We start from the raw sequence: 115,343 nt of genomic DNA on the forward strand, positions 1-115,343 counted from the left end.
GAGAGTGGATGCGTTCCTAGACAGCTCGCACTTCACTCGGAGGTCTTCGTCATGTCCAGCTCGCCACGCCGTCACCAACGTCCATGGTCAGTACATCTAGCGCGCGCCACCCGGGCAGGGCACAGTGGAGGCATGGCGGTCGCGCATGGTTCCGGGGTCGATCGAGAGGCGTTGCGCGAGCATCTGGTTCGCACCAGGATCGCGGGCGAGGTGGCGACGCCGCGGGAGTCGAACCTCACCAACTTCCGCCGTATGGTCGCGCGTGATCCCGGCTACCAGTTCGGACTTCGCCTGCGGGAGTGGACCTTCGAGGAAACGCTCGCCATGATGGCGCGGCAGTGCGGCGTCAGCCCGGACCCGAAATACACGCACGGCGTCGACACCATCGATCCGGATCTGACGATCGACGCGCTCGACGCCATGGCCGAACGGCTCGCCCACGCCGCCCGGCACCGTTCCACCGTCGTGTTCGCCACCGGTCACCCCGCCACACTGCTGGGGGTCTACCGCGCGGTCGCCGACAAGCTCGCCGCCGCCGGCTGCGAGATCCCGACGCCCGCCGCCGGTTGGAGTTACGCCTCCAGCACCGACAGCCTGAAATACCGCGAGATCTCCTACACCGGCGGCGTCGCGGCGCTGATCAGCAAGTCCGGCGACTACCGGCACACCCACGACCCGCAACCCATGCAGGCCATGCTCGCCGAGTTGCAGGGCACCGGCGCCTGGCCCGGCCTGGTGCTGGCCGATCACGGCTGGGCCGGCGCGGCCGGCGAAGCCGGCATCGAGGCCGTCGGCTTCGCCGACTGCAACGACCCAGCACTGTTCGCCGGGCACGCCGAAGGCAAGATCGCCGTCACCGTCCCCCTCGACGACGGCATCCTCCCCAACCACTACCGCCCGCTCATCGACTACCTACTCGCCCGCGCCGGACTCGGCGACTGAAGCTCCGCGGCGGCAGGCCCGGGGTCGGTGATGAACTCGCGGGTCAGCGCGATCAGGTCGGACGGGTCGGCGAACCAGTCCATGTGACCCGCTCCGGGCAGCTCGACGATGCGACTGCCCCGGATTCCGGCGCTCAACTCGCGCGAGCCCGCGACGGGAATCATCGCGTCCTCGGCGAATCCGATCACCAGCGTCGGCGCGGTGATCGCGGGCAGCAGCGGGCGGATGTCCACCCGCCGGCCGAGATCGATCTGCCGCCCGATGCCCAGCGGCGGCCAGGCATCCGCCAGCGATGCGGCCAGACCCTCGTGCCCGAAGCGGTCCAGCGCGGCGGCACTGAAACCCGTCAGGGCCGAAAAGCGCTTGAACAGTTCACGATCGGTGTGCAGCAGCTGCGCCCAGGTGTGGAAATAGTATTGATCGCGGGGCCCGCTGGAGTGTGCCCAGCCGCCGACCAGCACCAGGCTGCGCACCAGCTCCGGATGGGTCGCGGCGACCGCGGCCGCGGCGACGGCGCCGAGCGAGAATCCGAGCAGATCCACCGGCCCGTCGACGGCCGCCCGAGTCGCCGCGACGACTTGGCCGGCGAGCAGATCGAGCGTCAGATCGGCACCGTCGTCGGTGGTCTGGCCGCTGCCGCTGAGGTTGGGGCGCACCACGGTGCGATCGGCGGTGAACTGGTCGACGACATTGCCGAAGACCTTCTCGGCGTCGCCGCCGGTGCCGTGCACCAGCACCAGGCCGGGTCCGTGCCCCTCGGCTTCGTAGTGCACGCGGGTGTCGCGGGTCGAGGTGAAAGGCATGGCACACCACCGTTCGTCGTCTCATTAAGATGAGCGCTAAGATAATCATCGCTCATGTGAGTGTCAAACTAATGAGCGCTCATCTAAATTCCCCGGAGGACTGGTGACCGACAGTGTGGCGGCCGTACTGGAACAGTGGCGGCGCGAGCGTCCCGACATCGACTTCGCGCCGATCGGCGTCGTCGGCCGGATCATGCGGATCTCCCGCCTGTGGGACAAGGAGATCAAGGACTTCCTCGCCGGACACGGTTTGGAGCCCGGCGAATTCGACGTGCTGTCCACGCTCCGGCGCTCCGGCGCGCCCTATGAACTGAGCGCGGGTACCTTCCTCAAGACCTCGCTGGTCACCACCGGCGCGATCACCCTTCGCGTGGATCGCATGCAGGACAAGGACCTGGTCACTCGTGTCCGCGACGAGAACGACCGCCGGTCGGTCAAGATCCGGCTGACCGAGCACGGGCTCGCGGTCATCGATCAGGTTCTGCCCCTGCACATCGCCAATGAAGCCCGGCTGCTCGAAGCCTTGACGCCCGAGGCGACCGAGCACGTCACCGGGGCCCTGGCCACTCTGCTGCGGTCTTACGGCGACACTCCCAGCGAATAGCCGGCCACCCGGGCCCGGCGACGGACAATGTTCAGATTGCGGTCATGTCCATGTCGGTCCGGGACGATAGGCATCCCTGGTGAGAATTCGCCGTAGTACCCGAAACACGCTGGTCGTCGTGGCCGTGTGCGCCAGCGCCGCAGCCGCCGGCTGTTCGTCCGACCCGAGCGCGGACTTCACCGTCGGCAAGGACAAGCCGCTGGTGATCAGTCTGGACGAGTTGCTGGACCGGACCGGGGGTAGCGCCGCGGTGGCCATAGCGAAGCCCGAGCACGGGACGATCACGCGGCAGACCGACGGTGCGCTGGTCTACACCCCGGCGGCCGGATACACCGGACCGGACAAGATCGAGGTGACCACCACCGACGCCGTGCGGCTCTACACCACCGATATCGCGCCGCTCGGTGAGTTCGGCGGGGCGACCGTGCAGGGCAGCGCGTACGGTTCGGCCTTCGTGCCGGTGCCGGGAGCCGACGGGGAGTTCTACGGGCTCACCGATCGCGGGCCGAACGTGGACGGGCCGGGCAAGAACGAGAAGCTGGCCGTCGTACCGGCTTTCACGCCGCAGATCGCCCGGTTCAAGCTGGTCGGCAACAAGGCCGTGGTGCAGTCGACCATTCTGCTGCGCAACCGCGCCGGGAAGCCGTTCAACGGATTGGTGGACGTCTCGGCCGACACCGGCGAGACCATGAAGGACCTGAACGGAACGGTCCTGACGCCGACCGATCACGGGATCGACAGCGAGGGCCTGGTCGCGCTGCCGGACGGCACGTTCTGGGTCTCCGACGAATACGGCCCGTTCCTGGTGCATTTCGACGCCGAGGGCACCGAGCTGGAGCGGCTCACCCCCGGGCAGGGATTACCGAAGGAACTGCGGCTGCGGACCCCGAACCAGGGCATGGAGGGCCTCACCGTGACGCCCGACGGCAGCACGCTGGTCGGCGTCGTGCAGAGCGGCCTCAGCACCGCGGGCGTGAGCTCGGCCCGCGAGGTGCCGATGACCCGCATCGTCACGGTGGACCTGAAGACCAAGGCGGTCAAGGAGTTCGCGTACCCGCTGGAGAACCCGAAGGAGAAGCTCGCCGTCTCCGAGATCACCGCGCTCAGCAACACCACCTTCCTGGTCGACGAACGCGACGGCAACAAGGCGCCCAAGGCGAACAAGAAGCTGTGGACCATCGATATCGCCGGCGCCACCGACATCGGCCCGCAGTCCACGGTTCCCGGCGCGGTCTACGATCCCGAGCAGGGCCTGCTGGTGGAGGGCAAGCCGCTGGAAACCTGGGTCGGCACGGTGCCCACCGCCGACGGCGTCGCCGCCCTGCGGCGCGCCGGAATCACCCCGGTCGGCAAGAAACTCGGCCTCGACCTCGGCGGCCTGGTGGACGCCCTGAATCCCGACGGCAAGTTCTTCGCCCACGACAAGATCGAGGGCATCGCCACCACCGACGGCGGCAAAACCCTCTACATCGCCAACGACAGCGACTTCGGCCTGGCCGGGGCCGGCAACAAGCCGCCCTTCACGCTGAAGCCCAAGACCATGCCCGACGGCGCCCAGGACTCCGGCGAAATCCTCGCCGTCGACACCACCCGCCTCCCGGCCGAGACCGAAACCAAGACCGTCACTCTCACGGTCCAATGATCCGGCAATGACAAAGGCCCGCTTCCCAATGGGAAGCGGGCCTTTGTTCGACTTGTCAGCCGTGGAGGGCGCGAATTACTTCGCCTTCTCCAGGACCTCGACCAGACGCCAGCGCTTGGTGGCCGACAGCGGACGGGTCTCCATCAGCTGAACGCGGTCGCCGATGCCGGCGATCTCGTTCTCGTCGTGCGCCTTCACCTTGGAGGTGGTGCGAATGATCTTGCCGTAGAGCTTGTGCCGGTTACGGTCTTCCAGCTCGACGACGATCGTCTTGTTCATCTTGTCCGAGACAACGTAACCGCTGCGAACCTTGCGGCTGTTGCGCTGCCCTTCGATCTTCTCGCTCATGCCGCATCTCCCTTGCCAGCGGGTCCGGTGGCCAGACCGAGCTCGCGCTCACGCATGACCGTGTAGATGCGCGCGATCTCGTGACGGACGACGCGCAGACGACGGTTGTTGTCGAGCTGACCCGTCGCCATCTGGAAGCGCAGGTTGAACAGCTCTTCCTTCGACTCGCGCAGGCGGGAAACGAGTTCCTCTTCGGTGAGCTCGCGGAGCTCTGCGGCTGGTGTTCCGGTAGCCATCAGAACTGCTCCTCCCTGGTCACGATCCTGCACTTCATGGGGAGCTTGTGCATCGCGCGGCGCAGGGCCTCACGAGCGGTCTCCTCGTTGGGGTAAGACATTTCGAACATCACGCGGCCGGGCTTGACGTTCGCGACCCACCACTCCGGCGAACCCTTACCGGAACCCATGCGGGTCTCGGCGGGCTTCTTGGTCAGCGGGCGATCCGGGTAGATGTTGATCCAGATCTTGCCGCCACGCTTGATGTGGCGGGTCATCGCGATACGAGCCGACTCGATCTGCCGGTTGGTGACGTAGGCCGGCTCCAGAGCCTGGATGCCGTACTCGCCGAACGCCACCGAGGTGCCGCCCTTGGCCATGCCGGAACGGCCGGGGTGATGCTGCTTGCGGTGCTTGACCTTGCGAGGCATCAGCATGGCGTCAGCCCTCCTGGTTCTCTGCCGGAGCCTCCGCCACAGCAGTGGCGGCGCGCCCGGCCTCGGTGCTGGTCGCCGTGGTGCCGGCGGAGCCGGACCGACGCGGGCGAGACGGACGCTCGCGACGCGGACGGTCGTCACGACCGCCGGCCGGAGCGGAGGCGGCGGTCAGCTCACGCTTGCCACCGACGATGTCGCCCTTGTAGATCCAGACCTTCACGCCGATGCGACCGAAGGTGGTCTTGGCCTCGTAGAGGCCGTAGTCGATGTCCGCACGCAGGGTGTGCAGCGGCACGCGACCTTCACGGTAGAACTCCGAGCGCGACATTTCGGCGCCACCGAGGCGGCCCGAGCACTGCACGCGGATGCCCTTGACGTTCGGCGAACGCATGGCCGACTGGATGGCCTTGCGCATCGCGCGACGGAACGCCACACGGTTGGACAGCTGCTCGGCCACACCCTGAGCGACGAGCTGCGCATCCGACTCGGGGTTCTTGACCTCGAGGATGTTCAGCTGCACCTGCTTCTTGGTGAGCTTCTCCAGCTCGGCGCGGATGCGATCGGCCTCGGCGCCGCGGCGGCCGATGACGATGCCCGGACGAGCGGTGTGGATGTCGACGCGAACCCGGTCACGGGTGCGCTCGATCTCCACCTTGGAGATGCCGGCCCGCTCCATGCCGTTGGCGAGGAGCTTGCGGATCGCGACGTCTTCCTTCACGTAGTCCGCGTACTGCTTGTCCGCGTACCAACGCGACTTCCAGTCGGTGGTAATGCCGAGGCGGAAGCCATGGGGGTTGATTTTCTGTCCCATTTACTTTGCCCCTCCCTTCCGGCGGTTACGAGTGGCACCACCGGCGGTGGGAACGCTCTCGACCTCGATAGTGATGTGGCTGGTGCGCTTGCGGATCCGGAACGCGCGGCCCTGGGCCCGCGGCTGGAAACGCTTCATGGTCGCGCCCTCGTCGACGAACGCCGTCGAGATGACCAGCGTGGCCGGGTTCAGGCCGAGGTTGTTCTCGGCGTTCGCCGCGGCGCTGGCCACGACCTTGGCGACCGGCTCGCTCGCGGCCTGCGGCGCGAACTTCAGGATCGCCAGGGCGTCCTCCACTCGCTTGCCGCGGACCAGGTCCACGACACGGCGAGCCTTCATCGGAGTGACGCGCACGTGCTTCGCGGTCGCCCGCGCAGTCGGGTTCTGAGTCTCAGTGGTCATCGCCGCTTGCTCTTCCGGTCATCCTTGACGTGGCTCTTGAACGTCCGAGTGGGCGCGAACTCGCCCAGCTTGTGTCCGACCATGTTGTCCGAGACGAACACCGGCACGTGCTTGCGGCCGTCGTGGACGGCGAAGGTGTGGCCGATGAAATCGGGGATGATGGTCGAACGACGGGACCAGGTCTTGATGACCTGCTTGGTGCCCTTCTCGTTCTGAACGTCCACCTTCGCGAGGAGGTGGTCGTCGACGAACGGGCCCTTCTTCAGGCTGCGTGGCATTTCTTACCTCCTCCTTAGCGCTTCTTGCCGGTCTTGCGACGGCGGACGATGAGCTTGTCGCTCGGGCGATTGGGCTTGCGGGTGCGGCCTTCCGGCTGACCCCACGGCGAGACCGGGTGGCGACCACCGGAGGTCTTGCCTTCACCACCACCGTGCGGGTGGTCGACCGGGTTCATGACGACACCACGGACCGTGGGGCGACGACCCTTCCAGCGCATACGGCCGGCCTTGCCCCAGTTGATGTTCGACTGCTCGGCGTTGCCGACCTCACCGACGGTGGCGCGGCAGCGCACGTCGACACGGCGGATTTCACCGGAGGGCATACGCAGGGTCGCGTACGGCCCTTCCTTGCCCAGCAGCTGGATGCTCATGCCGGCCGAGCGGGCCAGCTTGGCGCCGCCGCCCGGACGCAGCTCCACCGCGTGGATGGTGGTACCCGTCGGGATGTTGCGCAGCGGCAGGTTGTTACCCGGCTTGATGTCGGCGGTGGGGCCGGACTCGATCGGGGTGCCCTGCGTCACGCCCTTGGGGGCGATGATGTAGCGCTTCTCGCCGTCCTTGAAGTGCAGCAGCGCGATGTTGGCGGTGCGGTTCGGGTCGTACTCGATGTGCGCGACCTTGGCCGGGATGCCGTCCTTGTCCAGCCGACGGAAGTCGATCAGACGGTAGGCACGCTTGTGGCCGCCACCGCGGTGACGAGTGGTGATGCGGCCGTGCGCGTTGCGGCCACCCGTGCTGTGCAGCGGGCGGATCAGCGACTTCTCGGGGGTCGACCGGGTGATCTCGGCGAAATCCGAGACGGACGACCCGCGGCGGCCCGGGGTAGTCGGCTTGTACTTGCGAATTGCCATGAGTTCTTCTCTACTTTCTGGATTCCCAGGCGCTTACGCGACCGGGCCTCCGAAGATCTCGATGGGCTTGCTGTCGGCCGAGATGGTCACGAGCGCGCGCTTGGTGTCCTTGCGCTTGCCGTAACCGAAGCGGGTCCGCTTGCGCTTGCCCTGACGGTTGGCGGTGTTGACGCTGGTCACCTTCACGCCGAAAACCTTCTCGACGGCGATCTTGATCTGCGTCTTGTTGGAGTCCGGGTGCACGATGAAGGTGTAGGTGCCTTCCTCGATCAGTCCGTAGGACTTCTCCGAGATGACCGGCGCCAGCAGGATGTCGCGGGGGTCGGCGATGGTGGTCACTTGCTCTCCTCCTGTGCCGCCTCGGCCGGGCCGTGAACGAAAGCGTTCAGAGCCTCGACGCTGAACACCACTTCGTCGCTGTAGAGCACGTCGTAGGTGTTGAGCTGATCCGGGGCGATCGGCTGCACGTTCTCCAGGTTCGCCACGCTCTTCCACGCGGCGACGTCCTCGCGGCCGACGACGACCAGGAACTTCTTGCGATCCGAGAGCTCGGACAGGAAGGTCTTGGCGGTCTTGGTCGACGGGGTCTGACCCGAGACCAGTTCGGTGATCACGTGGATGCGATCGTTGCGCGCCCGATCGGAGAGGGCACCGCGCAGCGCGGCGGCCTTCATCTTCTTCGGGGTGCGCTGGCTGTAGTCGCGCGGCTGCGGGCCGTGCACGGTGCCACCGCCGACGAACTGCGGCGCGCGGGTCGAGCCCTGACGGGCGCGGCCGGTGCCCTTCTGCCGGTACGGCTTCTTGCCACCGCCGGAGACCTCGCCACGAGTCTTCGTGGCGTGGGTGCCCTGGCGGGCCGCGGCGAGCTGCGCGGTCACGACCTGGTGCATCAGTGCGATGTTGGCGGTCACGTCGAAGATCTCCGCGGGGAGGTCGACGGTGCCGTTGGTCTTGCCACCGATCTCCTTGACCGACAGCGTCAGGTTGGCCTTCTTCTCGAGGCTGGTCATGCGTGGGCACCACCCTTCACGGCGCTCTTGATCACGACGACGTTGCCGCGACGACCCGGGACAGCGCCCTTGATCAGCAGCAGGCCGTTCTCGGCATCCACCTTGTGAACCGAGAGGTTCTGCGTGGTGATGCGGTCGTTGCCCATCCGGCCCGACATGCGCATGCCCTTGAACACGCGGCCGGGGGTGGCGCAGCCACCGATGGAACCGGGGCGACGGTGCACAGCCTGCGCACCGTGCGAGGCGCCCTGGCCGGCGAAGCCGTGGCGCTTCATAGTGCCGGCGAAGCCCTTGCCCTTGCTGGTGCCGGTGACGTCGACGTAGGTGCCCTCTTCGAACACGTCGGCCGAAAGCTCCTGGCCGATCTCGAAGGAGGACGCGTCGGCGACGCGGATCTCGGCAACGTGGCGGCGCGGGGTGACACCGGCCTTGGCGAACTGGCCGGAAACCGGCTTGTTCACCTTGCGCGGGTCGATGGCGCCGAAAGCGATCTGCACGGCGCTGTAGCCGTCGCGCTCCTCGGTGCGGATCTGGGTGACGACGTTCGGTCCGGCCTTGATGACGGTCACGGGAACGACGCGATTGTTCTCGTCGAACACCTGGGTCATACCGAGCTTGGTGCCCAGGATGCCGGCCGCGGGCCTGCTCTTGTTATCAGTAGTCATGTCTCGAGTCCCCGTCACTGAATGTTGACGTCGACGCTGGCCGGCAGGTCGATGCGCATGAGCGCGTCAACCGTCTTCGGCGTCGGGTCGAGGATGTCGATAAGCCGCTTGTGCGTGCGCATCTCGAAGTGCTCGCGCGAGTCCTTGTACTTGTGCGGCGAGCGGATGACGCAGTACACGTTCTTTTCGGTGGGCAACGGCACCGGGCCGACCACACGGGCCCCGGTACGGGTCACCGTCTCGACGATCTTGCGCGCAGACGCGTCGATCGCCTCGTGGTCGTAGGCCTTGAGCCTGATGCGGATCTTTTGTCCCGCCACGCTAAGTGTCCTTTTCTCCGCTTTCGTTCGTGATCCCGGAAGCCCTGGGGCTTGGCCGAAACCACCCTCATTTACACAGCCCGAACACACGAAGACGTCTCACGTGAGACCACGATCGAGGCACGCTCGATCTCTCGCCGCTGTTCATCTGTCATGGTTCTCCGGTCCACGCGGTCGGGCGTGTCGCCTTCTCGCTCATTCTTCGGCCCGGATCAGAATTTCCTCTCGGGCCGGAACGGGTGTCCCGGACGTACTCACGCTGGAAACCAGCGAAGTACATATTTGCTACAACTCGCCTCGGCTCGGTTTACGCCAGGTATCCATAGGACTCAGACATAACCCTGTGCAAGGCAACCCGAACAGTATGCCCGACGCGCTTCGCCGATTCAAATCCGGCCCCCCACTCCCGCTCACACCCCGGTGACCAGCCAGTTCACCCCCACGCCGCGCGTCCCCGGATCGCGGCCGATTATGCCCGCGGTGCTGGGCTTTGGAACTTACTTCTGAGTAAGATAGCGGCATGAGCAAAGAGACCGCCACGTACCGGGGCTGGAAGAAGCTGCCGGACAACCGGCTGGGCCACACGCTGTTCTCGCTGGGGATGGTGGCGCGGGTGCCGTACTTCGGCACGGTGCTGCCCAGCGTGGTGCGGCTGGAGCCGGGGCTGTGCGAGGTGACCTCGCCGAAGTGGTTCGGCATCCACAATCACCTGGGCACCTATCACGCGATCGCGGCGTGCAACCTGGCCGAGGTGGCGATGGGCATGCTGAGCGAGGCGACGGTGCCGGGCACGCACCGCTGGATTCCGAAGGCGATGAACGTGCAGTACCTGGCCAAGGCCGAGACCGGCCTGCGCGCGGTGGCCAAGCTGCCCGAGGTCCCCGATTTCGCCGCGATCACCGAGGGCCGGGACCTGGTGGTTCCGGTCTCCATCTACGACAAGCACGGCCTCGAGGTCGTGCACGCCGACATCACCACCTGGGTCACCCCCAAGTAGCGGGCGCCGGGTGCGGCCGAAGTCACCTCGGCCGCGCCCGCGCGGTTGTTGCCAGCCGGCGCGCGGAACGGATTAGATGCGTCTATGAGTGGCAGCGTGGGCGGGGAATTCGAACTGGTCGTGGTCGGGCTCGGGCCGACCGGCCGGGCGCTGGCACACCGGGCGATGCGGGCCGGACTGCGGGTCGCCGCGGTCGACCCGCGACCCGAGCGATTATGGCCCGAGACGTTCTCCTGCTGGATCGACGAGCTACCCGGCTGGCTCCCGGCCACCGCCATCGCGCAGCGGATCGAGGCGCCCACCGTCTGGACCAAGACCGAGCACCGGATCCCCCGCCCCTACTGCGTGCTGTCCAAGCAGGGCCTCTACGACGCGCTGCCGCTGGACGACGCCACCGTGGTCGCGGGCCGCGCCAGCCGGGTGGACCCGCACGAGGTCGAACTGCGCGACGGCACGATCCTCAGGGCCACAACGGTTTTCGACACCCGCGGCCTGCCCGCGCTGGGCCGGCGCCGGGCGGCGAGCGCGCACGGCATCTTCGTCGACGCCGAGACCGCGGCGCCGATGATCGCCGACGGCGAGGGACTGCTGCTGGACTGGCGACCGGAAAACGGCGCGGGCCCCGGCGAACCGCCCTCGTTCCTCTACTCGGTGCCGCTGGGCGACGGCACGGTCATCTTCGAGGAGACCAGCCTCGGCCTGCGCGGCGGCATGCCCCAGCACGAGCTACGCAGACGCACCCTGCACCGCCTGGCCGTCCACGGGATTCGCCTGAAAGGCGGCGAGCCGACCGAGGCCGCGCACTATCCGCTGGATCAAGCGCCCCCGCGCAAGGGCGTGGCGCTGGCCGTCCCGTTCGGCTCCCGCGGCGGGATGATGCACCCCTGCACCGGCTACAGCGTCGCCGACTCGCTCGCCCTGGTCGACACCGCCGTGAACGCGGTGCGCACGGGCCGCGACCCGATCGCGGCGCTCTGGCCGTGGCGCGCCCGGCTCGTCTACTGGATGCGGATGCGCGGGCTCTGGGGCCTGGGCCGGCTGACCACCGATCAGTCGATCGCGATGTTCGACGCCTTCTTCACCGAATCCGAACGCGGCCAGCGCGCCCTGCTCTCCGCGCACGACGACTACACCGCCCTGGGCGCGGTCCTGTTCAACACGGTCGCGCACACCTGGCCGTTCCGCTGGCGCTACGACCTGGTCGGCTGGACCAACCGGGACCGCTGGGTGGATTATCCGTTCCCACCCGCCCCCGAACGCAGCGAACGCCGCGCCGGGTAGGTCCGGCACGGCGTTCGGCGATGGCTTTCAGGCGCCGGTCTCCGCCGCCCGCTGATAGCCGCGCACGGCCGGCCAGGCGAACACGACGATGATGCCGAGGGTCCAGGCCACGGTCTTCAGCAGCGGTTCGGCCACCGGCCCGCCGTAGGACAGACCGCTCATCGCGTCGATCGCACAGCTCATCGGCTGGTTCTGCACGACGTCCTGCAACCACACCGGATACGCCCCGACCGGGACGAAACCGGTGTTGAAGAACATCAGCAGCGTGTTCACGATGCTGATCACGCTGACCAGCATCACGCCCTCGGTGATCGTGGCCAGCGCGGTGACCAGCACGGCGAAGCCGATGCCGAACAGCACCGGCAGGCAGATCAGCGCCAGGCCCGCGACCGGGCCCTGGTCGAATCGGAAACCGAGCGCGAAGCCCACGCACAGCACGAACAGTGTCGTGACGAGCACGCGGACCGCCTCGGCGAGCAGCCGCCCGGTCAGCCCGGCCGCCCGGTGCACCGGCATGGTCCAGAACCGCCCGAGCAGCCCGGTGGCCTTCTCGGTCTTGAAGCCCAGCGCGCTGACCACCGCGCCGGACATGGCCGCCACCAGCGTGATCATCGGCACCTGGCCGAAGATGGCCGGTTTGCCGGTGGCCGAGCTGATCGAATTGCCGAGCACGACATCGAACATCAGCAGCGTCAACGCCGGATAGAGCAGCGTCTGGATCGTGGTCGACGGGTCGCGCGCCCAGCCGTAGAGCAACCGCTTGCACTGCAGCGTGCTGTCCACGACCAGAGTGCGCAGGCCGCCCTCGGCCTTCGGCGCCACCTCGGGCGGCGCGGTCCAGCGCACCTCCGGGGTTTCGACAACAGTGCTCATGACCGCCTCACACTCGCCCAGATCGCAAACGGGATGAACACCAGCGCCGCGCCGATCAGCCAGACCAGCGGCACCCACAGCACCTGCCAGGTCACCCCGTCGGCCGCCATGTCCCGCATGGCGAAGGAGAACTGGGAGATCGGCTGGTTGCGGGCGAACGGCCGGATCCACTCGGGGAAACTGCGTTCCGGGACGAAACCGCAGGACAGCATGCCGAAGATCAGCGTCGGCAGGGTCAGCGCCTGGCTCAGCGATTCCGGGCTCTTGGTGAGCGAGCCGAGACCGTCCGCGCCGATCGCGAGCACGGTGCCCACGGCCAGCGAGAACGCGCAGAACAGCGCCGCCTGCCAGAACCCGGCGACGAACCGGAAGCCGATCATGTAACCGAACAGAATGGCCGCCACCAGCGAGGTGACCGAGCGGATCAGGCCCGCCGAGATCCGCGCCGACAGCGGCACGAGCGCGCCGATCGGCATGGTCTGCAGGCGGGTGCTCAACCCCGTCAGCGCCTCGAACGCCGAGAGCTGCGCGTTGGACATCATGGTGAAGGCCATCGTCTGCAACACGATCACCGGCATGACGAACTGGGCGTAGTCGATGCCCTGGAACTTCATCACGAAGCGCAGCGGCAGATAGAAGCCGAGCGTGAACACCAGCGGCGTCACGAACGCGATGATCAGCTCGCCCTTGGTGGCCATGATCCACACGATCCGGCCCGTCAGCGCCCGCCACTGCGCGAACGACGACGGCTTCGCCGTCGGCAGCTGCGCGAACAGCGTCGCCGGATCGGCGTCGAAACCGGACTTCTCCGCAGTGGTCACTGCTTGCCGCCCGAATGGCCGGTCAGGGAGAGGAACACGTCGTCGAGGGAGGGGCGGCGCAGGCCGATGTCGGCGAGGTCGACGCCGACGTAGTCGAGCCGGCGCAGTGCTTCGGCGAGGGTGCTCGCGCCGTCGGGCGCGGGGAAGGAGAGGCGGTCGGATCCGCCGAGTTCGGCCAGGACCGCGGGGGGCACCAGATCGCCGAGCGCGTCAGCGGCGGTCTGGAGCTTGCTCGGATCCAGCGGCACCACCTCGCAGTAGCTGCCGCCGGTCTTCTCCTTGAGCTCGTCGGCGGTGCCCTCGGCGATCACCGTGCCCTTGTCGATGACGATGATGTTGTCGGAGAGCACGTCGGCTTCCTCGAGGTACTGCGTGGTCAGCAGCACCGTGATGCCCTGGCTCTTGAGGACCTGCACCAGATCCCAGACGCCCTGGCGGCTGCGCGGGTCCAGACCGGTGGTGGGCTCGTCGAGGAAGACGACCTCGGGCCGGACCACCAGGCCGCAGGCGATGTCGACGCGCCGGCGCATGCCGCCGGAGTAGTTGCCGACCGCGCGGCGCCCCGCGTTGACCAGGTCGAACTGCTCGAGCAGGTCGTCGGCGCGGCGGCGGGCCGCGGCCTTGCGCAGCCCCATCAGGCGGCCGAACAGCTCCAGGTTCTCGCGGCCGGAGAGGTTCTCGTCCAGGGCGGCGTACTGACCGGTCATCATGATGGAGCGGCGCACGCCCGCCGGATCCGTGCGCACGTCGTGGCCGGCCACGACGGCGGTGCCGGAATCCGGGCGCAGCAGCGTGGAGAGCACCTTGACCGTGGTGGTCTTGCCGGCGCCGTTGGGGCCGAGAATGCCGAGCACGGCGGCTTTCTCCGCGGTGAAGCTGATGCCCTGCAGGGCGTGCACGTCACCGAAGGACTTGCGCACGTCTTTCACGAGGACCGCTGTCTCGCGTTCCGGCCCGCCCGGGCTCTCCACGTGCGAATCTGGCTTGGTCAAGCTCGGCATCAACTCTCCACTATCGGCGGGGCGGCAAGGCGTCTCCGGAGGAGATCCGTCCCAATGGGCGTGATGTTACCGGCTGGCCGGAACCGGTCGAGGCATCCGCGCGGTACCCAGTTCCGCCGTCGATTAAGTGTGTTATTGCTCACAGTCAGTGAATTCCATTGGCGCAATTCGGAATCGGCGCTGGTCGTGCCGTCAAGGGCAGTGCGGGGGCGGCGGCCGCGCCTTGTCGGGCCGAGAACACGCCCATACCCTGCAAATCAGGGAGGTGAGACCGATGGCAGAGTCTGCACAGCCACGAGTGACCGGTCGACGGGGCGGCTCCAACGTGCTGACCTCCTACGATCCGCGCACCGGCGAAGTCGTCGGGAGCTACGCGGTGATGGGGCACGGGGAGCTCAATCGCACGGTGCGCTCCGCGCGCGCCGCCGAGAAATGGTGGGCCGGACTGGGATTCGCCAGTCGCAAGCGCTGGCTACTGGATTGGAAGCGCAGCATCGCCCGGCGCGCCGGCGAGCTGGTCGACCTGGTCTGCGAGGAGACCGGCAAGCCCGAGGCCGACGCCGCCATCGAGGTGATGCTCGCGATGGAGACCCTGGATTGGGCCGCCCGCAACGCCGCCCGCGTGCTGGACCGCCGCAAGCTCGGCTCCACCTGGCTGACCCGCAACCAGCACGCCTCGGTCGGCTACCTGCCGCTCGGCGTGGTCGGCGTGCTCGGTTCCTGGAACAACCCGGTCTTCACGCCCATGGGTTCGATCGCCTACGCCATGGCCGCGGGCAACACGGTGGTGTTCAAACCGCACGAGCTGACCACCGGCGTCGGCGTGTGGCTGGCCGAGAGCTGGAGCCGGCTGGCGCCGAGCCAGCCGGTGCTGCAGGCCGTCACCGGCGAGAAGGGCACCACCAACGCGCTGTGCCGGGCCAAGCTCGACAAGATCGCCTACGCGGGCTCGGATTCCGGCGCCCGCGAGGTGATCTCGCTCTGCGCGCAGACCTTGACGCCGGTCGTGATCGAACGCGGGGGCAAGGGCACCATGGTCGTGCAGGTCGACGCCAAGCTGGACGACGCCGCCGAGGCGGCGGTCTTCGGCGCGATGGCGAACGCGGGCCAGAACCCGACCGGCATCCAGCGCGCCTACGTCGCGGATTCGGTGTACGACTCGTTCCTGGAGCTGGTCGTCGATCAGGCGCGCGGGTTGCGCCCCGGCGCGGACCGGCGCGCCAGCTACGGCCCGATGATCGTGGAATCCCAGGTCGACGTGGTGCGCAAGCAGGTCCGCGACGCGCTGGCGCGCGGCGGCAAAGCCGTTGTCGGCGGGCTGGACTCGTTCCGGGAGCCCTATATCGAGCCGATCGTGCTGGCCGAGGTGCCCGAGGAGAGCGTCGCGGTGACCGGCGAGGCCTGCGGGCCGGTGCTGGTGGTGAACCGGGTGCCCTCGATGGACGAGGCGGCGCGCCGGATCAACGCGACCGGCAACGGCGTCGCGGTGTCGGTGTTCACCCGGGACGCGGCGAGCGTCCCGGCGTTCGCGGAGCGGCTGCGGGTCGGGGTGGTGACGATCAATTCGTCGAGCGCCTACGCGGGGATTCCGGCGCTGCCCTTCGGCGGGGTCGGCGAGTACGGCCAAGGGCACAGCCACGGCGATCAGGGCCTGCGGGAGTTCAGCCGGACGCTGTCCATCGCCCGCAAGCGGTACCGCGCCCCGGTGAACCTGTCCACCTTCGATCGGCAGGGCCGGCACCTGCGGATGGCGCGCACAATGTTCCGGCTGCGGCACGCCCGGCGCACCTGATCGCACCGCCAGGTCAGCGGCCGAAGTCCGGCAATTCGACATATCGACCGGTCGGCTTTTATTAGGGTCGACCACAGCTCGTCCCGTCTCGTTGGTGACCTCATTCGCGCGCATCGGAGGACGGTTTGACCTCAGTAGCGGACTACACGGATCTGGACAACGGCACTCTGCTCACCGTCGAGCCCCTCCCCCGCGAGCTGTGGCCGGACGGCACCGCCCAGGGCTATCGCATCGAATACGTCGCCGCCAACTTCAGCGGCGGCAAACGCGCGGTCGGCGGCTCGGTGTTCGTTCCCGACCTCGGCGAGACCCCGGCCCCCGTGCTCAGCTGGGCGCACTGCACGGTCGGCAGCAACGAGCACAACGCGCCCTCCAGGGTCGGACTGATCCCCGAGGAGCGCGGGCACCTGGCGCACTGGCTGGCCGCCGGATTCGTCGTCGCGGCCACCGACTACGAGGGGCTCGGCACCAAGGAACCGCACCCCTACCTGGACGGCGAGGCCATCGCCGACGACATCATCGACATCGCGCGCGCCGTGCACCAGATGGACCTGAACATCGACCGGCGCACCGTGATCGGCGGGTTCTCCCAGGGCGGCCACGGCTCGCTGTTCGCGGCCGCGATCTGCACCGCCTACGCCCCCGAGCTGGATCTGCGCGGCACGGTGTCGCTGGCGCCGCCGGTGCGCTTCCTGGAATTCGTGGAGCCCTACACCGTCGACGGCGGCCAGAACGTGCACGCGCTGGTGCCCACCATCCTGGCCGGATTGCACACCCGGCGACCGGAGTTCGATCCCGCGCTCCGCGTCCGCCCGGCCGGGCAGGCCCTGATCGTGGCCGCCGGGCAGAAGTCGATGCAGGAACTCGACGCCCTGTGCTCGGGCACCACCAACGACGAGGCCGGGACGACCGGGCTGGCGACCTGGCAGCCGTTCGTCGAGGCCCTGGAATCGACCAGCCCGCCGGTGACCAAGTACGACCGGCCGCTGTTCCTGTGCGCGGGCGGCGCGGACCCGGTGTTCACCTCGCGCCAGGGCAGCGCCTTCGCCGCGGAACTCGCCGAGTGCGGCACCGAGGTCACCTTCCACGATTACGAGACCCTGGATCACACCGGACTGCTGGAGCCGGCCGGACAACTCGTCACCCGATGGGCGCTGGCGCTGGTCGACGCGCCGCACGCGCGGGTCACCGCCCCGGCCGAACCGGGCGCCGACCGCGATATCCGTTTCCGGATCCTGGACGCCACCGGCGACGGCCGGATCGGCCCGGACGACTTCCGCGCCCACGCGCTGCGGTTGGTGCAGAGCTTCGGGCATCCGCTGGGCGACCCGATCGCGATCCAGGTGCGCGAGGCCTACGGCCGGCTGGCCCGGCACCTGATCGAGCACTACGACCAGGACGGCGACGAGCACATCGATCTCACCGAGTTCCTCGCCGACGCCGGGCCGGCGCCGGCCGCCGTCACCGACAGCGCCCGCGACCTGGTGCTGGCGGTCATGCGGCTGATCGACGGTGCGGACCACGGCATTTCGCGTGCCCAGTTCCGGTCGGTGACGCACGGGCTCGGCATCGCGGCCGCCGAATCCGATGTCGTCTTCGGGCTCACCGACAGCGACGGCGACGGTCACCTCACCGTCGACGAGCTGGCCGCGAGCGTCGTGCACTTCCTGACCGGCGACGATCCGGGCGCGCCCGGCTACTGGCTGTTCGGCCGGGCGGAGTGACCCGGCCGTGCACCGGTGGACCTACCTGACCGAGGTCCGCGCGATCGCCCCGGAGCTGTGGCCGGCCGGGACGGCGCAGGGCTATCGGCTCCGCTATCGCGACGGCGACCGGATCAGTTCCGGATCGCTGTTCCTGCCGGCCTGTGCCCCGGCCAGCATGCCGTTGCTGACCTGGGCGCACTGCTTCGTGGGCTTGGACGAGCACAACGCGCCCTCGCGGCGCGGGCTGCCCCGGGTGGAGCGGGAACATTTGGCGGCGTGGCTGGCCCGCGGATTCGCGGTGGCCGCGGCCGACTTCCAGGGCCTCGACGGCTGCGGCGTGCATCCGTTCCCGGCGACGCGCCAGATCGCCGCCGACATCATGGGCATCTGCCCGGCCGCGCGCGAACTCGACGATCGCCTCGAAAAGACCGTGCTGGCAGGCGGATTCTGTCAGGGCGCGCGGGCGGTGCTGCACGCGGCGGCGGGACCGGACCTGAACTACCGCGGCGCGGTGGCGCTGGCGCCCCCGAGCTACGCGCCGTACTACACGATGGTCACCGGTCACGCCGACCTGCCGGCCGACGCGCTGATCCTGGTGCTGCTGGCCGGGATGCGGGCCGCCGACCCCGGCTTCCGCCCGCAGCGGTATCTGAACCGCCGGGGCGCGCAGCTGCTCGACGCCGTCACGTCGCTGTCGGTCAAGCAGATGCGGGAGTTGCTGGCGCCCTACACCGTCGGCGATCTGGGAGCACAGCGCCTGACCCGGCACCAGCCGGTCGTCCAGGCGCTCACCCGGTGCCGCGACTTCGCGCCGAGCGCCACGAAATCGGTCCTGGTGTGCACGATGGACGCGGACCCGATCTCGCCGCGGGGCGGCGCGCAGCGCGGATGCGACCAGCTGGCCCGGCATGGAACCGACGTGATACATCGGGCCTACACCGGCGGCGGGCACCTGGACGTACTGCGGCTAGCGGCCGACGACACCGTCGCCTGGGCGCTCGAGCGGGCCGTCTGAGAGCAGCACCGCCTCCATCAGGCTGCTGACCCGCGCCAATTGCTCGGGGCGGGAATCGAATCGGACCAGCCGACCGACGTCGATGACCTGGCCGATCGCGGCGTGCACCCGGAATCGCGCCTCGACCGGGTCGCCGTCGAGCAGGTTGGCCCACTCCAGCACGTTCTGCCGCTGGATGGCGCGCAGCTTGTGCTGTTCGGCCTGCGGCAGATTGGAGAACTCGGCGTAGTAGACCGGCATGATCTCCGGCATCGCGAAGGTCAGCCTGGCCTGCCGTTCGGCGATGCGCCGCACCGCGTCCGGACGACTGGTGGCTTCGGCGAGCGCCTCGGTGATGGCCATCGCGACCCGGTCGCCGGTGCGGTAGAACGCCGCGGCCAGCAGGTCGGCCTTGCTGGTGAAGTAGCGGTAGACGCTGGAGGCGTTGATGCCGACGGCCGCGCCGATCTCCTCGATGCTGGCCTCGTGGTAGCCCTGCCGGCCGAAGATCCGGATGGCCTCGGTGAGCAGCTGCTCCCGCTTCGAGGTGACCGGCAGTCCGCGCACGGCCGGGCCGGGATCGGGTTCGGGTGGGGCGGGCGGCAGTTCGACGTCCAGCACCGCCCAGGCCATGGCGTGCAGCAGCGGCAGCATGCGGGCGCCGGAGAGCGCGGTGCGGTGCGCGGAGATGCTGGCGATCGCGCTGAGCACGGCGGCCGCGCGCATGGCGACGTCGGCGGGCGGGTCCTGCGGGCGCAGCTGTGCGATCGGGACGGCCAGGGTGGCGTTGAGGTCCTCGTAGATCTTGCGGATCCGGATGCGGTCCTCGCGTTCCAGGTAGCGGCGTTCCCAGCGGTAGAGCCCGGCCTCGCGGCGGATCTCGATGGTGTGCTCGGCGATCGCCCGGATCAGGCCGTCCAGGCGTTCGGCGGGGGCGAGCCGGTCGTCGTCGGCGGCGACGGCCACGGTGAGCAGGTGCTTGGCGCCTTCTTCCGCGGCGGCCACCAGCAGCGCGTATTTGTTGGTGAAGTGCCGGTACAGGGCGGGCCCGGAGATGCCGACCTCGGCGGCTATCTCGTCGACGCCGACCGGGTAGTAGCCGCGTTCGCTGAACGCGCGCGCGGCGGCGCGCACGATCTGTACCTTGCGATCTTTCGGACGGCGGCGGACCGGGGAGGCGGGTGCGAGGTCCACCTCGCTGCGATCCGCGACCATGCACCTCTCCCGTTCTGCGGCGGCACTGGTTGTTGACAGCGCCGGACAAGTCCACCTAAGTTAACCACAATTCGCAAAGTTAACCACTATTCAGCCCCGCCCGACCGTCGAATGCCAGACCAGGAGCACACAATGAGTAATCCCGATTCCGACCGACCGGCGGGTTTCTCTGCGGTTCACGACGGCAAGATCCTGCGCGTCACCCTGACCAAGCCCAAGCGCAAGAACGCCGTCGACTACGACACCATGGTCGCCCTCGGCGACACCATCCTGGCCGCGGCCGAGGATCGCTCGGTCCGCGTCATCGTGCTGACCGGCGAGGGCAGCGACTTCTGCACCGGCGCCGACCTGGCCACCGGCCCGGAGGAGGCCGCCCGCGGCATCACCTCCGACATGGTGATGGACGCCGCCAACCGCCTGGTCCGCTCGATCGTCGACGCCCCGGTGCCGGTCATCTCCCGGATCAAGGGCGCGGCGGCCGGCGTCGGCGTCGGCATGGCCCTGGCCGCGGACCTGGTCTACGCGAGCGAGGACTCCTACCTGCTGCTGGCCTTCATCAATATCGGCCTGATGCCCGACGGCGGCGCGGCCGCCATGGTGGCCGCCGCGGCCGGTCGCCCGCTGGCCGCGGAGATGGCGCTGCTGGGCGAGCGCCTGCCCGCCCCCGCCGCCAAGCAGGCCGGGCTGTTCACCGCCGTGCTGGCCGAGGACGAACTCGACGCGAAGGTCGAGGCCGCGGCCGCGAAGCTCGCGGCCGGCCCGCGCCGCGCGCTCGAGCTCACCAAGCAGGCGCTCAACAATGCCACCCTGGGCGCGCTGGACGCGGCGCTGGCGGCCGAGAAGGCCGGGCAGAGTGAGCTTTTGCAGTCCCCCGACTTCTTCGAGGGCGCCACCGCGATGCTCACCAAGCGCAAGCCCGTCTTCCAGGACTGACTCCCCGGGGCGAGTCGCCCGAAACGCCAGACTATGTTCACTGGCTATGACTTACCTGGTTACCGGAGCAACTGGGTTCATCGGTCGATTCTTCATCCCTGAGCTGCTGCGGCGCCAGGGCGATATTCACGTCCTGGTGCGGCCGGGGATCGAGTCCGCGGATCGCTTCGCCGCGTGTGCCGCCGAATGGAACGCGGGCGACCGGGTGCGGCCGGTGCACGGCGATCTGGGCGCACCCAACCTCGGCATCGACCCGCGGTGGCTGGCCGAGCAGCGCGGGAGGATCGAGCACGTCGTGCACCTGGCCGTGGGGTACGACGCGCGCGAGCCCGGCGGCGGCACCCGCAATGTGGTCGACGCCGCCGTGGATCTGCGGGCGGGTCTGCTGCACCACGTCTCGACGGTCGACGTCGCGGGCACCAGCGAGGGCGTGTTCACCGAGGACATGTTCGAACTGGGCCAGGCCCTGCCCAAACCGGCGCAGCGCGCTCGCTACGACGCCGAGAAGATCGTGCGCGAGGCGCCGCTGCCCTGGCGGATCTACCGGCCCTCCCTGGTGATCGGGCATTCCGAGACCGGTGAGATGGACCGGATCGAGGGGCCCTACTACTTCTTCCGGCTGCTGCGGATGGCCGCGCAGCTGCCGCGGCTGCTGCCGGTGATCGCGCCGAAACTGGGCGAGACCAACATGGTGCCGGTCGATTTCGTGGCCCGCGCACTGGACCACATCGCGCACACACCGGGCGCCGACGCCACCACCTTCCATCTGGTGGACCCGCGCCGGTTCAGCGCGGCCGAAGCGCTGAATCTGTTCGCCGACGAGGCCGGCGCACCGCATCTGGTCGAGGTCATGCCGAAGCCGACTCTGGCCCTGACCCTGCGGGTGCCGGGCGCGAACTGGCTGCTCCCCCGGGTCGGCGTGCCGCTGGAAGTCCTGGAGCACAGCGAGTTCAGTTGCCGCTTCGACTGCCGCAACACCACCGAGGCGCTGGCCGGCACCGACATCAAGGTGCCGCCGCTGGACGCCTACGCCGCGCGGATCTGGAAGTACTGGATCGAGAACTGGGTCTAGGCCCCGGTGACCGTCAGGTAGATCAGCACCACGTTCAGCACGCTGATGACGCCCGCGACCAGCCAGGCCAGCGCGGTGGTGACCCGATGGTTGACATCGGCGCCCATCAGCACCCGGTCACTGGTGAAGCGCACCAGCGGAATCAGCGCGAACGGGATGCCGAAGGACAGCACGACCTGCGAGATGATCAGCGCGCGCGTCGGATCGATGCCCGCGGCGAGGATCGCGATGGCCGGGATCAGGGTGATCAGGCGGCGCAGCAGCAGCGGAATCCGGCGCTGGATCAGACCTTCCATGATCATGGCCCCGGCGTAGGCGCCGACCGAGGTGGAGGCCAGGCCGGAGGCGAGCAGGCCGATGGCCAGCAGCAGCGCGGCGATCGGGCCGAGCGCGTCGCGCACCGCGGCGTGCGCGCCTTCGAGGGTGTCCACGTTCTCCCGGCCGCGCAGGGTGTTCGCGGCCATCAGCAGCATGGACAGGTTGACGGTGCCCGCGAGCACCATGGCCAGCCCGACGTCGACCTTGGTCGCCTTGAGCAGCCGCACCCGCAGCGGGCCGCGCTGCGGGCTGCCGTGCCGGTCGCGGGCCAGGCCCGAATGCAGGTAGACCGCGTGCGGCATGACGGTCGCGCCGATCATGGCCGCCGCGAGCAGCACACTCTCGGCGCCATCGAACCGTGGCACCAGGCCGCCGAGGGTGTCCGACGCCGAGGGCGGTGCGATCACCACGCTCGCCAGGAAACCGACCGCGATGACGGCGAGCATGCCGGTGATGACGCGCTCGAAGGGCCGCTGCCCGCGCCGATCCTGGACCAGCAGCAACACCATCGACACCACGCCGGTGATCAGTCCGCCGACGATCAGCGGCAGATCGAACAGCAGCTTCAGCGCGATCGCGCCGCCGACGACTTCGGCCAGATCGGTGGCCATCGCGACGGTTTCGGCCTGCCCCCAGTAGGCCAGGCGCACCGGCCGGCTCGCCCGGTCCCGCACCGCCTCGGGCAGCGACATGCCGGTGACCAGCCCGAGCTTGGCGGATAGGAACTGCACCAGCCCGGCCATCACGTTGGCCATCACGATGACCCACACCAGCAGGTAGCCGAATTCGGCGCCCGCGCTGATGTTGGACGCGACATTGCCCGGATCGACGTAGGCGATGGCCGCCACGAACGCCGGCCCGAGCAGCGCGAAGAACGAGCGCGCCCGCCGGGTGGCGGATTCCGGCGCCCCCACAGTTGTACTCACGGAACAGAATTTTACGGGTTACCGAACTTTATGTTCAGCTTACCCCCGAAAAACGAACCGCCCTGGTCACGAGGGGTGACCAGGGCGGCGTCGCGGAGAATCAGAGCCCGAGCCCCCGAGCCAGCACCGGCCACGACTGGTGCAGATCGTCGTTCCAGTAGCCCCACGAGTGGGTGCCGGTCGGGCGGAAGTTGAACGTCGCCGGGATGCCCAGGTCGTTCAGCTTGTTCTGCAGGTTGTGCGTGCAGAAGTTGGTACCGGCCTCGATGACGCCGCCGATCAGCAGCTGATTGGCCAGACCGTAGGAGCCGGGCAGCGCGTACTTGCCGTCGAGGGTGTCGTACGGGCCGGGCAGGCCGGTGCCGGTGGAGATGTAGAGATCCACCCCGCGCAGGCCCTCGGCGTTCACGTACGGATCGTTCTTCACCCAGTCCGCGGAACCCTGTGGGCCCCACATGTTGTCGGTGTTGCCGCCGCCCCAGGTCTCGACGGTGAGCTTGACGAACTCCGAGCCGACCGGATCGGAGGTCTGCGCGCAGCCGCTGTAGGCGGCGGCCGCCTTGTACAGGCCCGGCTTGGCGATGGGCAGCGCCAGCACCGTGGTGCCGGAGGTGGACAGACCCGAGATCGCGTTGACGCCGTTGGTGCCCAGGGCGCCGTCGATCAGCGGCGGCAGTTCCTCGGTGAAGAACGTCGTCCACTTGTTGCGACCCAGCGTCGGATCGTCCTTGATCCAGTCGGTGTAGTAGCTCCACTTGCCGCCGATGGGCTGCACGACGTTGACGTTCTTGTCGCCGAGGAAGGTCAGCGCGTCGGTCTTGGCGTTCCAGGAGGCCTGGTCTTCGCCGCCGCCGGCGCCGTTGAGCAGGTACAGCACCGGGCGCGGCACCGAGGCGTCGGCGGGGCGCTGCACGTCGACCGGGATGGTCTTGTCCATCGCCTCGGAATAGACGTGCAACCGGATGTTGCGCGCGTCCTTGATCTCGGCCTTGGTGATCTTCGAGCCGTCCGGCGCGACCGGGTTGGCCAGCAGCGCCTTGTTGTCGATCACCGGATCCACCGCCGCCGCCGGTGAGACGCCGAGCCCGGTCATGACACCCGCGAGCACCGCGGTGGCCGCGATCATCGCCGCGGCCCGTGGGCCCCGGCGCCGGTTGGTTCGACGAATCACTTTGCACCTACTTTTCTTCAGCGATGGGAAATGTGCACAAGTCAGAGCAACGCGCCCACCATACGGCCTAGCTGTTCGGGACAACAGAGGTCACGTCCGCGCCCTGGGCTCCGCGCAGCAGTTTATCCAGAATCGGGCCGATCTCGCTCAATGCCTCCGGCTGGGTCATGAATTCGTGTTTCGCCGCGATCGGATGATCGACGACCTCGGCCGCGTACGGCCGCCACGCCGCGATCACGTCGTGCGAACGCCGCTCGTCGGCGGCGGCGCGGAAGTACTCGATCGTGCCGTCGAAGACGCCGGGCTCGTAGTCCTGGGTGAGCCCGACCGAGCGCATGGCGCTGGTGTAGACCCGCTCCAGCCGTTCCCGGGTCATGCCGAGCATCTCGGCCGGGATCTGCGCGTACAGCTTTTCGAAGTCGGCTTCGGACAGCACGTCGAGCTGATCGATGTCGAGCCCGGTGAGGCCGAGTTCGGCGAGCATCTCGGCGGTGGACGTGCGCCAGGTGGTGAGGTCGAAGCTGTGGTCGCTGTCGAGCAGCGCCAGCAGGGCGACCTCGCGGCCCGCGCCGCGCAAGCGCACCGCGATCTCGTGCGCGAGCACACCGCCCAGCGACCAGCCCAGCAGCCGGATCGCACCGCTGGGTTGTGCGGCCACGATCTCGGCGGCGTAGCGCTCGGCCATGGCGTACAGCGACGCCGGCGGCGGACCGTCCTCGGACAGCGCCGCGGCCTGCACGCCGATGATCGGCCGCTGCTCGTCGACGTACTGGGTCAGACCGGTGTAGCACCAGGCCAGGCCGTACATCGGGTGGATGCAGAACAGCGGTTCGGCGGTGCCGTGCGCGCGGATCGGCAGCAGCAGACCCAGCGCGGCGGCCGAGTCGACGTCGTAGTCCAGGCCGCCGTCCTGGGCCTCGGCGATGCGCGCGGCCAGAGCCCGCACGTCGGAGCCGAGGAAGAACGACTGCACCCGCAACTGCACCCCGGTGCGGCTGCGCAGCAAGTGCACGGCCTGGTTGGCGACCAGGCTGGTGCCGCCCAGCGCGAAGAAGTCGTCGTCGAGGCCGACCCGCTCCAGGCCGAGCACCTCCTGGAAGACTTCCGCGACGGCCCGCTGCACGGCGGTCACCGGCGCACGGAAGGCGCGGGCGGTGAACTCCGGTACGGGCAGCGCCTTCCGGTCCAGTTTGCCGCTGGCGTTGAGCGGCAACCGGTCGAGCACGACCACCACCGCGGGCACCATATAGGCCGGCAGTCCGCGCCGCGCGTGCGCGAGCAACGCGGCGTCGTCGACGGCCCGGCCCGCCGCCGGCACCACGTAGGCCACCAGCCGGGCCGGATCCTGGACCACCGCGACGGCCACGTGACCGACCGAATCATCCTGGCGCAGTACGGCTTCGATCTCGCCGAGCTCGATGCGCTGACCGCGGATCTTGACCTGGAAGTCGGCACGGCCGAGGTATTCCAGGCCGCCGCGGGCGAGCCGGACGATATCGCCGGTGCGGTACAGCCGCTCCCCCGCAACGTACGGACTGGCCACGAAACGCTCGGCGGTCAGCGCGGGCGCGCCCAGATAGCCGCGCGCCAATTGCACACCGGCGACATACAATTCGCCGGGCGCGCCGACCGGGACCTGCCGCAGCTGCCGATCCAGCACGTAGACCCGGGTATTGGCCACGGGCGTGCCGATCGGCACGGCGGCGCCGGTGTCCGAGGGCCGGGTCCAGTAGGCGGTGACCACCGTGGCCTCGGCGGGACCGTACCAATTGTGCAGCGCGCCGGGCAGGGCCGCGCCGAAGCGCGCGACGGTGCCCCCGCTCAGCGCCTCACCGGCGGCGAACACCCGGGCCGGCGTCGGCGGCAGTTCCGCGCCGAGTTCGAGGAACGCGTCCAGCATGGACGGCACGAAGTGCACCGTGCTGATCTGTTCGGCGGCCATGATCTCGGCCAGGTAGCGCGGATCACGGTGCCCGTCGGGCGCCGCGACGACCAGGCGCGCACCGGTCTGCAAGGGCCAGAACAACTCCCAGGTGGAGATGTCGAAGGTGATCGGCGTCTTGTGCAGCACCACGTCGTGGCCGTCGTGCGGGTAGGCCGACTGCGCCCAGCGGAACTGGTTCACCATCTGCCGGTGGGTGATCATCACACCCTTCGGGCGGCCGGTCGAGCCGGAGGTGTAGATGACGTAGGCCAGGTTCTCCGGGCGCGGTTCCGGCAAGTCCATCGGGACCGCCGGCAACGCGGCGATGTCGAGAACCTCGGTGCCGGTGCCGGTTTCGAAGCCGTCCGCGGCGGTGGTGAGCACGAACCGCGGACGCGCGCTGCCGAGCACGTGGTCGTTGCGCTCCACCGGGTGGTCGGGGTCGACGGGCACATAACCCGCCCCGGATTCCAGCACCGCGTAGATCGCCACTACCAGATCGATGGACCGGCGCATGGCCACGGCGATCAGGGTTTCCGGGCCCGCGCCGCGCTGGACCAGCGCACCGGCCAGCGTGCGGGCGCGGTAGCGGAGTTCGGAGTAGCTCAGCGTCTCCGCGCCGAAGGTGACGGCCGGCGCGTGCGGTGTGCGCACCACCTGCTCGTGGAACAGCGAGACCAGGGTGGCGTCGGCGGCCAGCGCCGGCGCCTCGGTGTCGTTGAGCGAGGCCAGGATTCGGCTCTCGGCGGACAGCAGCAGGGTGGTCTCGGCCAGGGTGCGCTCCGGCGCGGCGACGAACCCGGTGATCAGCATCCGCAGCCGCTCGGCCACGGCGGCGGCGACGGCGTTGTTCAGCAGCGACCGCTGGTGCAGCACCTCCACGTGCAGCCGGGTGTCGAGATTGATCAGCACGGTGAGCGGATAGTGCGTGTAGTTCACCGCTTTCAGGTCGGCGATGGCCATGCCGTCGATGCTGTTGCCCGCCTGGGCCAGCCCCTCGGTGTCGACCGGGTAGGACTCGAAGGCCATCAGCGAGTCGAACAGATTGTCCGCGCCGATGCCGCGCTGGATGTCGGCCAGGCCGACATAGTGGTGGTCCAGCAGCGCGGCCTGTTCGGATTGCAAGCGGCGCACCAGGTCCCGGGCCGTCCAGCGCGGGTCGAAGCGCACCCGCACCGGCAGCGTGTTGACGAACAGGCCGACCATCTCGTCGACGCCGTCCAGCTGCGGCGGCCGCCCGGAGACGGCCGCGCCGAACACGGCTTCGTCCCGGTCGGTGCAGCCGGCGATGACCAGCGCCCACGCGGCCTGCACGACCGTGTTGACGGTCACGCCCGCGCCGGTGGCGAACGCGGACAGCGCCGTCGTCTCCTCCGGGGTGAGCTGGAACTTGGTGGAGCCCACGCCCTCACCGGGCGCGAGCGGGGCGGGCAGCGCGGGCGCCAGCGGCGTCGGCTCGAGGCCGGCCAGCGCCTCGGTCCAGGCGCGCAGCGACGCGGCCGGATCCTGGCGCGACAGCCACGCCAGGTAGTCCCGGTAGGGCCGCACGCGCGGCAGCACCGTCGCGTCGCCGCGGGTGGCGTAGAGCGTGAGCAGGTCCTTCATCAGCAGCGGCATCGACCAGCCGTCGACCAGCAGGTGATGGGTGGTCAGCGTGAGGAAGCTGCGCCCGGACAGCGTGCGGTGCATGGCGAACCGCACCATGGGCGCGACCGCCGGGTCGAAGCGGCGCTGCTGCTCGGCGGCGAGCACGTCGGCCAGCTGCTCGTCGGGCACGCCGTCGATGGCCTGCCACGGCACCTCGACCTGCTCCAGCACCAGTTGCACCGAGGTGCCGTCGGCGGCGGTGACGAACGCGGTGCGCAGGTTCGCGTGCCGGTCCACCACGCCCTGGGCGGCGCGCTGCATCCGGTCGATGTAGATGCTGCCGGTCAGCTCCAGCGTGAACTGGACGATGTAGTCGTCGCTCTGCGGGATCTCGGCCGCGCCGGTGAGTTCGGTGAGGAACAGCAGGCCCGACTGCAGCGGCGAGAGCGGAAGGATGTCCGACAGGGTGGGATGCGCGCGCTGCCAGGCGTCGATCTCGCCCTGGCCGACGTGCACCAGCGGCACGTCGGACGGCGTGAGACCGCCCGAGGCCGGGTGTTCGGCGTGCCAGGCCAGCGCCTCCAGCGCCGAGAGCCAGTCCTGGGCCAGCTCCCGCACCTGGGTCTCGCCGATGATCTCGGCGGCGTAGAGGAACGTCACGTCCATGCGCGGGCCGTCCACACCGTCGTTGACGATGGCGTTGATGTCGATCACCGCGCCCGCGGGCATGGCCTCGTCCTGATCCGGATTGTGCTGTCCCGCTTCGCCGGTCGGCATCCAGCCCAGGGCGGTCAGGCCCTCGGGCACGCCGCCCGCGGAGACCCGGCCCAGGTAGTTGAAGCTGACCTGGCCGAGGTGGTCGGGCAGTTCGCCGCCGGCCTCGGGGTCCAGGTGCCGCAGCAGGCCGTAGCCGATGCCCTTGTCCGGCACGGCGAGCAGCTGTTCCTTGATCGCCTTGATCGCGTCGCCGGTGGCTTCGCCCCCGTCGAAGGCGGCGTCGATGTCGACCGCGCCGAGGTCGAGCGCGACCGGGTAGACGTTGGTGAACCAGCCGATGGTGCGGGTGAGGTCGCTGCCGGGCAGCACCTCTTCCTCGCGGCCGTGGCCTTCGAGTTTCACCAGCGTGGCCGGGGCCCGCACGCCCCGGCGGGCCCGCCAGGTGTACATCGCCAGCGCGAGCGCGGTGAGCAGGCCGTCGTTGACGCCGCCCCGGTAGAGGGCGGGCACCTTGGTCAGTACGGTCTCGGCGACGGCGGTAGGCACCTGGATCTGTACCCGCTCGACCGTGTCCTGGGTGTCCACGGCCGGATCCAGCGCGCGGCTGCCCAGCAGCGGATCCGGGGTCGCCAGCACGGTTTTCCAGAAGTCGAGTTCGTGGCGGCGGGTGGCGGCGAGGTCGGCCAGGCCGTGCGCCCAGCGCCGGAACGAGGTGCCGTTGGCGGGCAGGCTGACCGGCTCGCCGGCCGCGCGCTGCGACCAGGCGACGGCGAGGTCCGGGATGACGATGCGCCAGGAGACGCCGTCGATGGCGTAGTGGTGCGCGGCCACCGCGAGCAGGTCGCGGGCGTCGGGCCGGTGCAGCCAGGTGAACGCCAGCATCTTCGCCGCGCCCGGATCCAGTTCCGAGACCGTGGCTTCCATCGCCTGGGCGGCGATCCACTGCAGGTCTTCGTCGCTCACGCCGGCCGGCACGTCGGTGCGGGTGATCAGGTCGGCCATCTTCAGCGCGCCGGTGGGCAGGGTTTCGAAGACCCACTGTCCGTCGACGTGCTGGACCCGGGAGCGCAGGACGTCGTGGTGATCGACCACCGCGGCGATGGTGTCCACCAGTCCGGCCTCGTCGATGTCCTCGGGCAGGCCGAGCATCATGGACTGGAAGAACCGGTCCAGCACGCCGTAGCGCAGGTAGCCGGCCAGCACCGGTGTCAGCGGCACCCGGCCGACGCCGCCGCCCGGAAGTTCTTCCAGCACCACCGCTTCGGCGGCCTGCGCGGCGACCTGGGCCAGCCCGGCGACGGTGCGCTGCTCGAACACATCGCGCGGGGTGAAGACGATGCCCGCGGCCTTGGCGCGCGACACCAGCTGGATGGACAGGATGCTGTCGCCGCCGACGGCGAAGAACGAATCCTCCACCCCGACCTGCTCCAAGCCGAGCACCTGGGCGAACAACTCGGCCAGGCGGGCCTCGATCTCGCCGATCGGCTCGCGCGAGACGGTGGTCGCGAAGACGGGCTCCGGCAACGCTTTCCGGTCCAGCTTGCCGACCGGGGTGAGCGGTACCGCGTCGAGCACCATGATCGAGGACGGCACCATGTAGGCGGGCAACCGCTCCTCGACGTGCGCGGTCAGCGCGGCGAGATCGATCGAACGGCCCGGCGCGGCAACGACATACGCCACCAGTGTGGCCGCGCCCGCCGCGTTCTTGTGGCCGACGGTGACGGCGAAGTCGACGGTCTCGAACGAGGCCAGGGCGGCGTCGATCTCGCCGAGTTCGATGCGGAAGCCACGGATCTTCACCTGGAAGTCGGAGCGGCCGACGTATTCGACCTCGCCGGTCGGCGTCCAGCGCACGACGTCGCCGGTGCGGTACATACGCTCGCCCGGCAGATACGGGTGCGCCACGAACCGCTCGGCGGTGAGGCCGGGGCGGGCGTGATAGCCGCGCGCCAGCTGGATGCCCGCCAGGTACAGCTCACCCGCGACGCCCACCGGCACCGGGCGCAGCCCGGCGTCGAGAACCAGCGACTGCATGCCGCGGATCGGGCCGCCGATGGTGACGGTGTCACCGGGGGTCAGCGGGTCGCTGATATTGGTCATGATCGTGGTCTCGGTCGGACCGTAACCATTGTGGAACGCGCAACCGGGCAGCGCGGCAGCCCATTTCGCGACCAGTTCCGGCGGGCAGGCCTCGCCGCCCGCGACCACCGCGCGGAAGCTGTCCAGACCGGCCGGATCGAAGGTGGCCAGCGCGGACGGGGTGATGAACGCGTGCGTGACGCGTTCGGCGCGAATCAGCTCGTAGAGTTCCTCGCCGCCGTACATGCGCGGCGGCGCGACCACCAGGGCGCCGCCGCGCACGAGGGCGAGCAGGAACTCCAGGATCGAGGCGTCGAAGCTGGGCGAGGCGAAATGCAGTGCCCGCGAATCGGAGTCGAGGTCGTAGCGCTCCAGCTGCTCGACGCTGAAGTTGGCCAGGCCGGCGTGGGTGACCAGCACGCCCTTCGGGACGCCGGTGGAGCCGGAGGTGTAGATGACGTAGGCCGGGTGCGCGGGGCGCAGCGGCCGGACCCGGTCCGCGTCGGTGATCGGGCCGCGCTCCAGGTGATCGGTGTCGAGTTCCTCCAGCACCAGCCAGCGCACCGTGTCGGGCAGGTCCTCGCGCACGGCGGCGACCGTGATGCCCAGGGCGGAACCGGAATCGGTGACCATGTGCGCGATACGATCGGCCGGATAGGTCGGGTCCACCGGCACGAACGCGGCGCCGGTCTTGGCGACCGCCCAGGCCGCGAAGACCGAATCCGCCGAACGCGGGATGGCGACCGCGACCAAGTCCTCGGGGCCGATCCCCGCACCGATCAGCAAGCGGGCCAGGCGATTCGAGCGTTCGTCGAGCTCGCCGTAGGCCAGCGTGCTGCCGCCGGAGATCACCGCAGGGGCGAACGGGTTGATCGCCGCGGCCTCGGCCAGCAGCTCGGGCAGGGTGCGCGCCGGCACCGCCGGCTTGCCGGTGCGCGAGATCAGGTCCGCGCGTTCGGCCGGGTCGAGCACCTCGATGGCGCCCACGGCGATCGCGGGATCGGCGGCGATCGCCGCCAGCACCCGCTGCCAGCGCTCCGCGATCGCGGCGGCGGTCGCCGCGTCGTAGAGGTCGGTGGCGTAGGACAGCCGGCAGGCCAGGCCCTCGGGGCTCTCGTACACCGTCACCGAGAGGTCGAACTTCTCCACCTCGGGATCGAAATCCACGGTGCCCGCGGTCAATCCGGGCAGTTCGAAACTACCGCCGGGCAGGTTCTGGAAGGCCAGCATCACCTGGAACAGCGGGGTGCGCGCGGTGGAGCGCTCGGGGTCGAGCACATCGACGAGGCGCTCGAACGGGATGTCGGCGTGCGCGAACGCCGCCAGGTCCGTCTCGCGCTGCCGGGCCAGCAGTTCGGTGAACGACTCCCCCGGATCGATGCTGCTGCGCAGCACCACGGTGTTGACGAACATGCCGATCAGGTCGTCGATCGCGGCGTCGCCACGACCCGCGACCGGGGTGCCGATGGCCACGTCGTCGGCGCTGGACAGCCGCGACAGCAGGACCGCGAGCGCGGCGTGCACCACCATGAACAGGGTGGCGTTCTGGGCGCGCGCGAGGTCGGCGAGCGCGGCGCGGGTCTGCGTGCCGACCACGAAATCGACCGCGCCGCCGTGGAAGCTGGGCGTGCCGGGCCGCGGGCGGTCGCCCGCCACCGTGGATTCCTCGGGCAGGCCGGACAATTCGCGTTCCCAGAACGCGATCTGCTTGGCGGCCTGCGATTCCGGGTCGTCCTCGGAACCGAGCACCGCGCGCTGCCAGACGCTGAAGTCGGCGTACTGCACCGGCAGCGGGGCCCACCCCGGCGCGGAGCCGTGCGCCCGCGCCGCGTAGGCGCCCATGAAATCGCGGGTCAGCGGACCCATCGACCAGCCGTCACCGGCGATGTGGTGCACCACGAACACGATCACGTGGTCGTCGGCCTTGCCGTCCACGCGCAGCAGCGCGACCCGCAGCGGCACCTCGATCGCGACGTCGAAGCCGGTGTCGACCAGAGCGGTGACGCGCTCGATCAGGTCGGCGGCGGGCACGTCGAGCGGGGTGAGCGACGGAACGGCCGCCGCGGCGGGCTGAATCGCCTGGATCGGCCCGCCGGTGCCCGACTCCGGCTGCGGGTAGAACGTGCGCAGGATCTCGTGCCGGGCGATCACGTCCCCCAGCGCCTGCTTCAGCGCGTCCAGGTCGAGTGCGCCGGTCAGGCGCACGGCGACCGGGATGTTGTAGGCCGCCGAGGCGGTGTCGAACTGGTTCAGGAACCACATCCGCTGCTGGGCGAGCGACAGCGGAATCCGTTCCGGCCGTGGCCCGGCCACCAGCGCCGGCCGCCCGTCGGCGGCCTCGGCGGAACTCGCCAGCCGGGCGGCCAGCGCCTCGACGGTGGGCGCCTCGAACAGCAGGCGCACGGGCACCTGCGCGTCCAGGGCGGCCGCGAGCCGGGCGGTGACCCGGGTGGCGCTGAGCGAGTTGCCGCCGAGCGCGAAAAAGTCGTCGTCGACGCCGACCTGCTCCAGGCCGAGCACCTCGGCGTACACCTCGGCCACGGTCTGCTGCTGACTCGTCACCGGCGCCCGGTACAGCGAGGTCTCGAAGACCGGCTCCGGCAACGCTTTCCGGTCCAGCTTGCCGACCGGGGTGAGCGGGATCTCGTCGAGCACCATGATCGAGCTGGGCACCATGTGCGCGGGCATGCGCTGCTGGGCGTAGCCGGTGAGCTCGGCGACCTCGACGGTCTGCCCGGCTGCGGCGTGCACGTAGGACACCAGCATGATCGTGCCGCCGGCCGACTTGCGGCCCACGGTGACCGCGAAGTCCACCGAGTCGTGCTCGGCCAGCACGGCGTCGATCTCGCCGAGTTCGATGCGGAAGCCGCGGACCTTGACCTGGAAGTCGTTGCGGCCCACGAACTCGATCTCGCCGCCGCGGGTCCACCGCACGACGTCACCGGTGCGGTACATGCGCACACCGGGCAGCCACGGGCAGGCGACGAACCGGCTCGCGGTCAGCCCGGGGCGGCGATGGTAGCCGTTGGCCAGCTGATCACCGGCGATGTAGAGCTCGCCGACCACACCGGCGGGCACCGGGTGCAGGCGCTCGTCGAGCACCCACTCGGTGACGCCGCGGATGGGCGCGCCGATGGTCAGATCCATCCCCGGGGACAGCGGCTCGCTGAAGTTGACGATGATCGTGGTCTCGGTGGGGCCGTACGCGTTGTGGAACTGCCGCCCGTCGATGGCCCAGCGGCGCACCAGATCCGGGGACCAGCTCTCGCCGCCGGTGTAGACCGCGCGCAGGTCGGTCAGCCCGGTCGGGTCGATCGAGGCCAGCGCCGCCACGGTGAGGAACATGTGCGTAACCCGCTGGGCGCGCAGCAGTTCGGCCAGATCCGCGCCGCCGTAGACGTCGGTCGGGACGATGACCATCGTGCTCGCCGCGCCGGTGGCGAGCAGCAGCTCCAGCACCGCGCCGTCGAAGCTCGGCGTCGCGGCGTGCAGGGTGCGCGATTCCGGTGTGAGCGTGAACCTTTCGCGCTGTTCGGCGCTGTAGCCCGCGAGACCGGTGTGGGTGACCGCCACGCCCTTGGGCACGCCGGTGGACCCGGAGGTGTAGACCAGGTATGCCACATTGGCCGGGCGCAGCGGGCGGACCCGCTCCCGGTCGGTGACGGGCGCGGCGCTGTGCCGGGCGACGTCGAGGGTGTCGAGTGGCAGCCACTCGATGGCCGCGTCGACCGCCGGCAGGGCGGCCGATTCGACCGTGAGGCCCAGCGCCGCACCGGAATCGGTGAGCATGTGCCCGATGCGCTCGGCCGGATAGTTCGGGTCCACCGGCACGAAGCCGGCACCCGTCTTGGCCACCGCCCAGAACGCCAGCACCGATTCGATCGAGCGCGGTACACCGACGGCGACCAGGTCACCCGGGCCGACGCCGCGGCCGATCAGCTCGCGCGCGATCCGCGACGAGCGGGCGTCCAATTCGCGGTAGGTCAGCGAATCCTCGCCGTACTGCACGGCGACGCGATCCGGCTCCCGCGCGGCGGCCGCGGCGAGCAGTTCGGGCAGCGTGCCGGTGTCGGTGACGGCCGGTCCGGACATCCGGGCCAGCCGATCGGCTTCGACGTCGGAGAGCAGCCGCAGATCGCCGACCGCGGTGGCGGGATCGGCGACGATCTCGCGCAGCAGGCGGACGAATCGTTCGGCGAAGGTCCGGATGGTGGCGGCGTCGAAGATGTCGCGGGCGTAGCCGAGCTGGCCCGCCATGCCCTCGGTGCCGCCCGAACCGCCCTCCGCGATGGTGAGTTGCAGGTCGAAGCGTTCGATGTCGACCGGCGCGTCCAGACCGCGAATGCTCAGCCCGGGCAGTTCGAAATCACCCGCCGGCAGGTTCTGGAACGACAGCGCGACCTGGAACAGCGGGGTGCGGCCGGTGGAGCGCACCGGCGCGAGCACGTCCACGAGCTGCTCGAACGGGATGTCGGCGTGCGCGAAGGCGGCCAGATCGGCCTCCCGCTGCCGGGCCAGCAGCCCGGCGAAGGATTCGGCGGGATCGAGTTCGCTGCGCAGCACCACGGTGTTGACGAACATGCCGATCACATCGTCGAGTTCGGCGGCGCCGCGACCGGCGACCGGGGTGCCGATGGCGACGTCGTTGCGGCCGTTCACGCGGGCCAGCAGCACGGCGAGCGCGGCGTGCACCACCATGAAGACGGTGGCGTTGGCGGCGCGGGCCAGCTCACGCAGGCCGTGGTGGGTGTGCGCGTCGACCCGGAAACTCACCGACCCGCCCTGATAGGACTGGGTGGCCGGGCGCGGGCGGTCCAGCGGCAGCGTGGATTCCTCGGGCAGCTCCGCGAGCGTGCGCTGCCAGAAGCCGAGCTGGTCGGCGGCGGTCGACTCCGGGTCGGCGGCATCGCCCAGCAGTGCTCGCTGCCACAGCGTGTAGTCCGCGTACTGCACCGGCAGCGGCGGCCAATTCGGCTCGGCGCCTTGCGATCTGGCTGCGTACGCGGTCATCACGTCGCGGGTCAGCGGGCCCAGCGACCAGCCGTCGGCGGCGATGTGGTGCACGACCAGCAGCAGCACGTACTCGGCCGGGCGTTCGGCGATCTGGAACAACCGCATCCGCACCGGCACCTCGGCGGCGACGTCGAATCCGGCGGCGGCGAGTTCGGTGATGCGTTCGTAGAGCTCGTCCTCGGGGACGACGACCGGGCCCAGCTCGAGGGCGGCGTCGGCCGGGGCCAGGATCACCTGGGTCGGGCCGTCGGCGGACTGCGGGTAGACGGTGCGCAGTGTCTCGTGCCGGACGACGATGTCGGCGGCTGCGGCGCGCAGCGCGTCGACGTCGAGGTCACCGGAGAGCCGCACCGCCACGGGCAGGTTGTAGGCGGCCGCAGCTGGGTCGAACTGGTTGAGGAACCACATCCGCTGCTGGGCCAGCGACAACGGGATCGGATCCGGGCGCGGGCCCGCGACCAGCGGCGGACGCCCGTCACCGCCGGTGACCTCGATCCGGGCGGCCAGCGCCGCCACCGTGGCGGCCTCGAAGATCAGCCGGACCGGCAGGCGGGTGTCGAAGGCGGCGCCGAGCCGGGCCGCGACCCGGGTGGCGTTGAGCGAGTTGCCGCCCAGGGCGAAGAAGTCGTCGTCGCGGCCGATCCGCTCGACGCCGAGGACCTCGGCGAAGACCTCGGCCACCGCCGCCTCCATCGCGGTGGCGGGCGCGGCGAAGGCCGTGGTCTCGAAAACCGGTGCGGGCAGCGCTTTGCGGTCCAGCTTGCCGGAGGTGTTCAGGGGCAGCTCGGGCAGCACCATGACGGTCGCGGGCACCATGTAGGGCGGCAGCCCCTCGGCCAGCGCCGCGCGGAGCTCGATCGGGTCCGGGCTCGCCCCGGGCACCGCGACGACGTAGCCGACGAGCTGATCGCCCGTCGGCCCGGTCGCGACCAGGACCACGGCCTGGCTCACCGAAGCCTGTGCCAGCAAAGCGGTTTCGATCTCGCCCAGCTCGATGCGCTGACCACGGAACTTCACCTGGAAGTCGGTGCGGCCGATGTACTCCAGCCGGTGCGGCGCGTCCCGCCACAGCACCAGATCACCCGTGCGGTACATGCGCTCACCGCGCCCGAACGGACTGGCCACGAACCGATCCGAGGACAGATCCGGGCGGGCCACATAGCCGCGCGCCAGCTGCGCACCGGCCAGATACAACTCGCCCGCCACCCCGGCCGGGACCGGCTGCAACCGCGCATCCAGCACATAGACCTCGGTGTTCCACTGCGGCACACCGATCGGGACCGTGCGCACATCGGCCACCGACGCCGGCCAGTAGGTCACCGACACCGCGGCCTCGGTCGGGCCGTACAGATTGTGTAGCGGCGCACCGGAGATGGTGCGCCAGGCGGTGACGGTCTCCGGGGGCAGCGCCTCACCGATGACGAACACGTGGCGCAGCGCGGGGTAGGCGTCGAAGTAGCGTTGCGGGGAGTCCTCGCGCCGGCCCGGGGAGCGTCGTGTCCCGTCGGCGGCGAATTCGGCGGTGTGGGTGGCGAAGACGGTGAGCATGGAGGGCACGAAGTCGGTGGCCGTGACCCGCCCGGCGATCAGGCTCTGCTGAATGTATTGCGGGTCGCGGTGCCCGTCCGGGGTCGCGACGAGCAGTCTCGCGCCGGCCCGCAACGGCATGAAGAAACCCCACAGCGACACATCGAAGGTGGTGGCGGTTTTCTGCAGGTAGACGTCCTCGGGGCCCATCGGGTACTCGGCCAGCATCCAGGTGATCTGGTTGTGGATCGCTCGGTGGGTGATCGCGACGCCCTTGGGGCGCCCGGTCGAGCCGGAGGTGAAGATGACATAGGCCAGGTGCTCGGGCCGGATCGGGCCCGAAAGTTCTTCGGGGCGAACGGTTGCGGTGTCGAAGCCGGACAGCTCGACGGTATCGAGCAGGACGGTGGCCAGGCCGGCGGGCAGCGCCGCCGCGGTGTCGGTGGTGGCGAGGACGCAGACCGGCTGGGCGGTGTCGAGGATGTGGCCGATGCGCTCGGCCGGGTGATCGGGATCCAGCGGCACATACGCACCGCCCGCGGTGAGGACCGCGTACATGCCGACCACTAGATCGATCGAGCGCCGGATCGCCAGGCCCACCAAGGCTTCCGCGCCGACACCGCGCGAGATCAGCAGGCGTGCCAGCTGATTGACGCGTGCGTCGAACTCGCGGTAGGTCAGCGCGGTGCCTTCGTATTCGAGTGCGACCGCATCCGGGTGGGCCGCGACCGCTTTCCGGAATCCGTCGAGCAGTAGTTCGGGGGCGATCTCGCGGTAGGTGTTGTTCCAGCCCAGCACGATTCGGTTGCGCTCGGCCGGCTCCAGCACCTCGATGGCCCCGACGGGACGCAGCGGATCTGCGGCCACCTTGTCGAGCAAGCGGGTCAGCCGGTCGGCGAACTCGGCGACGGTGGGTTCGTCGAACAGGTCGATGGCATAGGTGAACAGCGCCGACAGACCGGCGGGCGCGCCGTCGCGCTCCTGCGGGACCATGGTCAGCTGCAGATCGAATTTCGCGAGCGCACCGTCGAAATCGACGACCTCCGCGGACAATCCGGGCAGCCGCAGGGTGGCCTGCTCCATGTTCTGGAAGAACAGCGCGACCTGGAACAGCGGATGATGGGCCTGCGAGCGGATCGGATCGAGGATCTCCACCAGCCGCTCGAAGGGCAGCTCGGCATTCGAGAACGCCGCCAGATCGGTCTCCCGGGCCTGTGCGAGCAGGTCTTGGAAGGACGCGCCGCGATCGATCCGCGTGCGCAGCACCAGGGTGTTGACGAACATGCCGATCAGGTCGTCGAGCGCGCGTTCGCCACGGCCCGCGACCGGCGTGCCGATCGCGATGTCGTCGGTATTGGACAGGCGCGCAAGCAGAGTCGCCAGCGCGGCGTGCACCACCATGAACAGCGACGCGCCCGATTCCTGGGCCAGCTCGTCGAGCCGCTGGTGCGTCTCGGCCGGAATCTCGAAGCCGAACACCGCGCCGCGCCCGGTCGCGACCGCGGGCCGGGGCCGGTCCGCGGGCAGATCGATCCGCTCCGGGACACCCGCCAAAGCCGTTCGCCAGTAGGCGATCTGCGCGGCGGCGATGGACTGCGCGTCCTGCTCGTCACCGAGGATCTCCCGCTGCCACAGCGTGTAGTCCGCGTACTGCACCGGCAGCGGCGCCCAGCCCGGCGCCGCGCCGCCGACCCGGGTGGCGTACGCGGTCATCAGGTCGCGCACCATCGGCGCGACGGACGCGCCGTCGGCGGCGATGTGGTGCACCACCACGATGATCACGTGCTCGTCGGCGCTGAACCGCGCCAGGCCCATGCGCAGCGGCACCTCGGTGGTGACGTCGAAACCGGTGAGCGCGTAGCCGAGCAGCCACTCCTGCAGCTCGTGCTCGGCGACCGGCTGCGGCGTCAGATCCGGCAGCACCCACAGGGTGGGCTGGATCGACTGGTAGCCGGTGCCGTCGTCGGCCGGGTAGATCGTGCGCAGCGACTCGTGCCGGTCGATCAGGTCGGCGACGGCGGCCTGTAGCGCTTCGACCCGCAACTCGCCCGAGAGCCGGATGGCGAAGGGAATGTTGTTGGCCGCCGACTCCGGGTCGAAGCGATTGAGGAACCACATGCGCTGCTGGGCCAGCGACAGCGGGATGCGCTCGGGGCGCGGCATCGGCTCCAGGACGCGGCGCGCGCCCGAACCCTCGAATTCGCGCAGCCGCTCGGCCAGCCGGGCGACGCTCGCGGCCTCGAAGAGCAGCCGCGCCGGGATCTGCGCGTCCAGTTCGGCGCCGAGGCGGGCGATGGCCCGGGTCGCGATCAGCGAGTTGCCGCCCAGGGCGAAGAAGTCGTCGTCGGCGCCGATCGGCTCTTCCAGGGCCAGCAGGTCGGCGAAGGTGGCGGCGACCAGCGTTTCGAGCCGTCCCGCCGGCGCGCGGAACTCGCGGGTGCGCAGCTGCGGCGCGGGCAGGGCCGCCCGGTCGAGTTTGCCGACCGGGGTCAGCGGGATCTGCTCGAGCACGGTCAGGGTGGTCGGGACCATGTGCTCGGGCAGTCGCCGCCCGGCGAATTCCAGCAGCTCTTCGGCATCGATGCGCTGCCCGTCGGCCGCGTGCGCGTAGGCGGCGAGAATCGTTGCACCCGTGTCGAGTTCGTATCCGAGGGTGACCGCGAAGTCGACGGCCTCGTGCGCGGCCAGCACCACGTCGATCTCACCCAGCTCGATCCGGAATCCGCGGATCTTGACCTGGAAGTCGTTGCGGCCCAAGTACTCCAGTTCTCCGGCGGGGTTCCAGCGCACCAGGTCACCGGTGCGGTAGAGCCGGGAACCGTTGGCATCGAGGGGATTCGCCACGAAGCGCGCGGCGGTGAGCGCGGGCCGGCGGTGGTAACCGCGGGCGAGTTGCGCACCCGTGATGTACAACTCGCCGACCACTCCGCTGGGAACCGGCGTCAGCCGGTCGTCGAGCACATACTCGGTGATCGCCCGGATCGGGCCGCCGATCGTCACCGTCTCACCGGGCACCATCGGCGCGCTGATGTTGGTCATGATCGTGGTCTCGGTCGGACCGTAGCCGTTGTAGAACTCGCGCCCGGATCCCCAGCGCCGCACCAACTCCGGCGGGCACGCCTCACCACCGGCCACCACCACCCGGAACTCGTCCAGCCCGGCCGGGTCCACCGACGCCAGCGCCGCGGGCGTGATGAACGCGTGGGTCACCCGCTCGCGCCGCAGCAGCGCCGCCAGCTCGGCTCCGCCGTACACCGTCGGCGACACCACGACCATCGTCGCGGCCCCGCCGACGGCCAGCAGCAGTTCCAGCACCGAGGCATCGAACGACGGCGACGCGAAATGCAGCGTGCGCGACTCGCTGGTCACCCGATAGCGGTCGCGTTGCTCGTCGCAGAAACTCGACAGGCCCGCCTGGGTGACCACCACGCCCTTGGGCTTACCGGTCGATCCCGAGGTGTAGATGACATAGGCGGGGTGCTCGGGCCGCAGCAGGCGCACCCGGTCGCGGTAGGTGACGGCGTCGGCCGGCTGCGCGGCGAGCGCGTCGGCCACCTCGGGATGGTCCAGTTCCAGCCAGGACAGCGCGTCCGGGAGCCGGTCCCGCTGGGCGGTCAGCGTCAGGCCGAGCACCGCGCCGCAGTCGGCCACCATGTGCTCGATCCGGTCCTGCGGATAGTTCGGGTCCACCGGCACGAAACCCGCGCCAGTCTTCGCGACGGCCCACACCGCCACCACGGACTCCAGCGAGCGCGGCACGCCCACGGCGACCAGATCCTCCGGTCCGACGCCGCGCTCGATCAGCAGCCGCGCCAGCCGGGTGGACTGGGCGTCCAGCTCGGCGTAGGAGAGGTGGCCCAGAGTTTGCCCGGCGTCGGCGAAGCGCACCGCGACACCCCCGGGGTTGGCTTCCACCGCGGCGCCCAGCAACTGCGGGAGCGTCTTGACGCGCGACCGCTGCACGCGGGCGGCCGGGCGCGACCTGGTCGGCCGGGTCATTCGCACACCGGTCCTGTCAGCACGTACCGGCAACTCGAGTCGACCCGAACCATGAAGCAGCTCACCCTATCTATCCAGCTAGTTAGTCGACAATCCGTGCTCCCCCGCACCGCGACTATCTGGAACAGCATCGTAGAGACACCTCGCGCTTGTTACCAGAATCGCTGACCACGCCCATTCCTCGAGATGTCCGGCCGAGCGTCGCTGCCCCGCAATCGCGGTTGCCACTGGCATGCTGAGACGGTGAAAATTCGGACACTTGGCAAGTCATTGCTGCTCTGCACCGGATTGCTGATCTCGGCCTGCTCCACCGGCGGCGGTGGCGGTCCCGAGGCCGGGCTGGTGCTGACCGAATCCGATTTTCCCTCGGGTGAGAAGAAAATGGTCATTCCCGATGACCAGGTCCGGGACCGGATGAACGACGTGCTGTCGGTGCAGGCCATCGACTCCGTCACCCCCGCCGAGTGCCAGAACCGGGTCGAGGACATGACCGACCAGGCGAGCAAGGTCACCGCCGACGCCGGCTTCGCCGCGGCCTCCGGCGGCACGCCCCCCTCGGTCTACTTCGAGGCCGTCTCGGACGCGAAGGTCGACCTCGCGGTCTTCACCACGGCCGTGGAGAAATGCCCGAACATGCAGGTCGCCAGCACCAGCCCGGACCGCCAGCGCCTGTCGTCGAAGGTCACCCTGGAACCCCGCAAGCTGCCGGCCGGGCTGGACGGCGTCGACGCCGTGGCCTACCGCACCACCACGGTGTCCTCGGTGCCGGGCTTCGGCGCGTTCACGATCAAGGCGTATCTCGGGTGGGCGCGCGTCGAGAACAAGACCGTCGCGATCCGGGCGGCGGTGCAGACCGCCAATTTCGACGAGGCGGCGGCCGAGAAGTTCTTCGTCGCGGCGGTCGACAAGGTCCGCAAGTAGCAGGTCAGCGGTACTGGTCGGCCAGTTCCGGCAGGTGCGGCGCGGTGGCGGCCTGCTCGCGGGCGTAGGCCTCGAACGCGGTCCGGGCCTGATCGAGGGTCATGCCCAGCGCGGTCTCCACGAAGACCCGATCGCCGCCGACCAGGATGAAGTCGTCGGTGGAGATCAGGACCGCGGCCATGTGGTCGGGCGAGGCGAGCAGGACGTCGGCCTTGCCGGGCCAGGGCCAGTTCGGGATGTCCTCGAGGTTGGCCAGCACCGCCTGATCCTCTTTGCTCTTGCCCTGCCGCTCGGTGGTCAGGCAGTAGACCTGCTCGTACCCGGCCCAGGAGAAGGCGTTCAGGATGTGCGCGCCGCCCGGGTCGCTGCCGAGACTGCCGACCGCGTGCCCCGGGACGACGAAGCGCCCGGAGCGGGTGGCCCATGCCGGGTCGAACTCCCGGGCGGAGGCCAGGAAGTGCCCCCGTAGCCCGGTGCGTTCGTCCTTGCTGAGATTGTGCACGCCGCCGCCTTCCTGCTGGAGTCCGCACCGGAACGGCCATCGAACCATGCGGTACGCACCAGGTCCGGCACCGTCACCGGTGTGGCACCGGATCGCTGCGGAACTCCCGGGTCGGACGCGTCAGCGCTGGTCCAGCAGTTTCGCGATCTTCGGGCCGATCCGCTGCAGCACCTCGGGTGAGGTGAGCAGTTCGTGGGCGGCGTCGACGGGATGGTCGACGATGTCGCCGTCCACGTACCCGGTCCAGGTGCGGGCCAGGTCGTTGCCGTCGGCGCTGAAGAAGTCCAGGCGGCCGTGGTAGACGCCGAAGCGAGCTTCGGATTCCAGCCGGGCCGAGCGGATCGCGCTGCGGTAGAGGGTGCGCAGGCGGTCCCTGGTGATGACCGCGAGGTCGGCGGGGATGGTGGCGTGCAGCGCGTCCAGGGCCGCGTCGGTCAGGTCGTCGGTGTCGCCGTCGAGGGTGAGGGCCGCGCCGGTGACGCCCATCTCGGCGAACAGGGCGGCGATGTCGGCACGCAGGTCGGCGGTGTCGTCGCTGATCCGGCTGTCCAGCATGACCAGCGCGCCCACCTCGGCGCCGTCGCCCTGCAGCGCGACCGCGACGGCGTGCGCCAGGACACCGCCGATGGACCAGCCGAGCAGGTGGTAGGGACCCGTGGGCTGCACCCGGCGGATCTCGGCCACGTACCGGTGCACCAGCTCGTCCAGCGAGGCGGGCAGGTATTCCGGTTCCGACAGCGCCGGGGACTGCACGCCGTAGATCGGGCGGTCCAGGTATTGCGCGAAACCCGAGTAGCACCAAGACAATCCGTAGAGCGGGTGGATCGCGAACAGGGCCGGGCGGGTGCCCTCGGCCCGGATCGGCAGGATGACGCCCAGCGCCGCCGCGGAATCCTCGGCGTAGTCGACCCCGGCGGCCAAGGCGGCCTGCACGCGCCGGGTCAGCGCCGCGACGGTGGAGTCGGTGAAGAACCACTGCACCCGCACCGGCGCCCCGGTCACGGTGCGCAGGCGGCCGACGGCCTTGGTCGCCACCAGCGAGGTGCCGCCGAGGGCGAAGAAATCGTCGTCCAGGCCTGCCCGCGCTACGCCGAGCACCTCGGCGAACACCTCGGCGACGGCCCGCTGCAACGCGGTCTCCGGCGCCCGGTAGGGACGCTCGGCGAGCTCGGGCATCGGCAGCGCCGCGCGATCCACCTTGCCGACCGGAGTCAGCGGGAGCGCGTCCAGGACGACGATCGCTGCGGGCGTCATGTGCTGCGGCAGCCGCGCGGCCGCGAACACGGACAGCTCGGCCGGATCCACCGCGCCGCCCGGGAGGGGCAGCACGTAGGAGATCAGAACCGTTGCGCCCGAGTTGTTCTCGCGTCCGACGGTGGTCGCGAATTCGACATCCGGATGTCCGGCGAGCACCGCGTCGATCTCGCCGAGCTCGATGCGGAAACCGCGGATCTTCACCTGGAAGTCGGTGCGGCCGAGATAGTCGAACTCCCAATCCCCTTCGACCGCACCGGGAATCAGGCGCACCAGGTCGCCGGTGCGGTACAGCCGCTCGCCCGCGGCCCAGGGGTTGGCCACGAAGCGATCCGCGGTCAGCGCGGCGCGGTCGTGGTACCCGCGTGCCATCGCCGCACCGGCCAGGTACAGCTCGCCCGCCACACCCGGCGGCACCGGGTGCAGCCGCCGGTCCAGGATCAGGGCCGAGATACCGTGCACCGGAACGCCGATGGTGACCGGCGCGCCGGCCCGCTGCGGGCCGTACACCGCGCCGATGGTCATCTCGGTGGGTCCGTAGCCGTTGATGTAGCGGCGGCCGGGCTGCCAGCGGGCCAGCAGTTCGGGGGCGGTCACGTCACCGCCGGCGGCCACGAGCTCGAGCTGCTCGAGCCCGGCCGGATCGACGGTGCCGAGCAGCGCCGGGGTCATCACCGCGTGCGTCACGGCTTCGGCACGCATCAGTTCGGCCAGTTCGTCGCCGCCCAGGATGGTCGCCGGGACCACGACCAGGGTCGCGCCCGCGTAGAACGCGGTCAGCCACTCTTCCACGGACTGATCGAAACTCGGTGAGGTCACCTGCAGCATCCGATGGTGTGCCTGCACCCGATAGGACTCGTGGGCTAGGTAGCCGATGAAGCCGCCCAGGCCGCAGTGGGTGACCGTCACGCCCTTGGGCAGGCCGGTCGAACCGGAGGTGTAGATCAGGTAGGCCGGATGCCGCGGATCCAGCGTGGCGCGGCGATCGGCGTCGGTGACCGGGGCGGCCGACCGCGTCTGCAGCAACTCGGTGGTGGCCGCGTCGTCGAGCACCAGCCACGGCACGGCGCCGGGCAGCCCGGCGGCGTGCACGGCGGCGGTGAGACCCAGCACGGCGCCGGAATCGGTGAGCATGTGCTGGATCCGGTCGCCCGGGTAGGCGGGGTCGACCGGCACGAACGCGCCGCCGGTCTTGGCCACCGCCCAGATCGCCGTGATCATCTCCAGCGACCGCGGGAATGCCAGGGCGACAATCTTTTCCGGCCCGACGCCGTGTTCGATCAGCACCCGGGCCAGCCGGGTGGAGTAGTCGTCGAGCGCGCCGTAGCTGATCGACATGCCCAGGTAGCGCACCGCGGTGCGGTCGCGGCCGTGGCTGAGCCCGCGGGCCAGCAGGTCCGGCAGCAGGCCGCTGTCGGTGGCGGGTGCGCCGCTGATCGGGGCGAGCACGCGCTGTTCCGCGGCCGAGAGCAGCGGCAGGTCGCCGACCGGCCGGTCCGGCGCGGCCACCGCCGCTTCCAGCAGCCGCGTGAAGCGCTCGGCGAACCCCTCGACGGTGGTCTCGTCGAACAGATCGCGGGCGTAGGTGAGTTCGGCGTGCAGGCCGGATTCGGATTCCCGCAGGGTCAGCGACAGGTCGAATTGCTCGGAGAGCAGGCCGGATTCGACGGCTCGCACCCGCAGTCCGGGCAGTTCGTAGCCGCTCTCCGGCAGGTTCTGCAGCGCCAGCGACACCTGGAAGAACGGGTTGCGCGCGGTGGAGCGCTCCGGCTCGAGCAGTTCCACCAGTCGTTCGAAGGGCACGTCCGCGTGCGCGAACGCTTGCAGGTCGGCTTCCTTGGTGTCCGCGAGCAGTTCAGCGAAGCCACGCTCGCCCGGCACACGGGTGCGCAGCACCAGGGTGTTGACGAACATGCCGATGACGTCGTCGATCTCGGCTTCACCGCGACCGGCGACGGGGGTGCCGATGGCGATGTCGTCGGTGCCCGACAGCCGCGCCAGGAACACCGCCAGCGCGGTGTGCAGCACCATGAACAGCGTCGCGTTCTGCTCGCGGGCAAGGGTTTTCAGGTCCGCGTGCAGCTCGGCGTCCAGGCTGAACCGGACCCGCCCGCCCGTAAAGGAGGCCAGCTTCGGGCGCGGCCGGTCCGTGGGCAGGTTCAGCTCGTCCGGGAGCCCGGCCAGGGCCGTGCGCCAGTACTCGGCCTGCGCGGACAGCACGCTGTCCGGATCGTCCTCCGCGCCGAGCACTTCGCGCTGCCACAGTGCGAAATCGGCGTACTGCACCGGCAGCGGCGCCCAGCCGGGGGCGGCGCCCGCCGCGCGAGCGGCGTAGGCCAGCACCACATCCCGGGTCAGCGGGCCCATCGACCAGCCGTCCGCGCTGATGTGGTGCACCACGAACGCCAGCACGTGTTCGTCCGGGGCGATTCGGAACAGCTTGGCGCGCAACGGCACCTGGGAGGTGACGTCGAAGCCGGCGGCGACCAGCTCCAGGATCCGGGCGCCCAGTTCCGCGTCGGGCACCTGCTCCGGCGTCAAGTCCGGCACCGTACTGTCCGGCGGGAGGATCACCTGGTAGGCGGTGCCCTCGCGTTCCGGGTAGACCGTGCGCAGGGTTTCGTGGCGGGCGATGACATCCGCGATCGCCTGCTGTAGGGCCGCGGTGTCGAGGTCGCCGAGCAGCCGGACCGCGCCCGGCACGTTGTAGGCCGCCGAGTCCGGATCGAACTGGTTGAGGAACCACATCCGCTGCTGCGCGAGCGAGAGCGGGAGATCGGCCGGGCGTGGGCCCGCGGTCAGGGCCCGGCGGCCGCTGCCGGCGTGCTGCTCGGCCTTGGTCGCCAGCCCGGCGACGGTGGCGGCCTCGAACAGGGTGCGGACCGGCACGCGCGCGTCCAGCGCCGCGCCGAGGCGGGCCACCACCTGGGTGGCCAGCAGGGAGTTGCCGCCCAGGGCGAAGAAATCGTCGTCCGCGCCGACCTGGTCGACGCCGAGGACGTCGGCGAAGGTGCGCGCGACGATCTCCTCGATCGGCGTGCCCGGTGCGCGGTAGGTCCGGGCTTCGAACTCCGGTTCCGGCAATGCCTTTCGGTCCAGCTTGCCGTTCACGGTGAGCGGGAGCGCGTCCAAGACCACGAATGCCGCGGGCACCATGTAGGAGGGCAACGCCGCGGCGAGGGCCGACTTCACCTGTGCCACATCCAGTTCGGGCTTGCCCGTGGGAGTGTGCGGCTCGGCGTCCTGGCCACGCAGACCGGCCAGGCGTGCGGCTTGGACCGCCGCGCCGAGATCGTCCACTCCGGACTGGGCGGTGCGGGGCACGAGGTAGGCGACCAGGCGGTCGCCCCCACGCCCATCCGACCGCGCCACCACCACAGCCTGCCCCACCCCGGACAACCCCACCAACACCGACTCGATCTCCCCCAACTCGATCCGGAAACCCCGAACCTTCACCTGAAAATCACTACGCCCCCGATACACCAAACCACCCACACCATCCCCCACCACCAAATCACCCGTCCGATACAACCGCCCACCCGACCCGAACGGATCAGCCACGAACCGACCCGCCGTCAAACCCCCACCACCGACATACCCCCGCGCCAACTGCACACCCGACAAATACAACTCACCCACCACACCCACCGGCACCGGACGCAACCGCGCATCCAACACCAGCACGCCGCTGTTCCACACCGGCACACCGATCGGAACGGGTTCCTCGCTCCCGCTCACCCGATGCGCGGTCACCGACACCGCCGCCTCGGTCGGACCATACAAATTGAACAACTCCACCCGCGGCAAACCCGCCCGCAACCGCCGCGCCAAACCACCCGGCAACACCTCACCGATCGCCAGCACCCGCCACAACGAATCCGGCAACCCACCCGCACCCAGCAACGCCTCCACCATCGACGGCACCACATGCAACGTGGTCACCCACTCCCGAGCCATCAACTCGTTCAAATACACCGGATCCCGATGCCCCTCCGGCGACGCGATCACCAAACGACCACCACACACCGCCGCCGACCAGAACTCCCACACCGACAAATCGAACGTCGCCGCCGTCTTCAACAACACCGCATCCGCGGCATCCAAACCGAACTCCGCGACCTTCCACAACAACTGATTCACCACCGCGGCGTGGGAAACCACCACACCCTTCGGACGACCCGTCGAACCCGACGTGAAAATCACATACGCCGAATTCCCCGCACGCAAAGTCCCCGCACGCTGCTCATCGGTCACCGGGCCGCTCGCATACCCCGACAGATCGACCTCATCGATCCGCACCACCGGCGCGACCCTGGTCTCGAACCCGGTCTCGGCATTGCTCAGCACACACACCGGTGCTGCGGTCTCGAGCACATAGTCGGTGCGCTCGCGGGCTTGATCCGGATCGACCGGCACATACGCACCACCAGCCACGGTGACCGCGTACATCGCCACCACCAGATCCACCGACCGACGGATCGCCAACCCCACCCGCGACTCCGGACCCACACCCAGCGAGATCAGATGCCGCGCAAGCCGATTCACCCGAGCATCCAACTCGGCGTACGTCAGCTGAGCACCATCGTCGGTGACCAGGGCGGTCGCCTTCGGATCAGCGGCGATAGTGCCGGCCAGCAGCGTCGCCAGCGTCGCCGACGAATCCAGTTGGCGCACGGTCGCGTCCCGCTCGACCAGCGCGAAACGCTCGGCCGGGTCGAGGATTTCGAGGTCGCCGACAGCGGTGCCCGGGTCGGCGACGATCTCGGTGAGCAACCGCACGAACCGGTCCGCGAACCCCTGCACGGTCGAGCGATCGAACAGATCGGTGGCGTATGTGAAGAACCCGCCGAGTCCGGCCGGGCGACCCTCCGCGTCGTAGCTGTCGCCGATGATCAGGTGCAGGTCGAATTGGGACAGCTGGCGTTCGGCGTCCACGCCCGAGACCTGGAGGCCGGGCAGTTCCAGCACCGACCGAGCCAGGTTCTGGAAGGACAGCCCGACCTGGAACAGCGGATGCCGTGCCGTGGAACGCTGTGGATTCAGGACCTCGACCAGCCGCTCGAACGGAACGTCCGCATGGGCGAAGGCTTGAATGTCGTTTTCGCGCTGCCGGTTCAGCAGTGTGGTGAAGCTCGCGCCCGCCTCGACCCGGGTGCGGAACACCAGGGTGTTGACGAACATTCCGATCAGATCGTCCAGCGCCGCCTCACCACGGCCCGCCATCGGCGTACCGATGGCGATGTCGTCGGCCCCCGACAACCGCGCCAAAAGCACGGCCAGCGCGGTATGCACAACCATGAACAGCGTCGCGCCCTCCGCGCGGGCGAGTTCGGCCAGGGCACGGTGCAATTCGGCGTCGATCCGGATGTCGACCTTGTCGCCCGCAAAACTCTGCACCGCCGGTCGTGGCCGGTCGGTGGGCAGTTCCAGCTGATCGGGCAGATCGGCCAGCGCCGTGCGCCAGTAGGCGACCTGCTTGGCCGACAGCGATTCCGGGTCGTCCTCGCTGCCGAGTACCTCGCGCTGCCAGAGGCTGTAGTCGGCGTACTGCACCGCCAGCGGCTGCCAGTTCGGCGCAGCGCCGGCGGCGCGGGCGAGATAGGCCGTCATCAGGTCGCGGGTGAGCGGGCCGGCGGAGGAGCCGTCGGCCGCGATGTGGTGCACGACCAGCGCGAGCACGTAGTCGTCGGCGGCGTCGGCGATCTCGAAGAGCACCGCCTGCACCGGGACCTCGGCGGTCACGTCGAACAGCGTCGAGACCAGCGCTCCGACATAGTTTTCCACCTCGGCCGCGGGCACCGGGTGCACCGCCAGCCGCGGCACCCCGCTCTGTCCGGGGGCCAGAATCACCTGGACCGGGCCGCCGTCGGTCTGCGGGTAGACGGTACGCAGGATCTCGTGCCGGGCGACGATGTCGTCGAAGGCCCGCTGCAACGCGGCGGTGTCGAGTACGCCGGTGAGCCGGATCGCGACCGGGATGTTGTAGGCGGCCGACTCGGTATCGAACCGGTTCAGGAACCACATCCGCCGCTGCGCGAGCGACAGCGGAATCTCGGCCGGGCGAGGTCCGGCGACCAGCGGCTTGCGCCCACCGGCCCCCGCCTGCTGCTCGGCCTTGACGGCCAGCCCGCTCACCGTGGCCGCCTCGAACAGCGTCCGCACCGGCACCCGCGTATCGAGTGCCGCGCCCAGCCGCGCGACCACCTGCGTGGCCAGCAGCGAATTGCCGCCGAGCGCGAAGAAGTCGTCGTCCGCGCCGACCCGCTCTACGCCGAGCACCTCGGCGAACACGCGCGCCACGATCTCCTCGATCGGAGTCGACGGTGCGCGGAAGGTCTGCGTCTCGAACTCGGGCTCCGGCAGCGCTTTCCGGTCCAGCTTGCCGTTGACGGTCAGCGGGAGGGCGTCCAGGACCACGAATGCCGCGGGCACCATGTAGGACGGCAACGCGGCGGTTAGTGCCGACTGCAGTTCTGCGACGTTTACCTCGGCTCCTGGATCCCGGCCTTCGCCGGGATCCAGGTCGCTGGTGTGCCGGGGCACGACGTAGGCGACCAGACGGTCGCCGGTGCGGGGGTCGGAGTGGGCGAGGACTGCGGCCTGGGCGATGCCCGGCTGGGCGAGCAGGGCGGCTTCGATCTCGCCGAGTTCGATGCGGAAGCCGCGGATCTTGACCTGGAAGTCGGTGCGGCCGCGGTATTCCAGTTCGCCGTCGGCGTTCCAGGCGGCGAGGTCGCCGGTGCGGTACAGGCGGGTGCCGGGCTGGAAGGGGTTGGCGACGAAGCGGTCCGCGGTCAGGTCGGGGCGGCCGAAGTAGCCGCGCGCGAGTTGCGCTCCGGCGAGGTACAGCTCGCCGGGGACGCCGGGCGGCACGGGGTGCAGGCGGGCGTCCAGGACGTATGCCGTGCTGTTCCATTCGGGGGTGCCGATCGGCACGGCCGGGTCGTCGGCGTCGGTCACCGCGTGGCTGGTGATGGAGACGGCGGCCTCGGTCGGGCCGTACAGGTTGTACAGCGCCGCACCGGGATTCGCGGTGCGGAAGCGTCGCGCCAGGGTGGCGGGCAGCGCTTCGCCGATAGCGAGAACGCGACGCAGGGTGCCCGGCATCTCGTTGTGCAGCAGGGCCTCCAGCATGGACGGCACCGCGTGCAGCGTGGTGACACCCTCGCGGGCCATCAGCTCGGTCAGATAGGCGGGATCGCGATGCCCTTCGGCGCTCGCGATGACCAGCCGGCCGCCGCTGACCGCCGCGGACCAGAATTCCCAGACCGACAGGTCGAAGGTCGCGGCGGTCTTCAACAGCACCGCGTCGTGGGCCCCGAGCCCGAATTCCGCTGTCTTCCACAGCAACTGATTGACGATCGCACCATGCGACACCGCCACACCCTTGGGCCGACCGGTGGAGCCGGAGGTGAAGATCACGTAAGCGGTGTTGCCCGCCCGCAGCGGCACCGGACGATCCGCGTCGGCGATCGGCGCAACGACAGCGGTCGCGTTCGACCCAGCGATGTCCGGATCCGTGTCGGTGATGGACCCCACGACAGCATGCACGTTCGACCCAGCGGTGTCCGGATCCCCGTCGGTGATCGGTGTCACGACAGCAGGCGCGGTCAACCCCGCGATGTCCGGATCCCCGTCGGTGATCGGCGCCACGACAGCAGGCGCGGTCAACCCGGCGGTGTGAGGATCTCCGGCGGTGATCGAACCCACGCCGGCAGGCACGTTCGCCCCGACGGCCTGCGGATCCCCGGCCGAAGCGTCCACCCGCACCACCGGGGCGATCCCCGTGCTGAAGGCCGTGCCGGCATCGGTCAGTACGCAGACCGGTGCCACGGTGTCGAGGATGTAGTCGGTGCGCTCGGCCGGCTGATCCGGATCGATCGGCACGTACGCACCGCCCGCCCGCGCCACGGCGTACATCGCCACCACCAGGTCGACCGAACGCCGCAGGGCGAGCGCGACCCGGGATTCCGGCCGCACGCCCCGCGAAATCAGCTGCCGGGCAAGCCGGTTCACGCGCGCGTCGAGCGCGGCGTAGGTGATCCGCTGCCCGTCCGGGCCGACCAGCGCCACCGCCTCGGGCGTCGCGGCGACCGCAGCGTCGAGCAACGTCACCAGGGTCGCGTCCGAATCCACTTGGTGCGCGGTCGCGTTGCGCGCGACGAGCGCGGCCCGCTCTCCCGCGTCGAGCAGATCGATGTCCCCGACCGGCGCCTGCGGCGCGGCGACGAGCGCGCGCAGCAGCCGCGCGAAGCGGTCCGCGAACCCGGCCGCAGTGCTTTCGTCGAACAGGTCGTCGGCGTAGGTGAGGATGCCGCCGATCCCGGCCGGTGTGCCGTCCGCGTCGTAGGTATCGGCGAGCACCCAGTGCAGATCGAACTGGGACAGGCGCAGATCCATCCCGAGCCGGTCGACGGTGAGCCCGGGGAGTTCGAGCGCGGTGCGGGTGATGTTCTGGAAGGACAGCCCGACCTGGAACAGCGGATGCCGGGCGGTGGAGCGCGCCGGGTTGAGCACCTCGACCAGCCGCTCGAACGGGACGTCGGCGTGGGCGAGCGCCTGGATGTCGAAATCACGCTGCCGCGCAACAAGTTCGGCGAATCCGAGGCCCGCCTCGACCCGGGTGCGGAACACCAGGGTGTTGACGAACATGCCGATCAGATCGTCCAGCGCCGCCTCACCACGGCCCGCCATCGGCGTACCGATGGCGATGTCGTCGGTCCCCGACAACCGCGCCAGCAACACCGCCAGCGCGGTATGCACAGTCATGAACAGGGTCGCGCCCTGCTGCTTGGACAACTCGGTCAACGCACGGTGTACCTCGGCGTCGATCCGGATGTCGACCTGGCCGCCCGCGAAGGACTGCACGGCGGGTCGCGGCCGATCCGCGGGCAGGTCCAGCTGATCCGGCAGTTCCGCCAGCGCCGTGCGCCAGAACGCGATCTGCTCGGCCGACACCGATTCCGGATCGTCCTCGCTGCCGAGCACCGCGCGCTGCCAGAGGCTGTAGTCGGCGTACTGCACCGCCAGCGGCTGCCAGTCCGGAGCCGCGCCGGTGACGCGGGCGAGATAGGCCGTCATCAGATCGCGGGTGAGCGGACCCACCGACCAGCCGTCACCGGAGATGTGGTGCACCGCCACCGCGAGCACGTGATCGTCGGCGAGACCGTCGATGTCGAACAGCGCGGCCCGGACGGGCGGCGCGGCGGTCACGTCGAAGGCGGTGGACAGCACGCCCAGTACGGCCCTTTCGACCTCCCCCGCCGCGACGGTGCCGAGTTCGAGCTCCAGGCCCGCCCGCTCGGGCGGCAGGACGACCTGCACCGGTCCGGCTTCGGTCTCGGGGTAGACCGTGCGCAGGGTCTCGTGCCGGGCCACGATGTCGCCCACCGCGAGCCGCAGGGCCTCGATGTCGAGTGCGCCGGTGAGCCGCACCGCGATCGGTACGGTGTAGGCCGCGGACTGCCCGTCGAAGCGGTTCAGGAACCACATGCGCTGCTGCGCGAGCGAGAGCGGAACGCGTTCGGGGCGCGGTCCGGCGACCAGGGGTCGCCGCCCGCCCGCGCCGGCGAGTTCGCCGAGCCGCTCGGCGAGCGCGGCGACGGTCGGGGCCTCGAAGATCACCCGGGCTGGCACGTGCGCGTCGATCGCCGCGCCCAGCCGGGCGGCGACCTGGGTGGAGATCAGGGAGTTGCCGCCGAGTTCGAAGAAGTCGTCCTCGCGCCCGACCTGCTCGAGTCCGAGCACCGTGCCGAACACCGATGCCGCCGTCTCCTCCAGCGGCGTGCGCGGCGCGCGGTATTCGCGCGGCGCGAGTTCCGGTGCGGGCAGGGCCTTGCGGTCCACCTTGCCCGCCGCCGTGAGCGGAACCTCGTCGAGAACGACGACCGCCGCGGGCACCATGTACGGTGCCAGGCCGCGCGCGGCGAAGTCTTTCAGTGCGCTCGGATCGAGCGAATGCCCCAGTGCAGCACGCACATACGACACCAGGACGGTGTCACCGGCGGGACCGGGACGGCCCATGGTCAGCGCGAACTCCACCCCGGCGTGCCGGCGCAGCACCGCGTCGATCTCGCCGAGCTCGACCCGGAATCCGCGAATCTTGACCTGGAAGTCGCTGCGCCCCAAGAACTCCAGCGACCAAGCCGCGCGCGGCTCCCCGGAGATCCAGCGCACCAGATCGCCGGTCCGGTACATGCGGGTGCCCGCGGGACCCCACGGATCGGCGACGAACCGCTCGGCGGTGAGCCCGCCCCGGTTGCGGTAGCCGCGCGCGAGCGCCCCGCCCGCGAGATAGAGCTCACCCGTGACACCCGGCGGCACCGGCCGCAGGGCGGCGTCCAGCACATACGCCGACATCCCGAACACCGGCTGCCCGATGGTGACGCGCTGTCCGGCGGCCAGTTCCGCGTAGGTGGCCACGATCGTGGTCTCGGTCGGCCCGTAGGCGTTGAGGTAGGTGCGGCCGGGCGCCCAGCGCGCCAGCAACTCCGGCGTGGTGACATCGCCACCGGCGTGGATCAGCCGCAGTTCCGTCAGCCCGGCCGGATCCATGGTGCCGAGCACGCCCGGCGGGATCAGCGCGTGCGTGACCCGCTCGGCCCGCATCAGGTCGCTGAGCTCCACCCCGCCGAACACCGTCGCCGGGGTCAGCACCAGGGTGGCCCCGTGGGCGAAGGCGCTCAGCCATTCCAGCACCGAGGGGTCCGCGATCGGCGTGCGCACGTGCAGCACCCGGTCGGCCGAACCCAGCTGGTACAACTCGCCGGAGTAGTCGACCAGATCGCGCAGGCCGGCGTGGGTCACGGTGACGCCCTTGGGCATGCCGGTCGAGCCGGAGGTGTAGACGACGTAGGCGGGATGCTCCGGCCGCAGCGGGGACAGCCGTTCGGCGTCGGTCACCCGGTGGGCGGGCTGCTCGGCGCAGAGCTGTTCGATCGCGGGATCGTCGAGCACCAGCCACTGCACCTCGCCCGGCAGCCGGGGCACGTACTCCGCGGTCGTGATGCCCAGCAGCGCACCGGAATCGGTGGCCAGGTAGCGCACCCGGTCCACCGGATGCGTCGGGTCGACCGGCACGTGGGCGCCACCGGCCTTGGCGATCGCCAGCGCCGCGGTGACGGTGTCGTAGGAGCGCGGCAGCGCCACCACGACCAGCTGTTCGGGACCGACGCCGCTGCCGATCAGCACCCGCGCCAGCCGAGAGGTGCGCTCGTCCAGTTCGCGGTAGCTGATCGAGGCGCCCTCGGCGCGCACGGCGGTGCGGTCCGCGCCGTGGCGCAGGCCGCGGGTCAGCAGATCCGGCAGCAGGCTGCCGGGCAACAGCATCCGGCTACTCGCCGCCGCCGCGAGCGGCGCCTGTTCGGCGGCGCCGAACAGCGGCAGGTCCGCGATCGCGGTGTCCGGCCGCTGCGCGACCGCGGCCAGCAGCCGCGTGAATCGATCGCCGATTCGGTCGATCGTGCTGTCGTCGAACAGGTCTCGCGCGAAGGTGAATACACCCGCGAGCCCTGCGGGCGCGCCGTCGGCGTCGTACTGCTCGCCGATCAGCAGGGACAGATCGAATTTGGCGCTGCCTTCACCCAGATCGATTCCGGCCAGCGACAATCCGGGCAGTTCGAAGCTCGGCGGCGTGAGATTGTCGAAGGACAGTGAGACCTGGAACAGCGGATGCCGCCCGGTCGATCGCGGCGGATCGAGGACCTCGACCAGGCGCTCGAACGGAATGTCGGCGTGCGAGAACGCCTGCAGGTCGGTCTCGCGGGTGGCCGCCAGCAGATCCAGGAAACTCGCGCCGGGCCGAATCCGGCTGCGCAGCACCAGCGTGTTGACGAACATGCCGATCACGTCGTCCAGCGCCGCGTGCCCGCGCCCGGCGACCGGCGTGCCGATCGCCAGGTCGGCGCTGCCGGTCAACCGGCTCAGCAGGGCCGCCAGCGCGGTGTGCACCACCATGAACAGCGTCGCGTGCTCCTCGCGCGCCAGCCGGGCCAGCGCCGCGTGGGTCGCGGCGTCGAGCGTCAGCTCGGATTTGCCCGCGGCCGAGGTGGGTACCGCCGGACGCGGCCGGTCCGCGGGCAGTGTCAGCTCTTCCGGCAAGCCCTCCAGCTGCGCGGTCCAGTACGACAACTGCTGCGCGGCAAGGGAATGCGGGTCGCTCTCGGCGCCGAGGGCAGCGCGCTGCCACAGCGTGTAGTCGGCGTACTGCACCGGCAGCGGCGTCCAGTCCGGCGCGGCGCCACCGCTGCGGGCCAGGTAGGCGAGCATCAGATCACGGGTCAGCGGACCCAGCGACCAGCCGTCGGCGCTGATGTGGTGGGCCACGAAAACCAGTACGTGCTCGGCTGTCCCGGCGACCCGCAGCAGGCGGACCCGGAACGGCAGCTCGCGGGTCACGTCGAACCCGGTGGCCACCACGTCCCGGATCGCGGTCTCGAGCGCGGCCGCGTCCACCTCGATCGGCGTCAGGTCGACGACCACCTCGGTCGCGGGCCGGATCCACTGCACCGCCGCGTCGTCGGCCAGCGGATACACCGTGCGCAGGATTTCGTGCCGCGCCACCAGGTCCGTGACGGCCGCGCCCAGCGCGGCGACATCCAGAGCACCCGTGAGCCGGAGGGCCGCGGGCATGTTGTAGGCGGCCGAGGCGCTGTCGAAGCGGTTCAGGAACCACATCCGCTGCTGGGCCGGCGATAACGGAATCCGTTCCGGCCGTGGGCCCACCACCAGGGCGGCGGGCTCGGCGCTGCCGGTCCGCGGCGACAGTTCGGCCGCCAGCCCCGCGACCGTCGACGCCTCGAACAGCGCGCGCACCGGAATCCGCGTCTCCAGGGCGGCGCCGAGGTGCGCGGCCACCCGGGTGGCGACCAGGGAGTTGCCGCCGAGTTCGAAGAAGTCGTCGTCCGCGCCGACCTGATCCAGGCCGAGCACGGTCGCGAACACCTCGGCCACGATCTCCTCGACCGGTGTGGCCGGGGCGCGGAATTCCCGGGCCGCGAAACTCGGTTCGGGCAGGGTCTTGCGATCGAGCTTGCCGCTGGCGTTGAGCGGGAACTCCGGCAGCTCCACCAGGGTCGCCGGAATCATGTAGGCGGGCAGGGTTTCCGCGATCGCGGCCAGCAGTGCCCGCGGATCGATCGCATGCCCGGGTGTGGCCACGACGTAGCCGACGAGCTGGTCGCCGAGCTCGGAGGCGACCACCAGCGCCGCGGCCTGGCTCACGGAATCCTCTGCCAGCAAGGCGGTTTCGATCTCACCCAGCTCGATGCGCTGACCACGGAACTTCACCTGGAAGTCGGTGCGCCCCAGGTACTCCAGCCGATGCGGCGCGTCCCGCCACAGCACCAGATCGCCGGTGCGGTACATGCGCTCACCGGCGCCGAAGGGACTGGCGACAAAGCGATCCGAGGTCAGATCCGGGCGGCGCACGTACCCGCGCGCGAGTTGCGCACCGGCCAGATACAGCTCGCCCGGCACCCCGGCCGGGACCGGCTGCAACCGCGCATCCAGCACGTACACGCGGGTGTTCCACTGCGGCACGCCGATCGGCACCGTGCGCGCGTCGGCTGCGGAAGCGGGCCAGTAGGTGACCGAGACCGCGGCCTCGGTCGGACCGTAGAGATTGTGCAGGGGCGCGGCCGAGACCGCCTGCCAGGCGGTGACGGTCTCCGGCGGCAGCGCCTCACCGATGACGAACACGTGGCGCAGCGTGGGAAAAGCCTGCCCGGTGGCCGGGGCGTGCGCGGCGAACACCGCGAGCATCGAGGGCACGAAATCGGTGACCGTCACGCTCTGCGCGGCAATGGTTTCCGCGACATACCGCGGATCGCGATGCCCATCCGGCGTGGCCACCAGCAGCGTCGCACCGACCCGCAACGGCAGGAAGAAGCCCCACAGCGACACATCGAAGGTCGTCGCGGTTTTCTGCAGATAGACGTCCTCGGGTCCCATCGGGTACTCGCCCAGCATCCAGGTGATCTGGTTGTGGATCGCCCGATGCGAAATCGCGACACCCTTGGGACGGCCGGTCGAGCCCGAGGTGAACAGGACGTAGGCCGGATGCTCGAGCCGGACCGGCCGCAGCAGTTCCGCGGGATCCAGCGGTTCACCGCTGAACCCGGCCAGCTGCAGTTCGTCCAGGGCCAGCGCGTCGGTCCCGGCGGGCAGGCAGCTCGCGGCGTCGGTCGTGGTCAGCACGCCCAGGGGCTGAGCGGTGTCGAGGATGTGGCCGATGCGCTCGGCCGGGTGATCGGGATCCAGCGGTACGTACGCACCGCCCGCGGCGACGATCGCGTACATGCCGACCACCAGATCGATCGAGCGCCGGATCGCCAGGCCCACCAGCGCTTCCGCGCCGACGCCACGCGAGATCAGCAGGCGCGCCAGCTGATTGACGCGCACGTCGAACTCGCGGTAGGTCAGCGCGGCGCCCTCGTAAGCGATCGCGACCGCGTCCGGATGCGCCGCCACCGCGCGCCGGTACCCGTCCAGCAGCAGCTCGGGGGCGACCGGATGATCGGTGTCGTTCCACGCCAGCAGGATTCGCTCCCGCTCGGCCGGATCCAGCAGCTCGAGCGCGCCGACCGGCGACTCCGGTTCGGCGGCCACGGTCGCGAGAACGCGCACCAGCCGATCCGCGTAGCCCACGATGGTCGCCTGGTCGAACAGGTCGGCGGCATAGGTGAACACCGCCGCCATGCCGCCGAGCTGCTGCTCGCTCTGTTCGGGCACGATCGTCAGCTGCAGATCGAATTTCGCGACGGCGCCGTCGAAGTCGAGCGTACGCACCGTCATGCCGGGCAGTTCCAGCTCGGCCTGATCCATGTTCTGGAAGAACAGCGCCACCTGGAACAGCGGGTGGTGCGCCTGCGAGCGCACCGGGTCCAGCACCTCGACCAGCCGCTCGAAGGGCAGCTCGGCGTGCGAGAACGCGCCGAGATCGGTTTCCCTGGTCGCCGCCAGCAGATCCAGGAACGACGCACCCGGATCGATCCGGGTGCGCAGCACCAGGGTGTTGACGAACATGCCGATCAGATCGTCGAGTTCGCGCTCGCCACGGCCCGCGATCGGGGTGCCGACGGTGATGTCCCCGGTGCCCGACAGACGGGCCAGCAGCAGCGCGAACGCGGCGTGCACGACCATGAACTCCGAGGTGCCCGAACGCTGCGCCAGGGCGGCCAGCCCCGCGCGCACCGAGGCGTCCACCGTGAAGCCGTACTCCCCCGCCACCCCGGAGGCGACCAGTGGGCGCGGCCGATCGGCGGGCAGGTCGAGCCGGTCCGGGATACCGGCCAGCGCGTCGCGCCAGTACGAGATCTGCGTCGCCGCCAGGGATTCCGGATCATCGGCGTCGCCCAGTACCGCACGCTGCCACAGCGTGTAGTCGGCGTACTGCACCGGCAGCGGCGACCAACTCGGCCGGGCGTCCTCGCGCCGGGCCAGGTAGGCCATCATCAGGTCGCGGGCCAGCGGCGCGAAGGACGCGCCGTCGGCGGCGATGTGGTGCACCACCACGGCCAGCACGTGTTCGTCCGGACCGACCTGGGCCACACCGACGCGCAGCGGCACCTCGGCGGCCACGTCGAAGCCCGAGAGCAGGATGCCGCTCAGCCAGCGCGGCAGGTCGGCCTCGGCCACCGGCTCGCGCACCAGGCGCGGAACCACCTGGGCCGCAGGGAGAATCACCTGGTAGCCGGTGCCGTCGACCGGCGGGTACACGGTGCGCAGGGTCTCGTGCCGCTCGATCACGTCGGCCAGCGCGTTCTGCAGGGCGTGGGTGTCCAGCGCACCGGTCAGGCGGATCGCGAACGGGATATTGTTCGCCGCCGAATCCGGGTCGAACTGATTGAGGAACCACATCCGCTGCTGCGCCAGCGACAGCGGAACGCGGCGCGGGCGCGGGCCCGCGGTCAGCGCCTGCCGCGCACCGGTGTCGGCGTGCCGTTCCACCTTCAGCGCCAGCGCGGCCACCGTGGTGGCCTCGAACAGCAGGCGCACCGGCACCCGGGCGTCGAGCGCGGCGCCCAGCCGGGCCGCCACCTGGGTGGCCAGCAGCGAATTGCCGCCGAGCGCGAAGAATTCGTCGTCCAGGCCGATGCGCAGGTGCTCGCCGGCGCCGTCGACCCGCAGCACCTCGGCGAAGGTGTTCGCCACGATCTGCTCGACCGGTGTGACCGGCGCCCGGAACACCGCCTTCTGGAAAGTGGGCGCGGGCAAGGCTTTCCGGTCCAGCTTGCCGTTGACGTTCAGCGGCAGCGCGTCCAGCACCACGAACGCCGAGGGCACCATGTAGGACGGCAGCACCGCGCCCAGCGCGGAATTCACCTGGGCGACATCGATATCCGTGCCCACCAGATAGGCGACCAGCCGATCGCCGGTGCGCGGATCGGCGACCGCGAGCACCGCGGTCTGCGCGATGCCCGGCAGCGCCAGCAGCGCGGCCTCGATCTCGCCGAGCTCGATCCGGAAGCCGCGGATCTTGACCTGGAAGTCGGTGCGGCCCCGGTAATCCAGCGCGCCGCTGGTGCGCCAGGCGACCAGGTCACCGGTGCGGTACATCCGGGCGCCGGGCTCGAACGGGTTGGCCACGAAGCGTTCTGCGGTCAGGTCGGGCCGGCCGAAGTAGCCGCGCGCCAGCTGCGCCCCCGCCAGATACAGCTCGCCGGAGACCCCGACCGGCACCGGGTTCAGCCGCGCGTCCAGCACATACACCCGGCTGTTCCACTCCGGCCGCCCGATCGGCACCGCGACCGGATCGCCGTCCCGCACGCGATGGCTGGTGACCGACACCGCCGCCTCGGTCGGGCCGTAGAGATTGAACAGCTCGATCAGCGGCCGTTCCCGCCGCAGCCGCTGCGCCAGCGCGCCGGGCAGCGCCTCACCGATCGCCAGCACTCGCCACACGCACTCCGGCAGACCGGCGGTGACCAGCGCGTCCAGCATGGACGGCACCACGTGCAGGGTGGTCACCCACTCCCGGGTGATCAGCTCGTTCAGGTAGACCGGGTCCTTGTGACCGTCCGGGGCGGCGATCACCAGGCGACCGCCGCAGACGGCCGCGGCCCAGAACTCCCAGACCGACAGATCGAAGGTGGCGGCGGTCTTGAGCAGCAGCCCGTCTTTGGGGCCGAGCCCGAATTCGGCGGCCTTCCACTGCAATTGGTTGGCGATGGCGGCGTGCGTGACCGCGACGCCCTTGGGGCGGCCGGTGGAACCGGAGGTGAAGATGACGTAGGCGGTGTGCCCGGGCCGCAGCGGCGCGCGCCGGTCGGCGTCGGTGACCGGCCGATCGTCGGTCCCGGCCAGCGTGTCCAGCACCAGTACCGGGGCGAGCTCGGTCCGGAAATCGGTGTCGGCGTCGGTCAGTACGCAGACCGGTGCCGCGGTCCGCAGGATGTAGCCGACACGCTCGGCGGCTTGATCCGGGTCGACGGGCACGTACGCGCCGCCGGCCCGGGCCACCGCGTACATCGCGACCACGAGATCGACCGAGCGCCGCAGCGCCAGCGCCACCCGCGCCTCCGGGCCCACGCCGTGCGCGATCAACTGCCGGGCCAGCCGGTTCACCCGCGCGTCCAGCTCGGCGTAGTCGAGTTCCCGCCGGCCCGTGGCCTCGTCGGCCACCAGCGCGACCGCGTCCGGGAAGGCGGCGACCGTCGCGTCCAGCAGCGAGACCAGCGTCGCGCCGGGATCGACCGGGTGCGCCGTGTCGTTCCAGGCGTCCAGGATCCGGTCGCTCTCGGCGGCCGCGAGCAGATCGATGGTGCTCACCACGACGCCCGGGTCGTCGATCACCGCGTCCAGCACCCGGACGAAACGATCGGCGAAGCTCTGCACCGTCGACTCGTCGAACAGGTCTGTGGCGTAACCGAATTCGGCTCGGATCTCGGCCGGCGACCCGTCCTCGTGGTAGCGGTCGGTCAGCGTGACGTGCAGATCGGTCTTGGCCAGCCAGGTATCGAAATCGACGCCGCTGACGGTCAATCCGGGCAGTTCGAAGCTGGTCCGCGCCAGATTCTGGAAGGACAATCCGACCTGGAACAGCGGGCTGCGCGCCGCCGAGCGCACCGGGTTGAGCACCTCCACCAGGCGCTCGAAGGGCACGTCCGCGTTCGCGTACGCCTCGAGGTTGCGTTCGCGCACCTCGGCCAGCAGATCGGTGAACACCGCGTCCGGCCGCACCCGGGTGCGGAAGACCAGCGTGTTGACGAACATGCCGATCAGGTCGTCGAGTTCGCGCTCGCCACGCCCCGCGATCGGCGTGCCGACCGCGATGTCCTCGGTGCCCGCCAGCCGCGCGAGCAGCACCGCCAGGGCGGCATTGCACAGCATGAACAGCGAGACGTTGCTGGCGCGCGCGATCTCCTGCAACCGCGCGTGCCTGCGCGCGGCGATCTGGAAGCGCACCGTCTGCCCGCGGAACGAGCGCGCGGGCGGGCGCGGCCGATCGGTCGGCAGTTCCAGCTGATCCGGCAACCCCGCCAGAGTCCGCTGCCAGTAAGCGATCTGGCGCGTCGCCACCGAATCCGGATCCTGTTCCGAACCCAGCACCGCCCGCTGCCACAGCGCGTAATCGGCGTATTGCACCGGCAGCGACGTCCACCGTGGCTCGGCCCCGGCGGCGCGCGCGGTGTAGGCGACCATCATGTCGCGCGCCAGCGGGCCCATCGAGGAACCGTCGGCCGAGACGTGGTGCACCACGAACCCGATGACGTGCTCGTCCGGCGCCAGCCGGAACAGCGCCACCGCGACCGGCACGTCGGTGGTCACGTCGAAGGTCGTCATCGCCAGTTCGACGATGTGCGAGGCGATCTCGTCCGGATCGACGTCCACCGGCGTGAGCGTGAACGGCTGCTGCGGCGCGGAACGCACCACCTGATAGGGCCCCTCGGGCGAGGCCGGATACACCGTGCGCAGCGACTCGTGCCGGCTGAACACGTCGCCGATGGCCAGGCCCAGCGCGGTCACGTCCAGGTCGCCGGTCAGGCGAACGGCCAGCGGGATGTTGTCCACCGCCGAGCCGGCCGGGTCGAACTGGTTGAGGAACCAATACCGTTGCTGCGCCGGGGACAGCGGGATCCGCGCCGGACGCGGCATCGGGGTCAGCGCCAGCCGGCGGCCCGAGCCCTTGGCCTGTTCCAGGCGCTCGGCCAGCGCGGTCACCGTCGACGCCTCGAACAGCGCCCGCGCGGGCACCTGGGTGTCCAGCGCCGCGCCGAGCCGGGCGATCACCTGCGTGGCGATCAGCGAGTTGCCGCCGAGTTCGAAGAAGTCGTCGTCCGCGCCGATCGGGTTCGGCGGGTCCAGCAGGTCGGCGAAGACCTCGGCGACCATCTCCTCCAGATGCGTCTGCGGCGCCCGGAAGCGCTTGGCCCGCAACTCCGGCGCGGGGAGCGCGCCGCGATCCAGCTTGCCCACGGGGGTGAGCGGGATCTCGTCCAGCACCATGATCGTGGTCGGCACCATGTGCGCGGGCAGGCTCGCCTGGGCGTGCTCGGTCAGGGCGGCCGCCTCGGCCACCGCGCCCGGCGCGGCGTGCACGTAGGAGACGAGAATCGTGGCACCGGTGTCGAGATCGTGGCCCACGGTGACGGCGAAATCGACGGTGTCGTGCGCGGCCAGCACCGCGTCGATCTCACCCAGCTCGATCCGGAACCCACGGATCTTGACCTGGAAGTCGTTGCGGCCCAGATACTCCAGCTCGTGGTCGGCGGTCCAGCGCACGAGATCACCGGTGCGATAGAGCCGGGAACCGTTGGCATCGAACGGGTTCGCCACGAAACGCGCGGCGGTGAGCGCGGACCGCCGGTGGTAGCCGCGCGCCAATTGCGCACCGGTGATGTACAGCTCGCCGACGACGCCGTTGGGAACCGGCGTCAGCCGATCATCGAGCACGTACTCGGTGATCCCGCGGATCGGCCCGCCGATCGTCACCGTCTCACCGGGCACCATCGGCGCGCTGATGTTGGTCATGATCGTGGTCTCGGTCGGACCATAGCCGTTGAAGAATTCCCGGCCAGGACCCCAGCGCCGCACCAACTCCGGCGGGCACGCCTCACCACCGGCCACCACCACCCGGAACTCGTCCAACCCCGCCGGATCCACCGACGCCAGCGCGGCGGGCGTGATGAACGCATGGGTAACCCGCTCGCGCCGCAGCAACTCCGCCAGCTCGGCCCCGCCGTACACCGTCGGTGCGGCCACCACCATGGTCGCCGCGCCGCCCACCGCCAGCAACAGCTCCAGCACCGAGGCATCGAACGACGGCGACGCGAAATGCAGTGCGCGCGAATCGCTCGTGACGCGGTACCGGTCCCGCTGCTCGTCGCAGAAACTCGACAGGCCCGCCTGGGTGACCACCACGCCCTTGGGCTTGCCGGTCGATCCCGAGGTGTAGATCACGTAGGCCGGATGCTCGGCCCGCAGCATCCGCGGTCGATCGGCGTAGGTCACCGGCTCGATCGGGAATTCCGCCAGTTCCGTGGCGAATCCGGCGTCATCGAGGACCAGCCAGTCGACGGCGGTGGGTAACCGCTCGGCGACGGATTCGACCGTAAGCCCCAGTACCGCACCGGAATCGGTGACCATGTGCGCGACCCGGTCGGCCGGGTAGTTCGGATCGACCGGCACGAAACCCGCGCCCGCCTTGGCCACGGCCCACACCGCCACCACCGAGTCGACCGAGCGCGGCACACCCACCGCGACCAGATCCTCGGGACCGACGCCCCGTGCGAGCAGTAACCGCGCCAGCCGGGTCGACCGCTCGTCGAGTTCGGCATAGCTCAACTGCGCCAACGACGTTCGCGCGTCGGCGAACACCACGGCGGTGCCCGAGGGGTTCGCCTCCACGGCCGCGGCCAGGAGCTGCGGCAGGGTCTTGACGCGGGAGCGCTGCGGGCGGGCGGGCCGGGTGCGGGTGGGACGCGTCATCAGCGCACGCCCCCGACCACCGCGGTCAACTGCCAGCCCTGCACCTTCAACGCCACTCCCTCATCAGTTCTCTCAGCGGCGCACCGGCCGCTGTCGCGTACTGCTGTCGTGTTCGAAGCGATGCCATTCTGCCCTGCCGGACACGCCGAGCGATATGTCCCGCGGCGTACCTTTACCGGGCATTTGGGTCAGCCGACCCGGCTCGCCACCTCGATTCCCAGCAAATCCGCGAGCGGAATTATTTCGACCGCCGGTGCGTCGACCGGCACGATCCCGTCGGTCAGCACCGCGACCCGGAGATCTTCCAGTTCCTCGAAACCGAGGTCGCGCAGCGCGGACTGATCGGTAACGAGGTGGGTCACCCACTCGTCGGCGAGCAGCCCGGTCAGGTCTTCGCCGGCGGCGACCACCACCGCCGCGCCGTGCGAGCCCGCGGCCACCACCTCCAGCACACCCCCGGCCGAACCGGGAGCGCCGGTGCCGAAGGTGCGGGATTCGAAGGTCAGCTCCGCGCGCCCGGCGAACCGGTCGACCGCGGCCGCCAGCTCGTCGTAGCTGAGCGTGCCGCCGTTGTCGATCAGGGCCGGATCGCTGCCGCGCAGGGTGCGCAGCCGGTTCGCGTAGGTGACCGGCCGCGGCGACTGCGCGTCGATCTGCGCCCCGACGGCCGGGTCGTCGAGCGCCAGCCACTCCAGCGGCTCGTCGCCGGACCCGAGACCGATCTCGACCGCGAGGTCGGCGGGCAGCTCCGAACCCACCAGCGCCGCACCGGCTTTGAGCACCGCCCAGGTGGCCACGGCGGCATCGGCGCCGCGCGGCAGCCGGATCGCGACACCCGTGCCGGGACCGCAACCGCGATCGATGAGCAGGCGCGCCAGCTTCGAGGAGCGCGCGTCCAGTTCCTGATAGCTGACGGCCTGTTCGCCGTGCACCAGGGCGGGGCCCTCCGGGTCGTCCTCGACCGCCGCCGTCAGCGACTGAGTCAGCGCGGCGCCCGCCGTGCCGGTGTTCTCGACCGGTTCGGCCTGGGCCGTCTGACCGGCCTGGCCCCGGTCGCGCTCCGCGGCGTCGAGGATATCGATGTCGCCGATCACCACGTCCGGATCCGCGGCCACCGCGGCCAGGATCCGCTCGAATCGGCGCCCGAAGGCCGCGGCCGTCGACTCGTCGAAAATGTCGGTGGCGTAACTGAATACGACGTTCAGCTCGGCGCCGGCGCGGGCGTCGACGATCACCTGCAGATCGAACTTCGCCGCGATGGCGCCGGCGTCGAGCCCGGAGATGGTGAGGCCGGGCAGTTCCAGCGACGGCGCCTCGGTGCCCTCGAACGACAGCACCACCTGGAACAGCGGATTGTGCGCGGAGCGACCGGCGGCGACCTCCTCGACCACCCGCTCGAAAGGCACGTCGGCGTTACCGAAGGCGGACAGATCGATCTCGCGGGCCTGCGCCACCAGAGCCGCGAAGCTGGAACCGCTTTCAACGGTGGTGCGCAGCGCCAGGGTATTGACGAACATGCCGACCAGATCGTCCAGCGCCCGCTCGCCACGACCGGCGATCGGCGTGCCGATCGCGATGTCGGAGCTGCCCGACATGCGCGCCAGCAGCACCGCGAGCGCCGCGTGCACCACCATGAACAGCGTCGAATTGTGTTCCCGCGCCAAGCGGGCCAGGCTCTCGTGCACCTCGGCGGAGACACTGAGGCCGGTGGCCGCGCCGCGCATCGACGGCACCGCGGGCCGCGGGCGATCCAGCGGCAGCGCCAGTTCGCCGTTCAGCCCCGACAGCCGTTCGCGCCAGTACGCCAATTGCTGTGCCGCGACCGAGGTCTCGTCGTCCTCGGCGCCGATCGCGGCGCGCTGCCACAGCGCGAAGTCGGCGTACTGCACCTCCAGCGGCTTCCAGGCCGGCGACCGGCCCTCCACCCGGGAGACGTAGGCGGTGGCCAGATCCCGGGCCAGCGGGGCCATCGAGACGCCGTCGGCCGCGATGTGGTGCACCACCACCACGAGCAGGTGCTCCTCGGGGTTGTCGGCCGAGTTCAGCAGCACCGCGCGCAGCGGCACCGCCGTGGTCACGTCGAAGCCGCGCGACATCATCTCCGTGAGATGGGCGATCGGCTCCGCGGTGGTTACCACGTCCAGGCCGCCCGGCAGGGTCTCGGCGACCGACACGATCTCCTGATACGGCAGCCCGCCCGGCCCGTCCACCGGGTACCGCGTGCGCAGCGACTCGTGCCGCTCCAGCACGTCGGCCACCGCGTAGCGCAGTGCGGACACGTCCAGCACGCCGGTCAGCCGGATGGCGAGCGGGATGTTGTAGGCGGGCGAGCCCTGGTCCAGCTGGTTGAGCACCCACATCCGCTGCTGCACCAGCGACAGCGGAATCCGGGCGGGCCGCTCGCCGCGCGCCAGCGGCGGCCGGGTGGACTCGCCGGCGCCCACGGCCACGCGGGCGGCCAGCGCCGCGACGGTCGAGGCCTCGAACAGTTCGCGCACCGCGAGATTCGCGTCCAGCGCCTCGTTGACCCGGGCCACCGCGCGCGTCGCCAGCAGCGAATTGCCGCCGAGGGCGAAGAAATCGTCGTCCAGGCCGACCTCCGCGCCGTTCAGCAGGCCGGTGAAGACCTCCGCCACGGCCAGCTCGATCGGCGAGGACGGCGCGCGGAAAGCGGTGGCGCTCACGAACTCCGGCGCGGGCAGGGCCTTGCGGTCCAGCTTCCCGTTCGGGGTCAGTGGCAGGGTGTCCAGCACCACGATCGCGTCCGGGACCATGTAGGCGGTCAGGAATTCCGCTGCCGCGCTCCGCACTTCGGCCGGGTCGAGCCGCGCACCGGTGTCGGGCACGGCGTAGCCGATGAGCCGGTCGCCCGCGTGCTCGTCGGCGCTGACCAGCACGACGGCCTGGCGCACGCCCGGGCAGCGCAGCAGCGCCGACTCGATCTCGCCGAGCTCGATGCGGAACCCGCGCAGCTGCACCTGCTGGTCGCTGCGCCCGGCGTATTCGAGGTTGGCGCGCCCGCCGAAGCCGACCCAGCGGCCGACGTCGCCGGTGCGGTACATCCGCGCACCGGGCGCACCGTAGGGGTCGGCGACGAACCGGGTCGCGGTGAGGCCCGGGCGCCCCAGGTACCCGCGCGAGAGCTGCCGGCCCGCGACATTGATCTCACCCGCGACGCCGACCGGCGCCGGATGCAGCCGCTCGTCCACGACGTAGGCGTCCAGGCCCGGCAGCGCCCGGCCGATGACACTGGCCGCGTCGCCGACCATCTGCTCGTTCAGCTCCAGGAACGACACGTGCACGGTGGTCTCGGTGATGCCGTACATGTTGACCAGCCAGGGCGCGTCCACCGCGTGCCGCTCGTACCAGCGCGCGAGCTGGCGCAGATCCAGCGCCTCGCCGCCGAAGACGACGTAGCGCAGCGCGAACTTGCCGCCCTCGCCCGCGTGCGCGGCCCGGTCCGCCTCGGCCAGCTGGTAGAACGCCGACGGGGTCTGGTTGAGCACCGTGACCTGTTCCCGGATCAGCAACTCGCGGAACAGCTCCGGCGAGCGCGAGGTCAGGTAGTCGACCACGACGACGGTGCCGCCGTTGGCCAGCGCGCACCACAGCTCCCACACCGAGAAGTCGAAGGCGAAGGAGTGGAACAGCGTCCACACGTCGGTTTCGTCGAAGTCGAACAGCAGCTGGGTGTTGGCGAACAGCTCCACCACATTGCGGTGCGCGACGCCGACACCCTTGGGCACACCGGTCGACCCGGAGGTGTAGATGACATAGGCCAGGTTGTCCGGGCGCAGCGGCGCGGTGCGCTCCCGATCGGTGATCGGCCCGTCGGGCAGCTCGCCGGTCTGCTCCAACAGGATCGCCGGCACGTCCCCGGCGGGCACCGCATCGGCCACGGCCGCGGCGGTCAGCACGCAGGCGGGCGCGGCGTCGGCGAGCATGAACTCCAGGCGCTGCGCCGGATAGGTGGTGTCGATCGGCAGGTAGCCGGCGCCGGTCAGCAGCACGCCGAGCAGCCCGACGGGCAGCTCCTCGGTGCGCGGCAGCGCCACGGCCACCAGGGTTTCCGGCCCCGCGCCGCGCGCGATCAGCGCCCGCGCCACCCGGTTCGCCCGGCGTTGCAGCTCACCGAAAGTCAGTGTGCTGTCACCGAAACGGACGGCGACGGCGTCGGGGCGGCGGCGCGCCTGGGCCTCGATCAGATCCACCAGGGTGACCTCGGGCACCTGCGCGCCCGGGGTGTTCCACTCGCGCAGCACCAGTTCCCGCTCGCCCGGGGCGAGCAGGTCGACATCGCCGACCACGGCGGCGGCGTCGGCGGTGAGCGCGGACAGGATGCGGTGGAAGCGCTCCGCGAAATCCTGCACGGTCGGTTCGTCGAACAGGTCGGTCGCGTAGCTGAAGGCAATCGCGATGCCTTGCGGCGCACCGTCTTCGGCTAAATCCTCGACCAGTTCCAGCTGCAGGTCGAACTTGGCCAGCGGCACGTTCAGCTCCGCGCCCGCCACGCTCAGCTCGGGCAGCTCCAGCTCGGTGCGCTCCATGTTCTGCAGCACCAGCAGCACCTGGAACAGCGGATGCCGCGCGGTGGAGCGCACCGGGTCCAGCAGCTCCACCAGCCGCTCGAACGGCACGTCGGCGTGACCGAAAGCCTCGATGTCGGCTTGGCGGACCTGGCCGAGCAGGTCGGCGAAGCTGCGGCCCGGCTCGATCTCGGTGCGCAGCACCAGGGTGTTGACGAACATGCCGATCAGGTCGTCCAGCGCGGCCTCGCCGCGGCCGGCGACCGGGGTGCCGATCACGATGTCGCGGGTGCCCGACAGGCGCGCCAGCAGCACCGCCAGCGCGGTGTGCGCCACCATGAACAGCGTCGAATTGTGCTGCTGGGCAACCCGGTACAGCGCGGCGTGCAACTCGGCGTCGAGGCTGGAGCGGAAAGTCGCCCCACGGTAGGAGGCCACGGCCGGCCGCGGGCGATCCGCGGGCAGGTTCAGCTGCTCGGGCAGCGCCGCCAGCCGGCCCTGCCAATAGGTGATCTGCTGGTTCAGCAGCGAGTCCGGATCCGCCTCGGAGCCGAGGGTTTCGCGCTGCCAGAGGGCGTAGTCGGCGTACTGGACCTCGAGCGCGGGCCAGTCCGGGCGCCCGCCCCGGGTGCGCTCGACATAGGCGGTCATCAGATCGCGCGTCAGCGGGCCCATGGAGAAACCGTCACCGGCGATGTGGTGGATGACGCAGACCAGCACGTGCTCTTCCGCGTCGAGGCGCAGCAGCTGCACCCGGATCGGCGGCTTGGCGGTCACGTCGAACTTGGTCATCGCGACCCGGGTCACGAACTGCGGCACCTGATCCGGCGTCGCGTCCAGGGTGGGCAGCGGCGGCACCGCGCGAGGATCGGACAGCGGCAGCACCGACTGCACGCCGGCGCCGTCGACCTCCGGGTAGACCGTGCGCAGCACCTCGTGCCGCTGCACCAGATCCCGCATCGCGGACTGCAGGGCGACCACGTCCAGGCGTCCGGTCAGGCGGACCGCCACCGGAATGTTGTTGACGGCGCTGTCCGGATCGAACCGGTTCAGGAACCACATGCGCTGCTGGGCGTAGGACAGCGGGATCAGCTCGGGGCGCTCCATCGCGTGCAGCGCGCGGCCCGCCGGCGTGGCGGCCAGGCGCAGCACCTGCTCGGCCAGTCCGGTCACCGTCGAGGCCTCGAACAGCAGCTGCACCGGCACGCGCACGTCGAGCGCGGCGCCGATGCGGGCGGCGGCCTGGGCGGCCAGCAGCGAGTTGCCGCCCAGGGCGAAGAAATCGTCGTCGGCGCCGATGCGCGCGTCGTCACCCGACATCAGCAGTGCCGCAAAGACTTCGGCGATGACCTGCTCGGCCGGGGTTACCGGAGCGCGGAATTCGCGGGTCGCGAAGACCGGTTCCGGCAGCGCCGCCCGGTCCAGCTTGCCGACCGGGTTCAGCGGGATCTCCGTCAGCACCATGATCGACGCCGGAATCATGTGCGCGGGTAGCGATTCCGCGAGGTACGCGGTGAGCGCGGCGGTGTCCACCTCGGTGTGCGGCAGCACATAGGACACCAGCGCGGTCTGCCCGGAGGGCAGCGTCTTGCCCAGGGTGGCGGCGTAGTCGATCGCGGGGTGCGCCTCCAGCGCGTTGTCGATCTCACCGAGCTCGACCCGGAAGCCGCGCACCTTGATCTGGAAGTCGACGCGACCCAGGTACTCGATGATGCCGTTGTCGGCGCGCCGCACCAGATCGCCCGTGCGGTAGAGCCGGGCGCCCGGGGTCTCCGCGTCCGCGCCGAACGGGCTCGCCACGAAGCGCTCGGCGGTCAGGCCGGGGCGGCCCAGGTAGCCCTGCGCCAGCGCGGGGCCGGAGAGATACAGCTCGCCGATCACCCCGGCCGGCACCGGGCGCAGCCGCGCGTCCAGCACGAACGCGCCCACACCCGGGATCGAGGTGCCGATGGTGACCGGCTCGTCGCCGCGCATGGGCGGGGTGCTGGTCGCCAGAATGGTGGCCTCGGTCGGGCCGTAGCCGTTGTAGAACGCGCGGTCGCCGGAGGCCCAGCGACCCACCAGCTCGGGCCCGAACTTGTCGCCCGCGACCACCACGACGCGCAGGTCCGGCAGGTCGGCCGGATCCACCGACTCCAGCGCGCCCGGCGTGATCAGCATGTGCGTGACGCGTTCCCGGCGCAGCAGCTCGGCCAGCTCGAAACCGCCGAACACCGACGGCGGCGACACCACCAGCGTCGCGCCGGTGGAGAAGGCGAGCAGCATTTCCAGCACGGAGACGTCGAAGTTCGGCGAGCAGACGTGCAGCACCCGGGAATCCCCGGTCACCCCGTAGTGCTCGGCCTCGGCGGCGACCAGCCCGGCCAGGCCGGTGTGGGTGACCACGACGCCCTTGGGCTTGCCGGTGGACCCGGAGGTGTAGATGACGTAGGCCGGATGCCGCTCGTCGAGCGGGCGCACCCGGTCGGCGTAGGAGATCGGATGCTCGGGCCGCTCGAAGACCCGCCGCGCCACCACCGGATCGTTCAGTTCGATCCAGTAGATGCCGGAGCCGAGCTTGCGCCGGTGCTGCGAGGTGGTCAAGCCGAGCACGGCGCCGGAGTCGCCGACGATGTGCGCGATCCGCTCGGCGGGATAGGCCGGGTCGACCGGCACGTATGCCGCGCCCGTCTTCGCGATGGCCCACACCGCGAGCACGGACTCGACGCCGCGGGCGATGCCGATGGCGACCACGTCGCCGGGGCCGATGCCGCGTTCGATCAGCTCCCGGGCCAGCCGCGAGGAATCCGCGTCGAGCTGACGGTAGGTGAACTCTTCCGTGCCCGACCGCACGGCCACCGCGTCGGCGGCAGACTCCACGGCGGCGGTGAGCAGCTGACCGAAGGTGGGGCTGCCCGGCCTGCGGCGACGGGTACTACGACCGGAACGACGGGCAGTATCCATTCGGGTGTATTCACCTCTCGCGTCGAGCTCGGCCGCACGGCCGTTCTATCTCACCGGCCGCTCGGCCTTGTCTGTTCGGCCCCCACCCCGACCTCGTCGTCCTGGGCCGGCGCGGTCCGGGCAATCATATCGGCCGATCCCCGCCGGGACAGCTGGGCGAAAGCCGCACGAGTGCCTCCCGGCACATCGCCCGGTGACCCCCGAATGTTGCAGAAGTGGAACGGTGAGTCTTCTCATAGCCAGCCACGCCGGGTCGCCTGCACGCCCGCCTGGAAGCGCGTGCTCGCCCCCAGGCGCTCCAGCAGCCGGGCGGTGCGCCGGACCACGGTGCGCCGGGACATGCCCAAGCGGCGGGCGATGGTGTCGTCGGTGGCGCCCAGCCCCATGAGCGTCAGAATGGCCTTGTCGCGTTCGTCGAGTTCCTCGGCGGAGGGGTTCACCGAGATCGGCGCGGCCAGCGACCACAGCACGTCGAAGGTCTTGATCATCAGGCGCAGCGCGGGCGAACCGGAGACCCGGATGCCCATCGGATCCGGGCGGCGCTCGTCGGCGTGCAGCACCAGGATGCCGCGCTCGTCGTCGACGACGATCATCTTGAACGGCGGCTCGGGCAGCGTGCGGGCCTGCGCCCCACTGGCATTGGTGGCCAGCGCGTGACGTAGTCGATCCGCGTCCTGATAGATCGTGTCCTGATAGAGGGTCTGGTAGCGGATGCCCTCGCCGAGCCGCGCCCGCTTGAGCTGGAACTGGCGCTGCTCGCGTTCGGCGTCGCTGAGATAGGGCCCGCGTTCGATCAGCTTCACCGAATGGCGGGCCGCGGCCTGGATCTCCTCGAAGTCGGCCAGCATCTCCACCCGCTCGAAGACCGGCACGATGGCGCCGTTGCTGCGCGGCGAGCGCCGCACCGAGCGGAAGGTCTCGCTGAGTCGCGCGGCGGCGGCGTGCATCTGGCTGATCTCGTGCTGGCGGCGCCGGGCCTCGGATTCCGACAGCGACTCCGGGGCGTGCGCGTCCCAGATCGGTTCACCCTCGCCGTCGGACAGTTGCACCGCCGCCTGGAGCTCACACAGCACCTTCAGCGACGCCGCCGCGACATCCTCCGGGAGGTCCAGATACCGCGCGATATCGGCCAAGCCGGAGCGCGGATGATGCACCAGCACGGCGTAGGTACGGCCGTGTGGTGATCCCGGTTCGAAGATATCGCCCAGCTCGGTCACGTCAGGAGCCTAACCAGCGGCCTGCCGCTCTGTAGGTGAGATATCAAGCTGGGCAAGGAATATCAGTGCTTGGACGGGCCCCACTGCATCGGGACGCCCTTGGCGGCCAGATACGGCAGCGGGTCGATCTTGGCGCCGCCCTGGTCCCAGATCTCGAGGTGCAGGTGCGGGCCGGTGGAGTTGCCGCGGTTGCCGACCGAGGCGATCACATCGCCCGCGCGCACCTTCTGGCCCGCCTGCACGAACATGTCGTTGACGTGGCCGTAGACCGCGGTGGTGCCGTCTTCCTGCAGCACCCGGACCCAGAGGCCGAAGCCCGAGGCCGGGCCGGCCTCGATGACGGTGCCGTTGCTGACGGAGTGGATCGGCGCGCCCAGCTGGTCGGCGAAATCGATGCCGTAGTGCATCTCGCCCCAGCGGGAGCCGTAGGTGGAGCTGATCTGACCGGCGACCGGGCGCACCGCCTGGGCCGGAGCGACCTGCTGCTGCACACCCTTGAGGATGTCCTCGACCTGGGCCAGCGGGCCCGCGAGCTCCGGCGGCAGGTTCTGGATACCGAAGGGCTGCGCGACCGGCGCGGCGACCGGAGCCGCGACGGGCGCGGGCTCGGGGGCGACCTCGGCGACCGGGGTGGCGAACTTCGCCTGGGTGGCAGCGATATCGCCGGCGCCCTTGAACGTGATGGGCTCGGCGGCCTTGTCGTCGGTGTCGTGGTGCGGCGAGAGCGGGGCGGCCAGGGCCGGGGCGACCTGGGTGGCGGTGCCGATCAGCGCGCCCGCGGCGACCGCGTAGGTGGCGGCGCGCTTGACCCGGTCGCTCGAGGCCGACTCGGCGCGATGCCGCGTCGGGCGCTCCGATACCGAAACCTGATCGCCAAGAAGGCTCATAACGGTGATGGAACTGGGGCCAACCCGGTGCTGCGACAAAGCTTCGTCCTAGCGTCCGACCTACAGGGGAGAACGGGAGTACCGTTAGGACCGGTTTGCACCGTTCGGTCCGGTTCCGAAATTTTGTAACGTTTCGGCTTCCGTTGTGACGGGAACTCTACCCCGTCGTGACCATTCCGCAACCTTCTCTTATGTTTACGCAGGTCGCGCACTGGTAAAGGCCCCGAAATCCCGTAACTTCGCGTCACAATCCGTGACCTGGGCAGTGCCAGACTGGTTCTCGTGATCCTCGACGAGTTGCAGCGACCGATCGTGCTCGCACCCATGGCGGGCGGCCCCTCCACGCCCGAGCTCACCGCGGCGGTGTCCGAAGCCGGCGGGCTCGGATTGCTCGCGGCGGGGTATCTCGGCGTCGACGCCACCGCCGAGCGTATCGAGAAGACGCGGGCACGCACCGGCAAGCCGTTCGGCGTGAACCTGTTCGCCCCCGGCGGGCCCACTCCCCCGGGCGACTTCGCGGAGTACGTCGCCGCGCTGGGCGACGCCTACGAGGTCGGCACGCCGAAATACGACGACGACGCCTGGACCGCGAAGATCGATCTGCTGGTCGCCGATCCGGTTCCGGTGGTCACCTGCACCTTCGGCTGCTTCGGCCCCGCGGAGGTGCGGCGGCTACAGGCCGTGGGCTCCGAGGTCTGGGTGACGGTGACCTCGGTGGCCGAGGCCCGGGTCGCCGTCGCGGCCGGCGCGGACGCGCTCGTCGCACAGGGCGCCGAGGCGGGCGGGCATCGCGCCACCTTCGTCGATCGGGTCGCCGACGACGTCACCGATCCGATCGGCCTGCTCTCGCTGCTGCAACTGCTCACCGCCGCCGTGGATCTGCCGCTGGTGGCCACCGGCGGCATCACCACCGGCGCCGGTCTCGCGGCGGCGCTCGCCGCGGGCGCGCGGGCGGCGCAACTGGGCACCGTTTTCCTGCGCTGCCCGGAGGCCGGTACCAATTCGATACATAGGGGCGCTGTCGGTTCGCCGACCCCGACCATGCTGACCCGAGCATTCACCGGGCGTCGGGCCCGCGGCCTGCGCAACGAATTCCTGCTGGCGCACCTCGACGCGCCCGCCGCATATCCCGAGATCCATTATGCGACCGCACCATTGCGTGCGGCCGCCCGTGCGGCGGGCGATGCCGAGGAGGTGAATCTGTGGGCCGGGCAGACGCACTCGCTGGCCCCGGAGCTACCGGCCGGCGAACTGGTCGCCGAACTGTCCACGGAAGCGAAAATTGCTCTGACCAAGGCACTTTCGCGCTGATTTCAGGGTTATTGACAACCGGTTTCGAATAGACTTCAGGGGCATCGCAACCGCCATCCACCCCACCCCCGGAGGAGAGCGCCCATGTCCCTCGATGTTCCCACCGCCCTGCTCGAACGCGCCGAGCGCGGCGAGATCGACGACGCCGACTTCGTCGAATGTGTCCGGACCTCACTGCCTTACGCCTACGAGGTAGTCAGCCGCGTGGCCGCCGACCTGCACTCCGGCACCGAGGAATACGCCGACAACCTGATCCCGCCGCCGGACGAGGTGGCGCGCGGGCAGTTGCTGCGCGCCATGGCCTCGGACGCGATCCGCGGCGGGCTGGAGCGCCATTTCAACGTGAAGCTGGCCTTCCAGAACTGCCACCGGGTAGCGGCGTTCCCGCTCTCGGCGGTGGGCGGCGACACCTATCGCACCTTCACCGGCACCCGGGCTCAGCTGCTGAATCAGAGCCCGGAACTGCGTAACTGCTGACAGCTTCACCGGATCGGCCCGCCCGGCCCCGTGCCGGGTGGGCCGATCCGTGCGTGTTGTCGGTGGGCGAGGGGATGATGCGGGGGTGACGAAGACCGAGCGGCTCTACGCGCTCGCCGAGGAACTGCGGGCCTACAGCCCGCGTCCCCGCACGGCGCGGCAACTGGCGGCACGGCTCGAGGTGACGACGCGCACCATCGTGCGCGACATCGCGGCGCTACAGCGGTCCGGCCTGCCGATCCGCGCGGTCAGCGGGCCGAACGGCGGGTACGCGCTGGAGCGCGGGCGCACCCTCGCGCCGGTCTCGCTGACGCCCGCCGAGGCGACCGCCCTGCTGGTGGCGCTGCCCATGCTGCGCGGCACACCGTTCGAGCAGACGGCGGGGGCGGCGGTGCACAAGGTGCTCGCGGTGCTGCCCGAGAACGACCGGGCGACAGCGGCGCAGCTGAGCGAGCGGGTGCGGCTGCTGCCCCGCGATATCTCCCCGGTGCCGCCCGAGGTGCTGGACGCACTGCTGATGCGCCACGTGCTGCACCTGGAATACGTGGACCGGCACGGTGATTCGAGCGCCCGCACGGTCGAACCGCTCGGGCTGGTCGCCGGGGAGCACTGGTATCTGCACGCCTGGTGCCGGCTGCGCTCGGGGGTGCGCGGTTTCCGGTTGGACCGGATCCGGGCCGCCGCGGTGCTCGACGAGGTCGCCCCCGAGCGCGGCGTCGATCTGTCGACGCTCCGGTGAAACGGGTGCGCAGCCACCATGATTCGGCTACGCACCCGATTCCGGTCAGGACAGCGTGGTCACCTGCAGTTCGCCGTCGGCGTACTGGGCGCGCAGGCGCTTCTTGTCGAACTTGCCGACGCTGGTCTTCGGCACCTCGGCGATGAAGGTCCAGCGTTCCGGCAGCTGCCATTTGGCGAACTTGTCGGCGAGGAACTCGCGCAATTCCGCCGGCTCGGCCTCGGCGCCCTCCTTCAGCACGATCGCGACCAGCGGGCGCTCGTCCCACTTCTCGTCCGGGACGCCGATGACGGCGGCCTCGGCGACGGCCGCGTGCCCCATGACGGCGTTCTCCAGATCCACCGACGAAATCCACTCGCCGCCGGATTTGATGACGTCCTTGGAGCGGTCCACCAGGGTGAGGTAGCCGTTCGGGGTGATCTTGCCGACGTCACCGGTGCGCAGCCAGCCGTCGTCGAACTTGTCCGGATCGACCTGTGCGCCGTCCGGCGAGTAGTACGAGCCGGTGATCCACGGGCCGCGAACCTCCAACTCGCCCAGCGCTTCTCCGTCGTTGGGCACCACGCCGCCGTCGTCGCCGACCAGGCGGGCCTGCACATTGGCGGGGAAACGGCCCTGGGTGTAGCGGTAGGACCACTCCTCCGCGCCCGAGACGCCCACCGGCGGGTGCGAGACCGAGCCCAGCGGGGAGGTCTCGGTCATGCCCCAGGCGTGCAGCACCTTCACGCCGTACTTCTCCTCGAAGGTGTGCATCATCGCCGGCGGCACCGCCGAACCGCCGACCACCACGGTCCGCATGTGCGAGATGTCCTGCGGCGCGGCGGCGAGCTGGGCCAGTACGCCACCCCAGATGGTGGGCACGGCGGCGGCGAAGGTGGGCTGCTCGGCGGCCATCATCTCCAGCAGCGGGCCCGGCTGCAGGAAGCGGTCCGGCATCAGCACGTTCGCGCCCGACATCAGTGCCGCGTAGGGCAGGCCCCAGGCGTTGGCGTGGAACATCGGCACGATCGCCAGCACATTGTCGGCGCCGCTGAAGCCCATGCTGTTGGGCTGGCAGACCTGCATCGCGTGCAGCCAGTTGGAGCGGTGCGAATACACCACGCCCTTCGGGTCGCCGGTGGTGCCGGAGGTGTAACACATTGCGGCGGCGGACCGTTCGTCGACGACCGGGAAGTCGAAGGTGTCCGGCTGCGCGGCGAGCAGTTCGGTGTAGGCGTGCACCTGCACGCCCTCCGGGGCCTGCAACGCGGCCGCGTCGCCGTTGGCGACGATGACGTGGCGCACCGTCTTCAGGTTGGGCAGGTACTGGGCGAACATCGGCAGCAGCGTGCCGTCGACGATGACCACCTGGTCCTCGGCGTGGTTGGCCACATAGACCAGCTGCTCCGGGAAGAGCCGGATGTTGAGCGCGTGCAGGACCGCGCCCATGGCCGGCACGCCGATGTAGGCGACCAGATGCTCGTTGTTGTTCCACATGAAGGTGCCGACCCGGTCACCCTCGCCGATCCCCATGCCGCGCAACGCATTCGCCAGGCGAGCGGCGTCGGCGCCGACCTCCCGGTAGGTCATGGTCCGCACGCCGGTCCCGGTCCAGGTCGACACCGTGCTGTCGCCTTGGAAGGTGGACGCGTACTTCAGCAGCGTCGCCAGCGAGAGCTGTTCGTCCTGCATGGTGCTCAACATCGGGTACTCCTCTTTTCCTGCCTGTGGCCGAAGAGAGCCACGTCACATCCGGGATGCTACCCAAAGGTAGTCACAGCGGAATGGGGACGGCCCATAATCTGAAACTGGAGAGCATCAAATTCGTCCGCGCAGGTCATAGCCGTTCCGCATGATCAGCCGTGATCAGGTCTAATGCGCCGGATAGGCATGCACCAGCGCGGTCTCCAATTTGGCTACGGCGTGGGTGAGCGTGTGCGCGGCCGCGTGCGCGACCCGGTGCGCGTCGGCCAGGGTGATGGTCGGCACGACATCCACCTCCACATCCGCGTGCAGGCGGTGACCGATCCAGCGCATCCGCACGCTGCGCACGTTCTGCACTCCCGGCTCGGCCGCCAGCGCGCGTTCGGCGGAAGTCACCAGCGCCGGATCTACGCCGTCCATCAACCGGCGGAACACGTCGCGGGCCGCGGTGCGCAACACCGCCAGGATGGCGAGCGTGATCAGCAGGCCGACAATCGGATCGGCCATCGGAAAACCCAGCGCCACCCCGCCAGCGCTCAAAAGCACTGCCAGCGAGGTGAATCCATCGGTGCGCGCGTGCAGTCCGTCGGCGACCAACGCCGCCGAGCCGATCCGGCGGCCGACCCGAATCCGATACAGCGCAACGGTTTCGTTGCCCAGGAAGCCGATCAGGCCGGCGGCGGCGACCCAGCCCAGATGCTGAATCGGCGCGGGCTCGAGCAACCTGCGCAGCGCCTCGTACCCCGCGATCGCCGCCGACAGCGCGATCATGGCGACCACGAACAGCCCGGCCAGATCCTCGGCGCGGCCGAAACCGTAGGTGTAGCGACGGGTGGCGGCGCGGCGGCCCACGACGAAGGCGATCCACAGAGGCACCGCGGTCAGGGCGTCGGAGAAGTTGTGGATCGTGTCCGCGGCCAGCGCGACCGAGCCGGAGATCGCCACGATCGCGACCTGGAGCGCGGCGGTGAGGCCGAGGACGACCAGACTGATCTTGACCGCGCGAATGCCGATGGCGCTGGATTCGAGGGCGTCGTCCACGCTGTCGGCGGAGTCGTGGCTGTGCGGGGAGAAGATCTCGTGGACGAGGCCGCGGAGGCCGGTGCGGTGGGCGTGCCCGTGATGGTGGTGGTCGGCGCGCGAAACGCCATGTCGGGTGACATGCGCGGCGCGATCGCGCGGATCCGCGGAAATCTCCTGTGCCGGATCTTTTCTCGTGTGACTCATTCGGACGCCGCCTTGTCGCGCAGTTCGCGCACGGGCTCCCCGCGATGGTGCGCCGGGACGCCCGGCCCCGCGTGCTCCGCATTGTGCACGGCGTCGACTACCAGCTGACGCACGTGCTCGTTCTCCAGGCTGTAGTAGATCGTCGTCCCCGCGCGCCGGGTGCGCACCAATCGGGCCATGCGCAGCTTCGCCAGGTGCTGGGAGACCGACGGGGCGGGCTTGGCGACCTGCCCCGCCAGATCGTTCACCGACAGCTCACGGTCCACCAGCGCCCACAGCACCTGCACCCGCGTGTGATCGGCCAGCATCCGGAACACCTCGACGACCAGGCCGACCTGATCCTCGTCCAGCGGCGCTGATCGACTATCTGCATTCATACGCAGATAATAAGGCAAGGCGGCCCCCTCCGGCCATACCTGCCCGGCGGGTAGAAACAGGGCATGCCAGTTGATCGGATGCTGCCCACGCCCGAGGCCCGCGACCTCATCGACCTCACCCGCGACATCGCCGACAAGGTGCTGGAGCCCCGGGTGGTGGACTCCGAGAAGACCGGGACCTTCCCCGACGGGGTGTTCCCCGCGCTGGGCGCGGCCGGGCTGCTGAGCCTGCCGTACCCGGAGGAATTCGGCGGCGGCGGGCAGCCCTACGAGGTCTACCTCCAGGTCCTCGAGGAACTGGCCGCCCGCTGGGCCGCCGTCGCGGTGGCCGTCAGCGTGCACAGCCTGTCCTGCCATCCGCTGTTCGCCTTCGGCACCGACGAGCAGAAGCAGCGCTGGTTGCACGACATGCTCTCCGGCGAAACCATCGGCGCCTACAGCCTTTCCGAGCCGCACGCCGGTTCCGACGCCGCCGCCCTGCGCTGCCGCGCCACGAAAACCGCTGACGGCTACCGCCTCAACGGCGCGAAGGCGTGGATCACGAACGGCGGCAAGGCCGATTTCTACACCCTGTTCGCGCGCACCGGCGAAGGCTCGCGCGGCATCTCCTGCTTCCTCGTCCCCCAGGACACGCCGGGCCTGAGCTTCGGCAAGCCCGAGGAGAAGATGGGCCTGCGCGGCATCCCCACCACCACCGCCGCCTACGACGACGCGCTGCTCCCCGCCGAACGGCTGATCGGCGCCGAAGGCCAGGGCCTGTCCATCGCCTTCAGCGCCCTGGACTCCGGCCGCCTCGGAATCGCCGCCGTCGCAACCGGTCTCGCACAACGCGCCCTCGACGACGCCGTCGCCTACGCCAAGGAACGCGAAGCCTTCGGCCGCCACATCATCGACCACCAGGGCCTCGGCTTCGTCCTCGCCGACATGGCCGCCGCCGTCGATTCCGCCCGCGCCACCTACCTCGACGCCGCCCGCCGCCGCGACGCGGGCCTCCCCTACTCCCGCCAGGCCAGCGTCGCCAAACTCATCGCCACCGACGCCGCCATGAAGGTCACCACCGACGCCGTCCAGGTCCTCGGCGGCTACGGCTACACCCAGGATTTCCCCGTCGAGCGCTACATGCGCGAAGCCAAGGTCATGCAGATCTTCGAGGGCACCAACCAGATCCAGCGCCTGGTCATCGCCCGCGGCCTGGCCACCTGACTATTCCGATGGACATCCCCCGGACCCCACCATTACTGTCCCGGAAGGCAATTCACGAACACTCGGGGGATCACATGATTCAAATCGGCATCTGGCTGGCCATCTTCGGCTTCGGCTCGCTCGTCCTGCAACAGCTGGACATGCACTTCCTCATCCTGGCCTGGGCGGACGACATGCAACCCGTCTTCGGCATCGCCCTCGGCGCCGCCGGTGTCCTCGTCGCCCTCGCCGGCGCCGTAGCCGCCTCCCAAAAGGCCGACTGAAACCGCCACCCCTGCCACCGAATTCGTCTCTCGGCCACTTCTGGCCGATACTGTCTCGGTGGCAGGGCTAAGTGTGGGACACATCGTCATTCTCCTCGGCATCATCGCGGTGGTGGTGATCACGATCGTGGCAATCACCCGATCGAACTCCCGACGCCCCGCCCAACCACCCCTCCCACCGGGCTGGTACCCCGACCACCACAACCCCACCCTGGTCCGCTGGTTCGACGGCTACCAATGGACCAACCAAACCCAGCCCCGCCAGTAGCCCTGCCTACCGGCTCGGCGTCACCGTGGGCCGCACACTCTCCGACGTAGTCGCACACAACTCCGTCGCCCCGATGCACACCCGGTTGTCATCACTATCCCCCTCGATCCGCACCGAGTTCCCCTCCCCGCTGATCCCCACCCGATTCCGATCACTCCGATCGGTCACCGTCACCCGATTCGACTCCGACGGCGAATCCGCCTCACCCCCTCGAAACGCGATCGGCGCCGCGACAGCCGCGATCCCGATGAACGTGGCCAACACGACCCCCAGGATCGTCCACCGCAACGTCCGCCGCTCGATCCGCGTCCCCCCAACCGCACTCCCGGCATTCCCAGCTTCCGGCGCAGGCGAATTCCCCATCGTGATGCACTCATTTCAGACGTCCGATGTCGATAACCCCGCACACGCCGCACGGGTTCACCAACCTCATCACCCCAGCCCCACCCACCGTTTCACCACGTCAACCCGGGTATCACCAAACCAGGGGCAGACCTCCGGCACGATGGCCCGCGTTCGCCGAGACCACTGACCCAGCCTGTTCGATGATCGATATACCGAGCATAGTCACGAAGTTTGGCCATGATCGTTATACCGATCATCAGTAGAGTTCTTGGGCTATGCTCGCTAAATGGATCACAAGCGGGCGATGACTCCCACCGAGTTCGGCCACGCCGTGCGACACGCTCGAGAAGAACGTGGTCTACACCAGGCCGACCTCGCCGAGAGACTCGGAGTTACGCGGATGACGGTGTCACGTCTCGAGCGAGGAGGCGCAGTCAGCATGGAAACCGCCATCCGTGCGCTGTCCGAATGTGGTTACGAGGTTCTGGTGATACCCAAGTTCAGCCGAGTCTCGATCGAGGGGCGGTAGCCCGGTGGCCCGCAAAAAGCTCCCGGGCTTGGACGTGTGGTTATACGGCCATCACGTCGCCCACCTCACCGAACCCAGCACCTACCGCTACAAGCTCGAATTCACGGACGAAGCGCTGGATGTCTTCGGACAAGGCGCACGCGTCCTCTCCCTCGCGCTGCCTTTCGGCACTAAAGCTGTCGCCGATGCGAAAGGGCGGCCTCGCTGCTGCCGTTCCGTAGTCATTCGAGGTCCGAGCAACGTCTACTCTGCGACGATGCCACCAGCAACGATCGGATGCCAATCCGGATCAGTGGCGGAGCACTGAAGGCCGCCACACCCGAGTAACCGGAGTCACACCGTAACGAACGTAGCTGGGTATCTTATAGCATGCTCAGAAGACTGTTGATTGAGTGTGGATAACTCCAGGTATCCTGTGGATAAGGTAACGGAAGGGAGCGCATGATGGTTACCGCTCTGGACGTTGCCGGATACGTCTACCGGCAGCGGGGATGGGTAGACGCCTGGAAGCTGGAGAAGCTGATCTACTTCGCGCAGGCATGGCATCTGGCGTGGGATGGTCGCCCACTTTTCGCGGACAGGTTCCAGGCCTGGCCGGATGGTCCAGTGCAGCCGACTGTGTACCAAGTGAACAAGTACGGGCGCAGCCATTGGTTCGATACCGAACTGCCGGGCGCCGATCCTGACTCCTTGGACCCGGCCTCAAGGGCGATCGTGGACGCCGTTCTTGAGCACTACGCGCCCCTTGCGAAAGAGACGCTGGTTGAGCTCAGCCATGAGATGCCCTGGCAACAAGCTCGCGGCGATCTTCCTAGCTGCGAGCGGTGCGATACTGAGCTGTCTGAAAGCGATATGAAGCGTTGGTACACGGCGAAGGTTCTCAGAGGGGAGAGGGGCATTCCTGCTCAACCGAACATCAGGCCTGCAGAGATCCCTTACACTCCCGATTTTGATCGGGTTGTGGATGCGGAGATTGTTCGCTGGGAGGAGACGCTTCGGCTGCTTGCTGAGCGGTGAACCCCTTTGCTTTGCCAGTTGAAGGCGTCATTGCCACGAACCGGCGACTTATCGGAACTTCGTACAATGTGCTCGATCGGGGCAAACTGGAAGGAGCATTAGCTCACCCTCATGACACAGGGTATGGGGAGATGCTCTATCCGACTGTGCTCCAGCGCGGAGCGGCATTGCTCCGCGGGTTGGCGGCAGCTCATGCATTCGTAGACGCCAACAAACGCACCGCCTGGATCTCGTGCAACGTGTATCTGAACTACTTCCGTTCACCGTTGCAAAAGATCTCAGACGAGGAAGCGACCGAGTTCGTAGTAAGTGTTGTCGTTGATCACACCGCCGTGGATGAGATCGCGATATGGCTGGCCCAGCGTCTGAGCTGAACTCGAACTACCAACTGGACGTTTGCTGATGTTGGCGGATGTCGGTAAACGTCTTCTAGCTGCGCGTTCTTTCAGTGGCAACCTTGGTAGTGGCGGATGGGTCTCCGGCCTGCTGCGGACGTACTGCGGACGAGCCCTACCGCCCCGAACCGTCGAAAAATCCCTTGCGTCAGCTTTGCGTCGGCGTACTGTCCGTCGTCATGACAGCAACCAGGACGTGTTGGCACTGTGGCGCATTCGCCCAGATGGAGCGGATTGCAGATCCTTGGACCGTACGGCGCAGGGATAGCGACTTCGACACTGTGGGCGTGTACAAGTGCGCTGCATGCGGCTGGGGTAGTACTGCGGTCGCGCGCGGGATACCAGAGGATGCCGAATACTTCGAGGCACTGTCACTTCACTGGTTTCCAGAGCGTGCCGTCGGAAAAGAGTTTCGCGATGTGCCGCTTGAGATCGCCAGCGCCGCAACGGAAGCTACCGAGTGCCTGAGCATGAAGCACTACCGGGCGGCAGTGATCTTGGCACGTGCTGTTGTCGAGGCGACTGCTAAAGACAAGGGCGTCCACAAGGGGCAGATCAGCCAAAAGATCGACGATCTGCACGCTGCTGGCTTGATTCGAGACCATACGAGGGAGGCAGCTCATGAGATCCGCTTTCTCGCCAACGAGATGGCACACGGTGATTTACGACCGCGGTCAACGAGGCTGAGGCCGAAGACGTGTTGAACTTCATGGAAGAAGTACTGGTTGAGGTCTATCAGGGTCCGGCCAGAGTCGATCGTCAGAAGACGGCCCGCCAGGCGCGCAAAGCGGCCGCTGAAGCAGCATCTCGCGAGTCGCCGGCCTGAGGCAGAGGTTTTCACCTCCAACCGCGGTGCGGTGCTACGGGTCCGGAACATGCGCCGCGACTGGAGGAATGATGCCGCCAAGGCCGCTGGTCTCGCGGGGCTCACTCCGCACGAATTGCGACACACCGCCGCTGTCTCGCAAGGTGCCTCGGTGCTCGCGCTCCAGCGAATGCTGGGTCACGACAAGCCGAGTACGACTCTCGATTTCTACGCGGACCTGTTCGATGACGACAATGTGGCGGCCAAGCTGGATTCCGCCCGTACCAAGTTCGCTACTGCGTACCCGACCGAGTTCGGCGGGCGTCGACCTGACGAAGAAACGGCCTGACCTGCGGTTATGGAAGTGCCCTCGGCAGGATTCGAACCTGCGACACCCGCTTTAGGAGAGCGGTGCTCTATCCCCTGAGCTACGAAGGCTGGGCTAGATGGTCGGGAGTCTACCGGGTGGGGGTGGTGGGGGCGGAATCGTGGGCGGTTAGAAGGAGCTGTCGAAGCCGGGGGTGTCGAAACCGGCGTTGTCGAAGCCGCCTGTGCCGAAGGAGTCGTCGCCGTAAGGGGTGTTGCCGTAAGCGTCTGGGGTGTAACCGCTTTGGCCGTAGTCGCCCTGGGGATAGTCTCCTTGGCCGTAATCACCCTGGGTGTAGCCGCCCTGGTCATAGCCGGTGTCGCCATAGCCGTAGTCCTGAGCGTCGGTGTCGAAGCCTTGCTCGAAGGTCCCGGCGTCGTAGCCGATGCCGGGCATCCCGGTGAAGAGCGCGGCGAACAGGGTGGTGGCGCCGAATGCCCAGGCGCCGGTGAGCAGGGCCGTGCGCCACCAGGGTTCGGAGTACCAACCCCCGGGGACGGGGCGGCCGGCGACCATGCCGCCCGGGTAGTAGTGGGGGGTGGTGTCGGAGGGGTGGGGGGAGGTGGCGAGGCGGCGGCCGTCGAGGGAGATGGTGCGGTCTTCGGTGACGCGGCCGGCGCGGTTCTGGAAGGCGAGTTGCGGGATGGCGGGGCCGGGGTCCATGTTCATGGCGGTGCGGGCGGCGCGGATGTAGTAGAGGCCCTCGACGGCGGTTTGTTTGGCGAGGCGGGCCTGGGTGGGGGTGCCGGCCTGGGCGAGCTGGGAGCCGGCGGCGTTGTGGCGTTCGGCGGCGTCGGCGAGGGCTTGGGCGGCGGCTTCGTTGGTGGGGGCCAGGTTGTAGACCTGGCCGCCGAGTCTCTCGTTCTCGCGTCTGGCTTCGGCGAGGGCGTCGTCGAGTTCGATCTGCTCCAGGCCGCGGGGGCCGCCTTTCGGGCGCATGACGAGCAGCACGATGACGATCACGACCACCAGAAGCAACAGCAGCCAGATCATCGCTCGCCTTTCGTCCGCGGATCCCCCGAACGAAGATGAGTTTACTGACTATTTGCCAGAACGGGCTATGGGTGATTTAACTCGAGGTTAAAGGTTTGCTGAGTAATTACTGGGCGTAATCGGCCGGTCGGAAGGCGCGGGTTTTCCAGCGGTAGAGCACGGTCGCGCCGGGCCAGTTGTTGGTGATGCGCCCGGCGGCATTGCGGTACCAGCTGGAACAGAAGTTCCAGGGGGTGTCCTTCAGGCGGCGCTGCAACCAGTCGTCCCAATCCTGCTCGGCGTCCGCGCGGGCCGCGAGCCGCCGCCCGGGATTCGCAGCCAGGTACTGCACGACCTGGCGGATGTAGCGGGCCTGGGATTCGAGCATGTAGATGATCGAGCCGGAGCCGACATTGGTGTTGGGCCCGTACATCAGGAACAGATTCGGGAAGTCCGGCACCGAGAGGCCCAGGAACGCCCGCGCGCCCGCGTCGCCCCAGACGTCGGCGAGCTTGCGTCCGCCCGTCCCGTAGATGTTCATCGGTGCGAGGAACTCGGTGCCCTTGAACCCGGTGCCGTAGATGATGACGTCGACCGGGTGCTCGACGCCGTCGGCGGTGCGGATCCCGTTCGGCGTGACGGCCTCGATCGCCGTGGTCTCGACGGTGACGTTCGGCTGGGCCAGCGCGGGGAAGTACTCGTTGGAGAACAGGCCGCGCTTGCAGCCCGCCGCGTAGTCCGGGGTGAGCTTCGCGCGCAATTCCGGATCCGGGACCTGCTTTTCGCGATGGCGGTCGGCGAGCGCGATGACCGGCGTCTTGATGGCGGGGATATCGGTGAGCGCGAGCGCGAGCACCTCGAAGAAGGACCAGATCGCGAAGCGTTCCGCCAGCCGGGTGGGCGGCAGGTACTTGAACAGCGCGTGATGCAGTCCGCTGTACTGCGTATCGAATTTCGGCAGCACCCAGGCGGCGGAACGCTGGAACAGCGTCAGGTGCGCGACCGCGGGCTGGATGCGCGGAATGTACTGGATGGCGCTGGCGCCGGTGCCGATGCAGGCGACGCGTTTACCGGTCAGGTCGACGCCGTGGTCCCATTCGGCGGAGTGGAAGGCGGCGCCGGTGAAGGTGTCGATGCCGGGCAGGTTCGGCAGGGCGGGGCGGGAGAGCTGGCCGACGGCCGGCACCAGCACGTCCGCGGTGAGTCGCGTGCCGTCGGCGGTGGTGACGGCCCACTGCCCGGTTCGCTCGTCGAACTCGGCGTCGGTCACCTCGGTGCCGAACCGGATGTAGCGCGGCAGATCGTGCTTCTCGGCCACCTCGCGCATATAGGCGTGGATGTCGGCCTGCTCCGAAAAGCGCCGGGGCCAATCGCTTTTCGGCTCGTAGGACCACGAGTAGAGCGGCGAGGGCACATCGCAGGCCGCGCCCGGATAGGTGTTCTCCCGCCAGACCCCGCCGAGATCGACGGCCTTCTCCAGGATGGTGAAGTTCTCCAGCCCGGCGCGGCGCAGCTCCATGGCCAGGCCGAGGCCGGCGAAGCCGGCGCCGATGATGAGGACGGACGGGGTTGTCATATTTCGAGCGTAGAGCGCCCGGGGCGACCGGCTAAGAGATCCGCGGACAGGAAATCGGCATTTTCGGCCACGCGGTTCACTTCACCCGGAGCGCGTCCAGGATCATCGGCCGGGCGTTGGCCAGCGCCTGCTGCCAGTACGGCCAGTGGTGGGTGCCATTGGTGAAGTCGACACGGGCCTGAATTCCCAAGGCCGTCAGGCGATCCTGGAAGATCCGGGTGGCGGTGACCGCCATCGCCTCCAAGCCCATGGCGTTCATCGTGTTGCCGAGACCGTTGGCCAGGTCCAGCACCCCGGGCACGCCGTTGCCCGTGGTGACGTAAATCGGTAGCCCACGCAGCTTTTCGGCCTGCAGGGTGGCGTCGTTGCGCTGCCAGGCCGGGTCGCCGGCCGGGCCCCACATGTCGTCGACGTTGTACATGCCCTCGTCCCACATTGCGGCGCGCATCGCCTGGTTCCAGGCGGGGAAGGTCGGGTTCACGAAGCCGGAGAACGAGCCGGCGAACTTGAACTGGTCGCGATGGTGCGCGGCCAGGGTGAGCGCGGCGTTGCCGCCCATCGAGGCGCCGACGATCGCGTTGTTGGTGCGCGACACCCCGCGCTGGGCCAGGTAGGCGGGCAACTCCCGGGTCAGGAAGGTCTCCCACTTGTAGGTCGACTTCTGGCCGTTGGTGCTGCTCGGGCGATACCAGTCGGTGTAGAAGCTGGAGCGGCCGCCGACCGGGAACACCAGCGTGACGTTGTCACCGGCGAACTGGCGCAGCGCGTCGGTGTCGGTGACCCACTGGTTGTGATCGCCGGGCGCGCGCAGCCCGTCCAGGACGTAGAGCGCGGCGCTGCCACCGCGCGCGGCCCACTGCACCTGGACTTTGATCGGGCCCATGCTCGACGGCACCATCAGATCCTGACGTCCGCCCGCGGGCGCGGCCGTGGCCACCGCCGCTCCGAGGGTCGACAGGATCCCGGCCGCCGCCAGTACCGTGACGATCTTCTTCACCCAGCCCGCGAGAATCCGGCCGGATCGCGATGTCGTGCGCACCCGCATACCTCCCACCTTCTTTGCTCAGCAAAATACCGAACAGACCCGAATTCCGGTGTCTCACAGTCGCAAATACGCCAGCCGACACGCCGGTACACCCTTCGCAGGAATGGCTCGGGCGCTGTGCATTTCGCGTGTCGAATCGAGGGCGGCACACCGCGCCGGGGTAGGTTCGCAGCGTTTGCTAAATATTCGCTAATCGAGAATTCTTGGCGAGGAGGCTCCGATTTCCAGCACCGTGATCGACGACGCACCCTTCACCGGATTCCATGCCCGGCTGGCTATCGCGTGCTCCGGCGGCCCGCTGCTGGACGGCTACATCCTCAGCATCGTCGGCACCGCGCTGATCGGGATGACCGACGAGTTGAATTTGAGCACCACGGATATCAGCCTGATCGGCGCCGCCGCGTTGATCGGCATGTTCGTCGGCGGCGCGCTGTTCGGCGTCCTCACCGACAAGATCGGGCGCGAATTCATGTACACCGCCGACCTGGTGGTGATGGGTGCGTGTTCGGTGCTGTCGTTCTGGACCGAATCGGTCTGGCTGATCGTGATCCTGCGTTTCGTCCTCGGCATGGCGGTGGCCGCCGACTATCCGATCGCCACCTCGTTGCTGAGCGAATGGCTGCCGCGAAAACAACGGGGAACACTGCTCGGTTTCCAGATCGTCGCCTGGTATCTGGGCTCGGTGCTCGCCTTCGTCGTCGGCTACCTGTGCCTGACCTTTCTCGGCAACGACAGCTGGCGCTGGCAATTGGCCAGTGGCGCGCTGCTGTGCGCGTTCTTCCTCATCATCCGGCAGTCCACCGCGCCGGAATCGCCACGCTGGCTGGCCCAGCACGGGCGCGCCGAGGAAGCCGCCGACATGATCGAGAAATACCTGCACCAGCGGGTGAATCCACAGGACCTGATCGAGCCGTCGGAGGCGCGGCACCAGGGCTCGATCCGCGAGCTGTTCACGCCGAAGTTCCGTAAGCGGACGGCCTTCTGCTCCGGGTTCTTCCTGTGCCAGGTCTCGGTCCTGTTCGCCATGCTGACCTTCGGCCCGCGCATTCTCGAGGGCTTCGGCATGCCCAAGGGCACCTGGATGGACACCCTGGGCGTCGCGCTGATCAGCATGGTGTTCCTGGTCGGCTGCCTGCCCGCGATGCGGTTGATCAACACCGTCGGCCGCCGGCCGACCATCGTCTGGTGCTTCGGCCTGATGATCATTCCGGTGCTGGCCATCGGGATCTGGCCGCACATGCATGTCGGCTGGGCCCTGCTGATGCTGTGCCTGTACGCCTTCTTCTGCGGCGGGCCCAACGTGCTCGACTGGACCTACCCGAACGAGCTCTTCCCGACCCACATCCGCGCTACCGCAGTCGGTTTCGCCACCTCGGTCAGCCGTGTCGGCGCCGCGCTCGGCACCTACCTGCTGCCCTGGGCCCTGGACCATCTCGGGCTGGGACCGACGTTCCTGTGCGCGGCCGTCGTCACCGCCCTCGGATTCCTGATCTGCGTGTGGGGCGCGCCGGAGACCAAGGGCCGGGATCTGACCGCAGCGTCGGCGCACATCCTCATACCGGTGCCGGCGAAGCTGCCGCGGGGCCGCCGGGCTACAGGCGGCGGGCTCCTGTAACCGGCATCGAATCGATCGAGGTCATTTCCACGCCACCGCCGGAGGTGGAAGCGTGGATCACCTCGCCGTCGCCGGCATACAGGGCGGAGTGGCCACCGTCGTAGTAGGAGACCAGATCGCCCGGCTCCAGTTCGTCCAGCTCGACCGGGGTGCCGGTGGACAGTTGCTCGTAGCTGGTGCGCGGCACGTCCGAGCCGGCCTGCTCGTAGGACCACTGCACCAGGCCGGAGCAGTCGAAGGAGTCGGGTCCGTTGGAGCCGGCACGGTAGTCGGCGCCGAGGCGGGAACGCGCTGCCTCGAGCGCGGCGCTGCGCGTCGACTCCTCCTCGGACAGCTCGGGTTCGGCCTCCGTGACCATCAGCGGGCCGACCGGGACGTCGGTTTCGGGGGCGGAGAGCGTGGCGGACTCGAGGGCCACCATGGGGCCGGTCTCGGTCTGTAGCTCGATCCGCAGCGGGGCTGTCGTCATCGGCCGTTCGGACCCGGGCGAGACACGGGTCGGGGCTTGCGGCCGGATCTGGATGCCGGGCAGGCCGGCGGGGATGTGGATCTGGTCGGGCATTTCGATCGTGCCGACTCCGGCGACTTCGATTTCCTGCGCCGCCGCGGTACCGGCGGTGTAGAGCATGATTCCCACTGCGCCGGCGGCGACCAGCAATCCGCCGACTATGAAACGCCACAAATGTCTAGCCATGAATCGGTCCTCCGATGCTCGCATCGAGGCCGCAAAGCCTCGAATCTGATGTCGAAAACCATCACGGTCGCTCATTCGCACAGCTGTTCCATTACCCATATGACACTGATGTAATTCGTGCACCTAACGCAACACACGCGCGATTGGATAACAAACCGATAACTGTCTCCGAGTGTGCGCGTCATCCCCGGAGAAGAATCGGACCGGATTATCTTCGACAGCGCCGCATAATTTTCCGGCGGTACTCCCCCGAAATCCGAAGTAGCCCACGGCAGGTGGGTGAAGCACACGGAGGTGACCCACGCACATGGCGAATGCCGAAGTCGAACTGATATTGAATCAGAAAGGCGGAGTGGGCAAATCGACGCTGTCGATGAACCTGGCCGCCACCACCGCCGAGGTGCTCGCCGCCGCCCCGGACGAGCCGTCCCCGGTCGCGGTGGTCAGCATCGACCCGCAGGGCTCGGCCGCCTGGTGGGCCGAACGGATGAAGGTACTGCCGTTCCACATCGTGCAGACCGACGAGGATGTCGACGGCCTGCGCCGACTACGGGACCTGGACGGCATCCGGCAGGTCTTCGTGGACACGCCGGGCTGGATGGGGCACGAGGGCACCAGCGAGGACCCGCTGCACGGGCTGGCCTACGCCGACGCCCTGCACGCCGCGCTGGACTCGGCCACGCACGTGCTGGTCCCGCTCGAGCCCGAGCCGCTGAGTTTCGATCCGACGGCCCGCACCATCGAAACGCTGATCAAACCGCGCGGGCTGGATTACCTGGTGGTCATCAACAATTGGGATCCGCGCGACGGCGACGTCGATCTGGAGCAGACCAAAGCCTTCGCGAAGGCGAACGAATGGCCGCTGGCCAATACCGTGGTGCGCCATTACAAGGTGCACACCCGCGCGTCCGCGGAAGGGGTTGTGGTGACGCAATATCCGAAGAACCGGGTCTCACTGGAATGCCGCCAGGATTTCGCGCGGCTGGCGCTGGAACTCAAGGCGGGTGGACGCTGATGGCACGCGGCAAGCGCACCGATCTGGCCTCGCTGGTGCACTCGACCGGAATCAATTCGGTGGTGGACGGCAAAGAGGCGGTACCGGATCCGGCCAATCCGCCGCGCTGGGCGGCGGCGGTGCTGAATTCGGCGGCCCTGACCGCGGCGCCGCTGACGGATCTGGTCGCCAACCCGCGCAATCCGCGCGACGGCGAGCAGAATCTGGAAGATCTGGAATCGATCGCCGAGATCCAGTTGCAGCCGGCGCTGGTGGTCACGCGCGCGGCCTATCTGAAGCTGTGGCCCGAAGACGCGGGGGAGTTGGGCACGGCGAAACTGGTCGTCGTCAACGGCTGTCGCCGGCTGGCGGCCGCGCAGAAGTACGGGCGCGAAACCCTGGAGCTGGTCGTCAAGGACGAGGTCGCCGTCAGCCGGGCGGCGCTGCGCATCGCGGCCATCCGGGAGAACGTGGAGCGGGAGAACCTCGACGTGATCGAGGAGGCTCGGGCGGTGGAGGATCTGGTCGCCGACTGCGGCACCGGCGCGGCCGCGGCGGTGGCGCTGGGCAAGACCGAGGCCTGGGTGTCCCAGCGGCGCGCGCTGCTCAAGCTGGCGCCGCAGTTGCAGCAGAAGCTGCGGGCGGGCGAACTGGCGATCCGGGTGGCGCGCAGCCTGGCGCAGGTGCCGATGGCCGAGCAGGTGGCGCGCTGGCAGGCGACGCTGGACAAGTCGGAGGACGCGCCGGGGGAGAAGAAGCCCGAGCGCAAACCGCCCGCGCCCGTCGGCATCGACGAGCTGACCAAGTCGTTCAAGAAGTGGGATGTCGGCGCGGCGACGCTGGCGCCGGCCCTGTTCGCCCATCTGGATCGCGCGGGCGTACACGCGCTGATCGCCGAACTGCGGCAACTGGTCTCGTAATCCGTTCGCCCGGATCGCCCTTCCCGCACGGGGAGGGCGATCGTCGTTTCCGCCTTAACCGCGGTTAAGGCGGACATCGGCGGACAACTGCTCGAAGTGCTGGCGAGATCATCGCCGGGCCACGAGTATGGAACCGTGGCAGGAGAATTCGTTCCCATCCCGGAGTGGTTCGCGGCCGAGAATCAGGATTGCGGTCTCGCTATCGGCGATGTGTCGGGCGACGGCGCCGACGATGTCGTGGTGCTGATGGTCGACGATCCAGCGGGCCAGAACGCCGGGGTGTATCGGGTGGGGTTCGCGCTGGCGGCCGACGGCACGGTGGCGCGCTGGGGTCCGTGGTTGCAGGTGCCGGATTGGTTCGGCTGGCAGAACCAGGGCGCGGGGATCGCGCTGGGCGATCTCAGCGGCAACGGGCGGCTGGATTTGGTCGTCTTCGTGGTCGACAATCCCCCCAATCAGAATCAGGGATATTTCAGAGTCGGCCGCGATCTGGCCGCCGACGGCACCGTCACCGGCGGCTGGACGCCCTGGCAGCCGGTGCCGGACTGGTTCGGCTGGGAGAATCAGGGCGCCGACATCGCCCTCACCCGCCTCGACGGACAACCGACGCTGGTGGTGCTCACCGTCGACAACCCGCCGGGCCAGAACAGCGGCCAGTTCCGGCTGGCCAAAGGCTTGACCGCCGAGGGCACGGTGGCCGAGTGGACACCCTGGGTCGCGGTGCCGGATTGGTACGGCTTCGAGAACCAGGGCGCCGGAATCACCGTGGCGGACAATCCGCTGGGCGACGGCCGTCCCGCCCTGCTGGTGTTCGCGGTGGACAATCCCGGCGGCGTGAACTCCGGCGTCTACACCATCGGCTGGGGCCTGGACGGCACCGGGCATTGCCTGGACGGCTGGAGCGCCTGGACCGTGCTGCCCTGGGGATTCCACGAAAACCAAGGCGCCGCCGTGGCTTTGCGGCCCACCGGCGGCATCCCGGAACTCGTCCTCTGTGCCATCGACAATCCGCCCGGACTCAACGCGGGCTATCTCCAGGTGCTGGAGATACAGACCGATCTGGACCACGCCGCGCACATGGGCCTGTGGCGGATCCTCGATTTCGGGACCGAGATCAACCCGGTGCACGCCGCCCTGCTGCACACCGGCGACGTGCTGTTCTTCGCGGGCTCCGGCAACGATCCCGACCAGCACGCCGCGCACCAGTTCCGCACCCGCGTATGGCATTACCCGCGCCCCGGCTTCGACGCGCCGGATACGCCCATCGATCTGTTCTGCGTCGGGCAGACCATGCTGCCGGACGGCAAGCTGCTCGCCGCGGGCGGCACCGAGCGCTACGACCCGTTCTACGGCCTGAAGGACACGCTGCTCTTCGATCCGATCGCGCTCACTTGGAATCGTTTGCCGGACATGGCATTCGGACGCTGGTACCCGTCGCTGATCACGCTGCCCGACGGCAACGCCGTGGCGGTGTCCGGGCTCGGCGCCGACAACTTCCTCTCGGTGGTCCCCGAGCTGTTCGACCGCGCCAGTGGCACCTGGAGCCCGCTGCCCGTGCCCGGCCCGATCCCGATGTACGGCCATCTGGTCCTGCTGACCGGCGGCCGGGTGTTCTACACCGGCGGCCAGTACGGCGGGAACAACGGCATGCGCCCGAGCATCTGGGATCCGGGAACCGGAAACGTCCGGGAGGTGCCGGGTTTGGCCGATCCGGGCTCACGCAATCAGGCCGCGAGCGTACTGCTGCCGCCCGCGCAGGAGCAGAAGGTGATGATCCTCGGCGGCGGTGGCTTCGATATGCACAGTCCCGCACCGGCTTTGGCCGACACGCGTATCGTAGATTTGAAAGCGCCTGTCCCCGTGTATGTTCCGGGTCCACCGATGGATCACGCGCGCATGCATCTGTGCGCGGTGCTGCTGCCCGACCGCACGGTGCTCGCCACCGGCGGCTCGGGCATGGAGGAGATGGCGCACGCGGCACCGCCGCACGCGGAGATCTTCGATCCCGCGCACGGCACCTGGATGCACACCGGGCCCTGCCGCGTCGCCCGGCTCTACCATTCGGTCGCGCTGCTCACCCCCGACGGCAAAGTGGTCACCGCGGGTTCCAATCCGGCGCGCAAGACCGAGGAGTTGCGGATCGAAATCTATTGGCCGCCTTATCTTTTCCAGGGCGCTCGGCCGCAGTTGACGCTGTCCGGCGACACCGCCGGCTACGGGAGCACCCTCGCCGCGTCGGTCACCGGCCCGATTCGCGAGGTCAACCTGGTCCGCCCCGGCGCGACCACACACTCCGCCGACAACGAGCAGCGCCTGGTCGACGTCGAGTTCACCGGCACCGCACCCGATTCGATCGCCCTCACGCTGCCCGCCGACCCGGCGCTGGCGCCGCCGGGCTGGTACCTGGTGTTCGCGGTCGGCACGAATGGGGTGCCCTCGGTCGGCGAATGGTTGCGACTGGACCTGTGAGGTGCCCCCACGCGCCCTCGATCACAGCGTCGGGTCACCGGCGGGCCGTAAGGTGACGATCATGGAGGACAAGCAGATGGCGGAGCTGGTCCAGCAGGTGGTGGAGTCCTACCTGCTGGACGGCGCGCGCCGCTACAACCGGCGCGAGGTGGCTGAAAGGTCCGGCGTGCCGACCGAGGTGTCCAAGCGGCTGTGGACAGCGCTCGGCTTCCCTGCCAATCCCGACGACGAAGCGGTCGAGTACACGGCCGCCGACATCGAGGCCGTGCGTGATTTCCGCGGCCTGGGCGTAGTCGCGGCGGCCGACGTGCGCCAGCAGGCGGCGGCCGCCCGCACGCTGGGCCAGAGCATGGCCCGGCTGGCGGAATGGCAGGCCGACCTGGTGCTGTCGGAGATCGTGAACCGGATCACCCAGGCCGCGCACAGCGGCGAGGAGACCGACCTGGCCGAGACCGCCCGGGCCGCCACCGAGGCCACCGTCGCGGTCCTGCAGGACTTGCAGACCTACGCCTGGCGGCGGCATCTGGCCGCCGCGCTGGCACGCTCCATCGACGGCAGCACCCCGGCCGAGGATTCCACCCGCGCGCTGGCGATCGGCTTCGCCGACATGGTCGGCTACACCCGCCTCACCCGCCATCTGCACCCGGACGAGTTGTCGATGCTGCTGGAGGCGTTCGAATCCACGACGACCGCCGCGATCACCGACAACGGCGGCTGGGTCATCAAGAACGTGGGCGACGAGGTCATGTTCGCGGCGGAGACGGCCGCCGCGGCCGCGCGGATCGCACTCGCCATCCAGGAGTCCACCATGATGGTCGGCGGCACCCCCGACCTGCGGGTGGCACTGGCCTACGGCCCGGTCCTGCAACGCTTCGGCGATCTGTACGGCTCGGTGGTGAACACGGCCTCGCGGCTCACCGGCGTAGCGCGGCCCGGCACCATCCTGATCGATGACGGCGCCGCCGCGGCGCTGGCCGGTGAGCCCGAGTTCGACATCCGGCACCTGCGCAGTGTGCGGGTCCGCGGCTTCAACCGCCTGCGGCCGCACGTGCTGCGCGACAAGAACGGCTGATCAGTCGGGCTTCTTGCGCGGCATCATGCTGGGCTTCGGGCGGGCGCTCGCACCGGACGGCCGCTGGCCAGGGTCCTTCTTCGGCGCGTCCTTCTCCCCCACTCCGCTGTATTTACCCGCCCCGCCGGCTTCGCCGTCTGCCATCCCCCTGGCGGCCTGCTTCCTCCCCGCTTCGGTCTCGCTACTGCTCATGCTGTCTCCTACTCGCGGCCGAGACGATGTCCCGGGATTCGGAAAAGCGGGCAGGGCCAGAATATGTCCGCTCCGGCGCGCAGTCAGGCATTTCCGCCGCCCGATTAGGCTCACCGGGTGGAGATGAACTGGCCAGAGCTGCGCGAACGGTACCTCGTCGAGCAGGACGCGGCGATCCTCGCGCTGAACAAGCCCGCGGGGATCTCGGTCACCGGCGAGCGGCACGACACGGATCTGGTCGAATTGGCCGCCGCGGCGGGCGAGACCCTGTACCCGGTGCACCGCATCGACAAGGTGACCTCGGGGCTGATCCTGCTGGCCCGCGAACTCGGAGCGCACGGGCAGCTCACCCGGCAGTTCAACAAGCAGACCGCGGACAAGGCCTACCTGGCGATCGTGTCGGCGCCCGATCTGCCCGACCGCGGCGTGCTCGATCTGCCGCTGAGCGTCGGACGCAAGAACCGGGTGCGGATCGCGGCGCCGCGCGAGGCCATCCGCGAATCGGGTTCGGGCCGTTGGTATGTCGACGACACGGACCTGCTGGCAGGCAAGAACTATCCGTCGCTGACGCACTTCGCGACGCTGGCGCGCACGACCGAGCACGCGGTGCTGGCCCTGCGCCCGGTCACCGGGCGGCGACACCAGTTGCGGGTGCACCTGGCCTGGATCGGCCATCCGATCGTGGGCGATCCGCTCTTCGACAAGTCCGGCGCGCATCCGCGCACGCACCTGCACTCCTGGCGGCTCGGGCTGAGCGCGCCTTGGCGCACCCCGCCGGAGCTGGCGCTGGAAGCCGTGCCCGGTCCGGATTTCTGGCAACCGGCCGGCCTCGACCCCGCGCCGATCCTGGCGGCGGCGAACGCGGTGGCGGCCGCGTGGGCGCAGCACCCCGGGGTGTGAGCGTCGTCACGGTCCGGCTATCCGGAAGCAACGGGTGTCCAGCCTCATGACGACGGATAATGCGCAGGTCACTTAGCCTGAAGAGGCGCCCCGCGGGCGCACTCTGAACGCAATGGAGCGATCCCCAGAGAAAGCGGATGCCGATGATCCTGGTGGCTCAGGTCAGCGATACACACTTCGATCTCGGCGCCCGCAACGCCGAACGCGCCCAGCGCGTGATGGGATTCCTGGGCGCCCTGCGGCACCGGCCCAACGCGGTGCTCTGCACCGGCGACGTCACCGATTCCGGCCGCCCGCAGCAGTACGCGCAGGCCGCGGCCACCCTGCGCTCGGAGATTCCGCTGCACTTCCTGCCCGGCAATCACGACGACCGCGGGGCCTTCCGCACCGGCCTGCTCGGCGAGCCCGCGGCGACCACGCCGATCAACCAGGTCGCCTGGATCACCGACGGTACCTCGGCCGCGGGAGTGACTGTGGCACTGCTGGATTCGTCGATCCCCGGCGAGGCCGGCGGACGGATCGCCCCGGAGACCTACGACTGGCTGGCCGAGGTGCTGCGCGGCGCGCCGGAGCAGCACCCGATCCTGCTGGCGCTGCACCACCCGCCCGCACCGCTGTTCAGCCCGGTCGTCGACGTGATCGCGCTGGCCGACCCGGATCCGCTCGCCGAGATCGTCGCGAACGACGATCGCATCCTCGCGGTGCTGACCGGGCACGCGCACTCCGCGGCGGTCACCACCTTCGCGGGCAAACCGCTGCTGACCGCGCCGAGCACCGCCTCGGTGCTGGGCGGCGAGTGGGAACTCGAATTGCCGGACCACGTCATGGATTACGCGCCCGATCCCGCAATCGCCCTGCACGTGATCGAAAACGGGCGCATCACCACGCATTTCCGCCCGGTGCCGATGAACGGGCGGGTGAGCGTGCTGGCCACCGAGCCGACGCCGCATCCGACGCTTCAGGTCTGAGCGCGGCTCAGCGGGCCAGGGCGCGCTCCCGGCGGAACACGGCCGGGGTGCTGCCGGTCCAGCGCTTGAACGCGTAGATGAACGTGGAGGATTCGGCGTAGCCGAGCCGGATCGCCACGTCGCTGACCGACAGCGGTGTGGCGGTGAGCATTTCCTCGGCGAGGGCGCGGCGCACCTCGTCCAGCAGCGCGCGGTAGCTGGTGCCCGCCGCGTCCAGGTGGCGGCGCAGCGTGCGCGTGCTCATGTTGAGATCGCTTGCCACGGTGTCGATTCCGGGCGGGGCGCAGAATCCGTCGGCGCCGCCGGGCACCAGCAGCTCGCGCACCTGCGCCGCGATGCCGGTGCGGGCGCGGCGGCGATCCACCAGCTCGCGGCACTGCGTCAGGCACATCGCCCAGGTGTGCTCGTTGGCCTGGGGCAGCGGCTGTTCCAGCACCGCCGGGTCGAGCGCGAACAGATTGTGCGGCCGCCCGAACCGCGGCGGCACCCCGGTGACCTCCTGGATCCGATCGGCGTACTCCGGTTCGGGGAAACGGAATTCGGCCCGGGTCAGCGGCAGCTGCTCTCCCAGCAGATCGCTCATCACCTGCTGCATCGCGGTCACGTCGCGCTCGATCAGGAACTGCCGCACGTCGGCGGGTACCGCCTCGTCGTGCACGAAGGCGACGAATTCCCCCGCGCTCCACTCGGCGACCGGCAGGCAGAAGGTGAAGCTCAGCTCCAGGAAGCGCAGCGCGAAGGTGATGGCCTCGCCCAGCGTCGGGCTGCTGACGCAGGCGAAACCGAAGATCCCGAAGGTGGTGATGCGGTAGCGGCGGCCCACCTCCACGCCCAGCGCCGGCCGGTCGCCGAGTTCGCGCACCAGGTTGCGGACGACCGCGAGTTCGAGGTGCGCGTCGATCTGGGCGTCGGGATCGTGCAGCGTCTGCTCGTGCAGCCCGGTGCCGCCGAGCAGGCGCGCCACCGGCACCCCGCGCTCCCCCGCGTAGCCCACCATCAGCGCGACGCTCGCGATGCCGCGCGGGAAATTCCAATCCCGGATGCCCGGATCGACGACCCGCTGCGGGTCGGCGGGCACGGAAGCTGCGGGCATGCGACCCATTATGGCCGAATTTGTCGATCGGGCCGGTGCCCGGCCCCTACAGTGGAGGCAGAGTCTGTGTGCACGGTCACAGACCGCAGGGCGGCAGGCAGCAGGACATGGCACAGGACAACAGCCCCTCGATCATCGTCATCGGCGCCGGCTTCGGCGGCATCGGCACCGCGATCGAGCTGCGGCGCAGCGGCTTTCATGACATCACCATCCTGGAGCGGGCCGCCGACCTCGGCGGGGTCTGGCGGGAGAACGTCTACCCGGGCGCCGCCTGCGACGTGCCGTCACCGCTCTACTCCTTCTCCTTCGAGCCGAAGCCGGATTGGCCGCAGCGCTACTCGGGCCGCCGCGCCATCCACGACTATCTGCGCGGGGTCGCCCGGCGCCACGATCTGCTCGCGGCCATCGTCTTCGACGCCGAGGTCACCGCCGCCGAGTTCGACGAGGCGGCCGCCGGCTGGACCGTGCGCACCGCCGACGGCGGCGTGCGCACCTGCGACGTCCTGATCTCCGCCGTCGGCCAGCTCTCGCGGCCCGCGCTGCCCGCCATCCCCGGTGTGGACACCTTCGCGGGACCGGCCTTCCATTCCGCCGAGTGGGACGACAGCGTCGAGCTCGCCGGTAAGCGGGTCGCCTGCATCGGCACCGGCGCCAGTGCCATCCAGTACATCCCGGAAATCCAGCCGGAGGTCGCCCGGCTCACGCTGTTCCAGCGCACCCCGGCCTGGGTGATCCCCAAATTCGACACCGACTACTCGCCCGTCCAGCACCGGCTCTTCGCCCGGCTGCCCGGCGTCCTGCTCGCCGAGCGCTTCGGCTGGTGGGCGATCGCGGAATTCGTCTCCCTGGGCCTGGTCGAGTTCCCCGCGATCGCGCGGCTGGTGGCGGCGCTGGCCGGCCGGCACCTGCGCAAGCAGGTGGCCGACCCGGCCCTGCGCGCCAAACTGACCCCGGACTATCCGATCGGCTGCAAGCGCGGCCTGTTCTCCAACGACTACTACCCCGCGCTGACCCAGCCCAACGTGCACGTCGAGACGGGCGCCATCACCGAGATCACCCCGGCGGGCGTGCGCACCGCCGACGGCACGCTGCACGAGGCCGACGTGCTGATCTACGGCACCGGCTTCAAGGGCACCGAATTCCTCTGGCCCATGCAGATCTTCGGCCGGGGCGGGCGCAAACTCGCCGATGCCTGGGCGGGCGGCGCGCACGCCTACTACGGCGTCGCGGTGCCGGATTTCCCGAATCTGTTCCTGGTCTACGGCCCGAACACCAACCTCGGCGTCGGCTCCATCATCTACATGATGGAGACCCAGGCCCGCTATATCCGGCAGGCGGTCACGCTGCTCGCGGCCCGGCCCGGCCATTTCCTCGCGGTCCGCCCCGAGCTGGAGGAGGAGTTCAACACCGCCCTGCAGCAGCGGCTGGCCCGCACGCCCTGGAACTTCTGCACCAGCTGGTACCGCAACGCGGCCGGGCGCATCACCAACAATTGGCCTGGTTCGCAGACCAGTTACCGCCGCCGCCTGCGCAAACTCGATCCCGGCGACTACACCCTCACTCGCGCTGCCTGAGGATCGGCCGGACACACTGGCAGACTTGTTCCGTGCCTGAGCTGATGACCGCGCCCCCGCCCGGCGCCTCCGAAACCGGCCCGCTGCGGCCGATCGAGCTGGCGACCGGGGCGGTGCTGGGCGGGGTCACGGTCGGGCTGGTCACCGTCGGCGCGGTGGTGCCGTTCGCCGCGGCGCTGCAATTGGTGGCCGCGGTGCCGATGGGCATGCTGGCGCACCGGTACCGGCTGCGGGCGGTGGCCACCACCGCGGTCGCGGCCACCCTGGTCACCTTCGTCGCGGCGGGCCTGATGCCGGCGATCGGCATTCTCGGCACCGCGACCATCGGCGGGATCATCGGCGGCGTGAAGCGGCGCGAGCGCGGTTTCGTCTCGGTGTTCGGGCTGGCGCTGCTGGCCGGGCTGGCCTGGGGCGTGTTCTCGGTCGTCATGCTGCTGGTCTTCACCCAGACCCGGATGCTGATCTTCCGTTCGCTGCGCGATACCGCCGCCGGCGTCGACCGCATCCTCGAACGCGCCCCCGCCGCGGCGCCCGTGGGCCAGGGCGTGGTCGACCTCACCGAGGCGGTGCTGCGCTCCTGGTGGCTCTACATCGGCCTCAGCGTCGCCGCCGGGGTGGTGGCGAGCGCGCTGGTGTCCTGGTTCGTGCTGGGTTCGGTGCTGGACCGGCTGGCCTGGCTGCCCAGCCACGATCGCCTGGACGCCCCCGCCGACGACCGGCCGATCGCGCCGCTGCCGGTCACGTTGCGCGCGGCCGGTTTCCGGTATCCCGGCGCTGCCTCCGACGCGTTGCGCGACATCGACCTGACGGTCGGCCTCGGCGAGTTCGTCGCGGTGGTCGGGCACAACGGTTCCGGCAAGTCGACACTGACCCGGCTGCTGGCCGGGCTGCCGCCGACCTCCGGCGAGGTGCGCCGGCCGGGGTCGGCCGGGCTGGGGCATCTGGGCGGCACGGCGCTGGTGTTGCAGCGGCCGGAGAGCCAGACGCTGGGCGTGCTGGTCGCCGACGACGTGGTGTGGGGCCTGCCGACGGAACTGGCCGGGCAGGTCGATGTCGACAGCCTGCTCGCGGAGGTGGGCCTGGCGGGCCTGGGCGGCAAGGAGACCGCGACGCTGTCCGGCGGTCAGCAGCAGCGGCTCGCGGTGGCGGCCGCGCTGGCCCGGCGCCCCGCGCTGCTCATCGCCGACGAAGCCACCTCCATGATCGATCCCGAGGGCCGCAAGGAATTGGTCACGCTGCTGGCCGATCTGCCCACGCGCCACCCGATGGCCGTGGTGCTGGTGACTCACCACGAGGCCGACGCGGCCGCCGCCGACCGGGTGGTGCACCTGGCCGCCGGGCGCGCGGTCGCGCACCTGCCCGCTTGGCCGCGCCCGGCGCGCGAGGCCCGGCGCCGCCCGATGGGCCCGCCGCTGCTGACGCTGCGCGAGGTCCACTACACCTACAACCGGCACACGCCGTGGGAGGCCGAGGCCCTGCACGGCATCGATCTGTCGGTGCGACGTGGCGAGGCGCTGCTCGTGGTGGGCGGCAACGGTTCCGGCAAGTCGACGCTCGCCTGGATCCTGGCCGGGCTGCTGACGCCGACCTCCGGCACGGCCGAATTGTCCGGCAAACCGGTCGACCGGCAGATCGGCCGGGTCCAGCTGGCTTTCCAGCATTCCCGGCTGCAACTGCAGAAGGAGACCGTCGGCGAGGAGATCGCGGACTGGGGCGGGCGCGCGAAGGGCTCGGGCGCGGCCGGGCGCGCGCTGGACGCGGTGAGCCTGGACCGCTACACCATCACCCACTCCATCGAGCGGCTCAGCGGCGGTCAGGCCAAACGGGTGGTGCTCGCGGCCATCGCGACCTGCCGTCCGGAGGTCGTGGTGCTGGACGAGCCGCTGGCCGGACTCGATCCCGGCGGTCGCGCCGACATCGTCGAATTGATCGCCCAGCTGCGCGATTCCGGCCTGACGCTGATCGTCATCTCGCACGACGTGGCCGACATGGCCGCGGTCTGCGACCGCACCGTCCGGCTCACGGCCGGACGGGTCCAGGACATCGATCCGGCGACGATCGCCGTGCGGCAGCCGGGAGGCCAGGCATGAGTATGGTGCTGTTCCGCCAGGTACCGGTGGCCAGTCCGGTGCACAGCCTCTGGGCGGGCACGAAGATGATCGCGGTCCTGCTGATCAGCGTGACGCTGATGTACCGGCCGTCCTGGCTGGTGCTCGGCATCATGATCGTGTTCCTGCTGCTGATCGGGTCCGCGGCGCGGCTGCCGCTGCGCACGGTGCCCCGGCTGCCGCTGGTGTTCTGGTGCTTGATCGCCGCGGGCGCGCTGCTCAACCTGCCGGTCGGGCTGAAATCGGTACTCGCCTTCCTCCAGCTCACCGTCTTCGGCCTGGTGCTGGTCGCGGCGTCGTTCGTCATCGCCTGGACCACGCCGATGGGTGAAATCGCCCCCGCCCTGGCGAAACTGGGCGCTCCGCTGCGGCGGCTGCGGCTGCCGGTGGACGAGTGGGCGGTGGTCGTGGCCCTGATGCTGCGCAGTCTGCCGCTGCTGCTCGACGAGATCCGGGTCCTGCGGGCGGCCCGCAAGCTGCGCCCCAAGGACCGGTTGCTGGAGCGGGCCGCCGACGCCGCGCTCATCGACATCCTCACCGCCGCCATGGCGGTGGCCACCCGGCGCGCCAGCGAGCTCGGCGAGGCCATCACCGCCCGGGGCGGCACCGGGCAGCTGACCGCGCGCCCCGGCGCGCCGACCCGGCGCGACGGGCTCGCGCTCGCCCTGGTGATCGCGGTCTGCGCCGGTGCGCTGCTGCTCGACTGGGTGTTCTGAGCGGCAGGCGGCAGACTGGAACCGGAAGCCGCTCCGCCGCGTCCAAAGAACTGACGGAGCACCAGCATGGGGAGGACATCATGGCCGACCAGGAGCGCGAAGCCCTGCGCGCCCGCAACGACGCACTGCGCGGCGAGGTGGATTCGCTGCTCGCCACCTTCGCCGAGCAGCAGCGCGAATTCGCCGCGGCGCAGGCGCGATTGGCGACGGCCACGGTGACGGCCTGGTCCTCCGACAATCTGATCCGGGTCACCGCCAATTCGGCCGGGGTGCCGCTCGAGGTGCACGTCGATCCGGAGGCGTTCAAGCGCAGCACCCCGCAGAAGCTGGGCCTGGCCATCACCGAGGCGACACAGGCGGCGGCCCGGCTGGCCGGCGAGGAGGCACAGCGCGCGTTCGGCTCGATCGAGCAGCTCGGCGCCGACATCCCCGACCTGCCCGATCTGGTGCCCGGCGCGCCCAGCATCAAGGATCTGGTCCGTTCGCTACTGCCGGAACCCGAAGCCGCACAGGCGGAACCGGGCGAGCTCGATCCCGAGGCCGAAGAAGAGTACTACCGCAATCGCAGCTACCTGGAGGGCGGGAAATGAGCACCCTGAAGGTCGATCCGGACGCGCTGAAGGCGACGAAGCCGGGCATCGCCACCGTGGCCGACAAGGTGCTCACCGCCATCAAGAACGTGCAGTCGGTCGTCGAGGCCGAGGGCGAATGCTGGGGCGCCGATGAGATCGGCGAGAACTTCGCCGCCAAATACGTCCCCGACGCCGAGTCCGGTCTGCAAGGCATCGAGTCGCTCAGCAAATGCGTGGAATCGCTCGCCGGCGGCGTCGACGCCATCGCGCTGGCGTTCCAGGCACAAGACGACACGAACGCGAAAGCGTTGGAAAAGGCGAAAAGTCAGATCTGAAATACTCGGTTTGCCCATCTGATTCTCGAATATTCCAAACCCGCTGGTATGCCCCCGATTCCGGGGTCCCGCACGGCTATGACACGGTAAATTCTTCTTCGGCGACACAGTTGCCTGGATCAGATCCGACCTGCAGGGCTTCGGGGGGAAGGATTTACGGCCCGCAGGGCGTTGGTAGGGCTTGCAAGAATCTGATGAAGATGGGAAACCGGGAAATGTTCCTCCGAAAGATCACTGCGGCCGCGGCGCCGCTCGTCGTCGCGGTCGCCTTGGGGTCGGGCACCGCGGCCGCCGAACCCGCCGCCGCCCCGCAGATCGGGTACGAGACGAAGCTTGTCGGCGACAAGATCGTCACCACCCTGACCGGCGGCACGTTCGAGATCACCGGCAACGCCGTGGATATCGACGACGCCGACGGCAACGCGGTGCTCACCCTGCCGCTGTCGTTCCGGCACGACGGCCTGGAGTTCCCGCTGCCGCACGCGGTGCGCGACGACGGCCGGACGCTCGAGCTGACCGCGGTCAAGGATTACGCCCGGGCCACCCCGGTGCCGGTCACCGCGATCGCCTCGCCGATCGAGAACCGGCGCGCGATGGATCAGTTCACCTCGCAGTTCGCGGTCGCCACCAGCATCGGCGGTTTCCTCGGCACCGCGATCGGCGCGGGCATCGGGCTGATCGGTTTCCTGGGCGGCGCTTTCGGCCTCGCGACGGTCGTGACCGGCGCCGCGATCGGCGGACTGGTGGGCACCCTGATTGTGGGCGGGCCTACGCTGATCGTCGCGGGCATCGAGCTGATCCAGACGCTCAACGCACCCGACGGCACCACCAAGTGGGCCGACAACAACTAGACCACCTGTCCCACCCCTCGGATGCGGCGCGTACCGGTTCACCGGTACGCGCCGTGTCTCTGTCAGCGGGCCTGACAGCCCGGGGCGACCGGGCGGCCGGCGAATCGGTCACCGAGGTAGTCCATCGCGCCGAAGGCCTCACCCACCGCGGCCGGATTATGGCCGGGCAGAGTCGAACTCACGCTCTGGACGGTGCCGCCCTGGGCGCAGTAGCTGTCGACCAGCGCGGTGAAGCCCGCGAGCGGGATCACGTCGTCGGTCCGGCTGTGATACAGGTACAGCGGCGCCGTCGGCGCGCTGCCGCCGAGTTCCTGGCGGGCGATGGCCTGGCGGAATCGCGGGTGCGACAGCAGATCCGGCACGGTCGAGTACTCCGCGACCCGGCTGCCGTTGTACTTCAGGATCAGTTCCTCGCCGCAGGCGTTGGCGTCTTCGGCGAGCATCGCCCGCCCGCGCTCGTTGAGCAGTTCCGCGACCCCGGCCTCGGGGGTGTTGCGGACGGTGGTGTGCACGATGAGCAGCGCCAGCCCCGCCTGCATGCCGCCCTCCACGTGGCGGGCGATGCCGGGCAGGTCGGCCGGGATGCCGCCGGAGGTGACGCCCGCGAAGCGGACGTCGGGGGCGTAGGAGGGCTGGAGCTGAGCCGCCCACAGCGTTGCGAACGCACCGCCCGAATAGCCGTACGCGCCAATCGGACTCGCCGCGTTCACACCGTCGGGCGCGAAGTTGCGGGCCGCCCGGATGCCGTCGAGCACGCCGCGCCCGGAGATCACGCCGTCCAGGAAGCTCGAGTTCGGCCCCTCGTAGTCGCTGGTCACCACGCCCCAGCCGCGGCGCAGCGCGTCGGCGATGAACGGGGCGTCGAGCATGGTGTTCAGGCCGACCGGCCAGCCGCCGCGCAGGGCGTAGGAGGGCGCGCAGTGGATGCCGAGGCTGTCCTCCGCGATCTGATAGGACAGCAGCGGCCGGGCGCCGCCGCCCGGCCAGGGCGTGTCCGGGATGAGCACCGTGGTCACGCTCGCGATGGGTTTACCCGCCGCGTCGCTGGTGCGGTACTGCAACTGCCAGGACCGGATCGGCAGCGGCAGGCCGAACACGGCGATCGGGCGCGATTTGAGCACCGCGCCGTTCGGCACCGACGGCATCTCGGCCGCCGCCGCGTAGAACGGATCGGCATCCGGGCGTAGCAGCACATCGGCCCGCGCCGGCAATTCGGCCGCAATCATTTGCATGCCGGAAATGACGCCCGCGACAAGCCATACCGATATCGCGGCCCGCGAACATTTCCTTTTCCGGGCCGCGCGCAAGATTTTATAGCGAGTGAGTAATCCGAATAGTCCACGAGTAACTACACGATTGCCGCCCACCTGGGAAAGGGTACGCGTCAACCTCGCAATTCGGGCCCAATCGAGGGGAAGTGTCGCCGCCTGCCGGGGTGTCACGAGCACATCCGTCGCGTGTTTCGCCGGGCGCCGGCGCGGTGCACTGTTCATCCTCGGCTCCAGCCTCGGTCGAAGGGCCGGCCGGCGGGGACAGGGACGGCCGCCACCTCGAGGTCACTCGACGGTAGCGCCCGGGATGACCTGCGACAACAGCCCCGCACCCCGGTCCGGAACCCCCGCTACCGCGCAGCGCGGACTAGAGTGAGCGAAAGCGCCGCGCCCGCAACGGATTCGGCGTGATATCGAGTTAGGAGTCACCGACGATGCGGTTTGGCAACGGCCTCGACATTCCCGAGGGACACGCCGATCTGTGCGCCCCGGACAAGCTTGCCCTCGTCGTCTACGACATGCAGGTCGGCGTGCTCTCCCAGTTGCCGGACGGCCCCGAGATCATCGAGCGCGTGGCCCGGGTCGTGGCCGCCGCCCGGGCCGGCGGCTACCCCGTCATCTTCCTGCGCCACTTCTTCCTGCCGCCGCGGCTCAGCGGCCGTTTCGCCCTGCGCATGGCGATGAATTGGCAGGGCGCGGCGACGGTCGAGGAGCTGAAACCCATTCTGCAGCGTGATACTCCAGCCTTCGAGTTGGTCCCCGAGCTGCGGCCCCGCCCGGACGAGGTGATCTTCGACAAGACCACCATGTCCGCGTTCGAGGGCACCCCGCTCGCGGCCACCCTGCGCGATCTCGGCATCCACGCCTACGCGATCGTCGGGGTCGCCCTGGAGATCGGCATCGCGCCCACGGTCACGCACTCCACCGATCTGGGCTTCGTCCCGGTGGTGGTCAGCGACGCCGTCGGCGGCCGGGACAAGGCGGCCATGGCCCGCGCCTTCGACGATTTCGCGTTCCAGGGCCACGCCGTGGTCACCGACAGCGCCACCCTGATTCCCGCGCTGGGCGGTTAGCGACGCGCCGCCCGTGCGGGTGTGCCCGGCGGCACGTCGGCGAGAAAAGTGCTGGTAAGGGAGTTTTTCGGAGTCAACACGCCCGGGCTGTTCGTTGACGGGCGGGCGCCGCACTTCTACGGTCGGAACGGTGACTTTCAAAAGCGAGACCTGCGCAATTCCCTCGATCATCCTGAATGACGGGAACGTGATCCCGCAGCTCGGGTTCGGCGTATTCCAGGTGCCGTCGGACGAGGTGACCGACGTGGTGGCGAACGCGCTGCGGGCCGGGTATCGGAGCATCGACACCGCGGCGATCTACGCCAACGAGGAGGGCACCGGTAGAGCGATCCGCGATTCCGGCCTACCCCGGGACGAGGTGTATGTCACGACCAAGCTATGGAATTCCGAGCAGGGCTACGACTCCACCTTGCGGGCATTCGACGCCAGCATGGAAAAGCTCGGTCTCGATTATCTGGATCTGTATCTGATCCATTGGCCGGTCGAGGTGGCGGGAAAGTTCGTCGACACCTTCCGCGCCTTCCAGGCCCTGAAAACCCAAGGGCGAATCCGCTCGATCGGCGTCTCGAATTTCACAGTGCCACAATTGGAGCGATTGATCGCCGAGACCGGCGAGACCCCGGCGGTGAATCAGGTCGAACTGCATCCCCGACTACAGCAGCGTGAACTCCGCGAATTCCACGCGGCCAATGCCATCGCCACCGAAGCCTGGAGCCCGCTCGGGCAGGGCACCCTGCTCGACCACCCCACCATCGTCGCCATCGCCGACGAACTCGGCCGCACACCGGCCCAGGTGATCATCCGCTGGCATCTGCAGCGCGGCACCATCGTCATTCCGAAGTCGGTCACCCCGGAACGCATCGTCTCGAATTTCGATGTGTTCGGATTCGAGCTCAACGAGGGTCAGCTCTCGGCCATCGACTCGATGGACACCGGGGAGCGCATCGGCCCCGATCCCGACACCTTCACCGCCGGCTACCAGTGAGGTAATCGCGCAATTCCCGCGCCGCGGCCCGGCCCGCGCGGTTGGCGCCGATGGTGCTGGCCGACGGGCCGTAACCGATCAGGTGGACGCGCGGGTCGACGGCGACCTGGGTGGCCAGCTGGCCGGTCATGGTGATGCCGCCGCCGGGCCCGCGCAACCGCAGCGGAGCCAAATGATCCAGGGCACTGCGGAATCCGGTCGCCCACAGGATGACGTCGGCGCGCTGGAACGATCCGTCGGCCCAGCGCACGCCCTCCGGCTCGATGCTCGCGAACATCGGCAGCCGGTGCAACGCGCCGCGTTCCCGCATGGCCCGCGTCCGGTCGTCCCAGCGCAGCCCGGTCACCGACACCACCGACATGGGCGGCAGACCGTGCCGGACCCGGTCCTCGACCGCGGCCACCGCGGCGCGTCCGGCTTCCGGTGAGAAGTCCTCGTCGCGGAAGACCGGCTCCCGGCGGGTCACCCAGGTGGTGGTCGTGACCTGGGAGATCTCGTCGAGCAGCTGGACGGCCGAGATGCCGCCGCCGACCACCACGACATGTTTACCGTCGAATTCCGCCGCGGTCCGGTAGTCGCGGGTGTGCAGCTGCCGACCGGCGAAGGTCGCCGCGCCGGGATAGACCGGGATGAAGGGATGCTCCCAGGTCCCGGTGCCGTTGATCAGCCCGCGCACCCGCAGGGTCCCGGCCGCGTCGGTCTCGGCGCTCAGTACCTCGCCGCGGCCGTCGCACCGCCGGCCGTCGGCGGTCCGGTCGCACACCACGCGGACCGACACCTGCCGCCGCACGCGCAGATCGAATTCCCGCTCGTAGCGTGCGTAGTAGTGCGGCACCGCCGTGGCCGCGGGCGCGGACTCCGACCCGGGCGGCAAGGTCGCGGCGAAGGACATGCCGGGCAGGTCGTGCACCCGGTTGACGGTGGTCAGCGTGAGCGAGGGCCAGCGGAACTGCCAGGCGCCGCCCGGCCCCGGCGCGTGGTCCACGATGAGGAAGTCACGCTCCGGTTCCAGTCCGAGGCGCCGCAGGTGATAACCCGCCGACAGTCCGGCCTGACCAGCGCCGATCACGAGGATCTCGAAATCTGTCGGCACGAGTGGTGATCGTAACGCCCTCAGCGAACACGGCCCCCGGCTGTGGCACAGTAAAGGTAACCAATCACTACGTTGAGCACGGGGAGTGGGCATGCTCGGAGTCAGCCGCGACGGTGACGTCGTCACCATCGAGTTGCAGCGCGAAGAGCGTCGCAATGCCCTGAACAACGAGCTGGTGATCCTGCTGCGCGAGGCCGTGCTGGCCGCGGTCGAAGACGGCGCCCGGGTGCTCGTGCTGACCGGGCGCGGCCCGCTGTTCAGCGCCGGGGCCGATCTGACCGGGGTGTACTCCGAACAGTTCCTGGGCGACCTGATGGACATGCTGCACACCATCGAGTCCGCGCCGATCCCCGTGATCGCGGCGATCAACGGCGGCGCGCTCGGCGCGGGCGTGCAGCTGTCGCTGGCCTCGGACCTCCGGGTGATGACGCCGGATTCCTACCTCGCGATCCCGGCCGCGAAGCTCGGTATCTCGGTGGACCGGTGGACGATTCGCCGGCTGGTGTCGCTGATCGGCGGCGGTCCGGCGCGCAGCGTTCTGCTGGGCGCGGAGAGCGTCACGGCGCAGGACGCCTACACCTACGGCTTCGCCAACCGCCTCGGCACGCTCGCCGACGCGCAGGCGTGGGCGAAGTCGATCGCCGAGCTCGCGCCGCTGTCGCTGCGGCACCTCAAGCTGGTGCTCAACGACGACGGCACCCGCGATCCCGACACCGCGCAGCAGCGCGAAGCGCTGGCGGCGGCCTGGGCCAGCGCGGACGCCCAAGAAGGGCGACAGGCCAGGTCAGAGAAGCGCACGGCGAAATTCCTTGGACGATAAGGGGATACGGCGATGAACGCGAAACGGATTCTGGGCGCCGTGGCCGGCGCCGTCGGCGTCGGCTGGGTGGTCCGCGCGGTCTGGGACATCCCGTCGGCGATCGGCGCCTCCATGTCGGCCATCGCGCCGTACGCGACGGGGGCCGCGAGCTACCGCAACCGGCAGTTCCACAACACCGAGCCCAGCAGCCAGATCGCGGCCGGTTCGGCGCCCTCGCTGCTGTACTCGGCGCTGACCCGGCGCAACGCGGGCCGCCCGCGCGGTGTGGTCCCGTTGCAGACGCCGCCCGCACCCGCCGAGGCGGCCGACCTGGCCGTCACCTGGTACGGCCATGCCTCGGCGCTGATCGAGGTGGACGGCTACCGGGTGCTCACCGATCCGGTCTGGAGCGAACGGGTTTCGCCGTCCGCGCTGGTGGGCCCGGCCCGGCTGCATCCGGTGCCGATGCCGCTGTCGGAGCTGCCGCCGCTGGACGCGGTGATCATCTCCCACGATCACTACGACCACCTCGACAAGGCGACCATCCGCGAGCTGGTCTCGACTCAGTCGGTGCCGTTCCTGGTGCCGCTCGGCATCGGCGCGCACCTGCGGCACTGGGGCGTCCCCGAGCACCGGATCGTCGAACTGGATTGGGGCGGCTCGGTGTCGCTGGCCGCGCTGGGCCGCGAGCGCGATGGCACCGATCTGGTGCTGACCTGCACCGAGGCCCGGCACTTCTCCGGGCGCGGGCTGGTCCGCAACACCACGCTGTGGGCGTCCTGGTCGATCGTCGGCCCGACCCGGCGGGTCTACTTCGGCGGCGACACCGGCTACACCAAGGTCTTCGCCGACGCCGGTGCGGCGCTGGGCCCGTTCGATCTGACGCTGCTGCCGATCGGCGCCTACGACACCCGCTGGCCCGACGTGCACATGAATCCGGAGGAGGCGGTGCGCGCGCACGCCGATCTGTGCGGCGGCGACGCGGGCCACGGCCTGCTCGTGCCGATCCACTGGGCGACCTTCAACCTGGCCTTCCACGGCTGGTCGGAGCCGGTCCGGCGGATGGTGCAGGCGGCCGCGGCGGCGGGCACCCCGGTCGTGGTGCCGATGCCCGGCCAGCGCATCGATCCCGGCGCACTTCCCGAGGTGCCGGAGGAAAAGGGCTGGTGGGAGGATATTGGTTGAAACCAGACGGTTTCGACTTTTCTCGCTCGATCGACAGGAAGGACCCGGGAAATGAGTTTCGCGGACAATCTCAAAGGCCTGGTCGGCAAGGGTAAGGACATGGCGGCCAAGAACGCCGACAAAATCCACGACGCGGTCGACAAGGCCGGCGACTTCGTGGACAAGAAGACCCAGGGCAAATACTCCGACAAGATCGACAAGGTGCAGGAGGCCGCCAAGAAGGCGGTGCCGCCGGAGCAGCCCGGCTCGCAGGCCTGACGTGCGACGGGGGCCGATTGTCGGTCCCCGCCACTAGAATTCGGTTATGTCTCCCCGCCGCGAGTTCGGTGGCAGCCCGGGCCGGCCCCCCGTCGAGGTTGATCTCACCAACCTCGACAAGGTGCTGTACCCGGCATCAGGGACGACAAAGGGCGAGGTCATCGCCTATTATTCGGCGATCGCCCCGGCCATGCTGCCGCATATCGCGGGCCGCCCGGTGACGCGCAAGCGCTGGCCCGACGGGGTCGAAGCCTCCTCGTTCTTCGAGAAGAACCTGCCCTCGCACGCGCCGGCGTGGATGGAACGCCACACCGTCGAGCACTCCTCCCGCCGCGCCGTCTATCCGGTCATCGATTCCGAGGCCGGTCTGGCCTGGCTGGCGCAGCAGGCGGCGCTGGAAATCCATGTGCCGCAATGGCGTTTCGACGGTGAGCAGATCGGTTTCGCCACCCGGATCGTCTTCGATCTCGACCCGGGGCCCGGCGCCGGGCTGGCCGAGTGCGCGCGGGTGGCGCTGCTGGTCCGGGAGATGGTCGAGGGCATCGGCTTGCCGACCTTCCCGGTGACCAGCGGCAGCAAGGGAATTCACCTCTACGTCCCGCTGGGCAAGGCGCTCAGCCCGGGCGGCGCGTCCACCGTCGCCAAGCAGGTGGCCACCAATCTGGAGAAGCTGCATCCCGATCTCGTCACCGCGACGATGGCGAAGAAGGTGCGCACGGGCAAGGTCTTCCTCGACTGGAGCCAGAACAATCCGGCCAAGACGACGATCGCGCCTTACTCCCTGCGCGGCCGGGAGCTCCCGACGGTCGCGGCGCCGCGTAGCTGGCGTGAGATCGAGAACGGGAAGAAGCTGCGGCACCTGCGCTTCGACGAGGTGCTCGCCCGGTTCAGCGACGACGGCGATCTGCTCGCCGGGCTCGATCCCGCCGGGCCCGCCGCGCAGACCGACGCGCTGACGAAGTACCGCTCCATGCGCGATCCGAAGCGCACCCCGGAGCCGGTGCCCGCCGCGCCGCCCACCGCCACCGACGGCAATCGCTTCGTCGTCCAGGAGCATCACGCCCGCCGGCTGCACTGGGACGTGCGCCTGGAACGCGACGGCGTGCTGGCGTCCTGGGCGGTGCCCAAGGGCCCGCCGACCTCCTCCGATCAGAATCGGCTGGCGGTGCACACCGAGGATCATCCGCTGGAATACCTGCACTTCCACGGTGCGATTCCGAAGGGGCAGTACGGCGCCGGTGAGATGACGATCTGGGATTCCGGCACCTACGAGACGGAGAAGTGGCGCCCGGACGAGGTGATCGTGCGCTTCCACGGCGAGCGGCTGAACGGCCGGTTCGCGCTGATCCAGACCAACGGCAACCAGTGGCTCATGCACCTGATGCGGGACCAGAACCCGGACGCCGAGCCGAAAGACGCACCGACCGAACCGAAGGGCATCCGGCCGGAGCAGGTGCGCCGCCAGGCGGCGGCCCCGTTCCCGCGTGGGCTGGAACCGATGCTGGCCACCGAGGGTGAGGTCGGCGATCTCGGCGACAACGACTGGTCCTTCGAAACCAAGTGGGACGGTTTCCGTTTGATCGCCGAGGTCACCGCCGGCGGGCTAACGCTGCGCAGCCGCCGAGGGAACGTGGTGACCTCCCGCTATCCGGGTATCGGACCACTGGCCGCGGAACTGGCCGGGCACGATGTGGTTCTCGACGGCGAAGCGGTGGTCTTCGACGACCACGGCGTCGCCAATCTCGGTCTGCTCCAGGCGGATGCGGCGCGCGCGGTGTTCGTCGCCTTCGACGTGCTCTACCTCGACGGCACCTCGCTGGTGCGCAAACGCTATGCCGATCGCCGCCGGGTCCTGGAAGCGCTGGCCGCCACGGCCCCGTCGATGCGGGTGCCGCCGCGCCTGGACGGGCCGGGTGCCGACGCGCTGCGCTACAGCCAGGAGCAGGGGCTGGAAGGCGTTGTCGCCAAACGCAAAGACTCCGTCTACCTACCGGGCAAACGTGGCCACTCGTGGGTGAAACAGCGCAACTGGCGCACCCTCGCGGTGGTGGTGGGCGGCTACCGCCGCAGTGCGGCCCGCAGCTTCAAGTCGCTGCTGGTCGGCATCCCGCACGAGGGCAGGCTGATCTACGTCGGCCGGGTCGGCACCGGCTTCGGTGACGAGGGCATGCGCGAGCTGGCCGGCCGCCTGCGGAAACTGGAGCGCAAGACCAGCCCGTTCGACAACACCCTCACCGCCGAGGAACGCAAGGAAGCCGTCTGGGTGACACCCAAGGTCGTTGGGGCCGTGCGGTTCATGAACTGGACCGAAGTCGGGCGACTCTGGCATCCGGCCTGGCTCGGCGAGGAGTAACCCTCAGGTGTGTGCGGAGCCGGCAACAGGTAGACCACCAGCTCGAACACGGCGGTGCTGAGCCCGCCTCCCCTCACTGAGCCGCCGTAAGGCCCAGTCGGCGATAGCGTCGATGCCGTTGGCTCGCGAGGTCGGATTCGGACCGGCCGCGCAGCAGAGTCAGCTCGTCGGCGATGGCTTGCACGACGCGGCGGGCGAAGTC

At 69.7% G+C, this 115,343-nt stretch carries 78 protein-coding genes and 1 tRNA gene (1 of these 79 running past the window's edge); 42 read left to right on the plus strand and 37 right to left on the minus strand.

What is annotated here, in order from left to right; genetic code table 11:
• The first annotated feature begins 132 nt into the window (after positions 1-132).
• Positions 133-942 (plus strand): phosphatase, encoded by an 810-nt coding sequence (locus AB0I43_RS26000; RefSeq protein ID WP_356973758.1) that lies wholly within the window; start codon positions 133-135, stop codon positions 940-942.
• Here the strand turns inward: AB0I43_RS26000 and AB0I43_RS26005 are convergent.
• Positions 909-1,745: an alpha/beta hydrolase gene (locus AB0I43_RS26005; protein WP_356973757.1), complete on the minus strand. Its 837-nt coding sequence runs from the start codon at positions 1,743-1,745 to the stop codon at positions 909-911. The two genes, AB0I43_RS26000 and AB0I43_RS26005, sit on opposite strands and share 34 nt — an antisense overlap.
• A gap of 103 nt (positions 1,746-1,848) precedes the next feature.
• Here AB0I43_RS26005 and AB0I43_RS26010 point away from each other — a divergent pair, with 103 nt between their 5' ends.
• Together AB0I43_RS26010 and AB0I43_RS26015 are read left to right on the plus strand one after the other, a co-directional pair.
• A complete protein-coding gene (locus AB0I43_RS26010; RefSeq protein WP_356973756.1) occupies positions 1,849-2,349 on the plus strand; it encodes a MarR family transcriptional regulator in 501 nt (166 codons plus the stop codon).
• 79 nt (positions 2,350-2,428) lie between these two features.
• Positions 2,429-3,991: an esterase-like activity of phytase family protein gene (locus AB0I43_RS26015; RefSeq protein WP_356973755.1), complete on the plus strand. Its 1,563-nt coding sequence runs from the start codon at positions 2,429-2,431 to the stop codon at positions 3,989-3,991.
• Positions 3,992-4,066: 75 nt separating this feature from the next.
• On the opposite strand, the gene rpsQ is transcribed toward AB0I43_RS26015, so the two are convergent.
• From rpsQ to rpsJ, 11 genes are read right to left on the minus strand one after another with little or no spacing between them, the layout of a single operon-like run.
• Positions 4,067-4,339 (minus strand): 30S ribosomal protein S17, encoded by a 273-nt coding sequence (gene rpsQ, locus AB0I43_RS26020; protein ID WP_356973754.1) that lies wholly within the window; start codon positions 4,337-4,339, stop codon positions 4,067-4,069.
• Positions 4,336-4,575 (minus strand): 50S ribosomal protein L29, encoded by a 240-nt coding sequence (gene rpmC, locus AB0I43_RS26025; RefSeq protein ID WP_011207272.1) that lies wholly within the window; start codon positions 4,573-4,575, stop codon positions 4,336-4,338. The genes rpsQ and rpmC overlap by 4 nt, the downstream gene beginning before the upstream one ends.
• On the minus strand, positions 4,575-4,991 hold the full coding sequence (gene rplP / locus AB0I43_RS26030) for a 50S ribosomal protein L16 (protein ID WP_067666862.1): 417 nt from the start codon (positions 4,989-4,991) through the stop codon (positions 4,575-4,577). The genes rpmC and rplP overlap by 1 nt, the downstream gene beginning before the upstream one ends.
• 4 nt (positions 4,992-4,995) lie before the next feature.
• Positions 4,996-5,802 carry a 30S ribosomal protein S3 gene (gene rpsC / locus AB0I43_RS26035; protein ID WP_356973753.1) on the minus strand — a complete coding sequence of 269 codons (807 nt, stop codon included), beginning with the start codon at positions 5,800-5,802 and terminating at the stop codon, positions 4,996-4,998.
• Positions 5,803-6,204: a 50S ribosomal protein L22 gene (gene rplV, locus AB0I43_RS26040; protein WP_356973752.1), complete on the minus strand. Its 402-nt coding sequence runs from the start codon at positions 6,202-6,204 to the stop codon at positions 5,803-5,805.
• On the minus strand, positions 6,201-6,482 hold the full coding sequence (gene rpsS, locus AB0I43_RS26045; RefSeq protein WP_019045020.1) for a 30S ribosomal protein S19: 282 nt from the start codon (positions 6,480-6,482) through the stop codon (positions 6,201-6,203). The genes rplV and rpsS overlap by 4 nt, the downstream gene beginning before the upstream one ends.
• Before the next feature lie 14 nt (positions 6,483-6,496).
• The gene (gene rplB, locus AB0I43_RS26050) at positions 6,497-7,333 is read right to left on the minus strand and encodes a 50S ribosomal protein L2 (RefSeq protein ID WP_356973751.1); all 837 of its coding nucleotides are present in this window, start codon (positions 7,331-7,333) and stop codon (positions 6,497-6,499) included.
• Between the two features lie 33 nt (positions 7,334-7,366).
• Complete coding sequence (gene rplW, locus AB0I43_RS26055; RefSeq protein WP_040686547.1) at positions 7,367-7,672, minus strand: 50S ribosomal protein L23; 306 nt, start codon at positions 7,670-7,672, stop codon at positions 7,367-7,369.
• Positions 7,669-8,343 carry a 50S ribosomal protein L4 gene (gene rplD, locus AB0I43_RS26060; protein WP_356973750.1) on the minus strand — a complete coding sequence of 225 codons (675 nt, stop codon included), beginning with the start codon at positions 8,341-8,343 and terminating at the stop codon, positions 7,669-7,671. Before rplD ends, rplW begins: the two co-directional genes overlap by 4 nt.
• Positions 8,340-9,008, minus strand: coding sequence for a 50S ribosomal protein L3 (gene rplC, locus AB0I43_RS26065; protein ID WP_356973749.1), 669 nt, complete (start codon positions 9,006-9,008; stop codon positions 8,340-8,342). The genes rplD and rplC overlap by 4 nt, the downstream gene beginning before the upstream one ends.
• 14 nt (positions 9,009-9,022) lie before the next feature.
• Positions 9,023-9,328 carry a 30S ribosomal protein S10 gene (gene rpsJ / locus AB0I43_RS26070; protein ID WP_003938093.1) on the minus strand — a complete coding sequence of 102 codons (306 nt, stop codon included), beginning with the start codon at positions 9,326-9,328 and terminating at the stop codon, positions 9,023-9,025.
• 520 nt (positions 9,329-9,848) lie between these two features.
• On the opposite strand from rpsJ, the gene AB0I43_RS26075 reads away from it, so the two are divergent.
• Both AB0I43_RS26075 and AB0I43_RS26080 read left to right on the plus strand, forming a co-directional pair.
• Positions 9,849-10,325 carry a hotdog fold domain-containing protein gene (locus AB0I43_RS26075; protein ID WP_356973748.1) on the plus strand — a complete coding sequence of 159 codons (477 nt, stop codon included), beginning with the start codon at positions 9,849-9,851 and terminating at the stop codon, positions 10,323-10,325.
• An 84-nt stretch (positions 10,326-10,409) separates the two neighbouring features.
• A complete protein-coding gene (locus AB0I43_RS26080; protein WP_356973747.1) occupies positions 10,410-11,606 on the plus strand; it encodes a lycopene cyclase family protein in 1,197 nt (398 codons plus the stop codon).
• 27 nt (positions 11,607-11,633) lie between these two features.
• Here AB0I43_RS26080 and AB0I43_RS26085 read toward each other — a convergent pair whose 3' ends face one another.
• The 3 genes from AB0I43_RS26085 to AB0I43_RS26095 are packed head-to-tail and all read right to left on the minus strand — an operon-like array spanning position 11,634 to position 14,301.
• Positions 11,634-12,479: an ABC transporter permease gene (locus AB0I43_RS26085; protein WP_356973746.1), complete on the minus strand. Its 846-nt coding sequence runs from the start codon at positions 12,477-12,479 to the stop codon at positions 11,634-11,636.
• A complete protein-coding gene (locus tag AB0I43_RS26090; protein ID WP_356974108.1) occupies positions 12,476-13,255 on the minus strand; it encodes an ABC transporter permease in 780 nt (259 codons plus the stop codon). The genes AB0I43_RS26085 and AB0I43_RS26090 overlap by 4 nt, the downstream gene beginning before the upstream one ends.
• A 41-nt stretch (positions 13,256-13,296) precedes the next feature.
• Positions 13,297-14,301 (minus strand): ATP-binding cassette domain-containing protein, encoded by a 1,005-nt coding sequence (locus tag AB0I43_RS26095; RefSeq protein ID WP_356973745.1) that lies wholly within the window; start codon positions 14,299-14,301, stop codon positions 13,297-13,299.
• Positions 14,302-14,575: 274 nt separating this feature from the next.
• Here AB0I43_RS26095 and AB0I43_RS26100 point away from each other — a divergent pair, with 274 nt between their 5' ends.
• The 3 genes from AB0I43_RS26100 (at position 14,576) to AB0I43_RS26110 (ending at position 18,814) form a co-directional block, all read left to right on the plus strand.
• Positions 14,576-16,093: an aldehyde dehydrogenase family protein gene (locus tag AB0I43_RS26100; RefSeq protein WP_356973744.1), complete on the plus strand. Its 1,518-nt coding sequence runs from the start codon at positions 14,576-14,578 to the stop codon at positions 16,091-16,093.
• A 125-nt stretch (positions 16,094-16,218) separates the two neighbouring features.
• Entirely contained in the window at positions 16,219-17,817 is a 1,599-nt protein-coding gene (locus tag AB0I43_RS26105; protein ID WP_356973743.1) for a lipase family protein, read from the plus strand.
• A 7-nt stretch (positions 17,818-17,824) separates the two neighbouring features.
• Complete coding sequence (locus tag AB0I43_RS26110; RefSeq protein WP_356973742.1) at positions 17,825-18,814, plus strand: hypothetical protein; 990 nt, start codon at positions 17,825-17,827, stop codon at positions 18,812-18,814.
• On the opposite strand, the gene AB0I43_RS26115 is transcribed toward AB0I43_RS26110, so the two are convergent.
• Positions 18,767-20,008, minus strand: a complete 1,242-nt coding sequence (locus AB0I43_RS26115) for a helix-turn-helix domain-containing protein (protein ID WP_356973741.1) — start codon at positions 20,006-20,008, stop codon at positions 18,767-18,769. The two genes, AB0I43_RS26110 and AB0I43_RS26115, sit on opposite strands and share 48 nt — an antisense overlap.
• Before the next feature lie 132 nt (positions 20,009-20,140).
• Between AB0I43_RS26115 and AB0I43_RS26120 the strand changes: the two genes are divergently transcribed.
• Both AB0I43_RS26120 and AB0I43_RS26125 read left to right on the plus strand, forming a co-directional pair.
• Positions 20,141-20,941: an enoyl-CoA hydratase-related protein gene (locus AB0I43_RS26120; RefSeq protein WP_356973740.1), complete on the plus strand. Its 801-nt coding sequence runs from the start codon at positions 20,141-20,143 to the stop codon at positions 20,939-20,941.
• A gap of 46 nt (positions 20,942-20,987) precedes the next feature.
• On the plus strand, positions 20,988-22,013 hold the full coding sequence (locus AB0I43_RS26125) for an SDR family oxidoreductase (protein WP_356973739.1): 1,026 nt from the start codon (positions 20,988-20,990) through the stop codon (positions 22,011-22,013).
• Here the strand turns inward: AB0I43_RS26125 and AB0I43_RS26130 are convergent.
• The 3 genes from AB0I43_RS26130 to AB0I43_RS26140 all read right to left on the minus strand — a co-directional run bounded on the left by AB0I43_RS26130 (position 22,010) and on the right by AB0I43_RS26140 (position 41,274).
• On the minus strand, positions 22,010-23,257 hold the full coding sequence (locus tag AB0I43_RS26130; RefSeq protein WP_356973738.1) for an Nramp family divalent metal transporter: 1,248 nt from the start codon (positions 23,255-23,257) through the stop codon (positions 22,010-22,012). The genes AB0I43_RS26125 and AB0I43_RS26130 overlap by 4 nt on opposite strands.
• 100 nt (positions 23,258-23,357) lie before the next feature.
• Positions 23,358-24,350, minus strand: coding sequence for an alpha/beta hydrolase family protein (locus tag AB0I43_RS26135; RefSeq protein ID WP_356974107.1), 993 nt, complete (start codon positions 24,348-24,350; stop codon positions 23,358-23,360).
• Positions 24,351-24,495: 145 nt separating this feature from the next.
• Complete coding sequence (locus AB0I43_RS26140; RefSeq protein ID WP_357432737.1) at positions 24,496-41,274, minus strand: amino acid adenylation domain-containing protein; 16,779 nt, start codon at positions 41,272-41,274, stop codon at positions 24,496-24,498.
• A gap of 243 nt (positions 41,275-41,517) precedes the next feature.
• On the opposite strand from AB0I43_RS26140, the gene AB0I43_RS26145 reads away from it, so the two are divergent.
• Positions 41,518-42,195 carry a hypothetical protein gene (locus tag AB0I43_RS26145; RefSeq protein WP_356973736.1) on the plus strand — a complete coding sequence of 226 codons (678 nt, stop codon included), beginning with the start codon at positions 41,518-41,520 and terminating at the stop codon, positions 42,193-42,195.
• Between the two features lie 4 nt (positions 42,196-42,199).
• Here AB0I43_RS26145 and AB0I43_RS26150 read toward each other — a convergent pair whose 3' ends face one another.
• From AB0I43_RS26150 to AB0I43_RS26170, 5 genes are all read right to left on the minus strand, one after another.
• Positions 42,200-42,697 carry a hypothetical protein gene (locus tag AB0I43_RS26150; RefSeq protein WP_356973735.1) on the minus strand — a complete coding sequence of 166 codons (498 nt, stop codon included), beginning with the start codon at positions 42,695-42,697 and terminating at the stop codon, positions 42,200-42,202.
• Positions 42,698-42,817: 120 nt separating this feature from the next.
• A complete protein-coding gene (locus AB0I43_RS26155) occupies positions 42,818-64,879 on the minus strand; it encodes a non-ribosomal peptide synthase/polyketide synthase (RefSeq protein ID WP_357432738.1) in 22,062 nt (7,353 codons plus the stop codon).
• A gap of 188 nt (positions 64,880-65,067) precedes the next feature.
• A complete protein-coding gene (locus tag AB0I43_RS26160; protein WP_356975236.1) occupies positions 65,068-72,348 on the minus strand; it encodes an amino acid adenylation domain-containing protein in 7,281 nt (2,426 codons plus the stop codon).
• Between the two features lie 233 nt (positions 72,349-72,581).
• The gene (locus tag AB0I43_RS26165) at positions 72,582-73,565 is read right to left on the minus strand and encodes a LuxR C-terminal-related transcriptional regulator (RefSeq protein ID WP_356975234.1); all 984 of its coding nucleotides are present in this window, start codon (positions 73,563-73,565) and stop codon (positions 72,582-72,584) included.
• Between the two features lie 62 nt (positions 73,566-73,627).
• Entirely contained in the window at positions 73,628-74,452 is an 825-nt protein-coding gene (locus AB0I43_RS26170) for a M23 family metallopeptidase (RefSeq protein ID WP_356975232.1), read from the minus strand.
• 282 nt (positions 74,453-74,734) lie between these two features.
• Here AB0I43_RS26170 and AB0I43_RS26175 point away from each other — a divergent pair, with 282 nt between their 5' ends.
• The 3 genes from AB0I43_RS26175 (at position 74,735) to AB0I43_RS26185 (ending at position 76,979) form a co-directional block, all read left to right on the plus strand.
• A complete protein-coding gene (locus AB0I43_RS26175; protein ID WP_356975230.1) occupies positions 74,735-75,763 on the plus strand; it encodes a nitronate monooxygenase in 1,029 nt (342 codons plus the stop codon).
• Positions 75,764-75,847: 84 nt separating this feature from the next.
• Positions 75,848-76,240 carry an SCO5389 family protein gene (locus AB0I43_RS26180; protein ID WP_356975228.1) on the plus strand — a complete coding sequence of 131 codons (393 nt, stop codon included), beginning with the start codon at positions 75,848-75,850 and terminating at the stop codon, positions 76,238-76,240.
• Positions 76,241-76,325: 85 nt separating this feature from the next.
• Positions 76,326-76,979, plus strand: coding sequence for a YafY family protein (locus AB0I43_RS26185; protein ID WP_356975226.1), 654 nt, complete (start codon positions 76,326-76,328; stop codon positions 76,977-76,979).
• A gap of 45 nt (positions 76,980-77,024) precedes the next feature.
• Here the strand turns inward: AB0I43_RS26185 and AB0I43_RS26190 are convergent, their stop codons facing one another.
• The 3 genes from AB0I43_RS26190 to AB0I43_RS26200 form a co-directional block, all read right to left on the minus strand.
• Positions 77,025-78,662 carry a long-chain fatty acid--CoA ligase gene (locus AB0I43_RS26190; protein ID WP_356975224.1) on the minus strand — a complete coding sequence of 546 codons (1,638 nt, stop codon included), beginning with the start codon at positions 78,660-78,662 and terminating at the stop codon, positions 77,025-77,027.
• Between the two features lie 168 nt (positions 78,663-78,830).
• Complete coding sequence (locus tag AB0I43_RS26195) at positions 78,831-79,889, minus strand: cation diffusion facilitator family transporter (protein ID WP_357432739.1); 1,059 nt, start codon at positions 79,887-79,889, stop codon at positions 78,831-78,833.
• Positions 79,886-80,266 (minus strand): metalloregulator ArsR/SmtB family transcription factor, encoded by a 381-nt coding sequence (locus AB0I43_RS26200; RefSeq protein WP_357432740.1) that lies wholly within the window; start codon positions 80,264-80,266, stop codon positions 79,886-79,888. Before AB0I43_RS26200 ends, AB0I43_RS26195 begins: the two co-directional genes overlap by 4 nt.
• 63 nt (positions 80,267-80,329) lie before the next feature.
• On the opposite strand from AB0I43_RS26200, the gene AB0I43_RS26205 reads away from it, so the two are divergent.
• The 9 genes from AB0I43_RS26205 to AB0I43_RS26245 all read left to right on the plus strand — a co-directional run bounded on the left by AB0I43_RS26205 (position 80,330) and on the right by AB0I43_RS26245 (position 85,440).
• Positions 80,330-81,469: an acyl-CoA dehydrogenase family protein gene (locus tag AB0I43_RS26205; RefSeq protein ID WP_356975219.1), complete on the plus strand. Its 1,140-nt coding sequence runs from the start codon at positions 80,330-80,332 to the stop codon at positions 81,467-81,469.
• Between the two features lie 74 nt (positions 81,470-81,543).
• A complete protein-coding gene (locus AB0I43_RS26210; RefSeq protein ID WP_357432741.1) occupies positions 81,544-81,732 on the plus strand; it encodes a hypothetical protein in 189 nt (62 codons plus the stop codon).
• Positions 81,733-81,790: 58 nt separating this feature from the next.
• Positions 81,791-82,000 carry a DUF2510 domain-containing protein gene (locus AB0I43_RS26215; RefSeq protein WP_357432742.1) on the plus strand — a complete coding sequence of 70 codons (210 nt, stop codon included), beginning with the start codon at positions 81,791-81,793 and terminating at the stop codon, positions 81,998-82,000.
• A 649-nt stretch (positions 82,001-82,649) separates the two neighbouring features.
• Complete coding sequence (locus AB0I43_RS26220) at positions 82,650-82,874, plus strand: helix-turn-helix transcriptional regulator (RefSeq protein WP_357432877.1); 225 nt, start codon at positions 82,650-82,652, stop codon at positions 82,872-82,874.
• 34 nt (positions 82,875-82,908) lie between these two features.
• Positions 82,909-83,181, plus strand: a complete 273-nt coding sequence (locus AB0I43_RS26225) for a hypothetical protein (protein ID WP_357432878.1) — start codon at positions 82,909-82,911, stop codon at positions 83,179-83,181.
• 134 nt (positions 83,182-83,315) lie between these two features.
• The gene (locus AB0I43_RS26230; RefSeq protein WP_357432743.1) at positions 83,316-83,891 is read left to right on the plus strand and encodes a Panacea domain-containing protein; all 576 of its coding nucleotides are present in this window, start codon (positions 83,316-83,318) and stop codon (positions 83,889-83,891) included.
• Positions 83,888-84,265 (plus strand): Fic family protein, encoded by a 378-nt coding sequence (locus AB0I43_RS26235; RefSeq protein ID WP_356975209.1) that lies wholly within the window; start codon positions 83,888-83,890, stop codon positions 84,263-84,265. Before AB0I43_RS26230 ends, AB0I43_RS26235 begins: the two co-directional genes overlap by 4 nt.
• Positions 84,266-84,465: 200 nt before the next feature.
• Entirely contained in the window at positions 84,466-84,990 is a 525-nt protein-coding gene (locus AB0I43_RS26240; protein ID WP_356975208.1) for a DUF4145 domain-containing protein, read from the plus strand.
• A gap of 21 nt (positions 84,991-85,011) precedes the next feature.
• Positions 85,012-85,440: a tyrosine-type recombinase/integrase gene (locus AB0I43_RS26245; RefSeq protein WP_356975206.1), complete on the plus strand. Its 429-nt coding sequence runs from the start codon at positions 85,012-85,014 to the stop codon at positions 85,438-85,440.
• Positions 85,441-85,456: 16 nt separating this feature from the next.
• On the opposite strand, the gene AB0I43_RS26250 is transcribed toward AB0I43_RS26245, so the two are convergent.
• From AB0I43_RS26250 to AB0I43_RS26265, 4 genes are all read right to left on the minus strand, one after another.
• Positions 85,457-85,529 (minus strand) — tRNA-Arg (locus AB0I43_RS26250).
• A gap of 58 nt (positions 85,530-85,587) precedes the next feature.
• Positions 85,588-86,451 (minus strand): DUF1542 domain-containing protein, encoded by an 864-nt coding sequence (locus AB0I43_RS26255; RefSeq protein ID WP_356975205.1) that lies wholly within the window; start codon positions 86,449-86,451, stop codon positions 85,588-85,590.
• A gap of 106 nt (positions 86,452-86,557) precedes the next feature.
• Entirely contained in the window at positions 86,558-88,006 is a 1,449-nt protein-coding gene (locus AB0I43_RS26260) for an NAD(P)/FAD-dependent oxidoreductase (protein ID WP_356975203.1), read from the minus strand.
• 76 nt (positions 88,007-88,082) lie between these two features.
• Positions 88,083-89,051, minus strand: a complete 969-nt coding sequence (locus AB0I43_RS26265; RefSeq protein WP_356975201.1) for an alpha/beta hydrolase family protein — start codon at positions 89,049-89,051, stop codon at positions 88,083-88,085.
• 232 nt (positions 89,052-89,283) lie between these two features.
• On the opposite strand from AB0I43_RS26265, the gene AB0I43_RS26270 reads away from it, so the two are divergent.
• Positions 89,284-90,666, plus strand: coding sequence for an MFS transporter (locus AB0I43_RS26270; protein WP_356975199.1), 1,383 nt, complete (start codon positions 89,284-89,286; stop codon positions 90,664-90,666).
• Here AB0I43_RS26270 and AB0I43_RS26275 read toward each other — a convergent pair.
• Positions 90,644-91,360 (minus strand): NlpC/P60 family protein, encoded by a 717-nt coding sequence (locus AB0I43_RS26275; RefSeq protein WP_356975197.1) that lies wholly within the window; start codon positions 91,358-91,360, stop codon positions 90,644-90,646. The genes AB0I43_RS26270 and AB0I43_RS26275 overlap by 23 nt on opposite strands.
• A gap of 307 nt (positions 91,361-91,667) precedes the next feature.
• Between AB0I43_RS26275 and AB0I43_RS26280 the strand changes: the two genes are divergently transcribed.
• From AB0I43_RS26280 to AB0I43_RS26295, 4 genes are all read left to right on the plus strand, one after another.
• On the plus strand, positions 91,668-92,375 hold the full coding sequence (locus AB0I43_RS26280; RefSeq protein ID WP_356975195.1) for a ParA family protein: 708 nt from the start codon (positions 91,668-91,670) through the stop codon (positions 92,373-92,375).
• A complete protein-coding gene (locus AB0I43_RS26285) occupies positions 92,375-93,274 on the plus strand; it encodes a ParB N-terminal domain-containing protein (protein ID WP_357432744.1) in 900 nt (299 codons plus the stop codon). Before AB0I43_RS26280 ends, AB0I43_RS26285 begins: the two co-directional genes overlap by 1 nt.
• A gap of 135 nt (positions 93,275-93,409) precedes the next feature.
• Positions 93,410-95,743, plus strand: a complete 2,334-nt coding sequence (locus AB0I43_RS26290; protein ID WP_356975192.1) for a galactose oxidase early set domain-containing protein — start codon at positions 93,410-93,412, stop codon at positions 95,741-95,743.
• A gap of 61 nt (positions 95,744-95,804) precedes the next feature.
• Complete coding sequence (locus tag AB0I43_RS26295) at positions 95,805-96,815, plus strand: adenylate/guanylate cyclase domain-containing protein (protein ID WP_356975191.1); 1,011 nt, start codon at positions 95,805-95,807, stop codon at positions 96,813-96,815.
• On the opposite strand, the gene AB0I43_RS26300 is transcribed toward AB0I43_RS26295, so the two are convergent.
• Positions 96,816-97,007 carry a hypothetical protein gene (locus AB0I43_RS26300; protein WP_356975189.1) on the minus strand — a complete coding sequence of 64 codons (192 nt, stop codon included), beginning with the start codon at positions 97,005-97,007 and terminating at the stop codon, positions 96,816-96,818. It lies immediately after the preceding gene.
• Positions 97,008-97,130: 123 nt separating this feature from the next.
• Between AB0I43_RS26300 and AB0I43_RS26305 the strand changes: the two genes are divergently transcribed.
• Together AB0I43_RS26305 and AB0I43_RS26310 are read left to right on the plus strand one after the other, a co-directional pair.
• A complete protein-coding gene (locus AB0I43_RS26305; RefSeq protein ID WP_356975187.1) occupies positions 97,131-97,907 on the plus strand; it encodes an RNA pseudouridine synthase in 777 nt (258 codons plus the stop codon).
• A gap of 137 nt (positions 97,908-98,044) precedes the next feature.
• The gene (locus tag AB0I43_RS26310) at positions 98,045-98,875 is read left to right on the plus strand and encodes a metallophosphoesterase (RefSeq protein ID WP_356975185.1); all 831 of its coding nucleotides are present in this window, start codon (positions 98,045-98,047) and stop codon (positions 98,873-98,875) included.
• Between the two features lie 7 nt (positions 98,876-98,882).
• On the opposite strand, the gene AB0I43_RS26315 is transcribed toward AB0I43_RS26310, so the two are convergent.
• On the minus strand, positions 98,883-99,968 hold the full coding sequence (locus tag AB0I43_RS26315) for an AraC family transcriptional regulator (protein WP_356975183.1): 1,086 nt from the start codon (positions 99,966-99,968) through the stop codon (positions 98,883-98,885).
• Between the two features lie 107 nt (positions 99,969-100,075).
• On the opposite strand from AB0I43_RS26315, the gene AB0I43_RS26320 reads away from it, so the two are divergent.
• The 6 genes from AB0I43_RS26320 (at position 100,076) to AB0I43_RS26345 (ending at position 106,124) form a co-directional block, all read left to right on the plus strand.
• Positions 100,076-101,542 carry an NAD(P)/FAD-dependent oxidoreductase gene (locus tag AB0I43_RS26320; RefSeq protein WP_356975181.1) on the plus strand — a complete coding sequence of 489 codons (1,467 nt, stop codon included), beginning with the start codon at positions 100,076-100,078 and terminating at the stop codon, positions 101,540-101,542.
• 44 nt (positions 101,543-101,586) lie between these two features.
• On the plus strand, positions 101,587-103,632 hold the full coding sequence (locus AB0I43_RS26325) for an ATP-binding cassette domain-containing protein (protein ID WP_356975285.1): 2,046 nt from the start codon (positions 101,587-101,589) through the stop codon (positions 103,630-103,632).
• Positions 103,629-104,366 (plus strand): energy-coupling factor transporter transmembrane protein EcfT, encoded by a 738-nt coding sequence (locus tag AB0I43_RS26330; RefSeq protein ID WP_356975179.1) that lies wholly within the window; start codon positions 103,629-103,631, stop codon positions 104,364-104,366. Before AB0I43_RS26325 ends, AB0I43_RS26330 begins: the two co-directional genes overlap by 4 nt.
• 80 nt (positions 104,367-104,446) lie before the next feature.
• Positions 104,447-104,956 carry a YbaB/EbfC family nucleoid-associated protein gene (locus tag AB0I43_RS26335; protein WP_356975177.1) on the plus strand — a complete coding sequence of 170 codons (510 nt, stop codon included), beginning with the start codon at positions 104,447-104,449 and terminating at the stop codon, positions 104,954-104,956.
• Complete coding sequence (locus AB0I43_RS26340; RefSeq protein ID WP_356975175.1) at positions 104,953-105,273, plus strand: hypothetical protein; 321 nt, start codon at positions 104,953-104,955, stop codon at positions 105,271-105,273. The genes AB0I43_RS26335 and AB0I43_RS26340 overlap by 4 nt, the downstream gene beginning before the upstream one ends.
• A gap of 200 nt (positions 105,274-105,473) precedes the next feature.
• Positions 105,474-106,124 carry an ammonium transporter gene (locus AB0I43_RS26345; RefSeq protein ID WP_356975173.1) on the plus strand — a complete coding sequence of 217 codons (651 nt, stop codon included), beginning with the start codon at positions 105,474-105,476 and terminating at the stop codon, positions 106,122-106,124.
• A 62-nt stretch (positions 106,125-106,186) separates the two neighbouring features.
• Here AB0I43_RS26345 and AB0I43_RS26350 read toward each other — a convergent pair whose 3' ends face one another.
• On the minus strand, positions 106,187-107,356 hold the full coding sequence (locus AB0I43_RS26350; RefSeq protein WP_356975172.1) for a lipase family protein: 1,170 nt from the start codon (positions 107,354-107,356) through the stop codon (positions 106,187-106,189).
• Between the two features lie 473 nt (positions 107,357-107,829).
• On the opposite strand from AB0I43_RS26350, the gene AB0I43_RS26355 reads away from it, so the two are divergent.
• Both AB0I43_RS26355 and AB0I43_RS26360 read left to right on the plus strand, forming a co-directional pair.
• Positions 107,830-108,468 (plus strand): isochorismatase family cysteine hydrolase, encoded by a 639-nt coding sequence (locus AB0I43_RS26355; protein WP_356975171.1) that lies wholly within the window; start codon positions 107,830-107,832, stop codon positions 108,466-108,468.
• 130 nt (positions 108,469-108,598) lie between these two features.
• Complete coding sequence (locus AB0I43_RS26360; RefSeq protein ID WP_356975169.1) at positions 108,599-109,453, plus strand: aldo/keto reductase; 855 nt, start codon at positions 108,599-108,601, stop codon at positions 109,451-109,453.
• On the opposite strand, the gene AB0I43_RS26365 is transcribed toward AB0I43_RS26360, so the two are convergent.
• Positions 109,434-110,546, minus strand: coding sequence for an NAD(P)-binding domain-containing protein (locus AB0I43_RS26365; RefSeq protein ID WP_356975167.1), 1,113 nt, complete (start codon positions 110,544-110,546; stop codon positions 109,434-109,436). The genes AB0I43_RS26360 and AB0I43_RS26365 overlap by 20 nt on opposite strands.
• A gap of 91 nt (positions 110,547-110,637) precedes the next feature.
• Between AB0I43_RS26365 and AB0I43_RS26370 the strand changes: the two genes are divergently transcribed.
• From AB0I43_RS26370 to AB0I43_RS26385, 4 genes are read left to right on the plus strand one after another with little or no spacing between them, the layout of a single operon-like run.
• Positions 110,638-111,366, plus strand: coding sequence for an enoyl-CoA hydratase (locus tag AB0I43_RS26370; RefSeq protein WP_356975166.1), 729 nt, complete (start codon positions 110,638-110,640; stop codon positions 111,364-111,366).
• A gap of 12 nt (positions 111,367-111,378) precedes the next feature.
• Positions 111,379-112,530, plus strand: coding sequence for an MBL fold metallo-hydrolase (locus AB0I43_RS26375; RefSeq protein WP_356975164.1), 1,152 nt, complete (start codon positions 111,379-111,381; stop codon positions 112,528-112,530).
• 51 nt (positions 112,531-112,581) lie between these two features.
• Positions 112,582-112,788 carry an antitoxin gene (locus AB0I43_RS26380; protein WP_356975162.1) on the plus strand — a complete coding sequence of 69 codons (207 nt, stop codon included), beginning with the start codon at positions 112,582-112,584 and terminating at the stop codon, positions 112,786-112,788.
• 46 nt (positions 112,789-112,834) lie between these two features.
• Positions 112,835-115,141: an ATP-dependent DNA ligase gene (locus AB0I43_RS26385; RefSeq protein ID WP_356975161.1), complete on the plus strand. Its 2,307-nt coding sequence runs from the start codon at positions 112,835-112,837 to the stop codon at positions 115,139-115,141.
• A 73-nt stretch (positions 115,142-115,214) separates the two neighbouring features.
• Here the strand turns inward: AB0I43_RS26385 and AB0I43_RS26390 are convergent, their stop codons facing one another.
• A protein-coding gene (locus AB0I43_RS26390) for a carboxyl transferase domain-containing protein (protein WP_356975159.1) crosses the window boundary here: on the minus strand, positions 115,215-115,343 show its 3' portion. The gene runs 1,368 nt beyond the window's last position; only the last 129 of its 1,497 coding nucleotides appear in the window; its start codon lies off the right edge, out of view; it ends in the stop codon at positions 115,215-115,217.

Source organism: Nocardia sp. NPDC050435, from assembly GCF_040655395.1.
In the GTDB taxonomy this organism is placed as follows: Bacteria; Actinomycetota; Actinomycetes; order Mycobacteriales; family Mycobacteriaceae; genus Nocardia.

Excerpts from the sequence above, each read along its gene's own strand:
- AB0I43_RS26320 (WP_356975181.1), top strand. The coding sequence starts at position 100,076 with ATGGCACAGGACAACAGCCCCTCGATCATCGTCATCGGCGCCGGCTTC.
- AB0I43_RS26255 (WP_356975205.1), bottom strand. The coding sequence starts at position 86,451 with ATGATCTGGCTGCTGTTGCTTCTGGTGGTCGTGATCGTCATCGTGCTG.
- AB0I43_RS26195 (WP_357432739.1), bottom strand. The coding sequence starts at position 79,889 with ATGAGTCACACGAGAAAAGATCCGGCACAGGAGATTTCCGCGGATCCG.
- rplP (WP_067666862.1), bottom strand. The coding sequence starts at position 4,991 with ATGCTGATGCCTCGCAAGGTCAAGCACCGCAAGCAGCATCACCCCGGC.
- AB0I43_RS26260 (WP_356975203.1), bottom strand. The coding sequence starts at position 88,006 with ATGACAACCCCGTCCGTCCTCATCATCGGCGCCGGCTTCGCCGGCCTC.
- rpsQ (WP_356973754.1), bottom strand. The coding sequence starts at position 4,339 with ATGAGCGAGAAGATCGAAGGGCAGCGCAACAGCCGCAAGGTTCGCAGC.
- rplC (WP_356973749.1), bottom strand. The coding sequence starts at position 9,008 with ATGACTACTGATAACAAGAGCAGGCCCGCGGCCGGCATCCTGGGCACC.
- AB0I43_RS26005 (WP_356973757.1), bottom strand. The coding sequence starts at position 1,745 with ATGCCTTTCACCTCGACCCGCGACACCCGCGTGCACTACGAAGCCGAG.
- AB0I43_RS26205 (WP_356975219.1), top strand. The coding sequence starts at position 80,330 with ATGCCAGTTGATCGGATGCTGCCCACGCCCGAGGCCCGCGACCTCATC.
- AB0I43_RS26190 (WP_356975224.1), bottom strand. The coding sequence starts at position 78,662 with ATGTTGAGCACCATGCAGGACGAACAGCTCTCGCTGGCGACGCTGCTG.
- AB0I43_RS26080 (WP_356973747.1), top strand. The coding sequence starts at position 10,410 with ATGAGTGGCAGCGTGGGCGGGGAATTCGAACTGGTCGTGGTCGGGCTC.
- AB0I43_RS26330 (WP_356975179.1), top strand. The coding sequence starts at position 103,629 with ATGAGTATGGTGCTGTTCCGCCAGGTACCGGTGGCCAGTCCGGTGCAC.
- AB0I43_RS26370 (WP_356975166.1), top strand. The coding sequence starts at position 110,638 with ATGCTCGGAGTCAGCCGCGACGGTGACGTCGTCACCATCGAGTTGCAG.
- AB0I43_RS26100 (WP_356973744.1), top strand. The coding sequence starts at position 14,576 with ATGGCAGAGTCTGCACAGCCACGAGTGACCGGTCGACGGGGCGGCTCC.
- rplB (WP_356973751.1), bottom strand. The coding sequence starts at position 7,333 with ATGGCAATTCGCAAGTACAAGCCGACTACCCCGGGCCGCCGCGGGTCG.
- rplV (WP_356973752.1), bottom strand. The coding sequence starts at position 6,204 with ATGACCACTGAGACTCAGAACCCGACTGCGCGGGCGACCGCGAAGCAC.
- AB0I43_RS26230 (WP_357432743.1), top strand. The coding sequence starts at position 83,316 with ATGATGGTTACCGCTCTGGACGTTGCCGGATACGTCTACCGGCAGCGG.
- rpsC (WP_356973753.1), bottom strand. The coding sequence starts at position 5,802 with ATGGGACAGAAAATCAACCCCCATGGCTTCCGCCTCGGCATTACCACC.
- AB0I43_RS26275 (WP_356975197.1), bottom strand. The coding sequence starts at position 91,360 with ATGGCTAGACATTTGTGGCGTTTCATAGTCGGCGGATTGCTGGTCGCC.
- AB0I43_RS26265 (WP_356975201.1), bottom strand. The coding sequence starts at position 89,051 with ATGCGGGTGCGCACGACATCGCGATCCGGCCGGATTCTCGCGGGCTGG.
- rpsS (WP_019045020.1), bottom strand. The coding sequence starts at position 6,482 with ATGCCACGCAGCCTGAAGAAGGGCCCGTTCGTCGACGACCACCTCCTC.
- AB0I43_RS26280 (WP_356975195.1), top strand. The coding sequence starts at position 91,668 with ATGGCGAATGCCGAAGTCGAACTGATATTGAATCAGAAAGGCGGAGTG.
- AB0I43_RS26315 (WP_356975183.1), bottom strand. The coding sequence starts at position 99,968 with ATGCCCGCAGCTTCCGTGCCCGCCGACCCGCAGCGGGTCGTCGATCCG.
- AB0I43_RS26125 (WP_356973739.1), top strand. The coding sequence starts at position 20,988 with ATGACTTACCTGGTTACCGGAGCAACTGGGTTCATCGGTCGATTCTTC.
- AB0I43_RS26220 (WP_357432877.1), top strand. The coding sequence starts at position 82,650 with ATGACTCCCACCGAGTTCGGCCACGCCGTGCGACACGCTCGAGAAGAA.
- rplD (WP_356973750.1), bottom strand. The coding sequence starts at position 8,343 with ATGACCAGCCTCGAGAAGAAGGCCAACCTGACGCTGTCGGTCAAGGAG.
- AB0I43_RS26095 (WP_356973745.1), bottom strand. The coding sequence starts at position 14,301 with ATGCCGAGCTTGACCAAGCCAGATTCGCACGTGGAGAGCCCGGGCGGG.
- AB0I43_RS26140 (WP_357432737.1), bottom strand. The coding sequence starts at position 41,274 with ATGACCCGGCCGACCAGGTCGCGCCCGGCCGCCCGCGTGCAGCGGTCG.
- AB0I43_RS26240 (WP_356975208.1), top strand. The coding sequence starts at position 84,466 with ATGACAGCAACCAGGACGTGTTGGCACTGTGGCGCATTCGCCCAGATG.
- AB0I43_RS26350 (WP_356975172.1), bottom strand. The coding sequence starts at position 107,356 with ATGCAAATGATTGCGGCCGAATTGCCGGCGCGGGCCGATGTGCTGCTA.
- AB0I43_RS26200 (WP_357432740.1), bottom strand. The coding sequence starts at position 80,266 with ATGAATGCAGATAGTCGATCAGCGCCGCTGGACGAGGATCAGGTCGGC.
- AB0I43_RS26085 (WP_356973746.1), bottom strand. The coding sequence starts at position 12,479 with ATGAGCACTGTTGTCGAAACCCCGGAGGTGCGCTGGACCGCGCCGCCC.
- AB0I43_RS26115 (WP_356973741.1), bottom strand. The coding sequence starts at position 20,008 with ATGGTCGCGGATCGCAGCGAGGTGGACCTCGCACCCGCCTCCCCGGTC.
- rpmC (WP_011207272.1), bottom strand. The coding sequence starts at position 4,575 with ATGGCTACCGGAACACCAGCCGCAGAGCTCCGCGAGCTCACCGAAGAG.
- AB0I43_RS26120 (WP_356973740.1), top strand. The coding sequence starts at position 20,141 with ATGAGTAATCCCGATTCCGACCGACCGGCGGGTTTCTCTGCGGTTCAC.
- AB0I43_RS26160 (WP_356975236.1), bottom strand. The coding sequence starts at position 72,348 with ATGGATACTGCCCGTCGTTCCGGTCGTAGTACCCGTCGCCGCAGGCCG.
- AB0I43_RS26335 (WP_356975177.1), top strand. The coding sequence starts at position 104,447 with ATGGCCGACCAGGAGCGCGAAGCCCTGCGCGCCCGCAACGACGCACTG.
- AB0I43_RS26310 (WP_356975185.1), top strand. The coding sequence starts at position 98,045 with ATGCCGATGATCCTGGTGGCTCAGGTCAGCGATACACACTTCGATCTC.
- AB0I43_RS26380 (WP_356975162.1), top strand. The coding sequence starts at position 112,582 with ATGAGTTTCGCGGACAATCTCAAAGGCCTGGTCGGCAAGGGTAAGGAC.
- AB0I43_RS26210 (WP_357432741.1), top strand. The coding sequence starts at position 81,544 with ATGATTCAAATCGGCATCTGGCTGGCCATCTTCGGCTTCGGCTCGCTC.
- AB0I43_RS26340 (WP_356975175.1), top strand. The coding sequence starts at position 104,953 with ATGAGCACCCTGAAGGTCGATCCGGACGCGCTGAAGGCGACGAAGCCG.
- AB0I43_RS26300 (WP_356975189.1), bottom strand. The coding sequence starts at position 97,007 with ATGAGCAGTAGCGAGACCGAAGCGGGGAGGAAGCAGGCCGCCAGGGGG.
- AB0I43_RS26295 (WP_356975191.1), top strand. The coding sequence starts at position 95,805 with ATGGAGGACAAGCAGATGGCGGAGCTGGTCCAGCAGGTGGTGGAGTCC.
- AB0I43_RS26355 (WP_356975171.1), top strand. The coding sequence starts at position 107,830 with ATGCGGTTTGGCAACGGCCTCGACATTCCCGAGGGACACGCCGATCTG.
- AB0I43_RS26075 (WP_356973748.1), top strand. The coding sequence starts at position 9,849 with ATGAGCAAAGAGACCGCCACGTACCGGGGCTGGAAGAAGCTGCCGGAC.
- AB0I43_RS26170 (WP_356975232.1), bottom strand. The coding sequence starts at position 74,452 with ATGAGCCTTCTTGGCGATCAGGTTTCGGTATCGGAGCGCCCGACGCGG.
- AB0I43_RS26135 (WP_356974107.1), bottom strand. The coding sequence starts at position 24,350 with ATGACCGGGCTCGGCGTCTCACCGGCGGCGGCGGTGGATCCGGTGATC.
- AB0I43_RS26385 (WP_356975161.1), top strand. The coding sequence starts at position 112,835 with ATGTCTCCCCGCCGCGAGTTCGGTGGCAGCCCGGGCCGGCCCCCCGTC.
- AB0I43_RS26375 (WP_356975164.1), top strand. The coding sequence starts at position 111,379 with ATGAACGCGAAACGGATTCTGGGCGCCGTGGCCGGCGCCGTCGGCGTC.
- AB0I43_RS26180 (WP_356975228.1), top strand. The coding sequence starts at position 75,848 with ATGTCCCTCGATGTTCCCACCGCCCTGCTCGAACGCGCCGAGCGCGGC.
- AB0I43_RS26325 (WP_356975285.1), top strand. The coding sequence starts at position 101,587 with ATGACCGCGCCCCCGCCCGGCGCCTCCGAAACCGGCCCGCTGCGGCCG.
- AB0I43_RS26285 (WP_357432744.1), top strand. The coding sequence starts at position 92,375 with ATGGCACGCGGCAAGCGCACCGATCTGGCCTCGCTGGTGCACTCGACC.
- AB0I43_RS26000 (WP_356973758.1), top strand. The coding sequence starts at position 133 with ATGGCGGTCGCGCATGGTTCCGGGGTCGATCGAGAGGCGTTGCGCGAG.
- AB0I43_RS26305 (WP_356975187.1), top strand. The coding sequence starts at position 97,131 with ATGAACTGGCCAGAGCTGCGCGAACGGTACCTCGTCGAGCAGGACGCG.
- AB0I43_RS26155 (WP_357432738.1), bottom strand. The coding sequence starts at position 64,879 with ATGACGCGTCCCACCCGCACCCGGCCCGCCCGCCCGCAGCGCTCCCGC.
- AB0I43_RS26345 (WP_356975173.1), top strand. The coding sequence starts at position 105,474 with ATGGGAAACCGGGAAATGTTCCTCCGAAAGATCACTGCGGCCGCGGCG.